The 92,915-nt window shown below is 71.2% G+C and carries 82 protein-coding genes, 3 tRNA genes and 2 pseudogenes; 51 read left to right on the top strand and 36 right to left on the bottom strand.

What is annotated here, in order from left to right; translation table 11 throughout:
* Positions 1-139: 139 nt before the first annotated feature.
* Complete coding sequence (locus IE97_RS0132550) at positions 140-748, bottom strand: TetR/AcrR family transcriptional regulator (protein WP_030248554.1); 609 nt, start codon at positions 746-748, stop codon at positions 140-142.
* A 75-nt stretch (positions 749-823) separates the two neighbouring features.
* Positions 824-2,002 (bottom strand): glutamate dehydrogenase, encoded by a 1,179-nt coding sequence (locus IE97_RS0132545; protein ID WP_030248551.1) that lies wholly within the window; start codon positions 2,000-2,002, stop codon positions 824-826.
* A gap of 135 nt (positions 2,003-2,137) precedes the next feature.
* On the opposite strand from IE97_RS0132545, the gene IE97_RS0132540 reads away from it, so the two are divergent.
* The 13 genes from IE97_RS0132540 (at position 2,138) to IE97_RS0132480 (ending at position 13,267) form a co-directional block, all read left to right on the top strand.
* Entirely contained in the window at positions 2,138-3,403 is a 1,266-nt protein-coding gene (locus tag IE97_RS0132540; protein ID WP_030248548.1) for an MBL fold metallo-hydrolase, read from the top strand.
* Between the two features lie 530 nt (positions 3,404-3,933).
* Positions 3,934-6,000 carry an ATP-binding protein gene (locus tag IE97_RS0132535; RefSeq protein ID WP_030248546.1) on the top strand — a complete coding sequence of 689 codons (2,067 nt, stop codon included), beginning with the start codon at positions 3,934-3,936 and terminating at the stop codon, positions 5,998-6,000.
* A 92-nt stretch (positions 6,001-6,092) separates the two neighbouring features.
* Positions 6,093-6,527 carry a roadblock/LC7 domain-containing protein gene (locus IE97_RS0132530; protein ID WP_030248543.1) on the top strand — a complete coding sequence of 145 codons (435 nt, stop codon included), beginning with the start codon at positions 6,093-6,095 and terminating at the stop codon, positions 6,525-6,527.
* A gap of 2 nt (positions 6,528-6,529) precedes the next feature.
* On the top strand, positions 6,530-6,901 hold the full coding sequence (locus IE97_RS0132525; protein ID WP_030248540.1) for a DUF742 domain-containing protein: 372 nt from the start codon (positions 6,530-6,532) through the stop codon (positions 6,899-6,901).
* Positions 6,879-7,508 carry a GTP-binding protein gene (locus IE97_RS0132520; RefSeq protein ID WP_030248538.1) on the top strand — a complete coding sequence of 210 codons (630 nt, stop codon included), beginning with the start codon at positions 6,879-6,881 and terminating at the stop codon, positions 7,506-7,508. Before IE97_RS0132525 ends, IE97_RS0132520 begins: the two co-directional genes overlap by 23 nt.
* Positions 7,509-7,569: 61 nt before the next feature.
* Complete coding sequence (locus tag IE97_RS0132515) at positions 7,570-8,142, top strand: GAF domain-containing protein (protein WP_030248535.1); 573 nt, start codon at positions 7,570-7,572, stop codon at positions 8,140-8,142.
* 181 nt (positions 8,143-8,323) lie between these two features.
* Positions 8,324-9,352, top strand: a complete 1,029-nt coding sequence (gene tdh, locus IE97_RS0132510; RefSeq protein WP_030248532.1) for an L-threonine 3-dehydrogenase — start codon at positions 8,324-8,326, stop codon at positions 9,350-9,352.
* 35 nt (positions 9,353-9,387) lie between these two features.
* The gene (locus tag IE97_RS0132505) at positions 9,388-10,581 is read left to right on the top strand and encodes a glycine C-acetyltransferase (RefSeq protein ID WP_030248529.1); all 1,194 of its coding nucleotides are present in this window, start codon (positions 9,388-9,390) and stop codon (positions 10,579-10,581) included.
* 31 nt (positions 10,582-10,612) lie between these two features.
* Entirely contained in the window at positions 10,613-11,536 is a 924-nt protein-coding gene (locus tag IE97_RS0132500; protein WP_030248526.1) for a LysR family transcriptional regulator, read from the top strand.
* A 46-nt stretch (positions 11,537-11,582) separates the two neighbouring features.
* Positions 11,583-12,155, top strand: a complete 573-nt coding sequence (locus IE97_RS0132495) for a helix-turn-helix domain-containing protein (protein WP_030248524.1) — start codon at positions 11,583-11,585, stop codon at positions 12,153-12,155.
* A complete protein-coding gene (locus tag IE97_RS0132490) occupies positions 12,152-12,679 on the top strand; it encodes a GNAT family N-acetyltransferase (RefSeq protein WP_030248522.1) in 528 nt (175 codons plus the stop codon). Before IE97_RS0132495 ends, IE97_RS0132490 begins: the two co-directional genes overlap by 4 nt.
* 30 nt (positions 12,680-12,709) lie before the next feature.
* The gene (locus IE97_RS0132485) at positions 12,710-13,066 is read left to right on the top strand and encodes an MmcQ/YjbR family DNA-binding protein (RefSeq protein WP_030248519.1); all 357 of its coding nucleotides are present in this window, start codon (positions 12,710-12,712) and stop codon (positions 13,064-13,066) included.
* A gap of 127 nt (positions 13,067-13,193) precedes the next feature.
* A tRNA-Pro gene (locus IE97_RS0132480) sits at positions 13,194-13,267 on the top strand.
* A gap of 152 nt (positions 13,268-13,419) precedes the next feature.
* Here IE97_RS0132480 and IE97_RS0132475 read toward each other — a convergent pair.
* The 9 genes from IE97_RS0132475 to IE97_RS0132430 form a co-directional block, all read right to left on the bottom strand.
* Entirely contained in the window at positions 13,420-13,947 is a 528-nt protein-coding gene (locus IE97_RS0132475; protein WP_030248517.1) for an NUDIX hydrolase family protein, read from the bottom strand.
* A gap of 84 nt (positions 13,948-14,031) precedes the next feature.
* Complete coding sequence (locus IE97_RS0132470; protein WP_051705211.1) at positions 14,032-15,138, bottom strand: amidohydrolase family protein; 1,107 nt, start codon at positions 15,136-15,138, stop codon at positions 14,032-14,034.
* Between the two features lie 34 nt (positions 15,139-15,172).
* Positions 15,173-16,576 carry a glutamine synthetase family protein gene (locus IE97_RS0132465; protein WP_030248512.1) on the bottom strand — a complete coding sequence of 468 codons (1,404 nt, stop codon included), beginning with the start codon at positions 16,574-16,576 and terminating at the stop codon, positions 15,173-15,175.
* Between the two features lie 78 nt (positions 16,577-16,654).
* Positions 16,655-17,467, bottom strand: coding sequence for an SAM-dependent methyltransferase (locus IE97_RS0132460; protein WP_030248510.1), 813 nt, complete (start codon positions 17,465-17,467; stop codon positions 16,655-16,657).
* A 140-nt stretch (positions 17,468-17,607) separates the two neighbouring features.
* Entirely contained in the window at positions 17,608-18,438 is an 831-nt protein-coding gene (locus IE97_RS0132455; RefSeq protein ID WP_030248508.1) for a hypothetical protein, read from the bottom strand.
* Positions 18,439-18,717: 279 nt separating this feature from the next.
* A complete protein-coding gene (locus IE97_RS0132445; protein WP_030248507.1) occupies positions 18,718-19,365 on the bottom strand; it encodes an endonuclease in 648 nt (215 codons plus the stop codon).
* A gap of 2 nt (positions 19,366-19,367) precedes the next feature.
* Positions 19,368-19,712: a DUF3140 domain-containing protein gene (locus tag IE97_RS0132440; RefSeq protein WP_030248505.1), complete on the bottom strand. Its 345-nt coding sequence runs from the start codon at positions 19,710-19,712 to the stop codon at positions 19,368-19,370.
* Between the two features lie 30 nt (positions 19,713-19,742).
* A complete protein-coding gene (locus IE97_RS0132435; RefSeq protein ID WP_030248502.1) occupies positions 19,743-20,225 on the bottom strand; it encodes a Dps family protein in 483 nt (160 codons plus the stop codon).
* Positions 20,222-20,479: a WhiB family transcriptional regulator gene (locus IE97_RS0132430; protein ID WP_030248499.1), complete on the bottom strand. Its 258-nt coding sequence runs from the start codon at positions 20,477-20,479 to the stop codon at positions 20,222-20,224. Before IE97_RS0132430 ends, IE97_RS0132435 begins: the two co-directional genes overlap by 4 nt.
* Before the next feature lie 183 nt (positions 20,480-20,662).
* Here IE97_RS0132430 and IE97_RS0132425 point away from each other — a divergent pair, with 183 nt between their 5' ends.
* The gene (locus tag IE97_RS0132425) at positions 20,663-21,850 is read left to right on the top strand and encodes a thiolase family protein (RefSeq protein WP_030248497.1); all 1,188 of its coding nucleotides are present in this window, start codon (positions 20,663-20,665) and stop codon (positions 21,848-21,850) included.
* A 90-nt stretch (positions 21,851-21,940) separates the two neighbouring features.
* Positions 21,941-22,714: a sulfite exporter TauE/SafE family protein gene (locus tag IE97_RS0132420; protein ID WP_030248495.1), complete on the top strand. Its 774-nt coding sequence runs from the start codon at positions 21,941-21,943 to the stop codon at positions 22,712-22,714.
* Here IE97_RS0132420 and IE97_RS0132415 read toward each other — a convergent pair.
* The 3 genes from IE97_RS0132415 to IE97_RS0132405 all read right to left on the bottom strand — a co-directional run bounded on the left by IE97_RS0132415 (position 22,700) and on the right by IE97_RS0132405 (position 25,127).
* On the bottom strand, positions 22,700-23,500 hold the full coding sequence (locus tag IE97_RS0132415) for a TIGR01458 family HAD-type hydrolase (RefSeq protein WP_030248493.1): 801 nt from the start codon (positions 23,498-23,500) through the stop codon (positions 22,700-22,702). The two genes, IE97_RS0132420 and IE97_RS0132415, sit on opposite strands and share 15 nt — an antisense overlap.
* A 27-nt stretch (positions 23,501-23,527) precedes the next feature.
* Positions 23,528-24,298 carry a precorrin-6A synthase (deacetylating) gene (gene cobF / locus IE97_RS0132410; protein ID WP_030248490.1) on the bottom strand — a complete coding sequence of 257 codons (771 nt, stop codon included), beginning with the start codon at positions 24,296-24,298 and terminating at the stop codon, positions 23,528-23,530.
* A 289-nt stretch (positions 24,299-24,587) separates the two neighbouring features.
* Positions 24,588-25,127, bottom strand: coding sequence for a DUF309 domain-containing protein (locus IE97_RS0132405; RefSeq protein WP_030248488.1), 540 nt, complete (start codon positions 25,125-25,127; stop codon positions 24,588-24,590).
* A gap of 97 nt (positions 25,128-25,224) precedes the next feature.
* Here IE97_RS0132405 and IE97_RS0132400 point away from each other — a divergent pair.
* From IE97_RS0132400 to IE97_RS43850, 6 genes are all read left to right on the top strand, one after another.
* A tRNA-Pro gene (locus IE97_RS0132400) sits at positions 25,225-25,301 on the top strand.
* 387 nt (positions 25,302-25,688) lie between these two features.
* The gene (locus IE97_RS0132395; protein WP_234310667.1) at positions 25,689-26,897 is read left to right on the top strand and encodes an ABC transporter substrate-binding protein; all 1,209 of its coding nucleotides are present in this window, start codon (positions 25,689-25,691) and stop codon (positions 26,895-26,897) included.
* Positions 26,898-26,967: 70 nt separating this feature from the next.
* Entirely contained in the window at positions 26,968-27,927 is a 960-nt protein-coding gene (locus IE97_RS0132390; protein WP_030248483.1) for a carbohydrate ABC transporter permease, read from the top strand.
* Positions 27,927-28,760, top strand: a complete 834-nt coding sequence (locus tag IE97_RS0132385; protein WP_030248481.1) for a carbohydrate ABC transporter permease — start codon at positions 27,927-27,929, stop codon at positions 28,758-28,760. The genes IE97_RS0132390 and IE97_RS0132385 overlap by 1 nt, the downstream gene beginning before the upstream one ends.
* Before the next feature lie 26 nt (positions 28,761-28,786).
* Positions 28,787-29,974, top strand: coding sequence for an ABC transporter ATP-binding protein (locus IE97_RS0132380; protein WP_030248479.1), 1,188 nt, complete (start codon positions 28,787-28,789; stop codon positions 29,972-29,974).
* Positions 29,975-30,139: 165 nt separating this feature from the next.
* Positions 30,140-30,217, top strand: a complete 78-nt coding sequence (locus IE97_RS43850) for a 50S ribosomal protein bL37 (RefSeq protein ID WP_370443954.1) — start codon at positions 30,140-30,142, stop codon at positions 30,215-30,217.
* Between the two features lie 92 nt (positions 30,218-30,309).
* Here the strand turns inward: IE97_RS43850 and IE97_RS0132375 are convergent, their stop codons facing one another.
* The gene (locus IE97_RS0132375; RefSeq protein ID WP_037845134.1) at positions 30,310-31,317 is read right to left on the bottom strand and encodes an MASE1 domain-containing protein; all 1,008 of its coding nucleotides are present in this window, start codon (positions 31,315-31,317) and stop codon (positions 30,310-30,312) included.
* Between the two features lie 75 nt (positions 31,318-31,392).
* Positions 31,393-32,751 carry a PP2C family protein-serine/threonine phosphatase gene (locus IE97_RS0132370; protein WP_234310669.1) on the bottom strand — a complete coding sequence of 453 codons (1,359 nt, stop codon included), beginning with the start codon at positions 32,749-32,751 and terminating at the stop codon, positions 31,393-31,395.
* A gap of 167 nt (positions 32,752-32,918) precedes the next feature.
* Here IE97_RS0132370 and IE97_RS0132365 point away from each other — a divergent pair, with 167 nt between their 5' ends.
* Positions 32,919-33,734, top strand: coding sequence for a DUF427 domain-containing protein (locus IE97_RS0132365; protein ID WP_030248475.1), 816 nt, complete (start codon positions 32,919-32,921; stop codon positions 33,732-33,734).
* Positions 33,735-33,742: 8 nt separating this feature from the next.
* Here the strand turns inward: IE97_RS0132365 and IE97_RS0132360 are convergent, their stop codons facing one another.
* The 6 genes from IE97_RS0132360 to iolC are packed head-to-tail and all read right to left on the bottom strand — an operon-like array spanning position 33,743 to position 40,779.
* A complete protein-coding gene (locus tag IE97_RS0132360; RefSeq protein ID WP_030248471.1) occupies positions 33,743-34,528 on the bottom strand; it encodes a GntR family transcriptional regulator in 786 nt (261 codons plus the stop codon).
* A gap of 21 nt (positions 34,529-34,549) precedes the next feature.
* Positions 34,550-36,043: a CoA-acylating methylmalonate-semialdehyde dehydrogenase gene (locus tag IE97_RS0132355; RefSeq protein WP_030248470.1), complete on the bottom strand. Its 1,494-nt coding sequence runs from the start codon at positions 36,041-36,043 to the stop codon at positions 34,550-34,552.
* Between the two features lie 56 nt (positions 36,044-36,099).
* Positions 36,100-37,974 (bottom strand): 3D-(3,5/4)-trihydroxycyclohexane-1,2-dione acylhydrolase (decyclizing), encoded by a 1,875-nt coding sequence (gene iolD / locus IE97_RS0132350; protein WP_030248469.1) that lies wholly within the window; start codon positions 37,972-37,974, stop codon positions 36,100-36,102.
* Positions 37,971-38,864, bottom strand: a complete 894-nt coding sequence (gene iolB / locus IE97_RS0132345) for a 5-deoxy-glucuronate isomerase (protein WP_030248467.1) — start codon at positions 38,862-38,864, stop codon at positions 37,971-37,973. The genes iolD and iolB overlap by 4 nt, the downstream gene beginning before the upstream one ends.
* Before the next feature lie 45 nt (positions 38,865-38,909).
* Positions 38,910-39,788, bottom strand: a complete 879-nt coding sequence (locus tag IE97_RS0132340; protein WP_030248465.1) for a Cgl0159 family (beta/alpha)8-fold protein — start codon at positions 39,786-39,788, stop codon at positions 38,910-38,912.
* A 13-nt stretch (positions 39,789-39,801) separates the two neighbouring features.
* Positions 39,802-40,779 carry a 5-dehydro-2-deoxygluconokinase gene (gene iolC, locus IE97_RS0132335; protein WP_030248462.1) on the bottom strand — a complete coding sequence of 326 codons (978 nt, stop codon included), beginning with the start codon at positions 40,777-40,779 and terminating at the stop codon, positions 39,802-39,804.
* A gap of 320 nt (positions 40,780-41,099) precedes the next feature.
* Between iolC and IE97_RS0132330 the strand changes: the two genes are divergently transcribed.
* Genes IE97_RS0132330 through IE97_RS0132310 form a run of 5 tightly spaced genes read left to right on the top strand, consistent with a single transcriptional unit; the run spans position 41,100 to position 46,054 of the window.
* Positions 41,100-42,119 (top strand): sugar ABC transporter substrate-binding protein, encoded by a 1,020-nt coding sequence (locus IE97_RS0132330; protein WP_030248459.1) that lies wholly within the window; start codon positions 41,100-41,102, stop codon positions 42,117-42,119.
* Positions 42,119-43,195 (top strand): ABC transporter permease, encoded by a 1,077-nt coding sequence (locus IE97_RS0132325; RefSeq protein WP_030248456.1) that lies wholly within the window; start codon positions 42,119-42,121, stop codon positions 43,193-43,195. Before IE97_RS0132330 ends, IE97_RS0132325 begins: the two co-directional genes overlap by 1 nt.
* A gap of 5 nt (positions 43,196-43,200) precedes the next feature.
* Complete coding sequence (locus IE97_RS0132320) at positions 43,201-44,112, top strand: ATP-binding cassette domain-containing protein (RefSeq protein WP_030248452.1); 912 nt, start codon at positions 43,201-43,203, stop codon at positions 44,110-44,112.
* A gap of 1 nt (position 44,113) precedes the next feature.
* Positions 44,114-45,016 carry a sugar phosphate isomerase/epimerase family protein gene (locus IE97_RS0132315; protein WP_030248449.1) on the top strand — a complete coding sequence of 301 codons (903 nt, stop codon included), beginning with the start codon at positions 44,114-44,116 and terminating at the stop codon, positions 45,014-45,016.
* Positions 45,017-45,034: 18 nt separating this feature from the next.
* Entirely contained in the window at positions 45,035-46,054 is a 1,020-nt protein-coding gene (locus tag IE97_RS0132310) for a Gfo/Idh/MocA family protein (RefSeq protein WP_030248446.1), read from the top strand.
* Positions 46,055-46,096: 42 nt separating this feature from the next.
* Here IE97_RS0132310 and IE97_RS0132305 read toward each other — a convergent pair whose 3' ends face one another.
* From IE97_RS0132305 to IE97_RS0132290, 4 genes are all read right to left on the bottom strand, one after another.
* The gene (locus tag IE97_RS0132305) at positions 46,097-47,113 is read right to left on the bottom strand and encodes a Gfo/Idh/MocA family protein (protein WP_030248443.1); all 1,017 of its coding nucleotides are present in this window, start codon (positions 47,111-47,113) and stop codon (positions 46,097-46,099) included.
* Positions 47,110-48,114, bottom strand: a complete 1,005-nt coding sequence (locus tag IE97_RS0132300; RefSeq protein ID WP_030248441.1) for a Gfo/Idh/MocA family oxidoreductase — start codon at positions 48,112-48,114, stop codon at positions 47,110-47,112. Before IE97_RS0132300 ends, IE97_RS0132305 begins: the two co-directional genes overlap by 4 nt.
* 138 nt (positions 48,115-48,252) lie before the next feature.
* Positions 48,253-49,029, bottom strand: coding sequence for an SDR family oxidoreductase (locus IE97_RS0132295; protein WP_030248437.1), 777 nt, complete (start codon positions 49,027-49,029; stop codon positions 48,253-48,255).
* A 7-nt stretch (positions 49,030-49,036) separates the two neighbouring features.
* Positions 49,037-50,194 (bottom strand): phytanoyl-CoA dioxygenase family protein, encoded by a 1,158-nt coding sequence (locus tag IE97_RS0132290; protein ID WP_030248434.1) that lies wholly within the window; start codon positions 50,192-50,194, stop codon positions 49,037-49,039.
* Positions 50,195-50,302: 108 nt separating this feature from the next.
* On the opposite strand from IE97_RS0132290, the gene IE97_RS0132285 reads away from it, so the two are divergent.
* Positions 50,303-51,334, top strand: a complete 1,032-nt coding sequence (locus IE97_RS0132285) for a LacI family DNA-binding transcriptional regulator (protein ID WP_030248426.1) — start codon at positions 50,303-50,305, stop codon at positions 51,332-51,334.
* Between the two features lie 63 nt (positions 51,335-51,397).
* The gene (locus IE97_RS0132280; RefSeq protein WP_078603456.1) at positions 51,398-52,009 is read left to right on the top strand and encodes a TMEM175 family protein; all 612 of its coding nucleotides are present in this window, start codon (positions 51,398-51,400) and stop codon (positions 52,007-52,009) included.
* A gap of 10 nt (positions 52,010-52,019) precedes the next feature.
* On the opposite strand, the gene IE97_RS0132275 is transcribed toward IE97_RS0132280, so the two are convergent.
* Complete coding sequence (locus IE97_RS0132275) at positions 52,020-53,183, bottom strand: Gfo/Idh/MocA family protein (protein ID WP_030248421.1); 1,164 nt, start codon at positions 53,181-53,183, stop codon at positions 52,020-52,022.
* 110 nt (positions 53,184-53,293) lie between these two features.
* Between IE97_RS0132275 and IE97_RS0132270 the strand changes: the two genes are divergently transcribed.
* The 3 genes from IE97_RS0132270 (at position 53,294) to IE97_RS0132260 (ending at position 54,742) form a co-directional block, all read left to right on the top strand.
* Positions 53,294-54,292 (top strand): LacI family DNA-binding transcriptional regulator, encoded by a 999-nt coding sequence (locus IE97_RS0132270; RefSeq protein ID WP_030248418.1) that lies wholly within the window; start codon positions 53,294-53,296, stop codon positions 54,290-54,292.
* Between the two features lie 112 nt (positions 54,293-54,404).
* A complete protein-coding gene (locus tag IE97_RS0132265) occupies positions 54,405-54,605 on the top strand; it encodes a hypothetical protein (RefSeq protein ID WP_030248415.1) in 201 nt (66 codons plus the stop codon).
* Between the two features lie 63 nt (positions 54,606-54,668).
* A tRNA-Pro gene (locus tag IE97_RS0132260) sits at positions 54,669-54,742 on the top strand.
* 94 nt (positions 54,743-54,836) lie between these two features.
* Here the strand turns inward: IE97_RS0132260 and IE97_RS0132255 are convergent.
* The 4 genes from IE97_RS0132255 to IE97_RS0132240 all read right to left on the bottom strand — a co-directional run bounded on the left by IE97_RS0132255 (position 54,837) and on the right by IE97_RS0132240 (position 60,512).
* The gene (locus tag IE97_RS0132255; RefSeq protein ID WP_030248413.1) at positions 54,837-55,625 is read right to left on the bottom strand and encodes an N-formylglutamate amidohydrolase; all 789 of its coding nucleotides are present in this window, start codon (positions 55,623-55,625) and stop codon (positions 54,837-54,839) included.
* A gap of 143 nt (positions 55,626-55,768) precedes the next feature.
* Positions 55,769-57,988, bottom strand: a complete 2,220-nt coding sequence (locus IE97_RS0132250; RefSeq protein WP_030248411.1) for an NADP-dependent isocitrate dehydrogenase — start codon at positions 57,986-57,988, stop codon at positions 55,769-55,771.
* A 193-nt stretch (positions 57,989-58,181) separates the two neighbouring features.
* Complete coding sequence (locus tag IE97_RS0132245; RefSeq protein WP_030248407.1) at positions 58,182-59,279, bottom strand: mechanosensitive ion channel family protein; 1,098 nt, start codon at positions 59,277-59,279, stop codon at positions 58,182-58,184.
* 249 nt (positions 59,280-59,528) lie between these two features.
* Positions 59,529-60,512, bottom strand: coding sequence for a lysylphosphatidylglycerol synthase transmembrane domain-containing protein (locus IE97_RS0132240; protein ID WP_078603455.1), 984 nt, complete (start codon positions 60,510-60,512; stop codon positions 59,529-59,531).
* A gap of 216 nt (positions 60,513-60,728) precedes the next feature.
* Between IE97_RS0132240 and IE97_RS0132235 the strand changes: the two genes are divergently transcribed.
* Positions 60,729-62,609, top strand: a complete 1,881-nt coding sequence (locus tag IE97_RS0132235; protein ID WP_030248402.1) for an ABC transporter ATP-binding protein — start codon at positions 60,729-60,731, stop codon at positions 62,607-62,609.
* Between the two features lie 85 nt (positions 62,610-62,694).
* Complete coding sequence (locus tag IE97_RS0132230) at positions 62,695-63,201, top strand: hypothetical protein (protein ID WP_030248398.1); 507 nt, start codon at positions 62,695-62,697, stop codon at positions 63,199-63,201.
* 2 nt (positions 63,202-63,203) lie between these two features.
* On the opposite strand, the gene IE97_RS0132225 is transcribed toward IE97_RS0132230, so the two are convergent.
* Positions 63,204-64,187 (bottom strand): Bug family tripartite tricarboxylate transporter substrate binding protein, encoded by a 984-nt coding sequence (locus IE97_RS0132225; RefSeq protein WP_030248396.1) that lies wholly within the window; start codon positions 64,185-64,187, stop codon positions 63,204-63,206.
* A 97-nt stretch (positions 64,188-64,284) separates the two neighbouring features.
* Between IE97_RS0132225 and IE97_RS0132220 the strand changes: the two genes are divergently transcribed.
* Both IE97_RS0132220 and IE97_RS0132215 read left to right on the top strand, forming a co-directional pair.
* Positions 64,285-65,913, top strand: a complete 1,629-nt coding sequence (locus tag IE97_RS0132220; RefSeq protein WP_030248392.1) for a sensor histidine kinase — start codon at positions 64,285-64,287, stop codon at positions 65,911-65,913.
* A complete protein-coding gene (locus IE97_RS0132215) occupies positions 65,910-66,614 on the top strand; it encodes a response regulator (RefSeq protein WP_030248388.1) in 705 nt (234 codons plus the stop codon). Before IE97_RS0132220 ends, IE97_RS0132215 begins: the two co-directional genes overlap by 4 nt.
* A gap of 519 nt (positions 66,615-67,133) precedes the next feature.
* Here the strand turns inward: IE97_RS0132215 and IE97_RS0132210 are convergent.
* On the bottom strand, positions 67,134-69,137 hold the full coding sequence (locus IE97_RS0132210) for a flavin monoamine oxidase family protein (RefSeq protein ID WP_030248385.1): 2,004 nt from the start codon (positions 69,135-69,137) through the stop codon (positions 67,134-67,136).
* 287 nt (positions 69,138-69,424) lie between these two features.
* Between IE97_RS0132210 and IE97_RS0132205 the strand changes: the two genes are divergently transcribed.
* The 9 genes from IE97_RS0132205 (at position 69,425) to IE97_RS0132160 (ending at position 79,436) form a co-directional block, all read left to right on the top strand.
* Entirely contained in the window at positions 69,425-71,323 is a 1,899-nt protein-coding gene (locus tag IE97_RS0132205) for a CASTOR/POLLUX-related putative ion channel (RefSeq protein WP_030248382.1), read from the top strand.
* A 310-nt stretch (positions 71,324-71,633) separates the two neighbouring features.
* A complete protein-coding gene (locus IE97_RS0132195; protein WP_051705206.1) occupies positions 71,634-74,543 on the top strand; it encodes an AfsR/SARP family transcriptional regulator in 2,910 nt (969 codons plus the stop codon).
* Positions 74,544-74,708: 165 nt separating this feature from the next.
* The gene (locus IE97_RS0132190) at positions 74,709-74,951 is read left to right on the top strand and encodes a hypothetical protein (protein WP_158708376.1); all 243 of its coding nucleotides are present in this window, start codon (positions 74,709-74,711) and stop codon (positions 74,949-74,951) included.
* Between the two features lie 70 nt (positions 74,952-75,021).
* The gene (gene tgmA / locus IE97_RS0132185; RefSeq protein ID WP_030248369.1) at positions 75,022-75,267 is read left to right on the top strand and encodes a putative ATP-grasp-modified RiPP; all 246 of its coding nucleotides are present in this window, start codon (positions 75,022-75,024) and stop codon (positions 75,265-75,267) included.
* Positions 75,267-76,235 carry an ATP-grasp ribosomal peptide maturase gene (tgmB, locus tag IE97_RS0132180; RefSeq protein ID WP_030248368.1) on the top strand — a complete coding sequence of 323 codons (969 nt, stop codon included), beginning with the start codon at positions 75,267-75,269 and terminating at the stop codon, positions 76,233-76,235. The genes tgmA and tgmB overlap by 1 nt, the downstream gene beginning before the upstream one ends.
* Before the next feature lie 229 nt (positions 76,236-76,464).
* The gene (locus IE97_RS0132175) at positions 76,465-76,890 is read left to right on the top strand and encodes a WXG100 family type VII secretion target (RefSeq protein WP_158708375.1); all 426 of its coding nucleotides are present in this window, start codon (positions 76,465-76,467) and stop codon (positions 76,888-76,890) included.
* Between the two features lie 64 nt (positions 76,891-76,954).
* Positions 76,955-78,571, top strand: a complete 1,617-nt coding sequence (locus IE97_RS0132170) for a WXG100 family type VII secretion target (protein WP_030248362.1) — start codon at positions 76,955-76,957, stop codon at positions 78,569-78,571.
* A 17-nt stretch (positions 78,572-78,588) separates the two neighbouring features.
* Positions 78,589-79,029, top strand: coding sequence for a protease inhibitor I42 family protein (locus IE97_RS39505; protein WP_051705204.1), 441 nt, complete (start codon positions 78,589-78,591; stop codon positions 79,027-79,029).
* Positions 79,030-79,046: 17 nt separating this feature from the next.
* Positions 79,047-79,436, top strand: coding sequence for a hypothetical protein (locus tag IE97_RS0132160; RefSeq protein ID WP_030248358.1), 390 nt, complete (start codon positions 79,047-79,049; stop codon positions 79,434-79,436).
* A 69-nt stretch (positions 79,437-79,505) separates the two neighbouring features.
* Here IE97_RS0132160 and IE97_RS0132155 read toward each other — a convergent pair whose 3' ends face one another.
* Together IE97_RS0132155 and IE97_RS0132150 are read right to left on the bottom strand one after the other, a co-directional pair.
* Positions 79,506-79,997, bottom strand: coding sequence for a hypothetical protein (locus IE97_RS0132155; protein ID WP_030248355.1), 492 nt, complete (start codon positions 79,995-79,997; stop codon positions 79,506-79,508).
* 17 nt (positions 79,998-80,014) lie between these two features.
* A complete protein-coding gene (locus IE97_RS0132150; protein WP_030248352.1) occupies positions 80,015-81,235 on the bottom strand; it encodes a metallophosphoesterase in 1,221 nt (406 codons plus the stop codon).
* 182 nt (positions 81,236-81,417) lie between these two features.
* Between IE97_RS0132150 and IE97_RS0132145 the strand changes: the two genes are divergently transcribed.
* From IE97_RS0132145 to IE97_RS38830, 6 genes and pseudogenes are all read left to right on the top strand, one after another.
* Complete coding sequence (locus IE97_RS0132145) at positions 81,418-82,155, top strand: dienelactone hydrolase family protein (RefSeq protein WP_030248349.1); 738 nt, start codon at positions 81,418-81,420, stop codon at positions 82,153-82,155.
* Between the two features lie 535 nt (positions 82,156-82,690).
* Positions 82,691-86,311, top strand: a complete 3,621-nt coding sequence (locus tag IE97_RS0132140) for a S8 family serine peptidase (protein ID WP_234331880.1) — start codon at positions 82,691-82,693, stop codon at positions 86,309-86,311.
* A gap of 97 nt (positions 86,312-86,408) precedes the next feature.
* Entirely contained in the window at positions 86,409-87,410 is a 1,002-nt protein-coding gene (locus IE97_RS0132135) for a helix-turn-helix transcriptional regulator (RefSeq protein ID WP_030248339.1), read from the top strand.
* 817 nt (positions 87,411-88,227) lie between these two features.
* Complete coding sequence (locus IE97_RS38835; RefSeq protein ID WP_234331879.1) at positions 88,228-90,633, top strand: PQQ-dependent sugar dehydrogenase; 2,406 nt, start codon at positions 88,228-88,230, stop codon at positions 90,631-90,633.
* Positions 90,585-90,890 (top strand): annotated as a pseudogene (locus IE97_RS43230) (RICIN domain-containing protein); the annotation flags it as partial. The gene IE97_RS38835 and the pseudogene IE97_RS43230, both read left to right, overlap by 49 nt.
* Before the next feature lie 29 nt (positions 90,891-90,919).
* Positions 90,920-92,418: pseudogene (locus IE97_RS38830) on the top strand (ThuA domain-containing protein).
* A gap of 139 nt (positions 92,419-92,557) precedes the next feature.
* Here IE97_RS38830 and IE97_RS0132120 read toward each other — a convergent pair.
* A partial coding sequence (locus IE97_RS0132120) for an RICIN domain-containing protein (RefSeq protein WP_030248336.1) occupies positions 92,558-92,915 on the bottom strand: 358 nt, incomplete at its 5' end.

The following is a 92,915-nucleotide window of genomic DNA, read 5'->3' as shown; positions in this document are numbered from 1 at the left end:
CTGCGGGCAGTCGTGCCGCTGGGGCGATGGGGGTCCCCCCTGCTCGAGCGAAGCCGAGAGCTTGGGGGAGGGTGGGCGCAGCGGCACCCCGCAGCGCCGGGTTGCGCAACGCCCCGCCCCAGCACCAACGCCGGGTGGGTCAAGTCAACATGTGGGACTCCAGACACAGTTCACGAGAGAGGGCCTCCTCCACCCACTCCTGCGCCCGCGCCCGCGCCACCGCGCCCTCGTAGGACGTCAGCTGGACGGCCAGGCCGTCGAGAAGGGCCGTGAGACGCAGGGCCGTCCCGTGCGGGTCGGGGCAGTGGAACTCGCCGGCGGCCACGCCCTCCGCGATGACCTCCGCGAGGGCCGCCTTCCACTGCCTGTCGAGGTCCTGGGTGACCTCCCGCAGCGCGGGCTCGCGCAGTGCCGCCGCCCAGCCCTCGATCCACAGCCGCCAGCCCTTGGCCTGGCCGCTCGGGGCGTACCAGCGTACGGCCGATCGCAGTCGGCGCAGCGCCGTCGTGCGGCGGCCGAGCAGTTTGCGCAGATGTGCGAGGTCGCCCTCGGCTGCATGCCGGAACGCGGCGGCGACCAGCTGCTCCTTCGTCGAGAAGTGATAGAGCACCAGGGCGTTGCTCACACCCAGCGCCGAGGCCACGTCGGCGATCCTGACCGCCGCCACACCCCGGGACTCGATCTGCGCGACGGCGGCGCGCAGCAGCTCCTCCCGCCGTTCCGCCACGCTCAACCGGACCCTCGTCACGCCGTCACCCTACACACGTGCGAGCGGCCCCTTGACGGGGCGATCCGGCCGGTCCGGCACAGTCCGGGCGGCGCCTCAGCGATACCAGCCGAACCGGTCCGCCAGCTCCGGCAGCCGGTCCGCGACGATCGCGTGGGCGGCGGCCCGTGGTGTGGTGCCGTCGGCCTGCGCACGGACCAGCATCCGCTCGGCCAGGGCCCGCATCGAGCGGCGGATGTGCGTAAACGCCTCCTCCGCGTCGGCGCCGATGTCCCCGAACAGCGACCACCACCACCAGGCGTTCGTCCCGGAGTTGACCACGACGTCCGGCAGCACGGTCACCCCGCGTTCGGTCAGCAGCCGCTCGGCCTCGGGCCGTACGGGCATGTTGGCCGCCTCGACGACCCAGCGGGCGGTGATCCGCTCCTGGTTGCCGGCGTCGATCGCGTACGAGACGGCCGCGGGCACCAGGACGTCCGCGTCGGCCGACAGCCAGTCCTCGCCCGGCAGTTCGCGGTCGCCGGGCCGCAGGCGGGAGCGGTCCACGGTGCCATGGGCGTCCCGCGCGGTGAGCAGCGCCTCGACGTCGAGGCCCGCGGGATTGGCGATCGTGCCCTTGATGTCCGCCACAGCCACGACGGTGAGCCCCGCGCGTGCGAGGAAGCGTGCGGTGGCCCCGCCCATGGTGCCGAGCCCCTGGAGGGCGACCCGTGTCCCCGCGTACGGCACGCCGGCTCGGTCGAGAGTGGTGAGGACCGCCTCGGCCACACCGCAGCCGCCGGCCAGCTCGTCCAGCCCGATGCCGTCCACCTCGACGGCGAAAGCGTCCCGGAGGCGCCGCCGCGCCTCGGCCTCGTCGTCGAGCAGCGGATACACGGCCTGGATGGAGGAGACCAGCCCTGCCTCGGCCGCGGCCCGGTCCACCAGGTCCTGGGTGAGGCCGAGGTCCTCGCCGGTCGTCCACATGTTCTCGATGTGGGGTCGCATGGCGCGCAGGTAGCGCACCAGCAGCGGGTATGCCTCGGGATCCCTCGGGTCGCAGTCGATGCCGCCCTTGGCGCCGCCGAGCGGGATGTAGCGGCTGTCGGGGTCGTAGTGCAGGGCCTCTTTCATGGTCATGCCACGGGCCAGGCCGGTGACCTCCTCCAGGGTGCATCCCGCCCGCATCCGCAGACCGCCGCTGGCGACGCCGCGCACCAGCCGGTCGACGACCAGGAAGCCCTGGTGGCCGGTGAGATGGTCGGTCCACGTGAGGGACAACAGGGGGTCGGCCATGCGGGGCTCCTTCGCCGGGTTACTGAATCGCCGGTCAGTATGACCCTTCGAGGCCTTCGGTGGGACACCTGTCCCCGGTGTTGTCGGAGGGGCCGACCATAATGGAAAGCCTGACCGACTCCACCTGGAGGTACCGTGGCCGGTTTCCGTTCCCTGAGCTCCGGGCTCCGTGCGCTGCGGCCCGGGGCGTTCGGCGCGGACCCAGGCGGTGAGCGCATGGCGCGCATCCGCAGATCGCCCCATTTCAAGGACGGGGTCTTCCAGAACCCCGGCGGCCCCGCGCGCACGCGGCCCGCGGGCTCGACCCTGGACTTCGCGAAGGTCTTCTTCGACAAGGAGACCCGGCCCCGGCGTTCCCCGAAGGGCACGGTGCCGGTGCACGCCACCACGCTCGCCGACCTCGCCCGGCCCCCGGCCACGGGGCTGCGACTGACCTGGCTGGGGCACTCCAGCGTGCTCGCCGAGATCGACGGCAAACGGGTCTTGTTCGACCCGGTGTGGGGCGAGCGCTGCTCCCCGTTCTCCTTCGCGGGCCCCAAGCGGCTGCACCCGGTGCCGCTGCCGCTGGCCGCGCTCGGCCCGGTCGACGTCGTGGTCATCTCGCACGACCACTACGACCACCTGGACATGCCCACCATCAAGGCCCTGGCCGGCACGGACACGCTGTTCGCCGTGCCGCTCGGCGTCGGGGCGCACTTCGAGCACTGGGGCGTGGCCGAGAGCCGGCTGCGCGAACTGGACTGGCACGAGACCACGAAGATCGACGGCGTCGCCCTGACCGCCACTCCCGCCCGGCACTTCTGCGGCCGAGGACTGCGCAACACCCAGCACACCCTGTGGTCCTCCTGGGCCGTCGCCGGTGAGCAGCACCGGATCTACCACAGTGGCGACACCGGCTACTTCGAGGGCTTCAGAGAGATCGGCGCCGAGCACGGGCCGTTCGACGCCACGATGATCCAGATCGGCGCGTACTCCGACTTCTGGCCCGACATCCACATGACGCCCGAGGAGGGTATGCGCGCCCACCTCGACCTCCAGGGCGGGCCGGAGCACGGCCTGATGCTGCCGATCCACTGGGCCACGTTCAACCTGGCCACGCACCCGTGGGCGGAGCCCGGCGAGGGGACGATCGCGGCCGCCGGTGCGATGGGGTCCCGGATCGCCCTGCCCCGCCCCGGCGAGCCTTTCGAGCCCACGGCCGGGACCGTGCCGTCCGAGCCGTGGTGGCGCGGGGTGGCCCTCGCCCCGGTGGGTGGCTTTCCGGCTGGGGAAGCCCTGGCCGACGCGGCGATCAAGACCGCCTCTGACGCCGCAGCCGTGGCCCAGGCCGATACGGTGAGTGATGAAAGTCGAAGGACGGGCCGGGGTGCGGAGGGCACGGAGACGTTCCCGGCGAGCTGACCCGGAGCGGTCGACGGGCGGACGGCGAGGGCCGGGGAGCGAGGGGCTCCCCGGCCCTCGCCTTCTGTGTGTGACCGCTTCTGACCAGGTCGTATCGAACTGTTTTCGTTGACGGTCGGCTGTGTGAGGGGGATATCGGTCTGTCGTGCGAGACCTCATACCAGAGCAGGACGCTTGCCGTATGAGTTTGTCAACTGCCCACCGCACATGATGCGCTGGCGACTACTGTCAGTGGCCGTCGGGAAACAGACGGACCAGGGAGTGGGGACCGGCACGTGCAGGCGCAAGGCGGACCAGGGAGTCGACGCGAGGGGGATCCCCGCTGTCCGCGCACCACCGACGCCGAGCCGGACACCGCCATGGAATCCGGCCCCGGGGCACAGACGGAGTCCGGCCGCGCCGGGGCGGCGCGCGAGCGAGGCGGGGCGCCGCGGTCGGCTCGGGGGGTGCGGAAGCGGCCGCGTGAGCCCGGCCGCACCATCGCAAGCCCCCTTGGCACCCAGGCCCGACGGACCAGTACGAGGACATCGATGGCTCACCTCCGTGCTCAGGCCGCCCGTACAGACCGCCGTGAGGGCGGGCGGCACGGGCGCCCGGCCGCCCGCACCGCGCTCGCGCTGCCCGAGACCCACATAGGGCCCCAGCTGCTGCGGATCGCCGTGCTGCCACCCGTCGCCGTCGCCCTCAGCGGCTGTGCGGCCGTCCTCTTCGCCGTCCGGTCCACCGGAGTGCGCCCCGGCCTCACGCTGTGGGCCGTGCTCGCCGGGGCGGTCTCGGTGACCCTGGTCGGCATCGTCGTCGCGGCGGTGGCCGCCAACCGCGCCGCCAGGTCCCTGCACGACCGCATCGGCGTCCTGCGCCGCACCACCGCGCGGCGCGAGGCCGATCTGCGTGCCCTGGTCGAGACACTGCGCCGCGGCGACGGACCGCCACAGCACAGCCCCCGGAACCCGCCCGGCGGCACCGCTGAGGACGCCGACGACGTCGAACTCCTCGCCGCCGACCTGGCCGGTGCGCACGACAGCGCCGTCACCGCCGTCGTCCAGGCCTCGCAGCTCTCCAGCCAGACGGGAAGCGAGCAGAAGCTCGACGTTTTCGTCAATCTCGCCCGGCGCCTGCAGTCACTGGTGCACCGGGAGATCTCCCTTCTCGACGAGCTCGAGAACGAGATGGAGGACCCCGAGCTGCTCAAGGGCCTCTTCCACGTCGACCACCTCGCCACCCGCATCCGCCGCCACGCCGAGAACCTCGCCGTGCTCGGCGGAGCGGCCTCCCGCCGTCAGTGGAGCAACCCGGTCCCCATGACCGAGGTGCTGCGCTCGGCCATCGCCGAGGTCGAGCAGTACTCCCGGGTCAAGCTGGTGCCGCCGATCGACGGCACCCTGCGCGGGCACGCCGTGGCCGACGTCATCCACCTGCTGGCCGAACTCGTCGAGAACGCCACGCTGTTCTCCGCCCCGCACACCCAGGTCCTGCTGCGCGCCAACCTCGTCACCTCCGGGCTCGCCGTCGAGGTCGAGGACCGGGGACTCGGCATGCCCCTGGAGGAGCAGACACGGATGAACGCGCTGCTCGCCGACCCCGACCAGGTGAACGTCGCGCGGCTCCTCGCGGACGGCCGCATCGGGCTGTTCGTCGTCTCGCAGCTGGCCCGGCGGCACGGCATCACCGTCCGCCTCCAGACCAACATCTACGGCGGTGTGCAGGCGGTGCTCGTCGTGCCGCAGGCGCTGCTGGGATCGGAGGCGCAGGCGGAGTCCGGGGGCGGGGCTGGCCTGCCGGAGGGCGGGGCGACGGGTTCGGAACATCCGGTGGTGCGGCAGCTCGGGCAGCCTGAGCGTGACGGGCAGCCCGGGCATGACGGGCCGCACGGGCAGCACGGTCAGGGGCGCCAGGAGGGTGCCAGGCCGGACGGGCCGCTCGGGGTCGCCCCCGAGTCCCCCATGGCGCCCGTGCTCCACTTTCCGTCCGCGTCGGTGCCCGCGTCCGGCTCACCGTCGTCGGCCCCGCTCGCGGCAACGGCCGCACCCGCTGAGTACCGGCAGGAAGCCCAACGGGCCCCGGAGGAAACCCCGACCAACGGCCGGCCCGCGCCCCTGCCCGTGCGCGGCACCCGCAGGGAGCGTCCCAACCCGGCCGAGGCGAGGCCCGGCATCCGGCCCGACGACCGGCAGGTCCTCGCCGAGCACGTGACCGGGCCCCCCGCCCCCCGCAACCACGCCGTGCGCGGCACCATGGGTAAGCCCCAACTGCCCCGCCGCCGCGCCCAGGAGCACATCGCGCCCCAGTTGCGTGACGGCCCGGCGCCCCGCCAGGAATCCGATCACCTCGTGGGCCACGACCCCGGTCTGATGGCGGCCTTCCAGCGCGGCATCAGCCTCGCCGAGGCCCAGCAGCACCTGGAGAACGAGAACACGGCGTGGGGCGACGCGCAGGCGGCACACACAGAGCCAGCGCACATGGAGCCAGCGCACATGGAGTCCGCGCACAGCGACCGGACGTCCGTGCCGCCGATACACCTCGACTCGCTCCCCACCGAGCGGTCCTCGTCCGACCACACCGGCACCCGGCACGACGGGAGCACACCCGCCGGATGACCACTCCCGTTGCCCGTCCCACACACAGCTCCACCCCCCGTTCCACCCCCAGCGCTCCCACAGACCTTCGTACCCCAAGGAGTCGATCCACCATGGCGAGCGATGCGCCGACCGCCCACGTATCCGATCTCGACTGGCTGATGAGCGGTCTCGTGCAGCGCGTACCGCACACGACCGCCGCCGTACTCCTGTCGTGCGACGGACTCGTGAAGTCCGTGCACGGCCTCGACCCGGACAGCGCCGACCACATGGCCGCCCTGGCATCCGGCCTGTACTCCCTCGGCCGCAGCGCCGGCGTCCGCTTCGGCGACGGCGGCGACGTACGGCAGGTCGTGGTCGAACTCGACTCGACGCTGCTGTTCGTCACCACGGCCGGCTCCGGCACCTGTCTGGCCGTGCTCGCCGGCCGCGACGCCGACGCGGCGGTGCTCGGCTACGAGATGGCGATGCTGGTCAAGAGCGTCCGACCGTACCTGGTGACCGCTCCCCGCCAGCAGTCCGTCGAATCCCCGGCGATGAGGCCTTGAGCGTGGCGGCGGCCGGCGACGGGCCCTGGCTCGACGACGCGGCCGGGCGGCTGGTGCGCCCGTTCACGGTCAGCAACGGCCGTACCCGTCCGACCGTCGCGCTCGACCTGATGTCGCAGCTGATGGCCACCGGGGCGACCCCCCTCGGCTATCTCGGCCCCGAGCACGCGCAGGCGCTCGACCTGTGCCGCGCGCCCGTCCCGGTCGCCGAGATCGCCGCACATCTGAAACTGCCGGTGGCCGTCACCAAGGTGCTGCTGGCGGACCTCGTCGACTGCGGGGCGCTGACCACCAAGCCCCCCGCGTTCCACCACAACCCGACGGACCGGGCCCTTCTGGAGGCAGTGCTCGATGGACTACGACGACAGCTCTGACTACGCCGACGGGCCCGGCCACGGCTCAGACCCGTTCCCCACCGCACTGAAGATCCTGGTGGCGGGCGGGTTCGGCGTGGGCAAGACGACCTTCGTCGGCGCGGTCAGCGAGATCGCGCCGCTCAGCACGGAGGAGCTGCTCACCACCGTCAGTGCCGCGACCGACAACCTCGACGGCATCGAGAACAAGGTCGAGACGACCGTGGCCATGGACTTCGGCCGTATCACGCTCGACCGGGAACACGTGCTCTACCTGTTCGGCACCCCCGGCCAGGAGCGGTTCTGGTTCATGTGGGACGAGTTGTGCGCCGGCGCGCTCGGGGCGGTCATCCTCGCCGACACCCGCCGCCTGCAGGAGTGCTTCGCGGCCGTCGACTTCTTCGAGCAGCGCGGTCTCGAATTCATCGTGGCCGTCAACGAGTTCGACGGCGCCTACCGCTACGACCCCGAGGAGGTGCGAGCCGCCCTCGATCTGACCGAGGACATCCCCGTCGTCTGCTGCGACGCCCGGATCTCCAGTTCGGGAGTCCAGACCCTGCTGACCCTCGTGCGCCACCTCATCGCCCACACGCCCGCCCCCACGACGGGGTACGGCGCCCACATGTGACATCCCAACACCGCCCAGGGAGCCCATATATGACACTTGTCTACAGCGCAGGAGTACGCCCATGAGCTACGACCCGCCCCGCCCGGCCGGTCGTCTGCTGCTCACCCCCGAGGACAAGGAGGCTCCCGCGCGTCTTCGCCGCCTGCGCGGACTGGGCCTCGGGGAGCGCCCCGAACCCGCGCTCGACGCCTTCGCCCACCGCCTCGCCGAGCTCACCGGGGCGCCCTACGCCATGGTCAACTTCCCGCACGAACAGGGGCAGTTCTACGCGGGCCTGCACGTCCCGGCCGTCGCGCCGGTCGTGCGAAGCGACGGCACCCGCCCGCGGTTCGGCCGGGCCCTGCCCCGCGACCATGGTTTCTGCCCCCACGTGGTGGCGCGCCGCAAGGCACTTGTCCTGGAGGACGTTCGCGACTACCCGCGGTTCGCGGGCAATCCGGTGGTCGACGAGTTCGGCATCCGTTCCTATCTCGGGGCGCCACTCGTCGACGGCACGGGCCTCGTGCTGGGCACGGTCAGCGTCGCCGACGTCGAACCCCGGCCATGGGGAAAACCGGGCCTGACCGCCATCAAGCAGCACGCCGCCCAACTCGTCCCGCACCTGGAGGGCCGGGACGGCCTGCTGCCCTACTGACGCCCGCGTTTCCCCTGTGCCTTCTGGGGGCGTGAAGGAAAGCTGAGGCGGCGCTTAAGAAAACCTCGATGGACCGGGGCGGCCGGCGTGCGGCAGATTGCTGTGCGATTCCACTCCCCTCCCGGCCCGCGGGCTCCTTCGGCATGCCCGGAGCCGGGACTCACCCCCAGGAGCCGTAGCGGTGAAGGCGCTGGTCAAACAGAAGGCGGAGCCCGGACTGTGGCTCGCGGACGTCCCGGAGCCCACCGTCGGGCCCGGCGACGTACTGATCAAGGTGCTGCGCACCGGTATCTGCGGCACCGACCTGCACATCAGGGCCTGGGACGGCTGGGCACGGCAGTCCATTCGCACCCCGCTCGTGATCGGGCACGAGTTCGTCGGCGAGGTCGTGGAGACCGGGCGGGACGTCACCGACATCGGCGTCGGCGACCTGGTGAGCGGCGAGGGGCATCTGGTCTGCGGAAAGTGCCGCAACTGCCTGGCCGGCCGACGGCACCTGTGCCGGGCCACCGTGGGGCTGGGGGTGGGCCGGGACGGGGCGTTCGCCGAGTACGTCGCCCTGCCCGCCGGCAACGTCTGGGTGCACCGGGTGCCCGTCGACCTCGACGTGGCCGCCATCTTCGACCCGTTCGGCAACGCCGTGCACACCGCGCTGTCCTTCCCGCTCGTGGGCGAGGACGTCCTGATCACCGGCGCGGGTCCCATCGGCCTGATGGCCGCCGCGGTCGCCAGGCACGCCGGCGCCCGCAACGTCGTGATCACCGATGTCAGCGAGGAGCGGCTGGAACTGGCCCGCAAGATCGGAGTCAGTCTCGCGCTGAACGTCTCGGACGCCGGCATCGCCGACGGACAGCGCGCCCTCGGACTGCGCGAGGGCTTCGACATCGGCCTGGAGATGTCCGGCCGCCCCGAGGCGCTGCGGGACATGATCGCCAACATGACGCACGGCGGCCGGATCGCGATGCTCGGCCTGCCCGCCGAGGAGTTCGCCGTCGACTGGGCGCGGATCGTCACCTCGATGATCACCGTCAAGGGCATCTACGGCCGCGAGATGTTCGAGACCTGGTACGCGATGTCCGTGCTGCTGGAAGGCGGCCTGGACCTCGCCCCCGTGATCACCGGCCGGTACGGCCACCGCGACTTCGAGGCGGCGTTCGCCGACGCGGCGAGCGGCCGCGGCGGCAAGGTCATCCTCGACTGGACCGCGTGACCCTCCACTTCCGCGAGCATTCTCAGGAGCTTTCCATGTTCGACTCCGTACGCGACGACCTGCGCGCCACCCTCGACGAGATCCGCGCCGCCGGTCTGCACAAGCCCGAGCGCGTCATCGGCAGCCCGCAGTCCGCCACCGTCGACGTCACCGCGGGCGGCCGCCCCGGCGAGGTCCTCAACTTCTGCGCCAACAACTACCTCGGTCTCGCCGACCACCCCGAGGTGATCGCCGCCGCCCACGAGGCCCTGGACCGCTGGGGCTATGGCATGGCCTCCGTCCGCTTCATCTGCGGCACCCAGGAGGTCCACAAGGAGCTGGAGGCGCGGCTGTCGGCGTTCCTCGGCCAGGAGGACACGATCCTGTACTCCTCCTGCTTCGACGCCAACGGCGGCGTCTTCGAGACGCTGCTCGGCCCGGAGGACGCGGTCATCTCCGACGCCCTCAACCACGCGTCGATCATCGACGGCATCCGGCTCTCCAAGGCCCGGCGCCTGCGGTACGCCAACCGCGACCTGGCCGAGCTGGAGGCCCGCCTCAAGGAGGCCTCCGACGCGCGCCGCCGTCTGATCGTCACCGACGGCGTCTTCTCCATGGACGGCTACGTCGCCCCGCTGCGCGAGATCTGCGACCTCGCCGACCGCTACGACGCGATGGTCATGGTCGACGACTCGCACGCCGTCGGCTTCGTCGGCCCCGGCGGCCGGGGCACCCCCGAGCTGCACGGCGTCATGGACCGCGTCGACATCATCACCGGCACCCTCGGCAAGGCCCTCGGCGGCGCCTCCGGCGGCTATGTCGCCGCCCGCGCCGAGATCGTCGCCCTGCTGCGTCAGCGCTCCCGGCCGTACCTCTTCTCGAACACGCTCGCCCCGGTGATCGCGGCGGCTTCGCTCAAGGTGCTCGACCTGCTGGAGTCGGCGGACGACCTGCGCGTCCGGCTCGCCGAGAACACGACCCTGTTCCGTGGCCGCATGACCGAGGAGGGCTTCGACGTCCTCCCCGGCGACCACCCCATCGCCCCCGTGATGATCGGCGACGCGGCGGTCGCCGGGCGCATGGCGGAGCTGCTGCTGGAGCGCGGCGTCTACGTGATCGGCTTCTCCTACCCGGTCGTGCCGCAGGGACAGGCCCGGATCCGCGTCCAGCTGTCGGCCGCCCACTCGGCGGACGACGTCCACCGCGCGGTCGACGCCTTCGTGGCCGCCCGGGCGGAGCTGTCCGGCTGAGAGGCACCGGCGACCTGAGAGAATCGGTCGCATGATCGAAGCGCGGCGGCTCCACATCCTCCGTGCGGTGGCCGACCACCGTACGGTGACGGCGGCTGCCGCCGCGCTGTACCTGACCCCGTCGGCCGTCTCCCAGCAGCTCGCCGCGCTGGAGCAGGAGACCGGGCACCGGCTCGTCGAGCGCGGCGCCAAGGGCGTGCGGCTCACCCCCGCCGGCGAGATCCTGCTCAACCACACCAACGCGGTCCTCGCCCAGCTGGAGCGGGCCGAGGCCGAGCTCGCCGCCTACAGTTCGGGCGCGGCCGGCACGGTCACGGTCGCCTCCTTCGCGACCGGTATCGCCCTGGTCGTGGCGCCCGCGGTGGCCCGCCTCGCCGAGTCGGCGCCGGGTATCCGCATCCGCGTCCAGGACGCCGAGGGCGACGCCAGTCTGCCGATGGTCCTGGACCGCCAAGTCGATGTCGCCGTCGCCGTCGAGTACCGGGGCGCTCCGCCCGCCGACGACCCGCGACTGGCCCACGTACCGCTGTACGCCGAGCCCTTCGACGCGGTCGTCCCGGTCAGCCACCGGCTGGCCGACGCGGCGGAGGTCCCGCTCGCCGAACTGGCCAAGGACCCGTGGATCGGCCCGTACCCCGGCAACCCCTGCCATGACGTGGTGGTCCTGGCCTGCGAGAACGCCGGCTTCCAGCCTCGGATGGAGCACTCCTCGGACGATTTCCGCGCGGTCGTGGCCCTCGCCTCGGCCGATGCCGGCGTCGCCCTGGTGCCCCGCTCGGCGCTGCGCGGCATGGATCTCGCCGGAGTGGTCGTCCGCCCTGTCGACGGCACGGCCCCCACCCGGCGCGTCTTCGCCGCCGTACGCCGGGGAGCCGAGCAGCATCCGCTGATCCGCCCGGTACTGGACGCGCTCAGCGGGGCCGCCCAGGCGCAGCCGCTGCCGCTGCCGCTGTGAGAACTCCGCAACCTGGGCGTTTCAAATACGGGATAGCGTCCCGGATATGAGAGTCGACGATGCGGATTCCGTGGACACGCGGCTGGGCGCACGGCTTGCCGGGCTGCGGGCCGAACACGGCTGGTCCCTGGGTGAGCTGGCCGACCGCAGCGGGGTCAGCCGGTCCACCCTGTCCCGGGCCGAGAGGGCGGAGATCAGCCCTACCGCCTCGCTCCTGAACCGCCTGTGCGCCGTCTACGGGCGGACCATGTCCCAGCTGCTCAGCGAGGTCGAGGCCGAACCGGAGCCCGTGGTCAGGGCCACCCACCAGCCCGTGTGGCAGGACCAGGCCTCCGGCTTCGTCCGGCGGTCCGTGTCGCCACCGCACTCCTCGCTGCGCGGCGAACTCGTCGAGGGGCGCCTGACCGCCGGCGCCGACATCACCTACGACCGTCCACCCCTGGCTGGTCTGGAGCAGCACATCTGGATCCTGGAGGGGGCCCTCGACGTGACCGCACAGGACACCGGACATCACCTCACCACCGGCGACTGCCTGCGGATGCGGGTGTGGGGGCCGACCCGGTTCCGGTGTGCCGCTCCCGAGGGTGTGCGGTACCTGCTGGCGGTGGTGCGGCCGTGATCCGTCTGGACGAGACCCTGCTGCTCGAGTACGCCGGAGGGTTGGCGGGCCTGCTGACCGAGACCGTGAACGGTGGCGCCTCGGTGGGTTTCCTCGCCCCGCTCGGCCGCGCGGAGGCGCTCGCCTGGTGGGAGCAGCGGGCCGCCGACGTGGCCGCGGGGCGGCTCGCCGTGTGGGCGGCGCACGACGGGCACCGGGTGCTGGGCACCGTGAGCCTGGCCTTCCCGGACAAGGCCAACAGCCGTCACCGCGCCGAACTGGTCAAGCTCATGGTGCGTCCGGACGCCCGCGGCCGGGGCCTCGGCCGCCGACTGCTGGCAACCGCGGAGGACGCGGCGGCATCCGCCGGGGTCACCCTGCTGCACCTGGACACCGAGACCGGCAGTCCCGCGGAGCGCCTGTACCGGTCCGCCGGCTGGACGCCGATCGGAGCGATCCCCGACTACGCGGCGAGCCCCGCCGGAGAGCTGCGGCCGACGACGATCTACTACAAGCAGGTACCGGCAGGCACTCTCACCAGGTGATTGTCAGTGGCAGCCGATACCGTGCCTGCCATGCCGGATGCCGAAGACGTACGCCGTATCGCCCTGTCCCTGCCGGACACGACCGAGAAGGTCGCCTGGAGCATGCCCACGTTCCGGGTCGCGGGAAAGATGTTCGCGACGCTGCCGGAGGACGAGACGTCCATCGCCGTGCGCTGCCCCAAGGAGGAGCGGGACGAGCTGGTGCTCGCCGAGCCGGAGAAGTTCTGGATCGCCGGTCACGAGGCACAGTTCGCCTGGGTGCGGGCCCGGCTCGACGCGCTGGAGGACGAGGACGAGTTGCGGGACATCCTCGCCGACTCCTGGCGTCAGGCTGCCCCGCCCCGGCTCCTGGAAGCACATCCCGGACTGGGGCTCCCGGTGGACTGAGAGAGAAGGCCCGCGATGCGCTCCGGCCGCGGTCGGCCGCCCGGAAACAGATGCGCGATCACCCGCGCGAGTGCGGTATTGTTTCCCTGCGCGTTCGGCCGGGGGAATCCCCAGGTCAGACGGGCAACGGGACGTGGCGCAGCTTGGTAGCGCACTTGACTGGGGGTCAAGGGGTCGCAGGTTCAAATCCTGTCGTCCCGACAGAAGCGATCAGCGGGTCTGCCGGAAACGGCAGGCCCGCTGCTCTGTCGGGTCGGTCACCGCCGTCCAGGTCGTCGCGCCGACGCAGCACCTCCGGCTCATGGCCGTGCACCCGCATCGGCGGAGGTCCCCTCGTGACCGCCCCGGGGCGCCTAGATCACACAACCCGCGTGCGCCAGCGCCTGCTTGAGCAGCACCCCGTGGCCCCCCGGCATCTCGCTCTGCACGGCCTCCGAGAGCGCCTCCTGCGGGCTGAACCACACCAGGTCGAGCGCGTCCTGCCGGGGCCGGCAGTCGCCCGTCACCGGCACGATGTAGGCGAGGGACACGGCATGCTGGCGGGGATCGTGATACGGCGTGATGCCCTGGGTCGGGAAGTACTCCGCGACCGTGAACGGCTGGAGCGACGCCGGGACGCGGGGCAGGGCGACCGGGCCGAGGTCCTTCTCCAGATGGCGCAGCAGGGCGTCACGGACGCGTTCGTGGTGCAGCACACGGCCGGAGACCAGAGTCCGGCTGACCGTACCGTCGGGTCCGATGCGCAGCAGCAGGCCGACGCTGGTGACTTCGCCGCTGTCGTCGACGCGGACCGGGACGGCCTCCACGTACAGGATCGGCATGCGGGCGCGCGTCATCTCGAGTTCGTCGGAGGACAGCCAGCCGGGCGTGGTTTCGGTCATGTCAGACATTGCTTGATCATACTTTCAGCCGTTCGGACTTCCTGGGTAGCCGCTCCTGGAGAACTGTGACCGGCCACACGTCGTTCAACCGCCTCCCGGGGGGCCGTCCGGCAGCCGGTAGACGCGGACGGCATTGTCCCGCCCGGCCCACCGGGCGAACCGCAGCGCGTCCCGCGGGGACAGTTCGTCGGCGTCCACCCGCTCCTGCAGCAGTCCCGCCAGGCCCTGCCGGAAGGCGAGGGCACCGAGGTGGTAGAACTCGGCCACACCGTAGGCGTCGGAGCTGTACAGCAGTTTGCGGAACGGTGTGATCTCCAGGGCCTCCGCCAGGACCGCCGCGGCCCGGGCGGGGCCGACGTGGTGGAGGGTGAGGCCGACGTCGAAGTACACGTGCTCGAAGACCGCCGACAGGTAGGCGGCCTGACGCTGGTAGGGCCAGCAGTGCAGCAGCAGGACCGGGATCGTCCCGGTGGTCAGGTGCAGCCAGTCCGTGAGCAGGGCCGGGTCGGCCCGGTGCAGCCGGATGTCGCTGTCACCGAACCCGGTGTGCAGCTGGAGCGGCAGACCGAGGTCGACGGCGGTCCACAGCAGGTGCCGCACCAGGACGGGGTCGTCCAGGCGGCCGCCCCCGGGGAGCCAGTGCCGGGCGGCCCCGGTGACCTCCGCGTCCGAGGGGCGGGCCGGGTCCAGGCCGAAGCCCGTGCGGTAGGCCGCCACCGACTTCACGGCGACCACGCCCGGACGCCGCACGGCGTCCAGGGCCGCCGCGCGGAAGGCGTCCGGGTACGCGTCCGGCTCCACGCCCGCCTCCCGTACCGACTCGGCGACGCTCTCCAGCCGTACGACCTCGTACGCCGACCCGCCCGCCGCCTCGGCGACCTCGCCCGGAGCGGTCAGCCGGCCGGGGGAGTAGCCGGTGTCGACGCAGAAGACGTCCGTGCCGGTGGCCCGCAGGAAGCGCCGGTGCACCTCACGCCACCCCAGTTCGAGGCGCCGGGCGAGATACTCCTCGGCGGGCGCGTGCCGCGGCAGGTCCAGCAGGGGAGCGCAGTGGCGGCGCACGGCCACGCCCACGGGGCTGTCGAAGGGGGAGATCCCGGGCCAGGCGTCGCCTTCGGTGAGGAGCGGCTCGAAACCCGCGCGGTCGAGGTCGGCGGTCACCGTGCCGTGGCAGTGGTGATCGACCAGCATCAGGGCGTCGAGCGCCTCGCGGACCGCGCCCACGTCAGTACTTCCAGCGGTAGGCCGCCGCCACCTGGTCGTCGTCCAGCCCGGCCACGGACGCCAGCTCGCCCCGCCGTACGGCGATCACCGCGTCGGCCAGGACCGGGCCGAGCGCCGCCCTCAACGACTCGTCCGCCCGGAACTCCTCCACGGCCCGCTCCAGCGACACCGGCAGCCGACGTACGCCACGGGCTGCCGCCTCCGCCTCGGTCAGCCGCGCCGGGTCCCCGGTGATCTCCTCCGGCAGGGCGGCGGACGACGTCAGGCCGTCGAGGCCGGCGGTGATCAGACAGCCGATCGCGAGGTAGGGGTTGGCGGCCAGGTCGACGGGCTTGATCTCCAGGTTCGCCGCCTGGTCGCGCAGGCCCGCGGTGCCGGTGACGACACGCAGGGCGGTCTCCCGGGTCTCGCGGCCCCAGGCGGTGAACACCCCCGCCCACTGGGAGGGTCTGAGCCGCAGATAGCTGGCGGGGCTCGGCGCCGTCACGGCCGTGAGGCCGGGCATATGGGCGAGGAGGCCGGCCGTGAAGGACTCCGCCCCGGCCGTCATGCCGTACCGGCCTTCGCCCCCGGAGTGCAGATTGACCCCGTCGCGCCAGGCGGAGAGGTGGACGTGCCCGCCGTTGCCGACGCCCTGACCCACGACGGCCGGGGCGAAGGAGACACGCAGCCCGTGCCGTTGGGCCACCGCCCGGACGGTCTGCCGCACCAGCACGCTGCGGTCGGCCGCCGCCACCGGATCGACGGCACCCACCGTGATCTCGAACTGCCCGGCCGCGTACTCGGGATGGACCTGCTCCACGTCGAGCCCCTGGGCCGCGCACGCCGCCAGCAGGTCGGCGGTGTAGCCCCCGAGTTCGACCTGCCGGGCGGCCCCGTACGCGGGACCGGTCGTCGCGGGCACGAACGTGTCGCCGGGCGCGTCGCCGCGGGCCACGGTCCACTCCACCTCCACGGCCGCCTTGAAGTTCAGGCCGTGCCGCTCGGCCGCCTCGGTGACGACCCGGCGCAGGAACGTGCGCGAGCAGCCCGGATGCCGCTCCCCGTCCTGGGTGATCCGGTCGACCGGTGCCCACGCCCAGCCGGGCTGCCCGGCCAGCACCACGAGCTGGTCGAGGTCCGGGTAGAGGCGCAGGTCGCCGTCGGGGGAGCCGAGGACGTTCGTGGTGACGATGGAGTCGTTCGCCAGGAACGTGTCGAACACCGGGGACATGCCGACGCCCCAGGCCGCGGAGGAGGCCAGCCTGGCCGTCGGGACGGTCTTCACCCGGCCGATGCCCGCGGTGTCGACGTAGGACAGCACGACGCCGTGCACGCCGCGTCCGGAGAGTTCGCCGCTCAGCGCGGTGGCCCGCTCGACGTCACCGGGTCGGCCGCCCGGCACCGGATCGGCCAGGGTGGTCATACGCCCTCCTCGACGAAAACGAAGACAGAGACGAAGACAGAGACGAAGACGGATGCGAAGGCAGAGGTGAGAGCCGCGTCAGGGTTTGACAGCCACCGCGCCGTACTGCGGCACCAGCACGGACGCGTCCGCGTCGGCACGCCACTGACCGCACGACACCATGCCCGGCTCCAGCAGTTCGAGGCCCTCGAAGAAGGCGGCGATGTCGGCGCCGCTGCGGGCGGTGATCGGGGGCGTGGCGTTCTCGTTCCAGAACTTCATGGCGGGGATCTGGCCCGCGCCGCCGAGCTCGTCGTCGAAGGTCGGGTGGGTGAGGACCAGACAGCTGCCGGAGGGCACCGCGGCCATCACCCGGCGCACGATCTCCCGGGCCTTCTCGGTGTCCAGGACGAAGTTGAGGATGCCCAGCATCATCACGGCGACGGGCCGGGTGAAGTCGAGGGTATGCCCTGCCCGCTCGAGGATGGCGTCCGGGTCGTGCACGTCGGCGTCGATGTAGGCGGTGACGCCGTCGCGGCTGCCGGTCAGCAGGGTGCGGGCGTGCACCAGCACGATCGGGTCGTTGTCGACGTAGACGATCCGGGAGTCGGGCGCTGTCCGCTGGGCGATCTCGTGCGTGTTGTCCGCCGTGGGCAGTCCCGTGCCGATGTCGAGGAACTGCCGCACTCCGCGCTCACCGGCCAGGAACGACACGGCCCGGCCGAGGAAGTCCCGGTCCGCCCGGGCGATGTCCCGGATGATCGGGAACATGCCGGCGACGTGCTCGCCGACCCGCTGGTCGACCTCGTAGTTGTCCTTGCCGCCGATCCAGTAGTTCCACACGCGCGCGTTGTGCGCCACACCGGTGTTCAGCCGCGCCGAGCCGCTCGTCGGGGTGTGGCTCTCACTCACGTCTCTTCCTCTCCTCGCACGAGCGACCGGAGCCGGCCGTCGCCGCCCCATTGTGCCGCTCCGGTGATCACGCTGTCCCGGGAATCGGCAGAGCCGGCGGGGCCGCCGGCGCGCTGCGGAGGAGAACACCACCGGCCTGACTACTGGACCTCGCTGGGGGCGGGGGAGGGGGTCTTGCCGGCCAGCACGTCGTTCAGTCGCTGGGTGCCGATCCGCACCGCCTGTTCGAGGGAGTCGTGCTCGTCCCCGTGGAGCCCGCCCGCCGTGACCGTGATCGCGTCGTCGCCGACACGTACCGCGGCGACGTCCAGGGTCAGCGTGGCTGCCATGCCCCCGGTGGTGCCCTGCACCGTCACGCGCAGGCCCTCACGGGTGTCGCCCGCTCTGGGCAGCGACGTCTCGATGACCTGGACGGTCCGCTGCTCGCCGTCCTCGGTCATGGTGAACTGGTCGCACTTCTCCGGCAGGGTCGCCATCCAGTCCAGGGACTCCTGCGGGCCGGTCCGGCCGTACGACGCGACCTGGTGCAGCAGGCGCGAGTCGCCCTGCTCGAAGCCGCGCAGCGCGTTCGCTCCCGACGGCTTGCCCAGCAGGTCGTCGTCGAAGAGGGAGTTCATGAGCCGCTGGCAGTCGGCGGCGTCGGCCCGGGCGGTGAGGAAGTCGGAGACGTCGACCGTGCCGATGAGCAGGCCGTCGTGCCACTTCTCGGCTTCCGTGTCCTTCACCTGGGTCCAGTCGTCCTCGATGTCCGCCTCGGTGATCAGCGCGGTCCGGGCGCCGTTCTCGGTGAGGGGGGCGGTGGGCGAGGGGGACGGGGTCTGCCGCTTCCCCGCGGCCTGGGACGCGGTGAGGCCCGAGACGCGTGAACCGTCCTCACCGCCGTCGCCCGAGCAGGCGGTGGTGATCAGCAGGGAGCCCGCGGCCAGAGCGGAGGAGAGAGCGCGGACAAGCCGGGACGGACCACGGGTCATCGCGAGGGCCTCCTGAGAACGTGACGCGACGCGTGTCCTCAGCGCACCATCGGCACGGGCGGCCCACCACCGGCACCGGACTGTTCGGGTGAGGCCCGGGCGGACCGCGGACGCCTCACGCTCCGGCCGGCCGGGCCCCCGCACTCTGGCGTGGAACGCCGCACAGGCGGCTCGCCGCGATGGCGGATGTGGCGGAAGTGGTCGACTTCCTGCTGCGCAACCGGTCGGTGAACGCGGTCGAACTGACCCTCGACGGGGGCTGGTTGCTCCGGTGAGACGTCACCCGGCCCGCCGCAGGGCGTCCTCGGTCACTTCCCTGTCCACCGCCGCCCGCACCAGCGCGGCGGCGAACACGGCCGGGTCCGTCCTCCCGGCCAGTTCGGCCAGGCGCTCCGGGTCCTCCGGCAGCTTCAGCCGCTCGGCGCCCTGCAGCGCCTTGGCGTCCAGGTAGGGGGCGGCCTCCGGCCACACGCCCTGCGCCTCGCGCAGGAAGATGTCGGCGCCGGCCGGTCCCACCCCCGGGAAGTCCTGGAGAAGACTGCGCAGTTCGGAGACCTTGCCGTCGGCCTCCCGTCGTAGCCGGCGCAGGTCCCCGCCCCACCGTTCGTTCAACAGCTCGGCGCCCTCACCGAGCTGGGTGGCCGTACGCTCGTCATAGCGCCGGTAGCCGCCGCGGCCGAGCGCGTCCACCCGCTCCTGCCAGGTCGCCTCGGCCATGCGGCGCGGATCGCGCAGCCCCGCCTCGTGCAGGGCACGGGCGGTGGCCAGCGCGATCGAACCGCGGATGCGGGCACTGAGCAGATGGGACAGCACCAGCAGCCGGTACAGCGGCTGCGGGGTGTCCTTCAGGCGGATGCCCGCCTCGTCCGCGTAGGTCCGGCCGTGCGCGCCGACGAGTTCGCGTACGACGCGTTCCTGCCGGTTCACGGCTACGCCTTCAGCGGATCGTGTCCGACGGTCATCAGCCGGTGCCTGAGACGTGTGTCCTCGGCCGTCACCTCGGGGATCGGCTCGCTCTCCAGATCCACCTGCGAGGTGACCCGGTCCACGACGTTCCGCATCACCCGCAGGTCGTCCTCGGTCAGATCGGTGCGCCGCTTCTGGAGGATCGCCAGGACGTGCTGCCCGGTCTCGGTCCCCGCCTGCTCGGGCAGCGGCTCCGTGTCCTCCTCGGCGTCCCGGGTCCGCAGCCAGGCCGCGAGCTCCTGCGAGGTCATGTTCACCACGCGGTGGAAGTCCTCCCACAGCGCGTCGAGTTCGAGGGCGTCGGTCATGAGGTGCCCCTTCCGTACGTTCGTGCCCGGTCAGCCCTCGCGGGGGAAGTTCTCCGCGTCGAACATCCACCGCTGCTTCTCCAGCTCGGCGGTGATGCTGATCAGCAGGTCCTGGGTGACCGGATCGGCCTTCTCGGTCGCGTCGATGCGCTCGCGCAGCCGGCCGATGGCGTCCTGGAGCGACTCCACCATCACCTGCACGGCGTCCGAGTCACGCACCCAGCCCTCCTTGGGGGCGGGCAGGGTGAAGGTCTTGGCGATGGTCTCGGGCCGGCCGTCCGGCGGGACGCCGAGTGCCGCGGACCGCTCCGCCACCGTGTCGGCGAAGTCCCGCGCGGCGGAGACCACCTCGTCGAGCTGGAGGTGGATCGACCGGAACCGCGGTCCGACGATGTTCCAGTGCGCCTGCTTCCCGGTCAGCGAGAGTCCGAGCAGATCCACCAGCGTGTCCTGGAGTGCCTCGCAGGCAGCCTTCCGGGCCTCGTCGGGCAGTGTGCTGCGCACAGCCGTCATAGGGCGCTTCTCCTTCCCGCGTCTTTCCTCGTCGTCCGGAGCAGTGCGTCGCGCTCCTCCTCGCAGGTGCCGCCCCACACACCGGAGGCCTGACCGTTGCTCAGCGCGTAGCTCAGGCAGTCGTCGGTGACGGGACAGCGCGCGCAGATCCGTTTCGCGGCGTCGACGTCCCGCAGTGCGGGTCCCGTGGTGCCCACGGGGAAGAACAGCTCGGGGTCCTCGTCGACGCAGGCAGCGCTCCGCAACCACTCCATGAACGCGCGGGTGCCCCCGGCCCCCTGGCGCAAACCCGAAGCGGAACGGTGGAAACCGGCCGTCCCGGCCTGCGATAACGCCTCTCCAGGGCCCTCGGACCCCGGAACCTTCCCCGCAGCTCGGCCCAGGGTCTATAGTCCGAAACTAGCGGTGCTAATTAATAAGTGGTGTGAGGAGTCCTCGTGCGTACCGTCCACTTCGCGGCCGCCCGCCGCACCCCGATCGGCAAGCTGCGGGGATCCCTCTCCTCGGTACGCCCCGACGACCTCGCCGCTGCCGTCGTCCGCGCCCTGGTCACCGACGTGCCCACGCTCGACCCGGCCCGCGTCGACGACGTCTACTGGGGCGCCGCCAACCAGGCCGGCGAGGACAACCGCAACGTCGCCCGCATGGCCGCGCTGCTCGCCGGCCTGCCCGATTCGGTGCCCGGCGCCACGGTCAACCGCCTCTGCGCCTCGGGTCTGGAGGCCGTGATGACGGCCGCCCGCACCATCGCCGCCGGCGAGGCCGACATCGTCATCGCGGGCGGCTCCGAGTCGATGAGCCGCGCCCCCTTCGTCCTGCCCCGCCCCGACGAAGCCCTGCCGCACCGTATCGAGACCGCCGACACCCGCCTCGGCTGGCGCCTGGTCAACCCCGCGATGCGGGACCTGCACGGCCTGCTGCCCATGGGCGAGACGGCGGAGGAGGTCGCCGCGCGGTACGGCATCCCGCGCGAACGCCAGGACGACTTCGCGCTGCGCAGCCATCAAAGGGCGGCCCTGGCCCGCAGACACGGCCACTTCGACGACGAACTCCTGCCGGTGGAGCGCGCCGACGGGGTGGTCGTCGACACCGACGAGTGCGTCCGCGAGGACACCTCGTACGAGAAGCTGTCCCGGCTGAAGCCGGTGTTCCGGGAAGGCGGCACGGTCACCGCGGGCAACGCCTCCCCGATGAACGACGGCGCCGCCGGCCTCCTCCTGGTCAGCGAGGAGGCCCTGAACGACCTGAACCTGGAGTCCCTGGGCCGCTACGTCGCCGGCGCATCCGCGGGCGTCCACCCCGACGTCATGGGCATCGGCCCGGTCCCCGCCACCCGCAAGGCCCTGGCCCGCGCCGGCTGGGGCATCGGCGACCTGGAGGAGGCCGAGTTCAACGAGGCGTTCGCGGCCCAGGCCCTGGCCTGCGTCGACGAACTCGGCATCGACCCCGAGCTGGTCAACCCGAGCGGCGGCGCCATCGCCCTCGGCCATCCCCTCGGCTGCTCGGGCGCCCGCATCCTGACGACGCTGCTCCACCGGATGCGGCGTACGGGGGCGGGGCGAGGCCTGGCCACGATGTGTGTCGGGGTGGGGCAAGGAAGCGCGCTCCTGGTCGAGCGGGCGTAGGACGCCGGAGCAGGGCGAACGAAGCAGGGCAACCGCCAGGCGAGACGGCACTGCGCGCCCCGGTTCGTTGCACATAGCATCAGTGTTCGCATGAACACCATGACGCTCTGGCACATCACCGGCTGGGAGTTCGCCGCCCTCGCCTTCGCGGCCCTGCTCGTCGGCTTCTCCAAGACCGCCGTGAGCGGGGCCAACACGGTCAGCCTCGCCATCTTCGCCGCGGTGCTGCCCGCCCGCGCCTCCACCGGCGTCCTGCTGCCTGTCCTGATCGCCGGGGACCTGCTCGCCGTCGCCACCTACCGGCGGCACGCGCACTGGCCGACGCTGTGGCGGCTGTTCCCGGCGGTCGCCGCGGGCGTCGTCGTCGGCACCGTGTTCCTGATGTGGGCGGACGACGCGATCGTACGGACCTCGATCGGCGCGATCCTGCTGCTGATGGCGGCCGTGACGGTGTGGCGCAGGCGTACGGCCGACAAGGAGGAGGGACCGGAGTCGGTCACCACCCGGGCCGGCCGCCTCAAGGCCCGCTCCTACGGTGTCCTCGGCGGCTTCACCACCATGGTCGCCAACGCGGGCGGCCCGGTCATGTCGATGTACCTGCTGTCCGCGGGCTTCCGCAAGCTCGGCTTCCTCGGCACCTCGGCCTTCTTCTTCCTGATCGTCAACGTCTCCAAGCTGCCCTTCAGTGCCGGGCTCGGCCTGATCGACGCCCGCTCGCTCCTCCTCGACCTGGCGCTCGTGGTGTTCGTGGTGCCCGGCGCGCTGTTCGGCAAGTGGGCGGTGCACAAGATCAACCAGCAGCTGTTCGAGCGGCTGGTGATCGCGGCGACCGTCGTCGGCGGCCTGCAGCTACTGCTGCGCTGAGCCCCGCAGCAGCGCCGGCAGATCCGCGAACGAGTCGATGATGTGGTCGGGCGTGCCGTCGGCGGCCTCGAGTGCCTCCGGCTGGAACTTTCCGGTCCGCACGAGCACTCCGGTGATACCGGCCCGCTGCGCCGCGAGCACATCGGACTCGACATCGTCCCCGACCATCACGGCCTCGTCCGCTGCGACACCCAGCCGGGCCAGTGCCGCCTCGAAGAACGCCCGCGCCGGTTTGCCGGTGATCTCGGCCTCCACGCGGGCGGCCCGCTCCAGACCGGCCAGGAACGCCCCGGAGTCCAACCGCAGCCCCTCGGCCGTACGCCAGTACAGGTTGCGGTGCATCGCCACCAGCCCGGCCCCGCGCTGCAGATGCCCGAAGGCCCGGTCCAGCGCCTCGTACCCGAACTCGGGCCCGGCCCCGCCGACCAGCACCACATCGGGCACGGTATCGGTGTCCGCGGTGTCCACGACGGTCACACCGTCGAGGTCCTCCTCGATGTCGCCGCTGTTCAGCAGGGCGCACCGGGCGCCGGGGCAGTGCTCGGCGAGGTACGCGGCGGTGGCGGCGGGCGCGGTCAGAATGTCCTCGCCGGACACCGGGAACCCCGCCTCCGCGAGCGTCCCGGCGATCGACGCCCGCGTACGGGAGGTCGTGTTCGTGACCAGCAGGACGGCCGAACCGGCTGCCCGGATCTCCCGCAGCGCCTCCACGGCTCCCGGCAGGGGCCGCCACGAGACGGTGAGCACACCGTCGATGTCGATGAGCACGGCACGCACGGACTCCATGCCTGGACGATAGCCACCCGGAGCCGGTCAGTCGCGGGAGTGCCGGCGCAGCAGGTACGTGTCCATGATCCAGCCCTTGCGCTCGCGGGCCTCGGCACGCAGCCGCTCGATGCGGGGGGCGGCCTCGGCGATCGGGCCGGAGACGAGGATCTCGTCCGGGGTGCCGAGGTAGGCGCCCCAGTAGATGTCGACGTCCTCCCGCGCGTACCGCCGGAAGGTCTGGTGGGCGTCGAGCATGACCACCACGTCGTCCGCGTCCTCCGGGAAGCCCTCCGCGAGCCGCCGGCCGGTGGTGATCTGCACCGGCCCGGCCACCCGGTTCAGCCCCGTCCGGTGCCGGGCGGCTAGCGCCGAGACGCTGGAGATGCCCGGCACGACGTCGTACTCGAACGCCACCGTGCCCCGGTCCAGGACCTCCTCCAGGATCCCCAGCGTGCTGTCGTACAGCGCGGGGTCTCCCCATACCAGGAACGCGCCGGTCTCGTCCGCTCCCAGTTCCTCACCGATCAGCCGTTCGTAGATGTCGGCACGGGCGCTGCGCCAGTCCCCGACGGCGGGGGAGTAGGCCGCGCCGCCGGCGGTACGGTCCCGTTCCGGGTCGCGTGCCTCGACGACCCGGTACGTCCCGTCCGGTACGTGCGTGTCGAGCAAGTCCCGGCGCAGGCCGGTGAGATCGGCCTTGGCCTCGCCCTTGTCCAGGATGAGGAACACGTCCGTGTCGCGCATCGCCCTGACCGCCTGCAGGGTCAGCTGGTCAGGGTCGCCCGCGCCGATACCGATGACATGAATCCGTCGCACGCCCCCGAGTCTGCCGCACCCCACCGCAGCGCCCGCAGCGCGTCCCGGGTCGGCCCTCCTCGGGCCGAGCGGGCGCGCCGCAAGCCCCGGTCTCCGGCCCGGCGCCCCGGCCTGACCGGTGGCCCCCCGGGGAGGCCGCCCCCGGTGCGGGGAGCGGTGTCCCGCTCCGGCCGATCGTTGGTCCCGGGGCTCCCGCCCGGGCTGACCGCCCCGGCTCTGGCCCCTGCCGCCCGGGCCGGCCGCCGCCGAACCGGCCGCCAGGACCGGGGCGGCGCGCGTCGCGTCCGGGTCAGGGTCCCGGGCGCGTTCCCCGCAGCCGGGGCGCCCGTGCCCGCGCGTCCACGGCCCGGCCGTTCCGCTCCACCTCCTGGGCCAGTTCGCGCGCCCATACGGCGACCCCCTCGATGTCGATGCCGTACGGGACGGCGCTCCCGGAGCCGGACACCCACGCCTCCGCCGCGCCCGCACCGCGCCGCAGCAGCCGCGCCCCGCCCGTGAGGTTGCCGCGGGCGGCGTGCGTCAGCCCCACGGCGAGCTGGGCGAGGCCACGCCAGAGTTCCCGCTCCTCCTCGGGCCCCGACTTCCAGGCGTCCTCGAAGACCTCGTGCGCGTGGAACGGTTTCCCCTCGTCCAGCAGCCGCTGCGCCTCGGCGACGGTCTCGTCCGGTGTGCGGACGACGCCCTCGGGCTGCCGGGGCACGCCGTCAGTGCCGTACGGCAGGGGCCGTCCGAGACCGTCCCGCGGCCGGGCGTTGCGCGCCCGCCCCTCGCTGTCGCGGTCCCGCGCACCGGCGGGGCTTCCTGTGTTGCCACTGCTTGTGCTGCCCATACGCCGATTGTCCCGTCCAGGCCGTTTTCGGCGCGGCCAGGGGTGTGGGGTACAGTGCTGTTCGCGCGATCACGCGGTTCACCGCGGCGGAGCGCACCGGGACGTGGCGCAGCTTGGTAGCGCACTTGACTGGGGGTCAAGGGGTCGCAGGTTCAAATCCTGTCGTCCCGACCAGCTCTTTTGCAGGTCGGAGGTCGTTTCCTCGAAATGAGGGAGCGACCTTTCTGACGTTCCTGCCGACTCTGACGTTCTCGTCGACTTGTGGTGCCGGCGCGGTTGCCGGGACCGCATGACGACGCTGCCTCCGCAGCCTGCCCCGCAACCCTCATGGCCGTAGGTATGGGCGATTCGATGGCGTATGTCCTTGATGTCACCTTAAGTGGTCTTTAGTGTTCGCCGGAGGGCACCACTGCGAGGTCCGAGTCCCGTGCCACCGTCCGGAAGCGAGGTGTGGAGCGCGTGCACGCGAGGTGCGGGTGCCGGCCGGTTCCAGGTCGGAAGGGGCGTCCCGGAGGGACGCGATGGCTGCGGGCGTTCGCCGTACTGCCGTTGCTCGCGTCGATGCTCGCGGCTTGCGGCAGTGACGAGGGCTCCGGTACGCCCACCCTCAACTGGTACAACTTCCCCGACGACTCGGGTGCGCTGCAGAAGGCGGCCGACCGGTGCGGCCAGGCGTCGGGCGGCCGCTACCGGATCAGCTACAACAAGCTCCCGCGGGCCGCGGACGGCCAGCGCCAGCAGCTGGTCCGCAGACTCGCCGCCGAGGACGACTCGCTCGACATCCTGGGCCTGGACGTCACCTGGGCGGCGGAGTTCGCCGAGGCGCGCTGGATCCGGGAATGGACGGGGACGGCGAAGCGCCAGGCCGTGAAGGGCACCCTGCGCGTACCGCTGCAGACCTCGACCTGGAAAGGCAAGTTGTACGCCGTTCCGTACAACACCAACACCCAACTCCTGTGGTACCGCAAGGACCTGGTGCCCACCCCGCCCAGGACCTGGGCCGAGATGCTGGACATGGCCGGCGCCCTCGCCCGGCAGGGCAAACCGCACTTCGTCGAGATCCAGGGCGCCCAGTACGAGGGCCTGACCGCCTGGTTCAACACGCTGATCAACAGTGCGGGCGGCTCCATCCTCAACGCGAGCGCGACCGCGCCCTCCCTCGGCCCTCCCGCTGTGCGGGCCGCGGGGATCATGCGTGACCTGGCGAAGTCCCCGGCCGCGGACCCCTCCCTGCCCAACCAGATGGAGGACCAGAACCGCCTCGCCATGGAGTCGGGGGTGGCGGCGTTCGAGCTCAACTACCCGTTCGTCTATCCGTCGATGAAGGCGAACAACCCCGCGCTGTTCAAGAACTTCGGCTGGGCGCCGTACCCTCGGGTCGACGCGAACCGCCCGGCACGGCCCACCATCGGCGGCATCGACCTGGCGGTGAGCGCCTACTCGCGCCACCCCGACCTGGCCTTCGAGGCGGCGCTGTGCCTGCGCAACCGGGAGAACCAGCTCACCGCCGCGCTCGAGGGCGGCCTGCCGCCCACTCTGCGCGCCCTGTACGACGAGCCCGCGTTCATGAAGGAGTACCCCTTCTCCGCGGAGGTGCTGGCCGCCCTGGAGTCGGCGAGCGTGCGCCCGATCACTCCGGTCTACCAGAACGTGTCGATCGCGGTCTCCCACACGCTGTCTCCGCCGTCCGGGATCACACCGGAGAGCTCGGTCGACACCATCGGGGACCAGATCGACGAGGCCCTGCGATCCGAGGGTGTGATCCCGTGAACCACCACCTCCCGCACCACTTCGCCGCCCGGCGCCGCAGCGCGCGGGCCTCATCCCCGGGCGGCCCCCGATGAGCACGCGGGCGCAGGACGCCGGACCCCCGCCGCCCCCCGAGGCGGCGACGGAGCGGGCGGAGCGGGACCGGGCGGCACTCTCGGCGGGCGCCCGGCAGGAGCGGCGGCTCGGCTGGCTGCTCTGCGCGCCCGCCGTCGTCGTCATGGTCGCCGTGACCGCCTACCCCATCGGCTACGCCGTCTATCTGTCCCTCCAGCGGTACGACCTGCGCTTTCCCGGACGGGCGGAGTTCGTGGGCCTGACCAACTACGGGGCGGTGCTGTCCTCCCCGTTCTGGTGGGACGCCTTCTGGGTCACGCTGTTCGTCACCGCGGTGTCCGTGGCGATCGAACTGGTCCTCGGAATGGGGCTTGCCCTGGTCATGCACCGCACGATCTTCTGGCGCGGCGCCGTCCGCACGTCCGTTCTCATCCCGTACGGGATCGTCACCGTGGTCGCCGCCTTCTCCTGGCAGTACGCCTGGACCCCGGATCTCGGATACCTCGCCGAGTTGCTGCCCAGCGGGGAGGCTCCACTGACCGAGCAGTGGCCCGCCCTCTGGCTGATCATCCTCGCCGAGGTGTGGAAGACGACGCCGTTCATGGCGCTGCTGCTGCTCGCGGGCCTCGCGCTGGTCCCCGAGGAGACCCTGAAGGCGGCCATGGTGGACGGTGCCACCTCCTGGCAGCGCTTCACCAAGATCATGCTGCCGCTGATGAAGCCGGCCATCCTCGTGGCACTGCTCTTCCGCACCCTGGACGCGTTCCGGATCTTCGACAACATCTACATCCTGACCGCGGGCGCCCAGGGGACCGGCTCGCTGTCGATCCTCGGGTACGACAACCTGTTCACCGCGCTGAACCTGGGCATCGGGTCGGCGATCTCGGTCCTGATCTTCATCTGCGTCGGGATCATCGCCTTCGCCTTCATCAAGCTGTTCGGCGCCGCCGCACCCGGCGCGGAGGTGAAGCGCTGATGGCCGCCGTGGGGAAGACGCATGCCGTCCGATGGGGCGTCGTGAACGTGGTGGTGATCCTTTACGCCCTGTTCCCGGTGTGGTGGATCGCCGCGCTGTCGTTCAAGGATCCCAGCACCCTCACGGACGGCGACTACATCCCCCGGGACTGGACCCTGGAGAACTACCGGGGCATCTTCGACACCTCGGAGTTCACCCGGGCCCTGATCAACTCGATCGGTATCGCCCTGATCGCGACGGTGATCGCGGTGGCGCTGGGCACCATGGCCGCGTACGCGGTGGCCAGGCTGCGCTTCCCCGGCAAGCGACTGCTCATCGGCATGTCCCTGCTGATCGCCATGTTCCCGCCGATCTCCCTGGTCTCACCGCTGTTCAACATCGAGCGGATCATCGGGATCTTCGACACCTGGATCGGGCTGATCATCCCGTACATGACCTTCTCGCTGCCGCTAGCGATCTACACCCTGTCGGCGTTCTTCCGGGAGATCCCGTGGGATCTGGAGAAGGCCGCCAAGGTCGACGGGGCGACGCCCGCACAGGCCTTTCGGCTGGTCATCGCGCCGCTGGCCGCACCGGGCGTGTTCACCACGGCCATTCTCGTGTTCATCTTCTGCTGGAACGACTTCCTGTTCGCGATCTCGCTGACGTCCACGCAGTCCGCGCGCACCGTGCCGGCCGCGATCGCGTTCTTCACCGGAAGCTCCCAGTTCCAGCAGCCCACAGGGTCGATCGCCGCCGCCGCTGTGGTCATCACCATCCCGATCATCGTTTTCGTCCTGTTCTTCCAGCGGCGGATCGTCGCCGGACTGACCTCCGGGGCAGTCAAGGGCTGACCGGGGAAGGCAAGGAGGCACCACCCATGGCCGAGATCATCCTCGAGGGAGTCACCAAGCGCTTTCCCGACGGGGCCCTCGCCGTGAAGGACGTGGACCTCGAGATCGCCGACGGCGAGTTCGTGATCCTGGTCGGTCCGTCGGGATGCGGCAAGTCCACCACGTTGAACATGATCGCCGGACTCGAGGACATCACCGAGGGCACCCTGCGCATCGGGGACCGGGTCGTCAACGACCTGGCCCCCAAGGAACGCGACGTCGCCATGGTGTTCCAGAGCTACGCCCTGTACCCGCACATGAACGTCCGGGAGAACATGGGCTTCCCGCTGCGCCTGGCCAAGGTGGACAAGGACACCATCGACGCCAAGGTGACGCGCGCCGCCGCGATCCTCGACCTCACCGAGCACCTGGACCGCAAGCCCGCCAACCTCTCGGGCGGTCAGCGCCAGCGGGTGGCCATGGGGCGGGCGATCGTCCGTGATCCCAAGGCGTTCCTGATGGACGAGCCGCTGTCCAACCTGGACGCCAAACTCCGGGTGCAGATGCGCACCCAGATCTCCCGGCTGCAGCGGAACCTCGGCACGACCACCGTGTACGTCACCCACGACCAGACCGAGGCGATGACACTGGGCGACCGCGTCGTGGTCATGAGACAGGGCCTGGTCCAGCAGATCGGCACACCCGCCGAACTGTACGACCTGCCGCGCAACATCTTCGTCGCGGGCTTCATCGGCTCCCCGGCGATGAACTTCCTGAACGCCACCCTCGAGGGAGGTGCCCTGCGCTCGTCCCTGGGCGACCTCACCCTCGACGACCGTACGAGGCAGGCGCTGGAACGCCAGAACGCGCCCCGCGACGTCATCGTCGGGCTGCGACCGGAGGCATTCGAGGACGTGGCCCTGTCCCACGACCGGGGCCGGACGGGCCCGGTCGTCACCGCCACCGTGGACGTACTGGAGTCGCTCGGCTCCGACGCGTACGTCTACTTCACCGCGGAGGGCGGACCCGCCACGACCACCGAACTGGAGGAGCTCGCCAGGGACTCGGGCCTGCGCGACACCGGCGCGGACACCCAGCAGATCGTGGCCCGCCTGGACGCCGCCACGCGTGCCCGCGAGGGAGAACCGGTAGAGCTGCGGGTCGACATGGCCAAGGCTCACGTGTTCGACCCGGCGACCGGAGCGAACCTCACACACCCGGTGAGGGCGGACTGAGGCGGCACCACACAGGGCGCGAGCCGCATCCACCCGTGACACAGGCCACGCATGTGCGTCCGCGACGGGTGTGTTTGCCGTCGCGTCGGCTGGAAAGCGGCTCTGTAGTCACCGGACGTGACAGTCCGGTGGACAGCGACCTGAAAGCCGGCAAGAGGAGGTTCGATGTCGTCGAAGCGACGTCGCAAGAAGAAGGCCCGCCGCAAGAACGGCGCGAACCACGGCAGCCGTCCGCAGTCCTGAAGAAGTCCTGCGGGCACGCCGACGCGTTCGGGTGGGTGGCAGCCGCCACCCACCCGAACGCGTTCGCCGGCACCCCACTCGCCCCGACGACGTCAATGCCGGGCACTGTCCCCGACTGCCCGCTCACCCTCGCCGACGCGGAACGTCGGGCGGCGGTCACTGCCGCTGATCCTGGTGGCCATCGTGGCGAGCTGTCCGACGGCCAGCGCGATCTCCTGTGCCGTCCGGGCGCGTTCGCTGACCGCCGCCCCGAGCAGCAGGGCGGTCAGCGCGGCGGAAGCGTTGAACGCCTGCAGAGTGATCATGTTGGTGAACAGGTCGTGACCGGCGAACGGGCCCGTCTTCCGGGTGGCCGCGATGATCGCGAAGGTCGACACGGCGAGGGCGCACGGTACCGCTCCGGCGAGCTGGAAGCGGAAGGCCGCCCAGATCAGCAGCGGAAAGCCGATGAACAGCAGCGGCGTGGTGCTGGTCTCGAGGAAACCGACGCACACAGTGGCCGCGAGCAGCAGGATCCCCTCCGCCCACCGGTACGGCGGGACACCTCTGGGCCACCGTGCCGAGCGGAGCAGGAGCAGGAGCGGTGTGACCGTCAGGACGCCCATCGCGTCGCCGGTCCACCAGACCGACCACGTCGGCCAGAAGTCGGCGGCGTCCAGCACACCGGTGAGGACGAGCGTCCCGGTGCCCGTCGTGGAGCTGACCAGCATGCCGGTGAAGGCACCGAGAAAGATCAGTGCGAGGGCGTCACGCAGGCGGTCCAGCTCGTTGTGGAACCCGGCGCGGCGCAGCAGGGCGTACGAGCAGAGAGGCGCGAGCGTGTTGCCCGCCGTGATGGCGAGGACGGCCGGGACCGACGGCCCGAGTGAGACGTTGGTCAGGAACGCGCCCAGTGCGATCCCGGGCCAGACCCGCGGCCCGAGCAGGAGCAGGCCGGCCAGCGCGATACCGCTGGGCGGCCAGAGAGGGGTGACCTGGCCGCGCACCAGCTGCTGGAGCAGTCCGAGCTCGGCCGAGCCGTAGTACAGCGCGGCGACGGCGCAGATCTGCAGGGCGACCAGGCCGCCGCGCCGGGACCAGGCATGTCGCGGGACAGTCATCGGGGACCTCCGCATCGACATCCCCTCGACCATCATCCACCGGATGCACCGGAACCTCCACGGCGCCGCCGGGCGTCAGACGGGCGGGGTGCGCAGGGCGAGGACCGCCATGTCGTCGTGGCCGTCGCTGGGGTGGTGATCGGCCAGCGCCCGCACGAACTCCTGCAGGGGCAGCGTCGCATGGACGGCGGCGAGTCCGGCGAGTTCGTCCAGGCTCTCGTCGATGGAGCGGGCGGGGTGTTCGATCAGCCCGTCGGTGAAGAAGACCAGGGTCGCGCCCAGGGGAAGGTCGCGGGAGTGGTCGGGGCGGGGCTGCTCCTGGTCGACTCCGAGCGGCAGTCCGGGCTCGGCGGACAGGTATTCCGCCCGGCCGTCCGGGGTGATCAGCAGGGGCGGAACGTGGCCCGCGGTGCTCCAGTGAAGCCGCCAGCCCGTTCCCTCCGGTTCGACGCGGGCCAGCGCCGTGGTGGTGACGGGGTTGGTGGTGATGGCCTGGAGGGTGCGGTCGAGCCGGGCGAGGACCGCACCGGGCGTACTGCCCCGGTCGAACAGCAGAGCCCGCAGCATGTTGCGTGTGGAGGCCATGGCGGCCGCCGCCTTCAGATCGTGACCGACCACGTCACCGATGACGACCGCCACGATGCCACCGGGCAGGGGGATCGCGTCGTACCAGTCCCCTCCGAGTTGGCTGGGCTCCGCGGCCGGGCGGTAGACGGCGGCGGCGGTGAAGGGCCGCAGGTCGGGCAGCATGGGCAGCAGAAGCCGCTGGAACTGCTCCGCCCCGACCCGTACCTGTTCGAACAGGCGCACGTTCTCGATCGCGATTCCGGCTGCACTGGCCAGTGCCGTGACGACGTTCTCGTCGTGGATGTCGAAGGGCTGCCCGTCGCGCCGCTCGGCGAGGTACAGGTCGCCGTAGATCTCGCCGCGGACGCTGATGGCGACACCGAGGAGCGTACGCAGGTGGGGATGGCCGGGCGGGAAGCCGACGGAGGACGGGTGGGCCGGGATGTCGTCGATCCGCAGGGGTTCGGGGTGGCTGATCAGGTGGCCGAGGACACCCCGTCCGCTGGGCAGGGCGGTTCCGGCCAGGTCTGCGCGCTCATGGTCGGACAGACCGGCCGTGATGAACTCCTTCAGGCGTTCCCCCGACTCGTCGAGCACGCCCAGCGCGCCGTAGCGGGCCCCGACCAGGTCCATGGCGGTGGTGACGATGCGGTGCAGCACCGCGGTCAGCTCCACCTCCCGGCTGATCGCCACGACCGAGTCCAGCAGTCCCTGCATGCGGTCCATGGCTTCCACGAGGGCGCGCACCTGCTCGTCGATCCGGCTCAGCTCGGTGCGCAGGCGCACCTGCAGGTCGGGGAGCTGCGGCTGCCTCGGCTGCCCTCGTCGCTCTCCCGCCATCACGAGCGCCTCGTGGCCTGGTGCCATGTCGCCATGGCGTGCCGTCTCACCTGGTCCAGCTTAGTGCCGGGCCGCGGCGACCGGTCGTCGAAGCCGGTGGGGTGTAAGGGCAGGGGACGACTCGGCGCCGCGCATCGCGATCGTGGGACCGTGGAAGGAACCGGACATCCGGACCTCCGGAAGGAGCACCGGCCATGACCACCCACCCGGCCCACCCCGCCGCCCGGTCGATCAGGACCACGCCCGAAGGCCTCATGTGGGAGCCCAGCGAGCGCTGGGTGCGCGGCCGCAAGGGCGACGTCACCGTCGTCGACAGCCGGCACCCCGTGCTCGTCTGGGAGCCCCACCTGCCCGTGCCGCAGTACGCCTTCCCGCACGCGGACGTCCGCACCGACCTGCTCCGCCCGGCGAAGAACCCGCCCACGAGCAAGCACACCGGCTCCCGCGTCTTCTACGACCTCGACGCCGACGGTGAGGTGCGGGAGAACGCGGCGTGGACGTTCCCCGCCGACGACCTCGCCGGCCACATCGCCTTCGAGTGGTTCCCGCGCACCGACACCGGCCTCGACCACTGGTACGAGGAGGACGAGGAGATCTTCATCCACCCCCGTGACCCGCACAAACGCGTGGACGCGTTGCCGAGCAGCCGTCACGTCCAGGTCGAGATCGACGGCCGGCTCGTCGCGGACACCCGCGACCCCGTCCTGCTCTTCGAGACCTCCCTGCCGACCCGCTACTACCTCCCCCGCGCGGACGTCCGCCTCGACCTCTTCGAGGCCACCGACCACAGCACCGGATGCCCCTACAAGGGGACGGCCGAGTACTGGTCCTGGCGTGGCGAAGGCGACGTGCCGCCCAACATCCTCTGGACCTACCCCGACCCGCTGCCCGCGGTGGCGGCGGTCCGGGGGCGCGTCGCCTTCTTCAACGAGGCCGTGGACATCACCCTGGACGGTGAGCGTCTGGAGCGTCCGGAGACGCCGTTCAGCCGGATGCTGCGCAGGAGGTGACCGGCCCTCTACGGCCTCACCAGCAACTGGAAGTCGAAGGTGTAGCGCGAGGCCCGGTAGATGTGGGTTCCGTACTCGACCGGGCGCCCGGTGTCGTCGTACGCGGTGCGCCGCATGGTGAGCAGCGCCGCACCCTCCTCCTCGTCCAGGCGGGCGGCCTCCTCCGCGGTGGCCGAGCGGGCCCCGACGCTCTGCCGGGCACTGTGCAGGGTGATGCCCGCCGACCGCATCATCCGGTACAGGCCCGTCGACTCCAGGCGGGCGTCGTCGAGGTCCAGCAAGGACGCCGGCAGGAAGTTGCACAGCAGGGCGACCGGCCGGCCGTGCGTGCGGCGCAGCCGTTCCAGGACGGTGACCTCGCTGCCCTCGGCGACACCGAGGGCGGCCGCCACGTCGCAGGAGGCCGGGACGACCTCGTTGCGTACCACCTGGGTGGTCGGTCCCTGCCCGGCCGCCTCCAGGTCGTCGTAGAGGCTGCTCAGTTCCAGCGGCCGCTTGACCTGGCTGTGCACCACCTGCGTGCCCACCCCGCGCCGCCGGACCAGCAGCCCCTTGTCGACGAGGGACTGGATGGCCTGGCGGACGGTGGGGCGGGACAGGCCGAGGCGTACGGACAGGTCGACCTCGTTGCCCAGGAGGTCGCCCGGGGCGAGGACCCCGTGCTCGATCGCCGCCTCCAGCTGCTGGGCGAGCTGGTGGTACAGCGGTACCGGAGTGCCCCGGTCCAGGGTGAAGTCCAGCGAGCTGAGTGCGGCTGCGGGAGCGGTGCCGGCCCGGTCACCGGTCTTCGCCATGGACGAACCCCCCTACGGGTGTCAGGAGTTGCTCGGGAAACCGAGGTTGATGCCGCCGTCGGCCGGGTCGGGCCAGCGGGTGGTGATGACCTTGCCCTGGGTGTAGAAGGCGATGCCGTCGTTGCCGTAGATGTGCAGGTCGCCGAAGAGCGAGTCCTTCCAGCCGCCGAACGAGTGGTAGCCGACGGGCACCGGGATCGGGACGTTGACGCCGACCATGCCCGCCTTGACCTCCATCTGGAAGCGGCGGGCGGCACCGCCGTCCCGGGTGAAGATCGCCGTGCCGTTGCCCCAGCGGGAGTCGTTGACGATCCTGATGGCCTCGTCGTACGTCTCCGCGCGGACCACGCACAGCACCGGGCCGAAGATCTCCTCCCGGTACGCGTCCGCCGTCAGCGGCACCCGGTCCAGCAGGGAGACGCCGAGGAAGAAGCCGTCCTCGTGGCCCTCGACCGAGAAGCCCGTACCGTCGACCACCACCTCGGCGCCCTGCCCGGCGGCCGAGGACACGTACGACGCCACCTTGTCGCGGTGCTCGCGGGTGATCAGCGGGCCCATCTCGGAGGCCGGGTCGTTCCCCGGGCCGATCCTGAGGTTCTTCGCCCGCTCGGCGATCTTGCCGACCAGCTCGTCGCCCGTGTCACCGACGGCCACCACCACGGACACGGCCATGCAGCGCTCACCCGCCGAGCCGTACGCCGCGTTGATCGCCTGGTCGGCGGCGAGGTCCAGGTCGGCGTCGGGCAGCACCAGCATGTGGTTCTTGGCGCCGCCCAGGGCCTGCACCCGCTTGCCGTGCTCGACGGCCGCTCGCTGGATGTACTTGGCGATCGGCGTCGAGCCGACGAAGGAGACCGCCTCGACGTCGGGGTGCTCCAGGAGCCGGTCCACGGCGGTCTTGTCGCCCTGCACGATGTTCAGGACGCCCTCAGGCAGACCCGCCTCGGCGGCCAGCTCCGCCAGCCTGAAGGACGCCGACGGGTCCTTCTCGCTGGGCTTGAGCACGAAGGTGTTGCCGCAGGCGATGGCCAGCGGGAACATCCACATCGGCACCATCGCCGGGAAGTTGAAGGGCGTGATGCCCGCGACCACACCGAGCGGCTGGCGGATCGAGGCGACGTCGACCCGGGTGGAGACCTGGGTGGACAGCTCGCCCTTGAGCTGGACGGAGATCCCGCAGGCCAGCTCCACGATCTCCATGCCGCGCGCGACCTCGCCCAGCGCGTCCGAGTGCACCTTGCCGTGCTCGGCGGTGATCAGCTCGGCGATCTCGTCGCGGTGGGCGTCGAGCAGCTCGCGGTACTTGAACAGGATCGCCGTGCGCTTGGCGAGCGACGAGACCCCCCAGGACTCGAACGCGGCCTTGGCGGAGGCGACCGCGGCGTCCACCTCGTCGACGGTCGCGAACGCGACCTGCTTCTCCTGGGCGCCGGTGGCCGGGTTGTAGACGGGGCCGAAGCGACCGGAGCCGCCCTCGACGGGCTTGCCGTCGATCCAGTGGGTGATGGTCTTCATCGTGCGGGGGCCTTTCGTGGAGCCTGATGGCGGCGGGGAGTTCGTCAGCGGGGCGTTCAGAGGTGCCGGCGGCGTCCGGCCACCTGGCGGTCGTAGCGCTCACGGGCCTGGACGGCGGCCTCGCGGGAGGCGGTCTCGGCGACCGGCACGTCCCACCAGGCCTCGGCCGGCGGAGCGGTCGGGGTCGGGTCGGTCTCGACGTACACGCATGTCGGCCGGTCGGAGGCGCGGGTCGCGGCCAGTGCCTCGCGCAGCTCGCGCACGGTCTTGGCGCGCAGCACGTCCATGCCGAGGCTCGCCGCGTTGGCGGCCAGGTCGACGGGCAGCGGGGCGCCGGTGAAGGTGCCGTCGGCCGCGCGGAAGCGGTAGGCGGTGCCGAACCGCTCGCCGCCGGTCTCCTGCGACAGGCCGCCGATGGAGGCGTAGCCGTGGTTCTGGAGGAGGACGATGTTGAGCGGCAGTCCCTCCTGGACGGCCGTGACGATCTCCGTCGGCATCATCAGGTACGTGCCGTCGCCGACCAGTGCCCAGACGGGCGTGCCCGGGGCGGCTTGCTGGACGCCGATGCCGGCCGGGATCTCGTAGCCCATGCAGGAGTAGCCGTACTCCAGGTGGTACTGGCGCGGGCTGCGGGAGCGCCACAGCTTGTGCAGGTCGCCCGGGAGCGAACCGGCCGCGTTGATCACCACGTCGGTGTCACCGACGACCGCGTCCAGCGCGCCGAGCACCTGCGTCTGCGTGGGGACCGCGTGCTCGTCGCCGGTGCGGTAGGAGGCCTCGACGACCTCGTCCCAGCGTTCCTTGCCTGCGCGGTACTCCGCCTCGTACTCCGCGCTCACCCGGTGACCGGAGAGCGCCTCGAGCAGCTTCTCGAGACCGGACCGCGCGTCGCACACCAGGGTGCGCGCGGCCAGCTTGTGCGCGTCGAAGCCCGTGATGTTGAGGTTGAGGAACCGCACGGCCGGGTTCTGGAAGAGCGTGCCGGAGGCCGTCGTGAAGTCGGTGTAGCGGGTGCCGACGCCGATCACCAGGTCGGCGGTGCGGGCGAGTTCGTCGCTGACCGCCGTGCCCGTGTGGCCGATGCCGCCGAGGTCGGCGGGGTGGTCGTGGCGCAGCGAGCCCTTGCCGGCCTGGGTGGAGGCGACCGGGACGCCGGTGGCGTCGACGAGCGCCTTAAGCGCCGCCTCGGCCTCGCTGTGGTGGACGCCGCCGCCCGCCACGATCAGCGGCCGCTCGGCCGACCGGATCGCCTCGACGGCCGCCGTCAGTTCCACCGGGTCGGGTGCGGGACGCCGCACGTACCAGACGCGCTCGGCGAAGAACTCCTCCGGCCAGTCGTACGCCTCCGCCTGCACGTCCTGGGGCAGGGCCAGGGTGACCGCGCCGGTCTCGGCCGGGTCGGCCAGGACCCGCATGGCCTGGAGCGCCGACGGGATCAGCGCCTCGGGGCGGGTGATCCGGTCGAAGTACCTCGACACCGGGCGCAGGGTGTCGTTGACCGACACGTCGGCCTCGACCGGGTGTTCCAGCTGCTGGAGCAGCGGGTCGGGGGCGTGCGAGGCGAAGTAGTCGCCGGGCAGGAGCAAGACCGGCAGCCGGTTGATGGTGGCCAGGGCGGCGCCCGTGACCAGGTTGGTGGCGCCCGGGCCGATCGAGGTCGTCACCGCCTGCGCGGACAGGCGGTTCAGCTGGCGTGCGTAGCCGACCGCCGCGTGCACCATGGACTGCTCGTTGCGGCCCTGGTGGAACGGCATGACCTCCTCGCCCGCCTCCAGAAGGGCCTGCCCGACCCCGGCGACGTTGCCATGGCCGAAGATGCCCCAGGTCCCGGCGATCAGCCGGCGGCGCACACCGTCCCGCTCGGTGTACTGGGCGGACAGGAACCGCACCAGCGCCTGGGCGGTCGTCAGTCTGCGGGTGGGGGCGCTCATGCGGGGGTCTCCGGGGCGGTGTAGAGGGGGAGCCGTGGGTCGACCGGCTGGTCCGGCCAGGTGTCGCGGATCCAGGCGTGGTCGGGGTGGTCGCAGATCAGCCAGGCGCGCTCGGCCTCCGGGCCCGCCATGACGTTGAGGTAGTACATGTGGTGGCCGGGCGTGGCCATCGACGGCCCGTGCCAGCCGTCCGGGATCAGGACGACGTCTCCGTCGCGGACCTCCGCCAGCACGTCGGTGTCCCGGCCCGGGCCGGAGGGGGAGACCCGCTGGTAGCCGAGGCCGGGGATGCCGTCGTGGCCGGCGAACTCGAAGTAGTAGATCTCCTCCAGCACGGACTCCTCGCCCGGCCGGTGCTCGTCGTGCTTGTGCGGAGGGAACGACGACCAGTTGCCGCCCGGGGTGATCACCTCGACCGCGATGAGCTTGTCGCACTCGAAGACCCCGGCCGCGCCGAAGTTGTTGACCTGCCGGGAGCAGTTCCCGGTGCCGCGCAGCTCCACGGGCACCTCGGAGGCCGGCCCGTAGCGGGCGGGCAGCCGGCGGGTGCAGCGGGCGCCGGTCAGCGCGAACCGCCCGCCGGCGGCGGAGGTCACGGTCGCGCGGGCGTCGCGCGGCACGTACGCGAAGTCGCTGACGCCGCTGAAGACGTCCGGGCGGCCCTGGAGTTCGAAGGTCTCCTGACCGAAGTCGTCCGCCGCCGCGACCGTGCAGCCGCCGCTCAGCGGGACGACGATCCACTCGCTGTCGTCGGTGTCGAAGGTGTGGGTGCCGCCCGGCGGCAGCTCCAGGACCCGCAGGCTGGAGTGTCCCCAGCCGGCCTTCTCGGGCGTGACGTCGACGGTGTACGGGCCGCCGAGGGCCTTACCCGCGGGAAGGTGATACGTCATCGTGTGCCTTTCGGATCACAGCAGAGCGACTCACATCTGACCGGTTCACAACAGACCGACGGCCGTGTCCACCGCCTCTTCCACACTGCCCCCGGCCGGGTAGAGCAGCGAGCGCCCGACGACCATGCCCTGGACGGTGGGCAGGCGCAGGGCCTTGCGCCAGCGTTCGTACGCGCCCTCCTGGTCGTCGCCGACCTCGCCGCCCAGCAGGACCACGGGCAGCGTGGAGGTCTCCAGGACCTCGGCCATGTCGTCCGGGTCGTCGGTGACGGGCAGCTTCAGCCAGGTGTAGGCGGAGGTGCCGCCCAGCCCGGAGGCGATCGCGACGGACCGCGTCACGGCCTCGGCGGACAGGTCGTTGCGGACCTTTCCGTCGACCCGCCGGGAGATGAACGGTTCCACGAACAGGGGCAGTTGCCGGGCCGCCATGGCGTCGATCGCCCGGGCGGTGGACTCCAGGGTGGTCAGCGAGCCCGGGTCGTCGTAGTCGATGCGGACCAGGAGCTTGCCCGCGTCGAAGCGGAGCCGGGCGATGTCCTCGGCGCGGTGGCCGGTGAAACGGTCGTCCATCTCGAAGCAGGCCCCGGCGAGTCCGCCGCGGTTCATCGAGCCCATGACGACCTTGTTCTCCAGCACCCCGAGCAGGAGCAGGTCCTCCAGGATGTCGGCGGTGGCGAGCACCCCATCGACGCCGGGCCTCGACAGCGCGACGCACAGCCGTTCCAGCAGGTCGGCGCGGTTGGCCATGGCCAGGCGCCGGTCACCCACCCCGAGGGCGCCGCGCGCCGGGTGGTCGGCGGCCACGATCATCAGCCGGCCGCTGTCGCTGATCAGCGGGCGCCGCACCCGGCGGGCGGCAGCCTCGGCGACGGCCTCGGGATTCCGGGCTCTGACCGAGGTGAGGTCGGGGATGCCGATGTTCAAGGAAGGCTCCGTTTCAGTGGCTCGTGCTCGGCGCCGGCACCCCGGCGAGGAGATCCTCGATCTCGGACTCGGTGGGCATCGCGGAGGAGCAGGCGAGGCGGGAGGCGACGAGCGCCCCGGCGGCGTTGGCGTGGCGCATGGTCTTCTCCAGGTCCCAGCCGGAGAGCAGACCGTGGCAGAGCGAGCCGCCGAAGGCATCGCCCGCGCCCAGGCCGTTGACCACCTCGACCGGCACCGGCGGCACCTCGGCGCGGCTGCCGTCGCGGTGCACGGCGAGCACGCCCTTGGGACCCTGCTTGACGACGGCCAGCTCCACGCCCGCCTCCAGCAGCGCGTCGGCGCAGGCCTGCGGCTCGCGCAGGCCGGTGGCGATCTCGCACTCGTCGAGATTGCCGACCGCGACGGTGGCGTGGCTCAGGGCCTCGCGGTAGTACGGGCGGGCCTCCTCGGGGTCGCGCCAGAACATCGGCCGCCAGTCGAGGTCGAAGACGGTGATGCCCGACCTGTCGCGGGCCTTGAGGGCGGCGAGAGTGGCGGAGCGGCTCGGCTCCTCGCTCAGCCCGGTGCCGGTGATCCAGAAGATCCGGGCCCCGCGGATCGCGAAGAAGTCCAGCTCGTCGGTATGGATCTCCAGGTCCGGCGCCTTGGGGCGGCGGTAGAAGTACAGCGGGAAGTCGTCCGGCGGGAAGATCTCGCAGAAGGTGATCGGCGTCGGGTACGCGCCGACCGGGGTGACCCAGCGGTCGTCGACGCCGAAGGACGTCAGCTCCTCGTGCAGGTAGGTGCCGAAGGGGTCGTCGCCGGTGCGGGTGATGACCGCCGTGCGGCGTCCGAGGCGGGCCGACGCGACCGCCACATTGGCCGCCGAACCTCCCAGGAACTTCCCGAACCTCTCCACTTGTGGCAGTGGGACGCCGGTCTGGAGGGGATAGAGGTCGACGCCGATGCGCCCCATCGTGATCAAGTCGAAATGCTGGGCTGGCTCGGCCATGCGCGACCTCCTCGGGAAGCTGGGGATGCGGGTCCGGAGACGCCCTGACACCGTGGGGGCGTGGATCCACGGGCCTGCCGCACCCCAGGTTTAGGCCTCCGAAGGCGTCACTGTCAATACTTTGTACTTACATTCGGACCTGCTTGTGAAATGATGTCTTAACAAAGTATTGACAGCGAGCGCGGCAGGGACTTGGATCCCGTGGCATCGCAACAGTGTGTTTGCGGCATCATGATCCGGACTCCGTAAGGCTCCGGGACCACGGATCCCTCGTGATCCCTCCCCTTTCCCCGCAGTAGCACAGTGAGGTGCCAGGAAAGATGGACCGCTCTTCTCACCCCCGCTCCCGCAGGATCGCGCCCGTCGTCGCCGTCGCCGCGGCAGCGGCCCTGACCCTCGCCGGCTGCTCCAGCAGTTCAGGGGGCAAGAAGTCCGAGGAAGGCGCCGCGAACGCCTCCGCCGGCAAGGCCACCACTCCACGTATGACCGTCGCCCTGGTCACCCACCAGGCCCCCGGCGACACCTTCTGGGACACCGTCCGCAAGGGCGCCCAGACCGCCGCGGACAAGGACAACATCAAGCTCGTCTACTCCGCCGACCCGAACGCGGGCAACCAGGCCAACCTGGTCCAGAACGCGATCGACCAGAAGGTCGACGGCATCGCCGTCACCCTCGCAAAGCCCGACGCCCTCAAGGGCGTCATCGGCAAGGCCCAGAAGGCCGGCATACCCGTCGTCGGCCTCAACTCCGGCCTGAGCGACTGGAAGAACCTCAACATGCTGGAGTTCTTCGGCCAGGACGAGTCGGTGGCTGGCGAGGCCTTCGGCAAGAAGCTCAACGAGGTCGGCGCCAAGAAGGTCCTCTGCGTCATGCAGGAGCAGGGCAACGTCGGCCTGACACAGCGGTGTGACGGCGTGGCGAAGACCTTCGAGGGCAAGGTCGACCCGCAGAACGTCAACGGCACCGACATGCCGGCCGTGAAGTCGACGATCACCGCCAAGCTGAAGCAGGACCCGTCCATCGACTACGTCGTCACGCTCGGCGCGCCCTTCGCGCTGACCGCGGTGCAGTCGGTCGACGACGCCGGCAGCAAGGCGAAGGTCGCCACCTTCGACCTCAACAAGGACCTGATCAAGTCCATCAAGGCCGGCGACATCCAGTTCGCCGTCGACCAGCAGCCCTACCTGCAGGGCTACCTGGCCGTCGACGGCCTGTGGCTCTACAAGAACAACGGCAACTACAGCGGTGGCGGTGAGCAGCCCGTGCTGACCGGTCCGGCCTTCGTCGACAAGTCCAACGTCGACAAGATCGGGGAGTTCGCCGCGAAGGGCACCCGGTGATGAGCATGACCCAGCAGGCCACGCCGGCGGTGGACACACCGCCGGCACCCGGCCAGAAGCAGTCCGACGGCCGGACCCGGCAGCGCCCGTTGGCGCTGCGGCTGCTCGCCCGGCCCGAGGTCGGCGTCTTCCTCGGCGCCGTCGCCGTGCTCGTGTTCTTCCTCTTCGCCGCGCCGCCGGTGCGCGACGGCAGCTCGATGGCGAACATCCTGTACCAGTCGTCGACCATCGGGATCATGGCGCTGCCCGTCGCGCTGCTGATGATCGGCGGCGAGTTCGACCTGTCCGCCGGTGTCGCCGTGATCACCTCGGCGCTGACCGCGTCGATGCTCAGCTACCAGCTGACGTTGAACGTCTGGATGGGCGTGATCGTCGCCCTGATCGTGTCGCTCGGGATCGGCGCGTTCAACGGCTGGCTGCTGGTCAAGACCGGCCTGCCGAGCTTCCTGGTCACCTTGGGCACCTTCCTCATCCTCCAAGGTGTGAACCTCGCGATCACCAAGCTGGTCACGGGCAATGTCGCCACCGACGACATCAGCGACATGGACGGCTTCGCCCAGGCGCAGAAGCTCTTCGCCTCGACGTTCGAGGTCGGCGGGGTCAACGTCAAGATCACCGTGGTGTGGTGGCTGGTCTTCGCGGCCCTGGCCACCTGGGTGCTGCTGCGCACCAAGTACGGCAACTGGATCTTCGCGGTGGGCGGCAACAAGGAGAGTGCCCGGGCCGTCGGTGTCCCGGTGACCTTCACCAAGATCTCGCTGTTCATGCTGGTCGGCTTCGGCGCCTGGTTCGTCGGCATGCACCAGCTGTTCTCCTTCAACACCGTGCAGTCCGGCGAGGGCGTGGGCCAGGAGCTCATCTACATCGCCGCGGCCGTCATCGGCGGCTGCCTGCTGACCGGTGGCTACGGCTCGGCGATCGGCCCGGTCTTCGGCGCCTTCATGTTCGGCATGGTGCAGCAGGGCATCGTCTACGCCGGCTGGAACCCCGACTGGTTCAAGGCCTTCCTCGGCGTGATGCTCCTCGGCGCCGTCCTCATCAATCTGTGGGTCCAGCGCACGGCCACCCGGAGGTGACAGCGATGACCAGCAAAGAATCCGGCACCCACGGGGCCGTCCTCGAGGACACGCCGCCCGTGACCGACCGCCCCCTCGTCGAACTCCGCGACGCCGGCAAGTCCTACGGCAACATCCGCGCCCTGCACGGCGTCGACCTCACCGTCCACCCCGGCAAGGTGACCTGCGTCCTCGGCGACAACGGCGCCGGCAAGTCCACCCTGATCAAGATCATCTCGGGTCTGCACCAGCACACCGAGGGCGAGTTCCTCGTCGACGGCGAACCCGTGCGCTTCTCCACTCCGCGCGAGGCCCTCGACAAGGGCATCGCCACGGTCTACCAGGACCTCGCGGTCGTCCCGCTGATGCCGGTGTGGCGCAACTTCTTCCTCGGCTCCGAGATGACCAAGGGCCCCTGGCCCGTGCGCCGTCTCGACATCGAGCGGATGAAGAAGACCGCGGACGAAGAGCTGCGCAACATGGGTATCGTCCTGGACGACCTGGAGCAGCCCATCGGCACGCTCTCCGGCGGCCAGCGCCAGTGCGTCGCCATCGCCCGCGCCGTCTACTTCGGCGCCCGCGTCCTCATCCTGGACGAGCCGACCGCCGCCCTCGGCGTCAAGCAGTCCGGTGTGGTGCTGAAGTACATCGCCGCCGCCCGCGAGAAGGGCCTCGGCGTCATCTTCATCACCCACAACCCGCACCACGCCTACATGGTCGGCGACCATTTCAGCGTGCTGCGCCTCGGCACCGTGGAACTCTCCGCCTCCCGCAGCGACGTCAGCCTCGAGGAGCTGACCAACCACATGGCAGGCGGCGCCGAACTGGCCTCCCTCAAGCACGAGTTGGCGCAGGTCCGCGGCGTCGATGTCGAAGAGCTCCCCGAGGAGGGGGACCTCACCGCTCCCGTAGCCACGTCTTCGGAAGGAAAGTCCTGACATGGCCCTCGCGCTCGACCGCATCCGGGTGGGCTCCGCCCCCGACTCCTGGGGCGTCTGGTTCCCCGACGACCCCCAGCAGGTGCCCTGGGAACGCTTCCTCGACGAGGTCACCGAAGCCGGCTACTCCTGGATCGAACTCGGCCCCTACGGCTACCTGCCCACCGACCCGGCACGGCTCACCGACGAGGTGACCAAGCGGAACCTGAAGGTCTCCGCGGGGACGATCTTCTGCGGACTGCACCGCGGCCCCTCCGAGTGGGACTCCACCTGGGAACAGGTCAGCCGCGTCGCCGCCCTCACCCAGGCCATGGACGCGAAGCACCTGGTCGTCATCCCGTCCTTCTGGCGCGACGACAAGACCGCCGAGATCCTGGAGCCCCCGGAGCTCACCGTCGAGCAGTGGCGCAACCTCACCACGGGCATGGAGCGCCTCGGCCGCGAGGTGAAGGACCGGTACGGTCTGGACATCGTCGTCCACCCGCACGCCGACACCCACATCGACAACGAGGAGCACGTCGAGCGGTTCCTCGACTCGACCGACTCCGACGTGGTCAACCTCTGCCTGGACACCGGGCACTACGCCTACTGCGGCGGTGACAGCGTCAAGCTCATCGAGACCTACGGCGAGCGCATCGGCTACCTGCACCTCAAGCAGGTCGACCCGGAGATCCTCGCCGACGTGGTCAAGAACGAGATCCCGTTCGGCCCCGCCGTCCAGCGCGGCGTGATGTGCGAACCGCCCGCCGGTGTCCCCGAACTGGGCCCGGTCCTCACGGCCGCCCAGAAGCTGGGCGTCGACCTCTTCGCCATCGTCGAGCAGGACATGTACCCCTGCGAGCCGGACAAGCCGCTGCCGATCGCGGTGCGCACCCGCAAGTTCCTGAGGTCCTGCGGCGCCTGACGACCCGAAAGGACGGCCATGGCCGAGCGCGCCACTCTGGGAATCGCAGTCATCGGTACGGGCCGGATGGGCGCCGACCATGTGCGCCGCATCCACGAGGTCACCAGCGGAGCACGGGTGGCCGCCGTCGTGGACGTCGACGGGGAGCGCGCGAAGGCCGTCGCCGCCGGCGTCGACGGCTGCACCCCGTACACCGATCCGGCGGCCGCCATGGCGGCCGCCGACGTCGACGCCGTCCTGATCGCCTCCCCGGGCCCTGCCCACGAGGCCACGCTGCTCGCCGCGTTCGAGCACGACCTGCCCGTCCTGTGCGAGAAGCCGCTCACCCCCGACTCGGCGTCCGCCCTGCGCGTCCTCGAAGCCGAACTGCGCCTCGGCCACCGCCGCGCGCAGGTCGGCTTCATGCGGCGCTACGACCCCGAGTACGTGAAGCTGAAGGCCCTGCTGACGACTGGTCAGCTGGGTCGGCCGCTCATGCTGCACAACCGGCACCGCAACGTCGCCAGCCCGCCCTTCTTCACCAGCTCCATGCTCATCAGCGACTCCGTCGCCCACGAGGCCGACGCGACCCGCTGGCTGCTGGGCCACGAGATCACGGCGGTCACGGTGCTTCACCCGACCCCGTCCTCCCACGCCCCCGACGGGCTGCGCGATCCGCAGTTCGTCGTCTTCGAGACCGACGGCGGCGCCCTCAGCGACGTCGAGATCTTCGTCAACTGCGGCTTCGGCTACCAGGTCCAGGCCGAGGTGGTCTGCGAACGCGGCACCGCCCGCATCGGCGACGGCCACGCCCTGGTCACCAACATGGCCGGCCGCTGGGGCGGCACCATCGCGCAGGACTTCACCGAGCGCTTCGAGACGGCCTACGACCAGGAGATCCAGGCCTGGGTCGACGCCACCCGCCGTGGCGAGGTCACCGGCCCGAGCGTCTGGGACGGCTACGCGGCCGCCGCGGTGTGCGAGGCGGGGGTGCGGGCGCTGGACGACGGTGGCCGGGTGGAGATCGGACTCGAGCGGAAACCCGCGCTGTACGCGTGAGGGAGGGCCCGGGGCACGCCCCGGGCCCCACTCCTGGGGGCGTCAGATCCTGGTGCGCGGCCTGGCCTCGAACCCGGCCTGACGGTAACAGGCGTCGATCAGCTCCATCGTCGCCACCGCGTCGTCCGCGTCCAGCGGCAGCGGCGCGCCGTCCCGCACCCGCGCGGCGAACGCCTCCAGTTGACAGGTGTACGACGAGCGCGTGCCGAGATGTTCCGTCCGCTCGCCCTCGGGCGTGCGGACCACGACCCGGTCGTCCATCTGGGGCAGCACGAAGTTCGGGGCCCACGCCTCGCCCCGGGAGCCGACGATCCGGATGCTCATGTCCATCGTCTCGTACGCCATGTGGCAGCGGGCCGAGCCCGTCGCGCCGCCCGGGAACTCCAGGTCGGCGTCGAGCCACTCGTCGACGCCGGGCGCGCCCGCGCGTTCCCCGCCCCTGGCTGCGGCCAGGCGCGGTGCGCCGCCCGTCCAGGGGGCGAGCATCCGCAGCGCGTGCAGGCTGTAACAGCCCAGGTCCATCAGGGCGCCACCGGCCAGCGGCAGCGACCAGCGCGGGTCGGTGTCCGGCGGAGCGGCGATCGCGACCATCGCCTCGACGTGCCGCGGCTCGCCGAGTTCGCCGGAGTCCAGCAGCTCGTGCAGGCGGCGGGTGACCGGGTGGAAGAGGTAGTGGAACGCCTCCATGAAGACCGTCCCGGCCTTCGCCGCGGCCGCCCGTACCTCCGCCGCCTCCTCGGCGTTGCTCGCCGACGGCTTCTCCGACAGCACGTGCTTGCCCGCCGTGAGGGCGGCCAGGTTCCACGGGCCGTGCAGGCCGTTGGCGAGCGGGTTGTAGACGACGTCGATCTCGGGATCGGCCACCAGCTCGGCGTACGACCCCACGACCCGCTCCACGCCGTGCCCGGCGGCGAACGCCTCGGCGCGGGCGCGGTCGCGGGCGGCCACCGCGACGAGGCGGTGGCCGGTCGCCCGGGCCGGGACGATCAGGGAGCGTTCGGTGATCCGCGCGGCTCCCAGCACACCTATGCGCAGGGGTTCCCGGCCCTTGTCGCTCATGCCTGCCGTACCTCCTCGATGGTCACGGGACGGTGCTCGTGCAGCGACAGTGTGCACGCGTCGGCGATCCAGCCCGCCTCCAGGGCGTCCTCGATCGTGCAGGGGGAGGGGCGCGTGCCGGCCACGACCTCGGTGAACGCGGTCAGTTCGGCGCGGTAGGCCGCGGTGAAGCGGTCCATGAAGAAGTCGTGCGGGGTGCCCGCCGGGAAGGTCACGCCGGGCTCGACCGAGCGCAGCGGCAGCTTGTCCTCCAGGCCGACGGCGATGGAGTCCTTGAAGCCGTGGATCTCCATGCGGACGTCGTAACCCCGGGCGTTGTGACGGGAGTTGGAGACCACCGCGATGGTGCCGTCGTCGAGGGTGAGGATCGCGCCGGTGGTGTCGGCGTCGCCGGCCTCCTTGATGAAGTCGGCGCCGCGGTTGCCGCCGACGGCGTACACCTCGGTCACCTCACGCCCGGTCACCCAGCGGATGATGTCGAAGTCGTGGACCGAGCAGTCGCGGAAGATGCCGCCGGAGGCGGCGATGTACGCGGCGGGCGGCGGCGCCGGGTCCAGCGTGGTCGAGCGGACGGTGTGCAGGGTGCCGAGCTCGCCGCTCAGCACGGCGGCACGGGCGTTGACGAATCCGGTGTCGAAGCGGCGGTTGTAACCGATCTGGATCGGCACGCCCTTGTCCCGGACGGCCTTGAGCACCCCGACGCCCTCGCTCATGGTCTTGGCGACGGGCTTCTCACAGAAGACCGGAACCCCGGCCTCGACCCCGGCCAGGATCAGGGCCGGGTGGGCGTCCGTGGCGGCCGCCACGACGATCCCGTCCACACCGGCCGCCAGCAGCGCCTCCGGCGAGTCCACGACATCCGCCCCGAACCGCTCGGCGGCGGCCTTGGCGGCATCCGCGAACGGATCGGTGACGACGAGCGACTCGACGGCGTCGAGCCCGGACAGGGTCTCGGCGTGGAAGGCGCCGATACGGCCGAGGCCGAGGATTCCGATACGCATGGGGTGTTGCTCCTTGATGCAGGGTGTGGGGTCCGCCCCCTCAGGGGCGCGGGGCTGTGTCGATATGCGGCTCCGCCGCGTGGGCGCGACCAGCCACGACGGTGCCGCGCACGACCAACGACAACGCGCGGCAGATCCTTAGTCGAGTCCCCCCAGGACGTTCTGATCCCAATCAATGACCGACCCGGTGACCACCCCGGACCGCTCCGACAGCAGGAAGACGACGAAGTCGGCGATCTCGTCCGGCTGCCCCAGCTTGCCCATCGGCAGCTTCGCCGCGGCCTCCTCGCGCCAGCCGTCCCCGGCTCCGTGGAAGGCCTTCTGCGTGGCGTCCTCCCCCTCGGTCGCCGTCCAGCCGATGTTGAGGCCGTTGATCCTCACGCGGTCCCACCGATGAGCGTGCGCCGCGTTCCGGGTCAACCCGATCAATCCCGCCTTGGCGGCCACGTACGGCGCCAGGAACGGCTGCCCCCCGTGCGCCGACGACGTGATGATGTTGACGACCGTGCCGGGCGCCCCGCGCCCGACCATGTCGGCGACAGCGGCCTGCATCGCGAAGAACGGCGCCTTGAGGTTGATCGCGATGTGCTGGTCGAACAGCTCCGGCGTGGTGTCCAGCAGCGTGCCCCTGGACGTCAGCCCCGCCGAGTTGACCAGGCAGTCGATCCGCCCGTACGCGCCGACGACCTCGGCGACGGACGCCTTGGCCTGCTCCGCGTCCGCGAGATCGGCCCGTACGAACATCGCCTTGCCTCCGTCGGCTGCCAGCTCGGCCACCAGCGCCTCACCGGGCTCGGGGCGCCGACCGGTGACGGCGACGACCGCACCTTCGCGGACCGCGGCCCGCGCGATGGCCGCGCCGACCCCCTGGCTGCCGCCGTTGACCAGGACGACCTTGTCGTCGAGAAGTCCCATGAAATCCTCAGCTCTCTCGCCGTTCGGTACCGGCCCGCAGCTCCGCCCGGAGTGCCTCCGGCGTCCATCCCTCGCACAGTGCCCGCCGCACGAGGTCCGCCTGCGACGGCGGGGCCAGGCCGTCGAGGGGCGGGTCGCTGTCCAGGTTGGTGGGGAAGGGGTAGCCCTCCGCGCTCGCCGCGATCACGTTGTCCAGCCACGCCTGGTCGGCACCGCGCGCCTTGCGCTCCAGCAGCACGGGATACACGGCGCCCGCGACGGCCTCCCGGTCCACCGTCTCCATCGCGCGCCCGAACGCGGACGACACCTGCAGCAGGTTGGCCATGCGCCGGACGTCCGCCGAGCGGTTGGTGCCGGCGGCGTGGAAGAGGGCCGGGTTGAAGAACACCGCGTCCCCCTTCGCCAGCGGCAGCTGCACGTACCGCGCCTCGAAGTACGCCCGGAACTCCGGGAGCCGCCAGGCGAGGTAGCCCGGCTCGTACTTCTGCGAGTGCGGCAGGTACATCGTCGGCCCGGACTCCACGGGCATGTCGCAGTGCGCGACCGCGCCCTGCAGGGTCAGCGCGGGGGAGAGGCGGTGCACCTGCGCCGGGTAGGCGGCGGCGACCTCGTTCGGCAGGAAGCCCAGGTGGTAGTCGCGGTGCGCGGTCTGCGCGGCACCGCCCGGGTTGACCACGTTGAGCTGGGAGGTGACCTGGTAACCGGGGCCCAGCCAGGCCGTCGACACGAGGGCGAGGACGTCGTTGGCGTAGTAGTCGGCGAACACCTCGGCGTCGTAGAGGGCCGTCTTCTCCAGCGCGTTCCACACCCGGTCGTTGGCGCCCGGCTCGGCGAAGTGGTCACCGGCCGTCGCCCCCGAGGCACGCTGCTCGGCGATCAGCGCCTCGAACACGGCGGTGGCGCGGTCCACGACCTCCGGGTCGGGAAACGCCCCGCGGAAGACGACGATGCCCGGGCCGTCGGCGAGCGCCCGCACCAGCTCGGCCTGGACCACGCGGTCGCCTTCGAGGAGGCCGGTGTCATAGACCGGCACGTTCCGCTCCACGGCGGAGGCGTGCGGATAGTCGGCGGGGTCCGTCGCCTGCTCGACCAGTGCGCGGAACGCGTCGAGATCGCAGTCCTGCTCGGACAGCCAGGCACGGGGGGTCACGGAAGTGAAGGACATCGTCGTCCCTTCGGGGTCACGGAGCGACGCAGCCCTGTCATTCTTGTCAGTACAAACCCCTCGAACAACCAGCAGCGAGCCATCAAAAACCCCTCAAGGAGCCGACGTATGGGTCACCCCTTCCCGATCCGGGAGATCGCCCGTCAGGCGGGTCTGAGCGAGGCGACCGTCGACCGGGTCCTGAACGGCAGAGGCGGGGTGCGCGAGAGCACCGCACGGGAGGTCCACCAGGCCATCGCCGACCTGGACCGGCAGCGCACCCAGGTCCGGCTGGTGGGCCGGACGTTCATGGTGGACATCGTGATGCAGGCGCCCGAGCGCTTCACCACGGCGATCCGCGCCGCCCTGGAGGCCGAGCTGCCGTCGCTGCACCCGGCCGTGCTGCGTTCCCGCTTCCACTTCCGCGAGACCGGCCCCGTCGAGGAGCTGGTGCGGACCCTGGACCGGATCGCCCGCCGGGGCTCGCAGGGCGTCATCCTCAAGGCCCCCGACGTCCCGGAGGTCACCGCCGCGGTGGGCCGGCTGACGGCGGCCGGCATACCGGTCGTGACCCTCGTGACCGACCTGCCGTCCAGCGCCCGCCTCGCCTGCGTCGGCATAGACGACCGGGCGGCGGGGGCGACGGCCGCCTATCTGACGGGCCAGTGGCTCGGGGACCGGCCGGGCAACATCCTCACCAGTCTCAGCAGCGGGTCCTTCCGCAACGAGGAGGAGCGCGAGATGGGCTTCCGCAGCGCCATGCGCGCCCGGCACCCGGAGCGCACGCTGGTCGAGATCACCGAGGGGCAGGGCCTGGACGCCACCCAGTACGACCTCGTCCGTGCCGCGCTGGAACGCGACCCGGCCATCCGTGCCGTCTACTCGATCGGCGGCGGCAACATCGCCACGCTGCGGGCCTTCGACGACCTCGGCCGCGAGTGCGCCGTGTTCGTCGCCCACGATCTCGACCACGACAACACCCGCCTGCTGCGCGAGCACCGCCTGTCCGCCGTGCTCCACCACGACCTGCGCCAGGACGTGCGCGAGGCCTGCCACATCGTCATGCGGGCGCACGGCGCGCTGCCGCCGGCCGGGCCGACCCTGCCGTCGGCGATCCAGGTGGTGACGCCGTACAACATGCCCCCGCAGGCGGCCGTGTGATCCCCGGGGGTGACCGGGCGTGGGTCCGGGAGGAGGCCCGCCCCGGCCCCTACGGTCGGGCCCATGTGGACCTCGCACCCGGACGGCGGCCCCGAGCGGCTGGTGACCCTGGTCGACGGCGTGTTCGCCATCGCCATCACCCTGCTCGTCCTGGACATCACCGTGCCCCGGGACCTGGATCCCGCCGCATACCGCGAGGCCCTTCGGGAACTGCTCCCGGACCTCCTCGCCTACGCGCTGAGCGTCGCGGTACTGGGAAGCTTCTGGCGCGGCCATCGCGGGATCTTCAAGGACGTCCGGGAGATCGACGGGCAGGTGATCGGCATCTCCGTGGTCGGCCTCGGCGTCGCCGCCCTCGTCCCCTTCCCGACCCGCCTGCTCGCCGAGTACGGGGACCAGTCCGTGTCCGTCGCCGTCTACGCGGGGGCGGTCGCCGCGCTCGGCGCCTGCCATCTCGCGGTGGCCGCCGTCCTGGCCAAGCGCCCCTGGCTGCGCAACGACAGGCCCTCCGAGGCGGCGACCAGCCTCTACCTCCTCGACAGCGCCGTGATCGTGGTGGTCTTCCTCGTCACCGTCCCGCTGGTCTTCGTGACCGGCCCCGTCATCATGTGGCTGTGGCTCGTCCTCGTCCCGGCGAAGGTCTACCTGGGCAGGCGGCTGCAGAACCTCGGCTGAGGGAGCGGTGTCACGCCTGCCCGGCCACCTCGGCCCACGTTCCGCTCCCGGCCGACCGCGCCATGGCGTCCAGCGCGGCCGCGCTGTGCACGGCGTCCGTGAGCGTCGCCCCGTGCGCGGTGCCCTCGGCGACCGACCGGAGGAAGCGGTACGCCTCGATGACCTTCAGGTCGTCGTACCCCATCGCGTTCGCCGCGCCGGGCTGGAACGCCCCGAACTCCCCGTGCCCCGGACCGACGTACACCGTGGTGACGGACTGGTCCTGGTACGTCGTGCCGCGGCTGACACCCAGCTCGTTCATGCGGCGGAAGTCCCAGAACACCGCCCCCTTGGTGCCGTGCACCTCGAAGCCGTAGTTGTTCTGCTCGCCGACCGAGACCCGGCAGGCCTCCAGGACACCGCGCGCCCCGGAGGCGAAGCGCAGCAGGCAGCTGACGTAGTCCTCGTTCTCGACCGGGCCGAGTTCACCGCCGAGGGCGCGGCTGTGGCCCGCCGTCGCACCGGTCGGCCGGGCCCGCTCCGGGAGGAAGATCGCCGTGTCCGCGATGAGGGACGTGATGTCGCCGAGCAGGAACCGGGCGAGGTCCGTACCGTGCGAGGCGAGGTCCCCCAGGACCCCGCTGCCGCCACGCTCCCGCTCGTAACGCCAGGTCAGGGCACCCTCGGGATGCGCCGCGTAGTCGCTGAACAGCTGGACGCGGACATGCGTGACCGTGCCGAGCTCGCCGGAGGTGATCAGTTCACGGGCCGCCTCGACGGCGGGAGCGTTGCGGTAGTTGAAGCCGACCGTGCCCTGCACCCCCGCCTTGGCCACCGCGTCCGCCACCGCGCCGGCGTCCTCGGCGGTCAGACCGACCGGCTTCTCGATCCAGATGTGCTTGCCGGCCTCGGCCATCGCGACGCCGATCTCGCGGTGCAGGAAGTTCGGCGCCGTGATGCTGACCGCCCGCACACGCGGGTCGGCGGCCACCTCGCGCCAGTCCCGCGTCGTCGAGGCGAACCCGAACCGCTCGGCCGCCTCCTCCGCCCGGCCCGGCACCTCCTCGGCGACCGTCACCAGCTCCGGAACGAGGGGCAGCTGCGGATAGTGGTGCCGCACGCGCGCGTACGCCTGCGTGTGCACGCGCCCCATCCAGCCGAAACCAATGACGGCGACGCCGAGCTTGTCCACCATGCGAGCCCCTCTTTGGACCGTTCCAGAACCTGTCCAGCCCACCCTGGGCGGCGTTTCCGCCAGATGTCAACCCTTTGACAAGCGGCTGACCCGCATGGAACGGTCCAGTCATGAGACCGCCGACCATCCGTGACGTGGCCGAGCGGGCCGGCGTCTCCAAGTCACTGGTCTCCCTGGTGCTGCGCGGCTCCGGCCAGGTACGGCCAGAGAAGCGGGAAGCCGTGCTCCGCGCCGTCAGGGAGCTGGGGTACCGGCCCAACGCCGCCGCGCGCAGCCTCAGCGAACAGCGCACGCGCACCGTAGGCGTCCTCCTCAACGACCTGCGCAACCCCTGGTTCGTCGACCTTCTCGGCGGCCTCAACTCCCTGCTGCACGAGCGTGGCCTGCACATGCTGCTGGCCGACGCCCGCCTCAACCGCCGCACCGGCCAGGACCCGGCCGCTCCGCTCCTGGACCTCGGCGTGGACGGCCTCGTCGTGGTCGGCACCCTGCCCGACCCGGCGGCTCTCGGCGCGGCGGCCGGCCGGATGCCGGTCGTGCTGGCCGGCACCCGCGAGCCGGTGCCGCCCGGGGTGGACCAGGTCGCGGGCGACGACGAGCGGGGCGCCCGGCTGGTCACCGAGCACCTCATCGGCCTCGGCCACCGCCGCATCGCCCACCTCGCGGGCTACGGGGCCGTCGGCGAACTTCGCCGCCACAGCTTCGAGGCGACCATGCGGGAACGTGGCCTGGCCGACCGGGCCGTCGTCGAGACCGGCGACATGACCGAGGAGGGGGGCTACCGGGCGACCGTCCGTCTCCTCAGCCGGCCCGACCGCCCCACCGCCGTCTTCGCGGTCAACGACATCACCTGCGTCGGCGCCCTCTCGGCGGCGGAGGAACTGGGCCTGCGCGTCCCGCACGACGTGTCCGTCGTCGGCTACGACAACACGAGCATCTCCCGCCTGCGTCACCTGTGGCTCACCACGGTGGACAACGCCGGACACGAGGTCGGCCGCCGAGCAGCCCGCTTCCTCCTGGACCGCTTCGAGCGGCCCGGGGGAGAGGGCCGGCTGCACCTGGCGGCGCCGACGCTGGAGATCCGGGGGACGACGGCACCGCCGCCCTGAGCCCTGTCCGTCTCAACCCGTATGCCCAGGTAGGAAGTTACCTTCGGCTTCGCGTAGTGTTCGCGGCATATGCCCGGGCGCCGACCCGAAGGGGGACGAGGACGTGGGGGACGTGGACGAGACACGGCACCGGCGGGGTGCCGGACTGACCGGAGGCGCCGTCACGGCGCTGCTGGCCGTCGCGGCCGGTGCCGGTCATGCGGCCACGGCGGAGATCCCCTGGTGGGCCGTGCTCGCCGTCGCCGTCTCGACAGCGGGTCTCGCCGGCTGGACCGGAGCGGGGATCGGCCGCCGCCGGGGACCGCGGGGCTGAGTCTGCTTCCCATGCGGTAGGGTTGACCTGCGTGATCACGCGGTTCACCCGCGCGAGAAGCATCGGGACGTGGCGCAGCTTGGTAGCGCACTTGACTGGGGGTCAAGGGGTCGCAGGTTCAAATCCTGTCGTCCCGACTTGTGAGGCAGCGGGTCGAAGGCCGCACCGGAGAGATCCGGTGCGGCCTCTCCGTTTTCACGGTCGGGTCGTCCTGCGGCACGGACTGAAGCGTCAGGGGGACACGGCGTCCACGAGACCGGCGAGCGCGGCGGCGAGACGCTCCAGGCCCGGTCCGGCGGGACCGCCCGGCTCGCTCATGTAGGTGTCCCGGCGGATCTCCACCATGAGCGCCTCGACCCTTGAGTCGGTCCCGTAGAACTCCAGCGGTACGTAGGCCCCGCTGAACGGGCTGTCGAGCTCCGTCTCCCCGAACGCCGTCCGCGCGGCGTCCAGGAGCGCGGGAGTGGTGTGGAAGGGGTCGGTGCCGAGACACACCGGCGGCCGGGGCCCCTCCCCGTGCAGCTCGTACGGCAGCCGCGCGCTGGGATACGAGTGCACGTCGATGACGACCGCCCGCCCCGTGGCCGCCAGGCGCTCCTCCACGGTCCGCGTCATCGCCTGCGCGTACGGGAGGAAGTACCGCTCGACGAGCGGCCCGGCCTCGACGTGCCCGGGCCGCAGCACATCGCCGTGCGTGGTGTGCGTGTACACCGCGCCCATGCCGACGGCTCGCATCTCCTCCCGTTCGTCGGGGAACCGCTCGGGGTCGACCACCAGCCGCGACAGCCGGTTGACGAACCGCCACGGCGTGACGCCGGCCAGGCTCGCCGCCACCTCGGCGATCTTCGCCGTGTGCGCGTCGGTGATGTGGTCCAGCTCCCGGGCGAGCTCCTCGTCGTCCAGGACGATGTCCGCCCGTACGGCCGGCGGGATCTCCCGCGCCGCGTGCGGAACATGCAGGATCACGGGGGAGTGCCCGGCGCCGGGCAGGACGTCGAAGGACTGCGGGTCGTCGGTCATGCGGCGGCTCCACGGGACGTTGTCAGACGGGCTCCCTCGGAGCCCCGGCAGCTGGGAAGACGACCCCGCCCCGACCGGACACTATGCCGGTCGGGGCGGAGTCGCATGCCGTCGGGCGGTCGGTCAGCCCGGGGCGGGCGGCGTCAGCTCAGGGACGCCAGGGCCTCGTTCCACGTCGCGGACGGGCGCATGACCTCCGCGGCCTTCGCCGGGTCGGGCTGGTAGTAGCCGCCGATGTCGGTCGGCTTGCCCTGCGCGGCGATCAGCTCGTCGACGATCTTCTGCTCGTTGGCGGCGAGCGTCTCGGCGAGCGGGGCGAAGGCCTTCGCCAGGTCCGCGTCGTCGGTCTGCTGGGCCAGCTCCTGCGCCCAGTACAGGGACAGGTAGAAGTGGCTGCCGCGGTTGTCGATGCCGCCGACGCGCCGGGTCGGGGACTTGTCCTCGTTGAGGAAGGTCGCCGTGGCACGGTCGAGGGCGTCGGCCAGGACCTGGGCGCGGGCGTTGCCGGTCACCTTGGCGTACTGCTCGAGGGACGGCACCAGGGCGAAGAACTCACCCAGCGAGTCCCAGCGCAGGTAGTTCTCCTTGACCAGCTGCTGCACGTGCTTCGGCGCCGAGCCGCCCGCACCCGTCTCGAACAGGCCGCCGCCCGCCATCAGCGGGACCACCGACAGCATCTTGGCGCTGGTGCCCAGCTCCAGGATCGGGAACAGGTCGGTCAGGTAGTCGCGCAGCACGTTGCCGGTGACCGAGATGGTGTTCTCACCGCGGCGGATGCGCTCCACCGACAGCTTCGTGGCCTCGACGGGGGACAGGATCCGGATGTCCAGGCCCTCGGTGTCGTGCTCCGGCAGGTACTGCTTGACCTTGGCGATCAGGTTGGCGTCGTGCGCGCGGGACTCGTCCAGCCAGAACACCGCCGGGTCGCCGGTGGCGCGGGCACGGGTGACGGCCAGCTTCACCCAGTCCTTGATCGGGGCGTCCTTGGTCTGGCAGGCGCGGAAGATGTCACCGGCCGAGACGGTCTGCTCGATCAGGGCGGTGCCGTTCTGGTCGACCAGGCGGACCGTGCCCGTGGTGGCGATCTCGAACGTCTTGTCGTGGCTGCCGTACTCCTCGGCCTTCTGCGCCATCAGACCGACGTTCGGCACCGTGCCCATGGTGGACGGGTCGAAGGCGCCGTTGGCCTTGCAGTCCTCGATCACGGCCTGGTAGACGCCCGCGTAGGAGGAGTCCGGGATGACCGCGAGGGCGTCGTGCTCCTGCCCGTCCGGGCCCCACATGTGGCCGGAGGTGCGGATCATGGCCGGCATGGAGGCGTCGATGATGACGTCCGAGGGGACATGCAGGTTGGTGATGCCCTTGTCGGAGTCGACCATGGCCAGCTCCGGGCCCTCGGCGAGCTCGGCGTCGAAGGAGGCCTTGATCTCCGCGCCCTCGGGCAGGGCGTCGAGGCCCTTCCAGATGCCGCCCAGACCGTCGTTCGGGGTCAGGCCGGCCGCGGCGAGCTTGTCGCCGTACTGCGCGAACGTCTTCGGGAAGAAGGCGCGCACCACGTGGCCGAAGACGATCGGGTCGGAGACCTTCATCATCGTGGCCTTCAGGTGCACCGAGAACAGCACGCCCTCGGCCTTGGCCCGGGCGACCTGCGCGGTGAGGAACTCGCGCAGCGCGGCGACGCGCATCACGGAGGCGTCGACGACCTCGCCCTTCTGGACGGGTACGGACTCACGCAGCACGGTGGTGCTGCCGTCGTCGCCGACCAGCTCGATGCGCAGCGCGCCGTCCTCGGCGATCACCACGGACTTCTCGGTGGAGCGGAAGTCGTTCTGGCCCATGGTCGCCACGTCCGTCTTGGACTCGGCGGTCCAGGCGCCCATGCGGTGCGGGTGGGACTTGGCGTAGTTCTTCACCGAGGCCGGGGCGCGGCGGTCCGAGTTGCCCTCACGCAGGACCGGGTTCACGGCGGAGCCCTTGACCTTGTCGTAGCGGGCGCGGATCTCGCGCTCCTCGTCGGTCTTCGGGTCGTCCGGGTAGTCCGGCAGCGCGTAACCCTGGCCCTGGAGCTCGGCGATCGCGGCCTTGAGCTGCGGGATGGACGCCGAGATGTTCGGCAGCTTGATGATGTTGGCGGCGGGCGTCTTGGCCAGCTCGCCGAGCTCCGCCAGGGCGTCCGGGATGCGCTGGTCCTCGGTCAGGTACTCCGGGAACAGGGCGATGATGCGCCCGGCCAGCGAGATGTCGCGGGTCTCGACGGCGACACCCGCCTGCGAGGCGTACGTCTGGACCACCGGCAGGAAGGAATACGTTGCCAGGGCCGGGGCCTCGTCAGTGTGCGTATAGATGATGGTCGAGTCAGTCACCGGGTGCTCCGCTCCACGTCTGCAACATTGCTCGACATCAAGATATCTCGTGGGCGACCACGTCTCGACAGGGGTCCGCGACCGGTTTCGGGCAACATCCGATCCGCCGTGACCGGTTGACCACGGGGCGTCGCCGACGGCCGCCCGCCCAGGGGTGCGGATCATGGTCGGCGACGCGCCGGCGACGTGACGCTCAGTCGAACCGGGCGGAGGTCATCTCTCCCGGCTCGATCTCGCCGGTCCGCTGCTGCGGGATGACGGCCGCGCCCTGCTGGAGCGCCACCGTCCGGGTCGGGGCGGGGATCCGGATCCCCTCGGCACGGTAGCGCTTGTGCAGGCGCTTGATGAACTCGTGCTTGATCCGGTACTGGTCACTGAACTCGCCGACGCCGAGGATCACGGTGAAGCCGATGCGCGAGTCGCCGAAGGTGTGGAACCGGATGATCGGCTCGTGGTCCGGGACGGCGCCCTCGACCTCGGTCATCGTCTCGGCGATGACCTCGTTGGTCACCCGCTCCACGTGCTCCAGGTCGCTGTCGTAGGCGACGCCGACCTGGACCATGATGGTCAGCTGCTCCTCGGGACGCATGAAGTTCGTCATGTTCGTCTTCGCGAGCTGACCGTTGGGGATCACGACGAGGTTGTTGGACAGGTTGCGGATCGTCGTCTGCCGCCAGTTGATGTCCTCGACGTAGCCCTCCTCGTTGCTGCTGAGCCGGATGTAGTCACCGGGCTGGACGGTCTTGGAGGCGAGGATGTGGATGCCCGCGAACAGGTTGGCCAGCGTGTCCTGAAGCGCCAGCGCGACCGCCAGACCGCCCACACCCAGGGCGGTGAGCAGCGGGGCTATGGAGATCCCCAGCGTCTGGAGCACCACCAGGAAACCGATCGCGAGGACCAGGATCCGGGTGATGTTGACGAAGATCGTGGCCGATCCGGCGACCCCGGAACGCGACTGGGTGACCGTCCGCACCAGTCCGGCCACCACCCGCGCCGCCGACACCGTTGCGACGAAGATGAGCAGCACCGTCAGCACCTGGTTGGTGTGGTGCTGCACCGTCCGGGTCAGCGGCAGCACCGCCGCCGCGCCCGCCACGCCGCCCACGACCGCGGCCCACGGCACCACGGCCCGCAGCGCGTGCACGATGACGTCGTCCCCCGTCCAGCGGGTGCGGTCGGCGTGCCCGCCCAGCCAGCGCAGCAGCATGCGCAGCGCGAAGGCCGCCAGCAGGCCCGACGCCAGGGCGATCCCGGCGAAGACGAGGTCGTCCACGGTGAGCGCGCGGTTCACCGGTCGCCTCCCGGGAGAAGTGCTGCGGCGACCTCTGTCGCCGACGGCCGGATGTGAAGTGTCGTCACGTCGTCACCTGCTCGGTTTCCGGGATGCTCGAATCGCGCCCGACCACCCTGACCTGCGGTGGGCACGGTCTTTCATCCTGCCGCATCCCGAGCGGGGTTTCGTACCGGAGACCGGGGCGAGCGGAGGGTGAGTTGCTGCACATGACGCGCCGTCAACGCGCCGGTGCTCGGAACCGGTCGCTCAGATGACCTTCAGCCGGACGAGCGCCCCCAGCGTCAGCGCCCCCGGCAGCAGCGGCAGCCAGACGGTGATGACCCGGAAGGCCAGGACCACGGCCGTGGCCACCGCGGCCGGTCCGCCCGCCGCCACCAGCGCCACGACCAGCGCCGCCTCCACCGAGCCGAGCCCGCCCGGAGTGGGCACCAGCGCGACGGCGACCGTCGCCGCCAGATAGGCAACCGCCATGTGCGCGGGCGGCACCGGCAGCCCCAACGCCTGCCCCACCAGCACCAGTACGGAGGCCTGCAGCGCCGGGAAGGCGAGCGATCCGCCCCACAGGGCCAGGGCGCGGGCCGGACGGGTGTGCACCGAGCGCGCCTCGCCGAGCGCCGTCCGCAGGAAGGACACCACGGCCGAGCGCACCCGCCGGACGAGGGCCAGCACCGCCACCGCGACGACGAGCACCAGGCCGGCACCGGTCAGCAGCGGGCCGAACGCCGCCTCGGGCAGCAGCGTGCCGAGCCGCAGCGCGTCGGGGAACGCGATGAGCAGGGCGCCGAGCAGGGCCACCCGGCCCACGCTCTCCGCCAGCAGGTACAGCGCGAGAGCGGCCGAGGACCGGGCGAGCGGCAGCCCGCACACCGTCATGAACCGCAGGTTCACCGCGCTCGCGCCCAGCCCCGTCGGCAACAGGTGGTTGGCCGCGCCCGCGGCGAACTGCGTCGCGAGCAGCCGCCGTCGGGGCAGCCGTTCGACGACCGCGCCCTGCCGGGTGCAGGCGGCGGCGACCCAGGTCAGACACGTCGTGCCGACCGCGGCCAGCAGCCACGGCCACTCGGCGGTGGCCAGATGCGCGAAGCCCTCGGCGAGCACCGACCGGTGCTGCACCGCGACCACGGTGACGAGCAGCAGCGGAAGCAGACACAGGATCTGACGCAGGCGGCGGACCGGGACGCGACGGGGGAGTCGTCCCGGGCGGAGTTCGGGGAGTTGTACCGCTGTCACATCCGCAGAGGCTTCCCACGCCCCGCCAACGGCGGGTTGCGGGAGCGGGGACGCCGCCTTACGTGCGGGGAGCGGCTGTGAGGAGAGCGTCATCGGGACCTTTGGGTGGGGGACGGGGAGAAGAGGGGGGTCGGGCCGATTGTGCGGTATGCCGGAGCGATGTGTGAACGCCTTGACCTCAAGATTGCTTGAGGTTCTAGCTTCGCTGTCATGAGTATGGAGACCACAGCGTGGACACAACTGCACAGCGTCATCAACGCCGAACGGGAGCGCCGCCCCTTCGCCCTCGCCACCCTGCGCCGCATCGGCGCGTTCGCCCGCCCGCACCGGCGCCGCATCGCCCTCTTCGTCCTGCTCGGCGTCGGCACCGCCCTGCTCGCCGTGGCGACGCCGGTCCTGGCCGGGCGGGTCGTGAACGTCATCGTCTCGGACGGGGACGAGGGCACCGTCGTACGCCTGGCCCTGCTCATCGCGCTGATCGCGGTGGCGGAGGCGGCGCTCGGCATCCTCGGCCGGAGGCTCTCGGCGCGGCTCGGGGAACACCTCATCCTCGACCTGCGGACCGCGGTGTTCGACCATGTGCAGCGCATGCCGGTCGCTTTCTTCACACGCACTCGTACGGGCGCCCTCGTCTCCCGTCTCAACAACGACGTCATCGGCGCCCAGCGCGCGTTCAGCAACACCCTGTCCGGAGTGGTCAGCAACCTCGTCACACTGCTGCTCACCCTCGCCGTGATGCTCACCCTGTCCTGGCAGATCACCCTGCTCGCGCTGGTGCTGCTGCCGGTCTTCGTGATCCCGGCCCGGCGCATGGGCAGCCGGATGGCCCGCATGCAGCGGGAGGCGGCGACACTGAACGCGGCGATGGGCACCCGCATGACCGAGCGCTTCTCCGCCCCCGGCGCCACCCTCGTCAAGCTCTTCGGACGCCCGGAGGAGGAGTCGGCACAGTTCGCCGAACGGGCCCGCCGGGTCGCGGACATCGGCGTCCGGACGGCGACGGCCCAGGCGGCCTTCATCACCGCCCTCACCCTCGTCTCCGCCCTGGCCCTGGCACTGGTCTACGGGCTGGGCGGCTACCTCGCCCTGCGCGGCACCCTGGACCCCGGCGCGGTCGTGGCCCTGGCGTTGCTCCTCACCCGGCTGTACGCGCCCCTGACCGCGCTGGCCGGCGCCCGGGTCGAGGTGATGAGCGCCCTGGTCAGCTTCGAGCGGGTCTTCGAGGTGCTCGACCTGCGGCCGCTCATCGAGGAGAAGCCCGACGCGCGCCCCGTGCCGGAGGGGCCCGTCGCGATCGAGTTCGACGACGTCCGCTTCGGCTACCCCTCCGCCGACAAGGTCTCCCTGGCCTCCCTGGAGGAGGTCGCCGCCCTGGACAAGCGGGGCGGCGACGAGGTCCTGCACGGCATCTCCTTCCGTGCCGAGCCCGGGCAGACCGTGGCGCTCGTCGGGTCCTCCGGCGCCGGCAAGTCGACCGTCGCGCAGCTGCTGCCCCGCCTCTACGACGCCGACGGGGGCGCCGTACGCGTCGGCGGGATCGACGTCCGTGATCTGAGCGCGCAGTCGTTGCGGGAGACCCTCGGCATGGTCACCCAGGACGGGCACCTCTTCCACGACACCGTCCGCGCCAACCTCCTGCTGGCCCGCCCCACGGCCACGGACACCGACCTCTGGGACGCCCTGCGCCGGGCCCGGCTCGACGACCTCGTGCGGTCCCTGCCCGACGGTCTCGACACCGTGGTCGGCGAACGCGGCTACCGCCTCTCCGGCGGCGAGCGCCAGCGCATGACCATCGCCCGGCTGCTGCTGGCCCGGCAGCGCGTCGTCATCCTCGACGAGGCCACCGCCCACCTCGACAACACCTCCGAGGCCGCCGTCCAGGAAGCGCTCACCGAAGCCCTCGAAGGCAGGACCGCGGTCGTGATCGCCCACCGGCTCTCCACCGTCCGGGCAGCCGACCAGATCCTGGTCGTCGAGGCCGGCCGGATCGTGGAACGCGGCACGCACGAGGAACTGCTGGCGGCGGGGAAGCGGTACGCGGAGCTCTACCGGACCCAGTTCGGCGGGTCGGAGAGCCCGGTCATGGAAAGGGTGTGAACGGCTCCGGGTGCGCATCCGTACCGCTTCGTGAGTACTCCTGCCTGCCCACGGGGGCAGGACAGTCCGCACCCGGAGAGGCGACGTGTCCCAGCAGCAACCGCACGCACGATCCACTGCCCGGACCCCGTTCCGCACCCACCGGCTGCGCGCCGCGGCGCTGGCCGGCGCCCTGGCCGTGCTCCCCCTCGTCACCGCCTGCGGCGGTGGTGACGACGCGGAGCCGGCCGGCAGCCGCAAGACGGTGACGCCGAGCGGGTCCGCCGCACCCGCCGCCGGAGTCGTCGCGCCGGCGAAGGTGGAGGTGATCGCCGGCCTGACCGGCTGCAAGGTGAAGATCCGCACCGAGGCGGACGAACTGCGCGAGGGTGTCTGCCACACCAAGAAGGGCGACTTCCTCATCACCACCTTCCCCGAGGAGAAACTCAAGGAGACCTGGCTGGAGTCGGCCAGCGTGTACGGCGGCAAGTACCTCGTCGGCATGCGCTGGGTGGTCAGCGCCAAGCCGAAGATGCTCGAACCCCTCCGCGCGAAACTCGGCGGGACCATCCGGGATCTGCAGGGAATCGGCCCCAAGACGAACGCCTCCTGACGTCACCGCCGCCCCAGACCGCGGACCAGGGCGGCGACCCGCGCGTCCTGCCGCGCGAGGTAGGACGCGAAGGCACGGCCGGTGGCGAAAGCATCGGTCCAGCCGTGCCGGCGCAGCTCGGCCCGCCACTCGCGAGAGCCGTGCAGCTCGGTCAGCGCCTCGACCCAGCGCCGCCGGTCGGTGTCACTGATGCCGGGCGGGGCCACGATGCCCCTCCAGTTGTTGAAGACCAGGTCGATCCCGGCGGACTTCAGCGTCGGGACACCCGGCAGGACGCCGACCGGCCGCTCACCGGTGACGGCCAGGATCCGCACCCGGCCGCCGCGCCTCTGGTCGAGGAACTCGCCGAACCCACTGGTGGCGACGTCGATCCGGCCGTCGAGCAGCGCGGGCAGCAGATCACCGCCCCCGCCGTCGTACGGGACGTACCTGACCTTCCCCGGGTCGATGCCGACCGCCCGCGCCAGCTCCATCGGCAGCAGATGGTCGGGTCCGCCGACGGAGGAGCCGCCGCCCACCCTCAGCCGACCGGGCACCTCGCGCCAGGCGTCCACCAGGTCGCCGATCGTCCGGAACGGCGAGTCCGCGCGCACCACGACAGCCCCGGCTTCCTCGAGGAGGCGGGCGATCGGGGTGGTCTCGGTGACGCTCACCCGTGACCCGGCCGCGTGCGAGGCGCCCACCACTCCCAGGCCCATCTGTAACGCGAGATCGCCGTTGCCCTTCTCGTCGGCGAGGCGCTGCAGACCCACCGTGCCACCGGCGCCGGGCAGGTTGAAGACCTGCACGTCCGAGGCGATCCCGGTCTCCGCCATCACCCGGGCCACGGTGCGGGCCGTGGTGTCGTAGCCGCCGCCGGGCGTGTTGGGCACCATGAGCCGCGGGTCCGGCCCGGCCCCGCCCCCCGGCCATCCACCGCACGCGCCGGCCGCCAGCAGGACCAGGACGGAGCAGGCGCCGAGGAGAGCACGTGCGGGACGTCTCATGACACCTCACTTCCGGTTTTCCCTGGCCGGCGTCATGATTGTGCGACTCGGCACATGAGCCGCCCCCCTTGTGTCAGCAGTAAAGATTGAGTTCGTTGTGGTCGCCACCTTCCGTCGCCATTCGCTCGCGGGCGAGATGCTGGTGCTCCAGCTCGCCATCGTCGTGGTGGTGCTGCTGGCGGTCGCCGCGGTCTCCCTCGCCCAGTCGCAGGCCACCTTCAACCGCGTCGAAGGACGCCGGGTGAGCGCGCTGGCCGAACAACTGGCCGCCAGCCCCCTGGTGCGCAGCCAGCTGACGCGTCCGGCCCCGGGGGAGACGCTCGCCCCGCTGGTGCTCGCCACGCAGGCGCAGTCCGGGGTGACCTCGGTGACGGTGGCCGACGCCTCCGGCCGGATCGTCAGCTCCACGAACCCCACCGTGATCGGCGAGCGGCTGCCGCCGGCGCGGGGCGCGGCCCCGGGGCGCGGCTGGTCCGGGCAGCTGACGCTCGACGGCAACCGTGAGCTCGCCGCCCAGGTCCCCGTCCTCGGGGCGAGAGAGGAGAACCTCGGCCGGCTCCTCGGCACCGTCATGATCGGAGAGGCCGATCCGACGGTGTGGCAGCGGCTCAACGGCGCCTCCTCCTACCTGCTCGCCTATCTGGGCATCGCCAGCGGGCTCGGCGTGGCGGGCTCCTGGCTGCTCGCGCGGCGGGTGAAGCGGCAGACGCTCGGGCTGGAGCCCCGGGAGATCGCCGGGCTCGCCGAGCACCGGGAGGCGATGCTGTACGGGATCGCCGAGGGCGTGGTCGCCCTGGACCCGCAGCAACGGCTCACCCTCGTCAACGACATGGGCCGCCGCCTGCTCGACCTGCCCGAGGACTGCGTCGGGCAGAGCCTGGACGGCCTCGGCATCGACGGGCGGCTGCGCGACGTGCTGGCCGGGACCACTTCCGGCAAGCGGGACGAGGTCGTCGTCCGGCACGGCCGGGTCCTGGTGATGAACCGGATGACCGTCACCAAGGAGGGCCGCCTCCTGGGCTCGGTCACCACCCTGCGCGACCGCACCGAACTGGCCCGGCTGGAGCGGGAGATCGGGTCCTTCCGCAGCTCCTCGGAGCTGCTGCGGGCGCAGGCGCACGAGTTCGCCAACCAGTTGCACACCATCTCCGGGCTGATCCAGATCGGTGAGCAGGACGAAGTCGTGCGCTACATCCGCGCGTTGAACCAGCGCCGGCAGTCCCTGGACGTCACCCTCAGCCGCCGGGTCCGGGACACCGCGGTGGCCGCGCTGCTGATGGCCAAGGCGTCCCTCGCGGCCGAACGGAAGGTCAGCCTGCGTATCTCCGACGACACGGCGCTGGACCGGCTGGCCCCGGAGGACGCCGCCGACGTGGCCACCGTCGTGGGCAACCTGGTGGACAACGCCGTCGACGCCGCCGCCGCGCAGAACGACTCCTGGGTCGAGGTGGCGCTGCGGCAGGACGCCTCCAGCGTGGAGATCGCGGTCCGCGACTCCGGGCCGGGCGTGGCACCCGAACTGGCCCGCGAGGTGTTCTCCCACGGCTTCACCACCAAGGCCGCGCGGGAGGGCGAGCGTGGCATCGGACTGGCCCTGACCAAGCTGGTCTGCGAACGGCACGGGGGCGAGATCTCGGTGGCCAACACCCCCGACGGGGCCGTGTTCATCGCACGCATGACCGTCGGCCGGCTCACCGACGCGGTGGCGGAAGGAGCGACCTCATGACCACCGACACCCGTGGCAAGGCGGGCACCATCGACGTCCTGGTGGTCGACGACGACTTCATGGTCGCCAGGGTCCACCGCACGTTCGTCGAACGCGTCCAGCCGTTCCGTGTCGTCGGCGTGGCCCACACCGGCGGACAGGCGATCGAGGCCGTGGACGCCCTGCGTCCCGACCTCGTCCTGCTCGACCTGTATCTCCCCGACCTCTTCGGACTCGACGTCATCCCCCGGCTGCGCACGGCCGGCCACGACTGCGACGTCATGGTCATCAGCGCGGCACAGGAGGCCGACACGGTACGCAACGCCGTCCGCCGCGGCGTCGTCGACTACCTCCTCAAACCCTTCGACTTCGAGGATCTGCGCCCCCGCCTGGAGCGCTACGCGGCCCAGCGGGGACGGCTGCTCAGCACGGTCGTACGGGGCCAGGCGGACGTGGACCGCGTACTGGCCGGAGCGTTCGTCCCCGCGTCGGCCCCCACCCTGCCCAAGGGCATGAGCGTCGAGACCGCCGAACTGGTCGAGCGGGCGCTGCGCGCGGCGGACGGCACCCTGTCCGCCACCGAGTGCGCCGCTTTGACCGGCGTGTCCCGCGTGAGCGCCCGCCGCTACCTGGAGCACTTCCACACCACCGGCAGCGCGGAGGTGTCCCTGCGCTACGGCGCCGCCGGGCGGCCCGAACGCCGGTACGCCTGGCGAGCGTGACCCGAAGACCGTCGTACCTCTGAGGTTGCTCAAGGAGAGATTGAAGCAGCCGGGAGCGGGGGCATGGTCCGGGCATCCGGTGCGCCTGGCCCGGGGAAGGGGGACATGATCGTGATTGCTGTGATAGCTGTGGTCGTGGTGGCCGTCATCCTGGTGGTGGCTGTGCTGACCGCCTGGCTCGTGCGCAGGACAGCGCGACGTGCCTGGGACGATCTGGGCCGGCAGGCGTCCGCACACGGGGCGTGGCCGACGCGCAGCGGTATGGGCCCGGCATCAGCGACAGGAGGCGCGGGCACCTCGTCCGGCGGCTCGTCCTGGTACGCCGCGAGTGACGCCTGCGACAGCTCGCCGTCCGGTTCCTCCTGCGGCGGTTCCTCCTGCTCCGGCGGCAGCTCGTCGTCATGCGGCAGTTCGTCGTCGTGCGGCAGTTCGTCCTCCTGCGGCAGCTCCTGTTGACGGCTGACTGACCGATGACCCTTCAGACGCGAGGTGGGGGCCCGGTGGCCCCCACCTCGTGGCTCATGCGGAGTGGACCTCCAGGGCGGCACGCACGGCGGACTCCACGGCTCCCTCGATCCACGCCGGTTTGACGGACGTGTGGTCCCCGGCGAAGTGCAACGGCCCTTCACGCACGGGGATGGCGGGCAGCAACTCCGTGTGCTGCCCGGGCAGGAGCACGGACGCCTCCCCGTAGGCGTAGGGGTCGCGCAGCCAGCTCTGGGTGCGGCCCGCGCCGGTGTAGAAGACCTCGATGCGCTGGCCGTACACCTGCTGGAGGCCGCACAGGGCGTGCGGGTACCTCGCCTCGTCGTCCAGGGAGTCCCAGCGCAGCGCGTCGTCCGCCCAGCTGTAGGACGCCAGGACCACGCCCCCCGCACTGCCCGGAACCGGGTGGGAGGGGTGGAACATGAACCGGTTGGCGTTGTCCGACACCGAGCCGCCGCCCACGACGTCGACCGCCTCCGGCTGGTCGCGCGCGATCGCCCGGTTGGCGGCGTAGTGGGTGCGCTGACCCGCCGTGATGTGCCCGCCCGGCACGGAGGGATGGGCGCCGAGCAGACGGCCGTCCGCGGCGGCGCGGCCGGTGCGGTAGGCGTCGTACAGGCCCGGTTCGACGGCGTTCAGCTCGCGCTTCCAGTCCGCCTCGTCGAACTCCCACCAGCGGCGGCTGAACTCCAGCAGCACCTTGGTCGCGCTGTCGTAGTGCAGTTCGCTGACCGCGCGGCGCTTCCCGTACGACAGGGGCGGGGCGATCTGCACGTGGCGCAGGCCGGAGAAGGGAACCGTGACCACCGCGACGTCCGCGGTGAACTGCTCGCGTACGACGGGCCCGTCGCGGCCCTCGGACACGGTGTCCACCCACACGTGCGGACCCTTGCCCCGGACGTGTGGGGTGTCCGGCGAGGGGCGGTCGGGGTGGTGGTACTGGATACGCGTGACACGGCGGTCGAAGCGCACGTCCCCCCGCACGCGCTCCAAGAGCGCGTCCGGCAGTACGGCCGTGCCGCCCTCCAGCTCGTAGAAGGGCGTCTCGGGACTGATGAGGGAGGAGCCGATGAAGCTGTGGATGAAGGACAGCGGGAGGCGTGAGGTGAGGTTCTCCAGGGTGCCGATCAGGTCGATGGTCCGCTCGTCGAGGCCGGCGTGCTCGGTCAGGAAGCGGTACATCGACCAGTCACCGAACCGCTGCACCACCCGGGCCCAGCCCCGCAGCCGCTCCGGGAGCGGCTTGCCGACCCGCTTGCCGTCTCGGCCCACGTAACTGAACTCGTCGCGCACCGGATCCAGCGCGGCCCGCAGGATGGCGGCGGCGGGGGTGTCCCAGTGGGCCTTGGGGACGCCGAAGGACCGGTTCACGCGCCGGGGCGCGCGGGCGTAGTCGGCGCGTCGCACGCGGATACCGTTGACGTGGATCCAGGTGCGCCCCGCGGGACGCCCCTCGTTGTCGACGTCGACGTAGTGGAAACGCCGCTTCTCCAGGCCGAACTGGTCGATCAGCTCCATCACCAGGGGGTGGCTGCCGGGGATGCGCATCGCGCCCGCCTCGGCGTACTGGCGGGGGTCGGCGAAGGGCTGCTCGGCCTGTTCGTGACCGCCTTTGCGGAAGGTCTTGACGCGTCCACCCGCGCGGTTGCCGTTGGCCTCCAGCACCGTCACCCGGTGACCCGCCTTCTTCAGCAGCCAGGCAGCGACGAGACCGGCCGGACCGGCGCCGATCACCAGAACGTCCTTGGAGCGGGTCCGTCGTCCAGCCGGCAGCCCCTTCTTCAGGACGCGCTGGTAACGCGGTACGAGGGGGCGGTCGTCGGAGTCCAGTACGAGGAGGGCGCGAGCGACGGCGAGGCACCGGTCGAAGTCGGCGCCCCGGCCCGCGCCCGGGGCAGTCGGTGCGGCCGGTGCGGGCAGAGCCGTGGCGACACCGCCGGTGAGGGCCGTCGCCACCGTGGCCGTGCCGGCCGCCGCCGCGAAAGTCCTCCGGGAGAAACCGCCGTCCGGGCGCGCCACCGAGTGATCTTCAGTCATGGCGGTCTTTGTACTGGCGGTCGTGACCGGGCGTCCGTCCTTCGCTCCGGCGTTGACCCGAAGGAGCGAAGACGGAGACAAACCCTGACGTCACAGCAGGTCAGCCCATGGGGACGGCTCGGAATACCCGAAGGGATGAAGGCTCAACGAACCCCGTCGGCCGCCACGATCGATCCCCCACACTGCCCCTTGCGTATCCATCCGGGTTCTCCGGCCGGCCTGCGCGGCGCATCGCGTGCGCGGCGCCGACCCGGCCTGACGAGAGCGCGGGCGACAGAGGGGGAAGGGTGGCGCAGCGGCGCACTCCGTTCGGTGACAGAGCCCGTTACTGGTTCGACAGCACGCTGGCCCGCGGTGCCTCCGCTCTCGTCGGCTGGATGGCGCTGGTGTGTCTGGCCATCGTCGTCCCGGCCAGCGGGGTGCTGGTGTGGACCGACCCCGAGGCGCCGGCGCCCCTCACGGACCGGCTGGCACAGGTATGGCGCCTCACCGGGGAGACGCTGCGGCTGGGCGGCGCGACGGGCGCGCCGCTGCGGGTGACGATGTCGGTGCTGCTCGCCCTGGTCGCCCTGCTGTACGTCTCGACGCTCGTCGGCCTGATCACGACGGCGCTCACGGAGCGGCTCACCGCGTTGCGGCGCGGCCGCTCCACCGTGCTCGAACACGGGCACGCCGTCGTGCTGGGCTGGTCGGAGCAGGTCTTCACGGTGGTGGGTGAGCTGGTCGCCGCCAACGCCAACCAGCGGCGGGCGGCGGTGGCCGTGCTGGCCGACCGGGACAAGACCGCCATGGAGGAGGCCCTGAGCACGAAGGTGGGCCCCGCCGGCCGCACGCGGCTGATCTGCCGCAGCGGTCCCACCACCGACCCGGCCGTCCTCACCCTCACCAGCCCGGCCACGGCCGGCGTCGTGCTGGTGCTGCCCCACGACGAGCCGGACGCCGACGCCGAGGTGGTCAAGACGCTGCTGGCGCTGAGGGCTGCCCTGGCCGCGGAGACGACCCGGCCGCCCGTCGTCGCCGCCGTCCGGGACGACCGCTACCGCCTGGCCGCCTCTCTCGCCGCCGGACCGGGCGGCGTCATCCTGGAGAGCGACACCGTCACCGCCCGGCTGATCGTCCAGGCCGCACGCCGCCCCGGCCTCTCTCTCGTCCACCAGGAGCTCCTCGACTTCGCCGGCGACGAGTTCTACCTCGTCACCGAGCCGGCCCTGGCCGGCCGGCCGTTCGGCGACGCACTGCTGTCCTACCCGACGTCGAGCGTCGTCGGGATGATGCGGGGAGAGACCCCTCTGCTCAACCCGCCACCGCAGACGACCGTAGCCCCGGACGACCGGCTCATCGTCATCTCCCGGGACGACGACACGGCCTGGACGGCGGACTGCGCGGAGCTGGTCGAGAAGTCGTCGATCGCGTCCGGCACCTCGGCGCCCGCGCGGCCGGAGCGGGTTCTCCTGCTGGGCTGGAATCGCCGTGCGCCGCTCATAGTCGACCAGTTGCGCCGCCGCGCCCGGCCCGGGTCGGTCGTCGACGTGGTGACGCACGATGGCGAGGCGACCGTCCGCCAGGTGAGCGAGGCCGACGCGCGCAGCGGCACCGACCTGACCTTGACCATGCACCACGGGGACGTCACCCGCCCCGAGACCCTGCGGCGCCTGGACGTTCACTCCTACGACAGTGTGATCGTGCTCGGCCAGGACCCCGCTCGGGGGCAGCCGCCGGACGACCCAGACAACCGCACGCTCGTCACCCTCCTGCTCCTGCGTCAGCTGGAGGAAGCCACCGGCCGCCAACTGCCGGTCGTCACCGAACTGATCGACGACCGCAACCGGGCGCTGGCCCCCATCAGCCCCGGAGCCGACGTGATCATCAGTGGCAAGCTCATCGGCCTGCTCATGGCCCAGATCTCCCAGAACCGGCACCTGGCCGCGGTGTTCGAGGAACTGTTCTCCGCCGACGGCACCGGGGTGCGCATGCGGCCGGCCACCGACTACGTCCTGACAGGGCGTGAGACGGCCTTCGCCACGGTCGTGGCCGCGGCACGGGATCGCGGCGAATGCGCCATCGGCTACCGAAGCCACGACAGCGCCCTGACGACTCCCGGCCACGGCCTGCGGATCAATCCGCCCAAGAACGAGCGGCGCCGCTGGACGGCCGGGGACGAGGTCGTCGTCGTCAGCGCGGACTGAGGCTCGGGCCTTCTGCGGGTTGCGGTTCGAACGTGAAATACACACTCAGGCAGTGGGGCTCGTCCTCGCCGTCGAGGAAGTCCCATGAGACATCCGCGATTCGGACATCGTGCTCGCTCACCCAGGCGTGTGCCTTGGAGAAGACATGAGCAGCACTCGCCCCGAGGAAGAGACCGTCCTCGATCATGGGGGGGAGCCGCACGCCCTGGGGAGCTTCAGGGCGCGTCACTGTGGAGGACGCCGCACGGCGAGGAAGGTTGCTTCAGGTTGGCCCACCACGGGGGACGCTCGGGTTCCTATACTCCCCAGCGTGCCATCCAACGGCGAGTCGTCGACGCACGGCGGTCCACTCCGGTTCGCCGTGCTCGGCCCACTCCAGGCCTGGCGCGGCGATGTGCGGCTGGACCTCGGTCCGGTGCGCCAACAGGCCTTGCTGACCGCGCTGCTGCTGCGGCCGGGTACCACCGTCAGCCGACAGCAACTGCTCGACGGTGTATGGGGCCCTGAGCCGCCGGGCACCGGTGCCAAGGTCATCCCGGTCTATGTGCACCAGCTGCGCCGGCGTCTGGAGCTGGAAGCACGGAGTACCGCCGGGTCCGTGATCGTGACCGACCGGGGTGGCTACCGCTTCGATGCGCGAAGCGTCCGCACGGACCTGGCCCGACTGAGGGAGATCGTCGAAGAGGCCCACAGCGCGCGGGACTCCGGTGATCTGGCCGCCGCGGTGAGCGCGTGGACAGCTGCTCTGGACCTGTTCCACGGCGAACCCCTGTCGGCGCTCCCCGGGCCGTTCGCGGAGGCGGAGCGTCTACGGCTGTCGGAGTACCGGCTCGTGCTGGCGCGGGACAAGGTGGAGTGCCAGCTCTGGCTGGGCCGGCACGCCGAGGTCGTCGCGGAACTCTTCGCTCTGTCCGCGACGCACCCCCACAACGAGTCCGTGGCCGCCCTGTTGATGCGCGCCCTCTACGCCGCCGGCCGGCAAGCCGACGCGCTGTCCGTCTTCGCCAAGGTGCGCCGCCGTCTGGTGGAGGAACAGGGAACGGAGCCGGGCGGTGAACTGCGGCGGGTGCACGAGGCAGTGCTGCGCGCTGACGACGTTCTCCTCGTCGGCGCACCCCCGCCGGCAAGCCGATCGACAGACCGGCGGCCGCCCGCCGCGGGCCCGCCTCGGCGCCTGCGGGACGAACTACCGGTCGACGTGAGCGGTTTCACCGGGCGCGACCACGAGCTGGACGCGCTCCTCGCGCCGGTGGACGAGCAGGCGGTGACAGTCCGTGCGGTGGACGGCATGGCCGGTGTCGGCAAGACCGCGCTCGTGGTGCGCGCCGCGCGGGCGGTACGCGACCGCTTCCCGGACGGCTGCTTGTTCGTGGACCTGAACGGTCACCGGCAGGGACGGGAGGCAGCTGTGCCGGAGCGCGTGCTGCGCCGACTGCTGCGGGCGGTCGGCGACCTCACGGAAGACGATGATCCTTCGGACGTCGAGGGCCTGGCGGCGTCCTGGAGAGCGGCCACCGCCTTCCTCCGCCTCATGGTGGTGGTCGATGACGCACGCGCCGCCCGACAGGTGCGCCCACTGCTGCCCGCCGGTCCGGGCAGTCTCGTGCTGGTGACCAGCCGCCGGCGGCTGACCGGGCTCGACGCCGATCGCAGGATTTCGCTGGCGCCGCTGGAGACGGACGAGGCGGAGGCCTTTCTGACCGGTGTCGTCGGTGGCACGGGGTCCGATCCGGAGTGTGCCGCGGTGCGTGAACTGGCCCGCCTGTGCGACCGGTTACCGCTGGCTCTGCGGGTCGTCGGGGCTCGGATGCAGAGCCGCCCGCCGTGGGCGCTGGAGCGCATGGTGGCCCGGATGGCCGACGACGAGCACCGTCTCGCGGAACTCGCGGTCGAGGACCGCAGTGTGGAGGCGGCCTTCCAGGTCTCCTACGATCAGCTTCCCGACGTGCAGCGTCGGGCGTTTCGCGTACTGGGCCTCTCGCCCACCGTGAGTTTCGACCGGCTGACCCTGGCCGGACTGCTCGGCCTCAGCCCGTCCGCCGCCGAGCGCGTCCTGGAGAGCCTGGTCGAGACGAGTCTCGTCCAGGAGGCCGTCACGGGACGCTACCGCCTGCACGACCTGGTCGCGGTCTACGCCCGGCGCGTCGCCGCCGCGCACCCCGCAGAAGTCGCCGCGGCGCGGGCCGGCGTCTTCCGGCTCTATGTGGCCGCCGCCCGCCGTGCGAGCGACTGGGGCCCCGTCGCGTTCCCCACCGGCCCGAGGGCCGACACCGCGCCCTTCGCCCACGGGGAGGAGGCGACGGCATGGCTGGACGCGGCGGGCGGCGAACTGGTCGACGTGGTCGCCCAGGCGGCGGCCGTCGGCCACGTGGACGACGGCCGCCGGCTAGCCGAGGGATTGTGCGACTACTTCACTCGGCAGGGCCGGTACCATGAGTGCCGGACCGCCGTCGAGATCGTGCTGCCGCTCACGGAGCGGCTCACCGACCAGCGCATGGTCTCCCAACTGCGCACCTGCATGGGCATCGCGTACGGGCTACAGGGTCACTACGGGCAGGCGCGCCGCTGGCTGGGAGAAGCGCTTCGGATGAGCCGCCGCACCGGAGACGTCCTCGAGCAGGCACGGGCGCTGGGTTCCCTCGGCATCTTCGCGAACGCGGCAGGGGAGCCGGCCGAGGCCGCCGCACTCCTGGCCGAGTCCGCTGACCTGTCCCGGGGAGTGGAGGACGACTGGCTCGCCGTGATGTACCTGGCCAATGTGGGTGCCGTCCACCATCAGGTGGGAGAGAAGGACAAGGCGCAGGAGTGCTACGCGGCAGCGGTCGGTCTCGCCGAAAGGATCGGCAGGCCCCGGATCCTGAGCAAGACGCTCTTCCGTATGGGCACGCTCCAGCTGGACCGCGGGCGCCACGCGCAGGCCGCCGACGCGCTGACCAGGGCAGCCGAACTCGCCGAGCGCGTGGGAGACGTCCCCCTCCTCGCCGCGGTCCTCGGCAGACTCGCCGCCGCGGAGGAGTGCCTGGGCAACCCGGCCGCAGCGGCCCGCTTCCACGCCGAGGCACGCGCGGCGGTCGGCGGACGGCCCGGCGCCGGTCTGAAGGCCGAGATCCGTAACCGGTTGGGCTGGCGCCAGGCCGCGACGGAGGACCTCGTCCAGGCCCGCGACCGGTTCGAACGGGCCGTCGCCCGCTCCCGCACCGCATCGGGTGAACTCGCGTAAGCCCGCATCCGTCTCGAAAGGGTGCTCCTCGTCCCCCTGCCGCACCGCTGCCGCCGCATCCGCCCGATGAACCGGAATTTCACCAGCATTTCAACGCTCCTCGCCAGCATGGACTCATCGCTCACGGTGTGAGCCGCGCCCGCATCCACGACGAAGAGGAACCACATGGGGCTGTTACATGCCTGGCGTATGCAGAAACTCGTTTCGGACGCCAGAACCGCCTATCGCAGAGGTGACACGCTCTTCGTCGCCGGGTTCGACATCGACAGCCGCGCCAGGGTGCCCATGAAGGCGATCCGCAAGGAGATCAACAAGATCATCGCGGCCGTGGAGCCGATCGGCTGGGAGTGCGTCAGTGTGCAGCCGTTCCTCGCGTCGGTCGAGATCGACTTCATGCGCCGGGAGTGAGTGCGAAACCGGAGACCTCCCCTTCGGAGGAATTGATCCCCTGAAGAGTCAGAAGTGAAGGAGACGAACGATGACAACACGAAACGCCGACGCGCCCTGGGGCATCACCCGCATGGCTCCGTATGCCGAGACGCGGACGGTTCCCCGGCTCACCGCGGTGATCGACCCGGAGACCCAGATCGCCGTCGTGATCGACGAGCACGGCAGGGCGCTCGAGCTCTACCACCAAACGGGCAGCGGCACGTCGAGCTCCACGAGCACCAGCTGCGCCGACAGCTATGACTCGGACAGCTCGTCGGACTCCGACCACGACTGATGACGACAGGCCCGATCGGGTCGGTGCTGGTGCTGACCGGCCTCCACGACGTGACCGCTGACGTGGTCCTGCGCATCCTCGCGGAACGCCAGGTCCCGGTGGTCCGTCTCGATCCCGGCACAGACCTGCACACGGGTGCCGCGCTCACCGCCACGTACCGCACCGGTGATCAGCGCGGCACCTTGCGCACGCCGACCCGCGAGCTCGACCTCACCGAGGTGCGCTCCGTCTGGACACGTCGCCCCTCCCCCTACGAGGGGCCGCCCGAACTGGGCGGCCAGGAGCGCCGGTTCGCCGCCTCTCAGTCCCTGTGGGGTGTCGGCGGCATCCTGGCGTCGCTTCCCGGAGCCCACTACGTCAACCACCCGTGGAACAACCGGGCGGCCGAGTACAAGCCGGCCCAGCTGGCCATCGCACAGCGCAGCGGGCTGTCCGTCCCGTCCACGCTGATCACCAACGACCATGAACAGGCCCGCGAGTTCGCCGCCCAGCACCGCGGTGCCGTGGTCTACAAGCCGTTGTGGAACACGCCCTGTGCGATCGACGGCACGGCACAACAGGTATGGGTTCGCGAAGTGCGTCCGGACGAGATCACACCCGCCGTGGCCGTCTGCCCGCATCTGTTCCAGGCCAAGGTGGAGAAGGCGTTCGACGTACGACTCACAGCTGTCGGCAGCCGGCTCTTCGCGGTCCGCATCGACAGCCCGGACCTGGACTGGCGGCAACGGCAGTCCCTCATGGAGTGCACGCCGATCGCCGTCCCCGCCCGGATCGCGCGCTCGGTGTCCGCGTACCTCACCACCTTCCGACTGGTCTTCGGTGCCTTCGACTTCGCCGTCACGCCCGTCGGCGACTGGTACTTCCTCGAGTGCAACCCGAACGGACAGTGGGCGTGGCAACCCGGCCCGGTGACCGACTCGATCGGCCATGCCATCGCCGACGAACTGCAGAACACCGTGCAGGAGTAAGGCGACGTCCCGGAGCCGCTGCAGGCCTCGACGGCCATGTAGCAGGTGCTCGTCCCGGAGGGTCTCCCGGGGACCGTCCCCCGGGGGGTCCGGGGCGCCCCGCAACACAGAGTTCGCCAGTTGGTCGTGGCCTTCAACCCTGTTGTGCGGGGGCGGTGAAGGTCGTTGCGTTCATGTCACGGCCCCCTGCTACATTACGCCCGCAAGATCATAAAGACGGGGGCCGGACATGACCGTGCACGGGCGCGCCGGGGGCTATCGCCTCCAGACGAGCGCGATGGACACAGAGGCGCAGACACTCGACACGGCGGGGGACGACGTCGGTGCCATCGCCAGGGCGGTCAAGGACACCGCCTGCTACACCTCGGACGCACTCGGCGGCTCCGACGCGGGCCCCGCTTACAACAACTTCGCCGGTGACTGGCAGGCAGAGGCCGAGGTCCTGGAGAGTGCCCTGCACGAACTGGCCGACAAGGTGCGGGTGTCCAAGGCGAACTACCAGGGAGCCGAGCACGCCTCCATCCGGGGCATGAGCGCGGCCGGCGGCGAGGGCTTGACGACGATGCCCGCGCCCACGGGGGATGCTCCCGCGCCGGGCCACCGCACCATGCCCGCGCCCGGCACGCCGCCGCGCGGCCTGTCCGACTTCGGCTGAGCGTCCTTCGTACCGCGTACGAGTCCACACTCCTGCCCTCACTTCGACAGAAGGCCGCATCGTCATGCCCGACGCAGGCGAATCCACCACCGACCGCCGCCAGAAGCTCGCCGAGCACTACGACTCCATCTCCTCGGCCGACAGCAAGAACGATCTCATCGGGGCCATCAACAACGCCCTGGGCGTCTCGGCGCCGGTCGGTGAACCCGGGATCCTCGAGGGTCTCGCCAAGACCTATCGCCAACAGATCGACGACGTCGCCGACGTGCACCGGCGGGTGCTGAAGGTCGCCAACGAGGGCCTCCCCGACGCCTGGGTGGGCAGCACCGGGGCGCGGGCGTCCGAGGTGGTGATGGCGGCGGCCCGCTCCGCCGAGCAGATGGAGCAGGCGTTCAGCGGCGCGGCCGGAGCCCTGTACCGCCTGGCCGACGCGCTGACCGACGCCAAGGCCCAGGACAAGGGCGGCCGCGAGCAGTTGCGCGAGGCGCTCGGCATGCTCGGCGGTGAGGACGGCTTCTTCGACGACATGGTGGAGAAGGACGCCGAGGAGGCGGAGCGGCTGCGGGCCCGGAGCATCGCGGCCGCGGGCGCCAAGGCGATGCACGCCGCAGCGGAGGTGGCCGACGACGCGGCGCGGGCCGCGGCGCGCGATCTCAACAAGCTGGCGTCCGAGGCCCGGGCGGGCCAGATGAAGACCGACAACATCTCCGCCGCGGACCGCCTCGTGCTCGCCGACATCGCGGGCCCCGGCGGCCCGGCGGAGATGAACGAGCTGCTGACCGCGAACGACCTGGAGCGCTCGGGCCGCGCGATGGAGCGCCTCGACGCCCGCGAGGAGGCCGAGTTCGAGCGGATGCTCGCCGAGGCGCAGACCCCGCAGGAACGTGCCTACCTGGTGAAGGCGCTGGCCGCCGGGTACGACGTCAAGGAGGTCGGCGAGTTCCGCGACAAGATCCACGGCAAGGACCCGGACTGGCTGCAGCGGCACTTGACGCCGGTCACCACGGCCGGGGACAGCATGAAGGACGAGGGGGTCAACACCAGTGGCCCCAACGAGGGTTCAAACCACAACACGGACCAACAGACGTTCAAGGGCGAGAGGTGGTCGCAGGAAGGCAACACCTGCGTGCCGTCGACCGTCGTCACCGGGCGCGCCATGGTCGATCCGGTGTACGCTCTCGAACTCACCGGCGGTCCGTCCGGTCAGGAGGACGACCCTGACGCCTTCCGGGAGCGGTTGCGCGACGAGCAGCTGCGGATGCATGACGAAGGCGACGGAAACGACGCGTACGACTTCCCCTTCGGCTCGACACCCGACGGCATGGACAACGACGGCAAGACCGAGATCTCCAACAAGGAGATCAGTCCGCACACGGGCGGCGAGTACGAGTTCCAGGAGATCAGGAGCGCGGACGACCGCCGGGACGCGCTGCCCGACATCCAGCGGGCCGTCGCCGAGGGCAGACCGGTACCGATCGGTGTCGAGGGCGAGGACGAGGACGGTGACCGGGTCGGTCATTCCATGATGATCATCGGCCAGGAGGGCGACATGCTGCAGGTCTACAACCCTTGGGGAACGACCACGTGGGTCAGCGAGGACGACTTCGTCAACGGCAACATGGGCAAAGCCTCCGACAAGGACCTGCCCGACGCCTACGGCGTCCACCTGCCCGCCCAGTGAACGGAACGCCGATCCCTGTGAAGCCCAGCCACCGCCTGTCCGCCGCCCTGGCCCTGCCGTTGACGGTCGTGATGCTGTCCGGGTGCGGCCTCTTCGGCCCCGAGACGTTCGGGGCCGAAGACCGGTCCATCGAGGTGGACGCGGGCGACACGTTCGAGCTGACACTCCCGGCCAACCCCTCGACAGGCCAGGACTGGAGCATCGCGCGCCCCGGTCCCGACCGTGCCACGGTGCGCCAGGAGGGCGGCCGGGAGGACGACTTCGAGGGCGACAGCGGTTCCGACGGGGGTGGTGCTGGTACGCAGACCTTCACCTTCCAGGCCGTTGCCGCGGGCACCACGAAGATCAAAATGAGCTACTGCGTGCTGGGCCAGTGCCCCGGCGGCGACGGCCGCCCCGCGACGGGCAGCCCCGGCAACGACCCGGCGTACTTCATCTACACGGTCACCGTGCGGTGACCGGAACGGAGGTACCGATGAACCCCGGCAAGAGCGACGATGAGTCAGTACTGGCCGATGTCGCCATGCTCCTGCGCTACGGCATCGGTTCCCAGGGCCCACGTCGCACCGCCCTGTTCGGCGACGGAGCCGTGGGCGCCGCGGTCGCGCTCGACCGCCTCGGAGTCCAGCCCCGCTCGGTGGCGTTCCTCGGCAGGACCGTCCGCAGCGGTGGCACCGGCTACACCGCCCGGCTGCCGGAGCTGCTGCCCGAGCCGACGGCCTCGGACCTGGTGCGGGGCTGGCTGGATGCGGCCGAGTCGGTGGCCCGGCCCGTGGAGGGCGACGAGGTCGTGGCCCGCTGGCTGGAGGCGGTCGCCGAACTCATCGGACTGCGCCGCACCACCCGGGAGCGCGCCGCCCGCTGAGCCCGACTCCTCGAGACGGCTTGGTCGGGCCCAGCGGCCGGTGTCGACCTCCCAGGCTTCCGCCGCCGGCTACTTCGTCCCGCGGTTCGCGGAGAAGGCGGGCTCTTTCCCCAGCACTTCGATCGTCTCTTCCATTTCGCGGACCCTGCGGCGCAGTTGCTCCAGTTCCTCGCGCTCGGCCGTGGTCAGCGCGGCCGCCGGCCCTTGGCCTCGCTCAGCCGCCAGCTCCTCCGCAATCGCCGCCGCGAACGCGTCAAACGTCGCCCTCGGTGTCGAGGAGGTCATCCAGCGGACCTCGTCGGCCTGCACGTCCCAGGTGTAGAAGCGGAAACGCTTCTGGAGACGCTCGGTGACGGCCGGCGGCAGGACGGCGAAGATCTGGTTGGCCTGCACCGGGCGGGGACGTCCAGGCCCCGGCAGTCGGCGCACCGCCTCGTACAGCCGCTGGGTCATCGCGTTGGAGTGGGCCGCCGAGCGCAGCCAGAGGTCGCCGCCCAGCAGCGCCTCGATCTCTGACCCCGGGGCCCCCTCTTGGCAGGACGATGCCGTGTGCGGGCGCACGGTCGAGCCGTCGAGTGCTACATCGAGGTGGGGAGGTGCGGGGCGCGGAGCACGAGCAGGGTGATCTCGCTGGGGGCGAAGAGGCGGAACGGCGGGCCCCAGAAGCCGGTTCCGCGGCTGGTGTAGAGGAGAGTCCGGGATCCGTGGTGGCTGAGGCCGGCGAGGGCGGGCTGGTCGATGCGGACGAGGTGGTGGAAGGGCCAGATCTGGCCGCCGTGGGTGTGGCCGGAGAGTTGGAGGTCGACGCCGGCGGCCGCGGCTCGGTCGATGAACTTGGGCTGGTGCGCCAGCAGCAGGACGGGCAGGTCCGGGTCGGCGCCGGCCAGGGCTCCGGCGAGGTGGGCACGGTGGCCTGCCACGCCCGAGGACTCGGCGGTCACGTCGTCCACACCGGCGACCACGAGGGTGTCGCCCCCGCGTTCGAGCAGCAGATGGCGGTTGCGTAGCGGCTCCCAGCCCAGCTCGTCCATCAGGTCGACCCAGCCCTGGGCCTCGCTGTAGTACTCGTGGTTGCCGGTGACGTAGACACGGCCCCGGGTCGCCCGAACGGTTCCGAGCGGCGCGGCCTGGGCGCGGCGGCGATCGGCCGTGCCGTCCGCGATGTCGCCGGTGTGGCAGACCAGGTCGGCTTCCAGAGTGTTCACCGTCTCGCATACCCGTGCCGACCAGCGAGCGCGGTCGAGTGGGCCGTAGTGGGTGTCGGTGATGAGGACGACACGGGTGCCGTCCAGCCCGGCACCCAGTCGCGGGAGGTGCACGTCGAGTCGGCGCACGCGGGGCACGCGGCGGGCCTCGGTGTACCCCCAGCCGAGCAGTACGGCGGTGACACCGAGGACAGCCCACGTGACGATGCGGGCCCGGTCCTGACTCACTCCGACGCCGGCCACGGTCAGGGCGAGCCGCAACAGGACGCCGAGCAGCACGGACCAGGTGAACAGAACCCAGCTGGTGCCCAGCAGGGTGTCACCGAGGATCGCCGCCCGGTCCTGCTGACGCCTGCCGTGGCCGCGCGCCATCGCGAGCGGCATGCATATGAGGCCGAGGGCGAACAGGACGGTGCCGGCCAGCGTGACGGGCAGCGGCCAGCGCTGGCCGGCGTACAGGAGCACCCAGCAGGGCACGGCCCAGAGAAGGACGGGCGCGATCAGGGGGATGTAGCGCATCAGGCGGTGCAGTCGGCTCTGCCGCGGCGCTTGCGCTTCACCCTCGGCGGGCCGGGTACTGCTGGTGTCGGTCACGCTTCGCCTCCCTGACCAGGCTGTCGTTCCGCGCACTGTATCCGGTCACCCTGGAGCCGACCGGACCGGCGGTCATGGGCGCGGCCCCTGGGGCCCGTCCCGTATTTCAGAGGGACACCGCTGTTCTGCCAGCGGCAGAACACCGGCCGGACCGGGCTCGAAGATCACTACGGTCCGGTCTCATGACGACGATTACGACGCGTACGGTCGAGTACCCGGCCGACGGTTTGACGATGACCGGGCACCTCGCGCTCCCGGCCGGTGTCGACCGCCGGCCCGCAGTGCTGCTCGGACCAGAGGGCATGGGGCTCAGCGACGTCGAGCGCCGCCGGGCCGATGCTCTCGCCGAGCTGGGATATGTAGCGCTGGCCTTCGACCTTCACGGCGGGCGCTATGTGGGTGACCCCGAGGAGATGCTGGCCCGTTGCATGCCACTGCTCGCTGATCCCGACCGGATGCGGCGCATCGGCCACGCGGCACTCGACGAGTTGCGCACCGAGCCCCGGACCGACCCCGACCGGATCGCCGCCATCGGCTACGGCACCGGGGGCGCCATCGCGCTGGAACTCGGGCGAGGCGGCGTCAACCTGCGCGCGATCGGGACAGTCAACGCAACTACCACGGGCCGACCGGGCGAGGCAGCGCGCATCCGCTGCCCGGTGTGGGCCGGGGTCGGATCGGAAGACCCGATCATGCCGCCCGCGCAACGAAACGTGTTCACCGCTGAGATGCAGGCCGCGGGCGTCGACTGGCGCCTCGCGATCTATGGCGGCGCCTTGCACGCCTTCCACCACCCGCCGGTCGACCACCCCGTGGTCCCCGGTGTCGGGTACCACCCACAGCACGCGCAGCGAGCCTGGCGCGACGTCGTCGACCTGCTCGCCGAGTGCCTGCCCGTGACGGAGGACTTGGGGGCATGACCCAGGCAGGCATGGATCTGTAACGAGGCATCGACGCCGAAGAGGTCCTCGCCGGAGCCGGATGGGCGCCGCCCATCTGCTGCAACGGCTCGATCGAGCCGACACCGCCGGGCGACAACCAGGGCCGACGTTGCTTGATACGGCACTGAGGGCTGGCCCGTAAATGATCTACGACATGCTCGTTGACCTGCTTGTTCCTCCGTCACTCGGCGAGGGTGGGGTTGTGCAGGCTCCTTCCAGGCCGGCAGTTCCGCCTGGCCGGGCTCGCGGGGGCGCGGCCCGAGCTCACCCTCCGGGCGAACACGGACGTTCGACGACGGGACCTACGGAAAGCGTCAATTCCCATGGCCGAAGAAGGCATTGGCACTCCTCGGCCACAGGATTCCCTTGAGCTGATTTCCGCGCAGCGCTCACTCTGATCACTGGCTTCCGCTCACCAGCCGGAAGCGTTGTCAGCGTTCAGGGGAGGACGCCACCCATGCGAAGACTCCACGCCCTCTGGGCAGTGGCAGGAGCGGCAGGACTACTCACGGGCGTGATCACGCCCGCCACGGCCGGTTCCGGACCGCGGGTCACCGCACCGGACGCCCCGCCCGCGCGGGGCAGCGCCGAGACAGCAGCCACGAAGACGCAGACCGTCACCCTCATCACCGGCGACACCGTGACGCTCAGCGTCGGCCCGGACGGCAAGCACGCCGTCGACGTGCAGCGCGGCAAGGGGCGTGCGGCCGCCACCTTCGTGTCGAGCGAGAAGGACGGCGAGGTCAGTGTCCTGCCGGCGGACGCGATCCCGCTGGTGAACGCGGGCCGTCTCGACCCGGCCCTGTTCAACGTCACCCAGCTCGTGCGGCAGGGATACGCGGACGCGAAGACCGGCACCACTCCGGTGATCGTGACGTACACGAAGGGCAGCGCGACCCCCGACGGCGCGCGCCGGACGCTCGCGCTGCCCACGATCGACGGCGCCGCGCTGAGCGCGAAGAAGTCGCCCGCCTTCTGGGCCGACATCGCCCCCGCACTCGGCACCGAACCCACGGCGCAGGCCGCGAAGCGGCTCGGCGAGGGCATCGACAAGATCTGGCTCGACGGCAAGGTGGAGGCATCCCTCGATGTCAGCGTGGAGCAGATCGGCGCGCCCGAGGTGTGGAAGTCGGGCTACGACGGCAAGGGCGTCAAGGTCGCCGTCCTGGACACGGGCGTGGACGCCGGTCACCCGGATCTCGCCGGGAAGATCGGCGAGACGAAGAGCTTCGTGCCGGACCAGGCGGTACGGGACGGCCACGGCCACGGCACCCATGTGGCGTCCACGATCGTCGGCTCGGGCGCTGCCTCGGAGGGCAAGCGCAAGGGTGTGGCGCCGGGCTCGGAGCTGCTGGTCGGCAAGGTGCTGGACAACACCGGTCGCGGCCAGGACTCCTGGATCATCGCGGGCATGGAGTGGGCGGCGCGCTCCGGTGCGAAGATCGTGTCGATGTCGTTGGGCGGCACGGCTTCGGGCCCCTCGGACGTACTGAGTGAGACGGTCGACGAACTGTCCGCGTCCACCGGCACCCTCTTCGTGATCGCGGCGGGCAACTCAGGCCCCTCCGAGCAGACCGTGGGCACCCCGGGCATCGCCGACTCGGCGCTGACGGTGGGCGCCGTCGACAAGTCCGACAAGCTGGCCTCGTTCTCCAGCCGCGGCCCGCGCCTCGGCGACTCCGCGGTCAAGCCGGAGATCACCGCACCGGGCGCGGCCATCACCGCGGCCCGCGCGGCCGGCACCACCATGGGCACACCGGTCGACGAGTACTACACGACGTCGAACGGTACGTCGATGGCGACCCCGCATGTCGCCGGCGCCGCCGCGCTGGTCGCCCAGGCCCACCCCGGCTGGACGGGTCAGCAGATCAAGCAGGCGCTGGCGAGCACCGCGAAGAAGAACACCGTCAACTCCGTGTACGAGCAGGGCGACGGCCGGGTGGACGCCGTACGGGCCGTCAACCAGGGTGTCTTCGCGACGCCGGCCCTGAGCTTCGGCAGATACGAGGAGAGCGACACCGGGGCGGACAGCAAGGACATCACGTACACCAACACCACCGACAAGGCGGTGGAGTTGAAGGTCGCCTCCTCGCTCCCCGAGGCCGCGCTGACCGCGGACACCGTGACCGTGCCGCCGAAGGGCACCACCACCGTCGCCGTCACGGTCGATCCGGCCGATGAGGCGACGGGCCGGTACACGGGCCATATCACCGCGAGCGCCGACGGCGTCCAGGTCACCACCGCCATCGGCTTCGAGAAGCTGGCGAAGACCTACGACCTGAAGGTGTCGCTGGTGGGCCGCGACGGCAAGCCGTCCACCTCGGCGTCGCTCTTCATGCTTCAGGAGCTGAACGGCGCGTATCCGGAGACGCACGGGTTCCTCGGCAGCGGCTACACGTTCAAGGTGCCGGCCGGTACGTACAGCATGGCGTCCTGGATCTCGCAGAGGGACGCGGCCGGACTGGAGGTCGCCACCTCGGTCGTCGGCGACCCGGAGATCAAGGTCGGCAAGAACACCGAGGTCGTCCTCGACGCCCGCACGGCGGTCGAGATCAAGCCGAAGACCAAGGAGGACTCCGAGTTCCAGGGCTTCAGCACCAACTGGCACCGGGAGGGCCCGGGCACTGCCTGGGGCCTGACCTACAGCCAGGGCTGGTGGACCGACCGCATCTACGTGGCGCCCACCAAGAAGGTCACCCAGGGCATGTTCGAGTTCTCCTCGAAGTTCCGTCTGTACGCCAAGGAGCTGACGGCGAGCGTCACCAGCCCCGAGAAGTACGCGCTGCCCCTCGACTACGCACAGACGTCCAGCGGCTTCCCGGTGAAGATCAGCGGTGACCGCACGGTCCGGGCGGTGGACGCGGGCAGCGGCACCGCGGCCGACTTCGACGGGCTCGACGTCAAGGGCAAGGTGGCGGTCGTCCGGGTGGGCGCCGGCGCAACGGCGGACGAGGCACTGGCCAACGCCACCGCAGCCGGGGCCGGTTACGTCCTCGCCTACCAGGAGACGCCCGGGTACTGGATCTCCTGGGTGAAGAGCGCGACCATCCCGCTGATGACCGCCACCGGCGAGGACGGAGCGAAGCTCGGGGCCCTGCTCAAGAGCGGGAAGAAGGTCAACCTGAGACTGAAGGGCACCGCGGTCAGCCCCTACGTGTACAACGTGATGTTCCCGCAGACGGACGCCGTCTCGGCCAATCAGACGTACAACCTGAACAGCTCCAACACGGTGAGGCAGACGGTTCGCTACCACGCCGGCCGGGCCGGTCATGTGGGCAAGGACGCCGTGTACCGGTTCCGTCCCTGGCAGGCCGCCGACATCGCGACCACCAGCAACGTACGACTCGGCACGGAGCGCACCGAGTACTACAACGTCTCCGACAGCCGGATCTGGCACGCCGTCTATCCCGACACGAACGCCTCCAGGCCTCAGTGGAACTCCCTGCGGACCTTCGACAAGGCGGGCAAGCTGCCCGCCGAGGACTGGCTGCGCCAGGTCGTCCGCCCGGCGACCAGCCAGCAGTACGGCCTCTCCCAGCGCACCGGCGACAAACTCACCTTCACGATCCCGGAGTTGAGCGACTCGGCGCCGGAGCACTACGGGTCGGTGGACAACGTCCAGGACACCGCGAAGGGCACGCTGTACAAGGACGGACAGCTGGTCGGCGACACCGCGCTCGGCGGAGTCGGCACCTTCGACGTCCCGGCGGCGAAAGCCTCGTACCGCCTCGTGCTCGACGCCCGGCGCACCGCCGGCTGGGCCGCGTACTCCACCGGCACCCACACCGAATGGTCCTTCACCTCGGCGCACACGGACCAGCGGACGCCGCTGCCACTGCTCTCGGTCGACTACGGCGTGGACGGGCTGGACCTCCTCAACCGCGTCGACCGCAAGCGCAAGTCGGCGCTCGGACTCGCCGTGCGCACTCAGTCGGGCAGCGTCACTGCCGCTGACCTGAAGGCATGGGTCTCCTACGACGACGGCACGTCCTGGAAGGAGGTGAGGGTGAAACGCGGCCAGCTGGAACTCAAGCACCCGAAGGGCGCCGAGTCCGTGTCGCTGCGCGTGCGGGCCGCCGACCGGAACGGCAACGCGGTCGACCAGACCGTACTGCGGGCGTTCGGTCTGAAGTAGACGGCACGAAGGAGATGACCTGAAGTGATCGGCCTGAAGCGGGCGGTGCCCGAGGCCTGTCAACAGCCTTAACAAAGGTCGCCTACCGTGTCGAGCCATGGTGGACATGGCATACGACACGGCAGGGCAGGCCCCCGCCGCGAGCCCTTGGGCCGCGGTGGGGGTCTCCGCGTTCGACGAGCTGCTGTACCGGGCGGTCCTCAACCAGCCCGACGCCGGCGCGGCCGGGTGGGCGTTGCTGACCGGTGCCTCCCCGGCCCGGGTCCGCGAGTCCTGCAACCGGCTGCTCACGCTCGGGCTGCTGCAACCACCGGACTCCATGGGCGGGTTACGGGCGGTCGACCCCCGGGTGGCGATCCGCGCGCTGATCCGGCGGCGCGAGACGGAGTCCGAGCTGCTGGCCGCCACCGCCGAGGAGATGGCGACCGCCTACGAGGCGGGGCTGCTGCGCGAGGAGCCGTCCCGGCTGGTCGAGGTGGCCTCCGGCGAGGGCGCCATCGCGGCACGCCTGGAGGAGATGTACGCGCGCGCGGAGCGCGAGGTGTGCCTCTTCGACACACCTCCGTATCTCGCCCCGGCCGCACCGCAGGTGGATCTCCAGGCCGATCTGCTCAGCCGCGGGATCGTCTCTCGCGGGATCTACGCGGCGACCGGCCTGGAGGATCCGAAGGTGCTGTCCCGCGCCTTCAGGATGGTCGAACTCGGCGAGCAGGCCCGGGTGTTGCCGTCCGTGCCGCTCAAGCTGCTGGTGGTCGACGGATGCCGGGCGCTGTTGCCGCTCACCGCCTCCGTGGCCGGCGGCTACTGTGCCGTCGTGGTGTGGCACTCGGCGGTGACCGAGGCCCTGCAGAAGCTCTTCGAGCTGGCCTGGCAACAGGCGACGCCTCTGGGCCAGGCGGCCGCCGAGGGTGAACTCTCCGAGACCGAGAGGACGTTGATCCGGCTGCTGGCGGCCGGAATGAAGGACGAGGCGGTGGCTCGCCATCTGGGGGTGAGTCTGCGGACCCTGCGGCGGCGGGTGAGCGAGCTGCAGGAGCGGCTGGGTGCGGCGAGCAGGTTCCAGCTGGGGATGCGGGCTTCCCAACGCGGCTGGGTGTAGGGGAGCGACAGCCCCTGGCGTCGGGGCCTCATCCCCCGTGACGTGAACGTCGGCACCACCGTCTGCCGGGCCCACCGGCACCCGCCGGAGCGGCGATAGGGGCGGGCAGGGAGCTTGCTTCGCGCAGGTGAGAAGCATGCGCGCTGCGGCCCACGAGCGGGCCTCACAGTCCGGGGGAGTCCGCACAGTTGGTGAGACCTGTGTGAGAGCGCTGTGACGCCTCCTCGGCCTCCATCGCCGACGGCCGCTCGTCGGCCTCCAACTCGTTCGTCCTCGCCCCGCTCGTTCGTCGCGGGGCTCCGGGCGCTCCAACTGATGTGCAGGACTTGCGGGCCCGGGGTGGTCGCGGACTGGTCGGCCGCGTCGCTGACTTCGGCCGGGCCGGTGCAGTAAAGAAACTGGTCGCCTTCGCCGGGGGCGGCTGATGGCCGCGATCTGCAGGACGTGGTGAGTCCCGCGGCCTCGGCCGTCTGCGTCCCGCCGATCCGGTGAGAGATGGCACCGAGTCCTGACAGGGCTCGGGCCCTTCGTGACTTGCTCCACAACAGACCAAAAGCCTGGCTGGTCCGGAGGGAAGTATGGACATAGTGGGCTGAAGACCTCTAGCCTTGTCGGTGTACCGTCACGGTCGTCGATGTGACCCGACAGCGCGGTAGCCATCGACTTCTCCTGTTTCCGAGCTGTTGCCCCCGCTCGGCGTAGTGGCCTGCTGAAGCACACCTAGCGGGCCGAAGCGACGCATCTCGCTACGGCATCGGCGCGGCAGCGCGCGCCCCAAGCCTGGCAGCCACCTGTTCAGGAAGGGGACTGCATTGTCATGGTCACGAAAATCAAGAGGGCTCTCGCGCGTTGGCCGGCCATCGGTTCGGCTCTGCTCCTGATCGCGGCCGCTCTCACCGCGGCCTTGTCCAGTACGACCCCGGCCTCGGCGCACCCGATCAACACCGCCGACTTCCAGCAGGTCCAACTGGCCCGCGGGGTCGCGGAGATGGGTGAGCCGATGTCGCTGGCCGTACTCGCCGACCGGTCGGTGCTGCACACCGCTCGCAACGGGACCGTGCGCCGCACGGACGCGAGCGGCACCACCACGGTGATCGGCAGCATCCCCGTATACGCGCACGACGAGGACGGCCTGCAGGGCATCGGCATCGACCCGGGTTTCGCCACCAACCGGCACATCTACCTCTACTACGCCCCGCCGCTGTCCACACCGGGAGGCGACGCACCGACCACCGGCGGCAACTGGTCGGCGTGGCAGGGTGTCAACCGGCTTTCCCGGTTCACGCTCAACGCCGACTTCACGCTCAACCAGTCCAGCAGAGTGGACATCCTCGACGTGCCGGCCGACCGAGGCATCTGCTGCCACGCCGGCGGAGACATCGACTTCGACGCGGCAGGCAACCTGTACCTGTCCACAGGCGACGACACCAACCCGTTCGAGTCCGCCGGATATTCCCCCCTCGACGAGCGGGCCAACCGCAACCCGGCGTTCGACGCGCAGCGCACCGCCGCCAACACCAACGACCTGCGCGGCAAGATCTTACGGATCAAGGTGAACGAGAACGGGTCGTACTCGATCCCGGCAGGCAACCTGTTCCCGCCCGGTACGGCCAGGACCCGGCCGGAGATCTACGCGATGGGCCTGCGCAACCCGTTCCGGATGAGCGTGGACAAGGCCACCGGCATCGTCTACGTCGGCGACTACGGCCCCGACGCCGGTGCCACCTCGGCGCGCGGGCCGCAGGGCCAGGTCGAGTTCAACCGCGTCACGGGACCGGGCTTCTACGGGTGGCCGTACTGCACCGGCACGAACACGAGCTCCGAGACGTACGCGGAGTGGGACTTCGCCACCAACACGGCAGGCGCGAAGTACAACTGCTCCGGCGGGCCGACGAACAACTCGTTCCGCAATACTGGCTTGAGCGCGCTGCCTCCCGCCAAGGCCGCCTGGATCCGTTACGGCGGCGACGCCGGCAGCCCGCCGGCGTTCGGCGGCGGCTCGGAGTCGCCGATGGCGGGCCCGGTGTACCGGTACGACCCCGACGTCAGCTCGCCCACGAAGTTCCCGCAGTCGTTCGACGGGCAGTTCTTCGCCACGGAGTTCGGCCGCGGCTGGATCAAGCCGATCCACCTCAACGCCGACGGCTCCCCGGGGACCATCGACAGCTTCCCCTGGACCGGCAAGCAGGTGATCGACTCGGCGTTCGGCCCGGACGGCTCCTACTACGTGCTGGACTACGGCGCCGGGCTGTACCAGGGCGACCAGTACTCCGCCCTGTACCGCTTCGACTACGTCGGCGGCGGCAACCGGGCGCCCACGGCGGTGGCCGGCGCCAACCGGACCTCCGGCGCGGCGCCGTTGACCGTGACCTTCTCCTCGGCCGGCTCGTCCGACCCTGACGGTGGGGCACTGACCTATGCGTGGAACTTCGGTGATGGCACCAGCTCCACCGCCGCCAACCCGACGAAGACGTACAACACAAACGGGAACTACACGGCCACGCTGACCGTGCGCGACCCGCAGGGTGCCACCGGCACCGCCGAGGTGCGGATCACCGTCGGCAACACCGCGCCGACCGTGACCATCAACAGCCCCGCCGCGGGGGAGATCTTCGCTTTCGGCGACACCGTGCCGTTCCGTATCACCGTGACGGATCCGGAGGACGGCACGGTCGACTGCACCAAGGTCAAGCTCACGTACATCGTCGGTCACGACAGCCACGGCCACCCGATCACCTCGAAGACCGGTTGCTCCGGCACGATCACCATCCCGGTCGACGGTGAGCACGACGACGCGGCGAACATATTCGGGGTCTTCGATGCCGAGTACACAGACAACGCCGGACTCACCACGCACACACAGCACATCCTGCAGCCGAAGCACCGGCAGGCCGAGCACTACAAGACATCGTCCGGCATCGCCACCTTCGACAAGTCGACCGCCGAGGGCGGCAAGTCCGTCGGTGACATCGAGAACGGCGACTGGATCGCATTCGAGCCGTACAAGCTGAGCAACGCCACGTCGTTCAGCGCCCGGGTGTCGTCAGCCGGCGCGGGCGGCACCTTGCAGGTCCGGGCCGGCTCGCCGACCGGCACCGTCCTCGGCTCCGCCACCGTCCCGGTCACCGGCTCGTGGACGAACTTCACCACCGTGGGCGGCTCGCTCTCCGGTGCATGCAGATCTCGTCGTGTACGGGCTCGGCGGGGCAGCGGTGGACGGTGACGCCGGGGTCGACGCTCAAGGCGTTGGGCAAGTGCCTGGACGTCAGCGGCAACAGCACGGCGGACGGGGCGAAAGTCCAGTTGTGGTCCTGCAACGGTGGCGCCAACCAGAACTGGCAGGCGTCCCCGGACGGGTCGCTGCGGAACCCGCAGTCGGGCAAGTGCCTGGACGTGTCGGGCGCCAGCTCGTCGGACGGCACCCTCGTGCACCTGTGGACCTGCCACGGCGGAGCCAACCAGAAATGGACCCTGCCCTGATTTCTGTCACCAGGAAGAAAGCGACGGACATGCGCAGACAACCCCGAACGCTGCTTGGTGGGGCGGCCGCGACACTCGCCACCCTGGCCCTCCTCGGGCAGCCCAGCCCCGTCAATGCCGCGGACACGTCCTACGACGTCCTCGTGTTCTCCAAGACGGCCGGTTTCCGGCACGACTCGATCCCGGCAGGGATCCAGGCCGTCCGCGACCTCGGCGCGGCGAACAGTTTCACGGTGACGGCCACGGAGGACGGCAACCACTTCACCACGAGCAACCTGAGCCGTTACGAGGCGGTGGTCTTCCTCAACACCACCGGCGACGTTCTGAACGAGGCCCAGCAGGCGGCGTTCCAGTCGTACATCGGATCGGGCGGCGGCTTCGTCGGCGTCCACTCGGCCGCGGACACGGAGTACAACTGGCCGTTCTACGGCGACCTGGTCGGCGCCTACTTCGCCTCGCACCCCGCTGTCCAGCAGGCCGACGTCAAGGTGGAGGGGCGGGCGCACGCGGCGACCGCCCACCTGCCGCAGACTTGGACCCGCACCGATGAGTGGTACAACTTCCGGACCAACCCCCGTACCACCGCGCGCGTGCTCACCACGCTGGACGAGTCGTCGTACTCGGGCGGCTCGATGGGCGCCGACCACCCGCACACGTGGTGCAAGAGCTACTCGGGGGGCCGGTCCTTCTACACCGGCGGCGGGCACAGCCAGGCGTCGTACGCGGAGCCGGCGTTCCGGGCGCACCTGCTCGGCGGCATCCGGTACGCGGCAGGCCGGACCAAGGCCGACTGCCGGCCCGAGACCGGCTATACGACCCTCTACAACGGCTCGACCACCGGCTGGTCGCAGGCCGGCCCGGGCGGCTTCACCAACTCGGACGCCACCCTCGCCTCGCACGGCGGCATGGGCATGCTCTGGTACAGCGCCCGGCAGTTCACGAACTACTCGCTGAAGCTGGACTGGAAGATGCCCGGTGACGACAACTCCGGCGTGATCGTGGGCTTCCCACCGTCGAGCGACCCGTCGTCGGCACTGAACAACGGCTATGAGGTCCAGATCGACGCCACCGACGCGCCTGACCGCACGACTGGGTCGATCTACGCCGTCAAAGCCCCGGACACGGCTGCCCGGGACGCGGCGCTCAACCCACCGGGCGAGTGGAACGCCTTCGAGTTGCTGGTGGAGGGCGAGCGGCTCCAGGTCTGGCTCAATGGCTGCAGATCTCGTCGTGTACGGGCTCGGCGGGGCAGCGGTGGACGGTGACGCCGGGGTCGACGCTCAAGGCGTTGGGCAAGTGCCTGGACGTCAGCGGCAGTGGCACGGCGGACGGGGCGAGAGTCCAGTTGTGGTCCTGCAACGGTGGCGCCAACCAGAACTGGCAGGCGGCCCCGGACGGGTCGCTGCGGAACCCGCGGTCGGGCAAGTGCCTGGACGTATCGGGCGCCAACTCGTCGGACGGCACCCTCGTGCACCTGTGGACCTGCCACGGCGGAGCCAACCAGAAATGGACCCTGCCCCCCGCCTGAGCTGACGCGGCACGCTGGAAGGGCCACCTGCCACGGTGCGGTGGCCCTTCCGAGTTCTACGAACGAACACCGGGTCGACCGACGGCCAGGCCGGTGTACGGCTTTCTCTGTTCGGCGGGCAGAAGGACGGCTTTGCCACTCAACGACGGCTCCACTGCTGGTTGGTGCCGCCGTTGCAGGACCAGAGGATGGTCCTGGTGCCGTTGGCGGTGCCGCCGGCGTTGGCGTCGAGGCACAGTCCGGAGTGGACGCCGGTGATGGTGCCGTCGGTGTTGACGTTCCATTGCTGGTTGTTCTGGCCGTTGCAGTCCCAGATGATGACCGGGGTGCCGTTGGTGGTGCCGCGTCCGCTGGCGTCGAGGCACTTGTCGCCGTGGACGGTCAGTTGTCTGCCGGTCGTGTAGGTCCAGGTCTGGCCGGCTGCGCCGGTGCAGTCCCAGAGTTGGGTCTGGGTGCCGTTGGTGGTGCCGGCGCCGGGGACGGTCAGGCAGCGGCCG

The organism is Streptomyces sp. NRRL S-455 (assembly GCF_000717875.1).
In the GTDB taxonomy this organism is placed as follows: domain Bacteria; phylum Actinomycetota; class Actinomycetes; order Streptomycetales; family Streptomycetaceae; genus Streptomyces.
Note: the sequence above shows the minus strand (reverse complement) of the source record. Positions and strands in the feature narration are given on the sequence as shown.

What these genes read in the sequence shown, in the direction of transcription:
- IE97_RS0132545 (WP_030248551.1), bottom strand. Translation starts at nt 2,002, where the DNA reads ATGGCCGACCCCCTGTTGTCCCTCACGTGGACCGACCATCTCACCGGC.
- IE97_RS0132535 (WP_030248546.1), top strand. Translation starts at nt 3,934, where the DNA reads ATGGCTCACCTCCGTGCTCAGGCCGCCCGTACAGACCGCCGTGAGGGC.
- IE97_RS0132530 (WP_030248543.1), top strand. Translation starts at nt 6,093, where the DNA reads ATGGCGAGCGATGCGCCGACCGCCCACGTATCCGATCTCGACTGGCTG.
- IE97_RS0132520 (WP_030248538.1), top strand. Translation starts at nt 6,879, where the DNA reads ATGGACTACGACGACAGCTCTGACTACGCCGACGGGCCCGGCCACGGC.
- IE97_RS0132515 (WP_030248535.1), top strand. Translation starts at nt 7,570, where the DNA reads ATGAGCTACGACCCGCCCCGCCCGGCCGGTCGTCTGCTGCTCACCCCC.
- IE97_RS0132505 (WP_030248529.1), top strand. Translation starts at nt 9,388, where the DNA reads ATGTTCGACTCCGTACGCGACGACCTGCGCGCCACCCTCGACGAGATC.
- IE97_RS0132500 (WP_030248526.1), top strand. Translation starts at nt 10,613, where the DNA reads ATGATCGAAGCGCGGCGGCTCCACATCCTCCGTGCGGTGGCCGACCAC.
- IE97_RS0132495 (WP_030248524.1), top strand. Translation starts at nt 11,583, where the DNA reads ATGAGAGTCGACGATGCGGATTCCGTGGACACGCGGCTGGGCGCACGG.
- IE97_RS0132485 (WP_030248519.1), top strand. Translation starts at nt 12,710, where the DNA reads ATGCCGGATGCCGAAGACGTACGCCGTATCGCCCTGTCCCTGCCGGAC.
- IE97_RS0132475 (WP_030248517.1), bottom strand. Translation starts at nt 13,947, where the DNA reads ATGACCGAAACCACGCCCGGCTGGCTGTCCTCCGACGAACTCGAGATG.
- IE97_RS0132470 (WP_051705211.1), bottom strand. Translation starts at nt 15,138, where the DNA reads ATGCTGGTCGATCACCACTGCCACGGCACGGTGACCGCCGACCTCGAC.
- IE97_RS0132465 (WP_030248512.1), bottom strand. Translation starts at nt 16,576, where the DNA reads ATGACCACCCTGGCCGATCCGGTGCCGGGCGGCCGACCCGGTGACGTC.
- IE97_RS0132455 (WP_030248508.1), bottom strand. Translation starts at nt 18,438, where the DNA reads ATGACCCGTGGTCCGTCCCGGCTTGTCCGCGCTCTCTCCTCCGCTCTG.
- IE97_RS0132440 (WP_030248505.1), bottom strand. Translation starts at nt 19,712, where the DNA reads ATGACCGACGCCCTCGAACTCGACGCGCTGTGGGAGGACTTCCACCGC.
- IE97_RS0132435 (WP_030248502.1), bottom strand. Translation starts at nt 20,225, where the DNA reads ATGACGGCTGTGCGCAGCACACTGCCCGACGAGGCCCGGAAGGCTGCC.
- IE97_RS0132430 (WP_030248499.1), bottom strand. Translation starts at nt 20,479, where the DNA reads ATGGAGTGGTTGCGGAGCGCTGCCTGCGTCGACGAGGACCCCGAGCTG.
- IE97_RS0132420 (WP_030248495.1), top strand. Translation starts at nt 21,941, where the DNA reads ATGAACACCATGACGCTCTGGCACATCACCGGCTGGGAGTTCGCCGCC.
- IE97_RS0132415 (WP_030248493.1), bottom strand. Translation starts at nt 23,500, where the DNA reads ATGGAGTCCGTGCGTGCCGTGCTCATCGACATCGACGGTGTGCTCACC.
- IE97_RS0132405 (WP_030248488.1), bottom strand. Translation starts at nt 25,127, where the DNA reads ATGGGCAGCACAAGCAGTGGCAACACAGGAAGCCCCGCCGGTGCGCGG.
- IE97_RS0132395 (WP_234310667.1), top strand. Translation starts at nt 25,689, where the DNA reads ATGCTCGCGGCTTGCGGCAGTGACGAGGGCTCCGGTACGCCCACCCTC.
- IE97_RS0132390 (WP_030248483.1), top strand. Translation starts at nt 26,968, where the DNA reads ATGAGCACGCGGGCGCAGGACGCCGGACCCCCGCCGCCCCCCGAGGCG.
- IE97_RS0132385 (WP_030248481.1), top strand. Translation starts at nt 27,927, where the DNA reads ATGGCCGCCGTGGGGAAGACGCATGCCGTCCGATGGGGCGTCGTGAAC.
- IE97_RS0132380 (WP_030248479.1), top strand. Translation starts at nt 28,787, where the DNA reads ATGGCCGAGATCATCCTCGAGGGAGTCACCAAGCGCTTTCCCGACGGG.
- IE97_RS43850 (WP_370443954.1), top strand. Translation starts at nt 30,140, where the DNA reads ATGTCGTCGAAGCGACGTCGCAAGAAGAAGGCCCGCCGCAAGAACGGC.
- IE97_RS0132375 (WP_037845134.1), bottom strand. Translation starts at nt 31,317, where the DNA reads ATGACTGTCCCGCGACATGCCTGGTCCCGGCGCGGCGGCCTGGTCGCC.
- IE97_RS0132370 (WP_234310669.1), bottom strand. Translation starts at nt 32,751, where the DNA reads ATGGCACCAGGCCACGAGGCGCTCGTGATGGCGGGAGAGCGACGAGGG.
- IE97_RS0132365 (WP_030248475.1), top strand. Translation starts at nt 32,919, where the DNA reads ATGACCACCCACCCGGCCCACCCCGCCGCCCGGTCGATCAGGACCACG.
- IE97_RS0132360 (WP_030248471.1), bottom strand. Translation starts at nt 34,528, where the DNA reads ATGGCGAAGACCGGTGACCGGGCCGGCACCGCTCCCGCAGCCGCACTC.
- IE97_RS0132355 (WP_030248470.1), bottom strand. Translation starts at nt 36,043, where the DNA reads ATGAAGACCATCACCCACTGGATCGACGGCAAGCCCGTCGAGGGCGGC.
- iolD (WP_030248469.1), bottom strand. Translation starts at nt 37,974, where the DNA reads ATGAGCGCCCCCACCCGCAGACTGACGACCGCCCAGGCGCTGGTGCGG.
- iolB (WP_030248467.1), bottom strand. Translation starts at nt 38,864, where the DNA reads ATGACGTATCACCTTCCCGCGGGTAAGGCCCTCGGCGGCCCGTACACC.
- iolC (WP_030248462.1), bottom strand. Translation starts at nt 40,779, where the DNA reads ATGGCCGAGCCAGCCCAGCATTTCGACTTGATCACGATGGGGCGCATC.
- IE97_RS0132330 (WP_030248459.1), top strand. Translation starts at nt 41,100, where the DNA reads ATGGACCGCTCTTCTCACCCCCGCTCCCGCAGGATCGCGCCCGTCGTC.
- IE97_RS0132325 (WP_030248456.1), top strand. Translation starts at nt 42,119, where the DNA reads ATGAGCATGACCCAGCAGGCCACGCCGGCGGTGGACACACCGCCGGCA.
- IE97_RS0132320 (WP_030248452.1), top strand. Translation starts at nt 43,201, where the DNA reads ATGACCAGCAAAGAATCCGGCACCCACGGGGCCGTCCTCGAGGACACG.
- IE97_RS0132315 (WP_030248449.1), top strand. Translation starts at nt 44,114, where the DNA reads ATGGCCCTCGCGCTCGACCGCATCCGGGTGGGCTCCGCCCCCGACTCC.
- IE97_RS0132310 (WP_030248446.1), top strand. Translation starts at nt 45,035, where the DNA reads ATGGCCGAGCGCGCCACTCTGGGAATCGCAGTCATCGGTACGGGCCGG.
- IE97_RS0132305 (WP_030248443.1), bottom strand. Translation starts at nt 47,113, where the DNA reads ATGAGCGACAAGGGCCGGGAACCCCTGCGCATAGGTGTGCTGGGAGCC.
- IE97_RS0132300 (WP_030248441.1), bottom strand. Translation starts at nt 48,114, where the DNA reads ATGCGTATCGGAATCCTCGGCCTCGGCCGTATCGGCGCCTTCCACGCC.
- IE97_RS0132295 (WP_030248437.1), bottom strand. Translation starts at nt 49,029, where the DNA reads ATGGGACTTCTCGACGACAAGGTCGTCCTGGTCAACGGCGGCAGCCAG.
- IE97_RS0132290 (WP_030248434.1), bottom strand. Translation starts at nt 50,194, where the DNA reads ATGTCCTTCACTTCCGTGACCCCCCGTGCCTGGCTGTCCGAGCAGGAC.
- IE97_RS0132285 (WP_030248426.1), top strand. Translation starts at nt 50,303, where the DNA reads ATGGGTCACCCCTTCCCGATCCGGGAGATCGCCCGTCAGGCGGGTCTG.
- IE97_RS0132280 (WP_078603456.1), top strand. Translation starts at nt 51,398, where the DNA reads ATGTGGACCTCGCACCCGGACGGCGGCCCCGAGCGGCTGGTGACCCTG.
- IE97_RS0132275 (WP_030248421.1), bottom strand. Translation starts at nt 53,183, where the DNA reads ATGGTGGACAAGCTCGGCGTCGCCGTCATTGGTTTCGGCTGGATGGGG.
- IE97_RS0132270 (WP_030248418.1), top strand. Translation starts at nt 53,294, where the DNA reads ATGAGACCGCCGACCATCCGTGACGTGGCCGAGCGGGCCGGCGTCTCC.
- IE97_RS0132255 (WP_030248413.1), bottom strand. Translation starts at nt 55,625, where the DNA reads ATGACCGACGACCCGCAGTCCTTCGACGTCCTGCCCGGCGCCGGGCAC.
- IE97_RS0132235 (WP_030248402.1), top strand. Translation starts at nt 60,729, where the DNA reads ATGGAGACCACAGCGTGGACACAACTGCACAGCGTCATCAACGCCGAA.
- IE97_RS0132225 (WP_030248396.1), bottom strand. Translation starts at nt 64,187, where the DNA reads ATGAGACGTCCCGCACGTGCTCTCCTCGGCGCCTGCTCCGTCCTGGTC.
- IE97_RS0132215 (WP_030248388.1), top strand. Translation starts at nt 65,910, where the DNA reads ATGACCACCGACACCCGTGGCAAGGCGGGCACCATCGACGTCCTGGTG.
- IE97_RS0132210 (WP_030248385.1), bottom strand. Translation starts at nt 69,137, where the DNA reads ATGACTGAAGATCACTCGGTGGCGCGCCCGGACGGCGGTTTCTCCCGG.
- IE97_RS0132190 (WP_158708376.1), top strand. Translation starts at nt 74,709, where the DNA reads ATGGGGCTGTTACATGCCTGGCGTATGCAGAAACTCGTTTCGGACGCC.
- tgmA (WP_030248369.1), top strand. Translation starts at nt 75,022, where the DNA reads ATGACAACACGAAACGCCGACGCGCCCTGGGGCATCACCCGCATGGCT.
- tgmB (WP_030248368.1), top strand. Translation starts at nt 75,267, where the DNA reads ATGACGACAGGCCCGATCGGGTCGGTGCTGGTGCTGACCGGCCTCCAC.
- IE97_RS0132175 (WP_158708375.1), top strand. Translation starts at nt 76,465, where the DNA reads ATGACCGTGCACGGGCGCGCCGGGGGCTATCGCCTCCAGACGAGCGCG.
- IE97_RS0132170 (WP_030248362.1), top strand. Translation starts at nt 76,955, where the DNA reads ATGCCCGACGCAGGCGAATCCACCACCGACCGCCGCCAGAAGCTCGCC.
- IE97_RS0132160 (WP_030248358.1), top strand. Translation starts at nt 79,047, where the DNA reads ATGAACCCCGGCAAGAGCGACGATGAGTCAGTACTGGCCGATGTCGCC.
- IE97_RS0132145 (WP_030248349.1), top strand. Translation starts at nt 81,418, where the DNA reads ATGACGACGATTACGACGCGTACGGTCGAGTACCCGGCCGACGGTTTG.
- IE97_RS0132135 (WP_030248339.1), top strand. Translation starts at nt 86,409, where the DNA reads ATGGTGGACATGGCATACGACACGGCAGGGCAGGCCCCCGCCGCGAGC.
- IE97_RS38835 (WP_234331879.1), top strand. Translation starts at nt 88,228, where the DNA reads ATGGTCACGAAAATCAAGAGGGCTCTCGCGCGTTGGCCGGCCATCGGT.